This window comes from Lactobacillus sp. (genome assembly GCF_014803895.1).
Map to the genome: position 1 here is coordinate 55,574 of NZ_JAAVAU010000011.1, position 91,645 is coordinate 147,218.

The window sequence follows — 91,645 nt, forward strand, 5'->3', positions numbered from 1 at the left end:
GAAGTCACGAACACGAGGAAGAGAAACGTTGATTAACTTATCTAAGAAATCGTACATTCTATCGCCTCTAAGAGTTACCTTAGCACCGATAGCCATACCTTCACGCAAACGGAAGTTAGCAATAGATTTCTTTGCTTTAGTGATTAAAGGTTTTTGACCAGAAATTAAAGTTAATTCTTCAACAGCTTCATCAAGATTTTTTGCGTTGGAAACAGCATCACCAACACCCATGTTTAATACAATCTTGTCAATCTTAGGAATTTGCATTACAGATTTGTAATCAAACTTTTCGTTCAAAGCTGGAGCAATTTCTTTTGAATACTTTTCAACTAAACGATTTGCCATTTATGTCCTCCTCCCTACTTCTTTTCTTCTTTACTATTTGCTTTTGCAATTACTTTTACGTTTGAAGCATGAATTGAACCTTCTTCTTCAACTACGCCACCATTAGCGTTAGTTTGTGAAGGCTTAACGTGCTTCTTGATTTTGTTGATACCTTTGACAACGACACGGTTAGTTTTGGCGTTGACTGAAAGAACAGTGCCTTCCTTGCCCTTGTCTTTACCGGCAATAACCTTTACTTTGTCACCTGTTTTAACAAACATCAGTGCACCTCCCTAAAACTTCTACAATACTTCAGGAGCAAGAGATACGATCTTCATAAAATCGTGCTCACGCAGTTCACGGGCAACTGGCCCAAAAATACGAGTTCCACGAGGACTCTTATCAGCGTTAATTACAACAGCTGCATTTTCATCGAACTTAATGTATGAGCCATCTTCACGACGTGCACCTGATTTTGTTCTAACAATAACTGCCTTGACAACGTCACCTTTTTTGACAACGCCACCTGGTGTTGCTTGTTTAACAGCACAGACTACAATATCACCAATATTACCGGTCTTACGCTTAGAACCACCTAAAACTTTGATAACTAGGAGTTCTCTTGCACCGGAGTTGTCAGCAACCTTTAAACGGCTTTCGTGTTGGATCACTAGTATATCCTCCCCTCAATAAAATCCGCGTAATTAAATGGACTTCTTAACAATCTTAGTAAGACGGTAACGCTTCGCATGTGATAATGGACGAGTTTCCATGATACGAACAGTATCGCCAATCTTAGCTTCGTTGTTTTCATCGTGAGCGTAGTATTTCTTAGAATACTTGATACGCTTCTTATAAACAGGGTGGTTCTTGTAAGTATCAACAACAACTGTGATAGTCTTGTCCATCTTGTCAGAAACAACGCGACCTTGGTATACGTGACGACGGTTTCTTTCGTTAGTTTCGCTCAAGTTAATAACTCCCTTCCATCACTAATTCTTACTTAATTCGTTTTCGCTCAGAATAGTCTTAATTCTGGCAATATTTTTGCGGACTTGTCTCAAGCGAGCGGTGTTCTCTAATTGACCCGTTGCTTGTTGGAAACGCAAATTAAAGAGTTCTTCTTTATATTGCTTTTCCTTTTCTAACATTTGATCAGTGGTTAATGCTCTGATATCCTTAGCCTTCATTAGATTCGCCACCTACTTCCGAACTCTTCTTAACAAACTTAGTCTTGATTGGGAGCTTGTTAGATGCAAGTCTTAATGCTTCACGAGCGACATCTTCTGAAACGCCGCCAATTTCAAACATAATCTTACCTCTTTTAACAACAGCTACCCAACCTGCTGGAGCACCTTTACCGGAACCCATACGAACACCAACACCTTTAGCAGTGTAGGATTTTTGTGGGAAGATTTTAATCCAAACACGACCACCACGCTTCATGTAACGAGTCATGGCAATACGTGCAGCTTCGATTTGTCTGTTGGTAATCCAGTGAGATTCAACAGCTTGTAAACCATATTCACCAAATGCAATGGTCTTACCACCCTTGGCTTCACCACGCATCTTACCGCGGAATTCACGACGGTGCTTTACACGCTTAGGTACTAACACTATTGGTTTCCTCCCTTCGCTTTCTTAGAAGCAGGCTTGTTTTTACGTTGTGGTAAAATTTCGCCACGGTTAATCCAAACCTTAACACCAATTTGACCATAAGTGGTGTTAGCTTCTACCCATGCATAATCAATATCTGCTCTCAAAGTATGAAGTGGGACACTACCTTCAGTGTGCCATTCTCTTCTGGCCATATCTGCACCGTTTAAACGACCTGCAGTTTGTACCTTAATACCTTTAGCACCTGAACGCATAGATCTTTGAGTTGCTTGACGAGTAGCACGTCTGAAAGCAATTCTTGCTTCTAATTGACGAGCAATACTTTCACCAACTAATTTTGCATCTAAATCAGGCTTTTTAATTTCAACGATATTAATGTGAACGTTCTTCTTGGTTAAGGCGTTAAGTTGCTTTCTTAAAGCTTCAACTTCCTTACCACCTTTACCAATAACCATACCAGGCTTAGCAGTATGAATAGAAATATTAATTCTATTTGCAGCACGTTCAATTTCAACAGTGGAAACAGAAGCGTCAGCTAACTTTTCAGAGATGAACTTTCTAATACGTAAATCTTCATTTAAAGTGTCAGCGTAATCTTTGTCTGCATACCACTTTGCTTCCCAATCACGGTTAACACCGAGACGGAAACCATTTGGGTTAATCTTTTGACCCATTAAATTTACCTCCCTTAATCGTTCTTCTCAGAAACTACAACGACTACGTGGCTGGTTCTCTTATTAATTGGAGAAGCCATACCTTTAGCACGTGGACGAAATCTCTTTAAAGTTGCGCCTTCATTTACGTATGCTTCAGATACGTATAGGTTTGCACTTTCAAGATCGTAATTATGTTCTGCGTTAGCAATTGCTGATTTCAAAACTTTTTCAACGATTGGGGAAGCAGCTCTTGGCGTAAATTCTAAGATAGCTAATGCTTCAGCAACACTCTTACCGCGAATAAGGTCTACAACCAAGCGGGCTTTTCTAGGAGCGATGCGAACAGTTCTTGCTTCAGCTCTAGCTGAACTAATTTGTTCTGCCATTTATATGTTTCTCCTTTCTTATTTAGTAGTAGTTGCCTTATCAGCAGCCTTGTGGCCACGGAAAGTTCTAGTAGGTACAAATTCACCTAACTTGTGACCAACCATATCTTCAGTAACATAAACTGGCACATGCTTTCTGCCATCGTATACAGCTATTGTGTAACCAACAAAGGAAGGGAAAATAGTTGAACGACGGGACCAGGTTTTAATTACTTGCTTCTTTTCGGAGCCTTCTTGGGCTTCGATCTTCTTTAAAAGGCTTTCATCTGCGAAAGGACCTTTTTTAATACTACGGCTCATTAATTAACCTCCTTTTGTTTAACTATTTGTTACCCTTACGGTGACGAATAATAAGCTTTTCACTTCTAGCCTTAGAGTTTCTAGTCTTGATACCACGAGCCTTTTTACCCCATGGAGTCATAGGTTGTGGGCGACCAACTGGAGCTTTACCTTCACCACCACCATGTGGGTGATCGTTAGGGTTCATTACAGAACCACGAGATTGTGGACGCTTACCTAACCAACGTTTACGACCAGCTTTACCTAATTGGATTAATGAGTGTTGTTCATTACCAACAGAACCAATAGTAGCACGGCAAGCTGATAAAATCTTACGAACTTCACCACTTTGTAATCTTACTAAAGCGTACTTGCCATCAAAACCAAGAACTTGAGCAACAGTACCAGCACTTCTTACTAATTGTCCACCCTTACCTGGTTTAAGTTCAATATTGTGAATTTCAGTACCTGCAGGAATAGCTGACAATGGTAATGCATTACCAGGTTTAATATCTGCATCTGCACCAGATTCAACAATATCGCCAACTTTTAAGCCCTTTGGAGCTAAAATGTAAGCCTTAATACCATCAGTGTAGTGAAGAAGAGCGATGTTAGCAGTTCTATTTGGATCATATTCGATTGCTTTAACTACTGCATGTACATCATCTTTATTACGCTTGAAGTCAATAATACGGTACTTTTGCTTATGACCACCACCACGGTGTCTAACAGTAATACGACCGTAAGAGTTACGACCAGCAGTCTTACTTTGTGATTCAAGTAAAGTCTTTTCAGGCTTACTCTTAGTGATTTCAGCAAAGTCAGAAGAAGTCATATTACGTCTGCCGTTTGTGGTTGGCTTATATTTAATAATTGCCAATTGACTGACCTCCTAATTACTTATCTTCTTTAGTTTCGTTATTGTCATTGAAGATCTTAATTGCATTTGAATCTTCAGTTAAAGTAACGATTGCTTTTCTACGACGAGCAGTCTTACCAGTATAACGGCCGACTCTCTTTTCTTTTCCACGAACGTTCATAATGTTAACTTTTTTAACTTTTACGTCAAAAATTTCTTCAATAGCATTACGAACTTGAGTCTTGGTAGCTGACACAAGGACATCAAAAGTGTACTTGTTATCATCCATTAAATCCATTGACTTTTCGGTTATAACGGGACGTAAGATGATATCGTGTGCATCCATTATGCCAAAACCTCCTCAATTCTCTTAATAGCGTCTTGAGTTAATACAAGTTTATCGTAGTTAACTACATCAACAACATTTAAGCCGTTTACAGGAACTACTTTAACCTTTGGAAGGTTCTTACCTGATAATTGAACATTCTTATCATCAGAAACTACTAACACCTTACCAGTAATATTTGCACTATCTAAAATAGCTAACAAATCCTTAGTCTTAGGTGCAGCTAAAGTTAATTGATCAAGAATAACCAATTCATTGTCAGCAACTTTTTGGGAAAGAACTGACTTCATAGCTAAACGACGTGCCTTACGTGGCATACTCATCTTGTATGAACGTGGAGTAGGACCAAATACAGTACCACCACCACGCCATTGTGGTGCTCTAATGGAACCTTGACGAGCACGACCAGTACCCTTTTGTCTCCAAGGTTTCTTACCACCACCACGAACAGCTGATCTATTCTTTACAGCAGAAGTACCTTGGCGCATGCCGGCTCTTTGTCTAATAATAGCATCAAAAACAACACTTTCGTTAGGTTCAATGCCGAAGATTTCTTCATTTAAATCAACATTACCAGCTGATTTACCTTTTTGATCGATAACTTGCAAATTAGCCATTATAGTCCTCCTTCCTATTTAGCAGCCTTTACAGCAGACTTAACAAAAATTAATGAATTCTTTGCACCTGGAACGTTACCCTTAATAAGTAATACATTCTTTTCTGGTACAACTTTTTCGATTACTAAGTTTTGAACAGTGACTGTCTTGCCACCCATGTGACCAGGTAATCTCTTACCCTTAGGTACACGGTTAATGATTGAACCCATAGAACCTGCGACTCTGTGGTATCTTGAACCGTGAGTTTCAGGACCTCTTGATTGGCCCCAACGCTTGATATTACCTTGAGTACCATGACCCTTTGAAGTTCCAGTAACGTCAACAACGTCACCTTCACTAAATGAGTCCACCGTGATTTCTGAGCCGACTTCATAGTCCTTAAGCTCTACATCGCGGATTTCTCGAATGAAGCGCTTAGGTGAAGTCTTTGCCTTTGCAGCATGACCTTTGGCTGGCTTGTTACTCAATACTTCACGCATATCTTGGTAACCTACTTGAACTGCTTCGTAACCATCTGATTCGTTGGTCTTAACTTGTAAAACCACGTTAGGGGTTGCTTCAACAACAGTTACAGGAACCAAAACACCATTTTCAGTGAAGATTTGAGTCATACCGACCTTTTTTCCTAAGATTCCTTTGGTCATGATTACACCTCCATATTTATTTTACTATTATAATTTAATCTCGATATCTACGCCACTTGGAAGATCAAGCTTCATTAATGAATCAACAGTCTTAGGTGTTGGATTCAAAATATCAATTAAACGCTTGTGTGTACGAATTTCAAATTGTTCACGTGAATCCTTGTTCTTATGTGGGGAACGTAAAACAGTGAACAAAGTTCTTTCAGTAGGCAATGGAACTGGACCTGAAATTTCTGCACCAGTTCTTTGCGCAGTTGCTACAATTTTAGCAGCTGATTCATCGAGAATACCATGTTCGTAAGACTTTAATCTAATACGAATTTGTTGACTTGCCATCTAATAACCTCCTTCGTCTTCTTTTAAAGATGACTAGCTCAGCAAAAATTACCGACCACCTCTGTGGCAATGCAGCCTGGTGTGCCGCAACCTTTTGCGTCAAAGCATATAACTTGTGCAAGAGTATACTCTACCCTTTCAAATCGCACGTTTTATATTGTACTGGGTATTCCTTTAAATATCAAGGTTTTTAACAAAATTAATTAAATTCGTTTTTTGAATCAAATAAATAAATACATACAAAAAAGGCATCAGTTAACCTGATACCTTTTAACGCATATTATTCAGCGTTGTTATTGCCACCGCGTTCCTTAATAATTTCTTCTTGAATTGATTTAGGAGTTGGTGAGTAGTGGTCAAATACCATAGTAAATGTACCACGACCTTGTGTTGATGAACGTAAAGTGGTTGCGTAACCAAACATTTCTGAAAGTGGAACAAATGAGTTGATAATCTTAGCACCAGCTCTATCTTCCATACCTTCCATAGTACCACGACGAGCAGTAAGTGAGCCCATTACATCACCTAAGTATTCTTCTGGAGTGGTTACTTGAACCTTCATAATAGGTTCCAATACCACTGCGCCAGCCTTAGATGCAGCATTCTTTAATGCAAGAGATGCAGCTACCTTGAATGCAGCTTCAGATGAGTCAACTTCGTGGTAACTACCATCGTAAAGCTTAGCTTTAACATCAATCAATGGGTAACCTGCAAGAACACCATTCTTCATAGCTTCTTGTAAACCTTGATCAACTGAAGGAATAAATTCACGAGGAACTACACCACCAACGATAGCGTCTTCAAATTCGTAGCCTTTACCTTCTTCGTTTGGAGTAAATTCTACCCAAACATCACCATATTGACCTTTACCACCAGATTGACGAACAAACTTACCTTGTGCTTGTGCTGGCTTAGTGAAAGTTTCACGGTAAGCAACTTGTGGCTTACCAATCTTAGCTGCAACGTTGAATTCACGCTTCATACGTTCAACCATGATATCTAAGTGTAATTCACCCATACCAGAAATTAAAGTTTGACCAGTTTCTGGATTAGTTTCTGCACGGAAAGTCGGATCTTCTTCAGTAAGCTTTTGTAAAGCCACATCCATCTTATCACGATCAGCTTTAGATTCTGGTTCAACAGAAACTTGGATAACTGGATCTGGAACTTGTAAACTTTCCAAAATAAGTGGATGATCTGGATCAGTTAAAGAATCCCCAGTAGTAGTATTCTTCAAACCAATAGCACCAGCAATATCACCTGAGAATACTTCTGGAATTTCAGTTCTTGAGTTAGCGTGCATTTGAAGCAAACGACCTACACGTTCACGTGAGTTCTTAGATGCGTTCAAAACATATGAACCAGATTGAAGAGTACCAGTGTAAACACGAATGAAAGTTAAACGTCCAACAAATGGATCAGTTGCAATCTTAAATGCCAAAGCAGCAAATGGCTTGTTATCATTAGCCATAAGTTCAACTTCGTCACCAGTCTTAGGATCATGTGCAACATAAGGTTTAACATCAAGTGGTGATGGAAGGTAGTCCACAACACCATCAAGCATCATTTGAACACCCTTGTTCTTAAATGCTGAACCAGCATAAACTGGGAAGAATTCTAAGTTCAAAGTAGCCTTACGGATAGCAGCCTTTAATTCATCATTAGAAATTTCTTCACCACCAAGGTATTTTTCCATGATAGCATCATCAACATCTGCAACAGCTTCAATTAATTCAGCACGACGTGCTTCAGCTTCTTCTTTATATTCATCAGGAACTGGAATAGTTTCCCATTTAGAGCCGAGCTTATCTTCATCATAAACATCTGCAACCATGTCGATTAAGTCAATGACACCTTCAAAAGTATCAGCAGAACCAATAGGCATTTGGACAGCGTGAGCATTTGCATTCAAACGTTCATGCAAAGATTTAACAGACTTATCAAAGTCAGCACCAATTTTATCCATCTTGTTAACAAAAACAATACGAGGAACACCGTAAGTTTCAGCTTGACGCCAAACATTTTCAGTTTGTGGTTCTACACCTGCTTGAGCATCAAGAACAGTTACGGCACCATCAAGAACACGAAGTGAACGTTCTACTTCGATAGTAAAGTCCACGTGTCCTGGAGTATCGATAATGTTAACACGGTAATCCTTCCATTGAGCAGTAGTAGCTGCAGAAGTAATAGTGATACCACGTTCTTTTTCTTCATCCATCCAGTCCATTTGTGAATCACCTTCGTGAGTTTCACCAATTTTATGGATTTTACCAGTATAGTACAAAATACGTTCAGTAGTAGTAGTCTTACCGGCATCAATGTGGGCCATGATACCAATGTTACGTGTTTTTTCCAAAGGGAATTCACGTTTGTTAGCCATAAAATATATCTCCTTTAAAAACTAACGATTAGAAGCGGTAGTGAGCAAATGCACGGTTTGCTTCTGCCATTCTGTGGACGTCTTCACGTTTCTTAACTGCAGAACCAGTATTGTTTGCAGCATCCATAATTTCATTTGCAAGACGTTCATCCATAGTATGTTCATTACGTAAACGTGCGTATGAAACAATCCATCTTAAACCAAGAGTAGTTCTTCTTTCAGGACGAACTTCAACTGGGATTTGGTAGTTAGAACCACCGATACGGCGAGCCTTAACTTCCAATACAGGCATAACATTGTTCATAGCTTCTTCAAAAACTTCAACTGGTTCTTTACCAGTCTTATCTTGAATAATGTCAAAAGCATCGTAAAGAATTGAAGATGCCTTTGCCTTCTTACCATCAATCATTAAATGGTTTACTAACTTAGTAACCAACTTAGAGTTGTAAACTGGATCTGCTAAAACGTCTCTCTTAGCAACTTTACCTTTTCTAGGCATTCTGAATTCCTCCTATTAGTCCTTCTTTGCACCGTACTTAGAACGGCTTTGTTTTCTGCCATCAACACCTGCAGTATCCAAAGCACCACGAACAATGTGGTAACGAACACCAGGAAGGTCCTTTACACGACCACCACGAATTAATACTACTGAGTGTTCTTGTAAGTTATGACCAATACCAGGAATGTAAGCAGTAACTTCGATCATGTTTGAAAGACGAACACGAGCATACTTACGTAAAGCTGAGTTAGGCTTCTTAGGTGTCATAGTACCTACACGAGTTGCAACACCACGCATTTGTGGAGCTGGAGTGTAGTTCATCTTCTTCTTCATACTATTGTAAGAATAGTTTAAAGCTGGTGAGTTAGATTTAGTCGTCTTAGAGTGACGGCCTTTTCTAACCAATTGGTTAATTGTTGGCATTAAATGTTCCTCCTAATTTGTTCACACATCCGGGAGTTTCTTTTTGACCTCACGGACATCATGTTTATATGCACAAAAAATAGTTTAACGCGAATAAACTCGTGGGTCAACATTTTTAATAAATTTTCACAGCTTTTATTTTTTTGCGTACATATAATTGAGGTGAAAAAATGGAAATAATTACTCTGATACTTAACTTTATAATTGGTAGCTGCCTTGGGTCCCATGCTTTAGTACTTGTCCAGCGCTTAGACAATACTAATTTTATCTATGGAAGCTCTTATTGTGATACTTGCCATATTAAACTTTCTCTTCTTGATGAAATTCCAATTTATTCTTTTATACATAATAAGGGAAAGTGTAAATTTTGCCACGCAACTATTCCTATAATCACTATTATTTCAGAAATATTTGGTGGCTTTGCATTTTTAAAAATTACTTTTTATGAAAGGTTTGATATTTTAAATATATTATTTATCTTTTATCTATTAGTTATTAGTCTTCAAGATTATCAAGAAAAAGAATTTTCAACTGTATTTATTATTCCTTTAACATTAATCACATTCCTTTCGCCAATAAGCTCTTATCATAGATTTATCTTAACTGAATGGGTAACTTTGCTTTTCATAAGTTTCTTTTTTATTATTCAAATATTAAAAAAGAAAATGGGACTGGGCGATTTAATAATTTTCATTTTACTAGCATTGTATCTTGGAACTTTAATAGCCGTTCATATTTTACTTATAGGATGCATTTTACTTTTAATTTATTACGTTTTCAATCATACTTCCTCTTCATTACCTTTTATCCCTTTTATTTTCTGCGGTTTTATCATTAATAGCTTATTCTAGCAAACAAAAAAGGAACTATCGCAACGATAGTCCCTTTTTAAAACACAAATGTATTGAACTTTAACTAAGCTTAAAGTTTATTTTGATTTTTCTTTATCAGCAGCGTCCATTTTTTTCTTAACATCTGCAATAGATTGAAGTGGCTTCTTTTCATCTACAACCACTGGTCCGTCAACCTTTGGTTCCATTTCACGATATACAGGCATACCAGTACCGGCAGGAATAATCTTACCGATAATAACATTTTCCTTAAGACCAAGCAATGGATCATTTTTACCACGAATTGAAGCATCAGTAAGGACACGAGTAGTTTCTTGGAATGAAGCAGCAGATAAGAAACTGTTAGTTTCCAAAGCAGCCTTAGTAATACCAAGAATCACACTTTGTGCAGTAGCTGGAATACCACCTGAAGTAATAACTTCCTTGTTTCTCTCTCTAAATTCGCCGATATCCATTAATTCACCTGGTAAAATATCAGTTTCACCTGGATCCAAAATGCGAACTTTTTGTAACATCTGACGAGCCATTACTTCGACGTGCTTATCGGCAATTTCTACACCCTGCATTCTGTAGGCTTTTTGAATTTCACTCAAAATATACTTCTCAGTAGTCAAAGCATCACGAACTCTAATTAATTCCTTAGGATCAATTGAACCAAGCGTTAATTTTTCACCACGTTCAATATGGTCACCTTCACTCACTGCAACAGATGCGGTATAAGGAACATCATAAGTTCTAGTATCAGTTTGACCTTTAACAGTGATTTGACGAGTATGTTCAGCTGGGTCCTCTTCAATTGAAACAACTTCACCAGTTACTTCAGAAATTGCTGCACGTCCCTTAGGGTTACGAGCTTCAAATAATTCTTGAACACGAGGAAGACCTTGAGTAATATCAGCTGCACCAGCAACACCACCATTGTGGAAGTTACGCATAGTCAATTGAGTACCTGGTTCACCAATTGATTGAGCGGCAACAGTACCAACTGCTTCACCAACTTCGACATCTTCACCAGTAGCCAAGTTCATACCATAACACTTCTTACATACACCATGTTGAGTGTTGCAAGTAAATACGGAACGAATTGTTACTTCGCTTACACCAGCATCGACAATCTTGTGGGCCATATCTTCGTCCATCATTACATCAGCTGGACAAATTACTTCATGAGTTTCAGGATCATAAACACTCTTAGAAGTGTAACGACCAACTAAACGATCAAATAATGGTTCAATCATTTCATCGCCTTCAGTAATAGCGTGTACAGTCAAACCACGATCAGTACCACAATCTTCTTCGCGAATAATAACATCTTGAGCAACATCTACTAAACGACGAGTTAAGTAACCAGAGTTAGCAGTCTTCAAAGCAGTATCTGTCATACCCTTACGAGCACCGTGAGTAGACATGAACATTTCCAAAACAGTAAGACCTTCACGGAAGTTTGAAGTAACAGGAATTTCCATCATACCTCCGTTAGGAGCAGCCATCAAACCACGCATACCAGCTAACTGAGTAAAGTTAGAAATATTACCACGCGCACCAGAATCGGCCATGACAGTAATTGGATTTCTTGGAGCATGGATTTGAGCAATTTCGTTTTGTACAACGTCCTTACATTGGTTCCAAATACTGATTACTCGATCATGTCTTTCTTCATCAGTAATTAATCCACGACGGTATTGTTTAGAAACAGTATCAACTTTCTTACGAGCTTCAGCTACAATATCATCCTTATCAGTAATCTCAGGAATATCTTCAACACCAATGGTTAGACCAGAGGTAGTACATGCAGTATATCCTAATTCCTTCATGTCATCTAAAAGGTCTGAAGTTCTTTGAACTTTGTACTCTTTGTAAACTTGAGCAATCGCATCTGATAAGAAGCCTTTCTTGAAGGCATCACCTAGTCTCATGTTATCCAATTTTTCGTGGATATCTTCACCTGGTTGCAAGAAATACTTTTCATCAATTGGATGAGTTAAGTTTTCTTGAGTAGGATCATTAAGGTAGAAGAAATCTTTAGGGAAGATTTGATTAAACACTAACTTACCATAAGTAGTTACAAAAATTCCATGTTCATAACCCTTTGGCCATGGCTTTTCAGGCATAGAATCAGCAGCTAACCCGATTCTAGTATGGTAGTGAATATCACCATTTGCATACGCAATTGCAGCTTCTTCTGGTGAATCAAAAATCATACCTTCACCTTCACGACCACGTTCAGCTTGAGTTAACCAGTAATTACCCAAAACCACGTCCTGAGATGGGGTAACAATTGGCTTTCCATCTTTAGGTGCTAAAATATGGTGAGCTGCAAGCATCAAAAGACGTGATTCAGCAACAGCTTCATCAGATAAAGGCACGTGGATAGCCATTTGGTCACCATCAAAGTCAGCATTGTAAGCTTCACAAGCTAATGGGTGAAGTCTAATTGACTTACCTGGAACTAAAACTGGTTCGAAAGCTTGGATACCTAAACGGTGAAGAGTAGGGGCACGGTTCAAAAGAACTGGTCTTTCTTTGATAACATCCTCTAAAATGTCCCAAATGTCATCATCTTCTCGGTCAATCTTACGCTTAGCGTTCTTAATATTTGAAGCTAAACCACGTTTTACCAATTCATGCATTACAAATGGCTTAAATAATTCAAGAGCCATTGGACGTGGAACACCACATTGATAGAATTTCAATTTTGGTGAAACATCAATAACTGAACGACCTGAGTAATCAACACGTTTACCAAGCAAGTTTTGACGGAAACGACCTTGCTTACCCTTTAACATATGAGAAAGTGATTTAAGTGGACGGTTACCTGGTCCAACAACTGGTCGCCCACGACGACCATTATCAATCAAAGCATCAACCGCTTCTTGTAACATTCTCTTTTCATTTTGAACAATGATACGAGGAGCATTTAAATCAAGCAATCTCTTCAAACGATTATTTCTATTAATTACACGTCTATATAAATCGTTCAAATCAGAAACAGCGAAACGACCACCATCAAGTTGAACCATTGGACGTAAGTCTGGTGGAATAACTGGAATACAATCCATAACCATCCATTCAGGCTTATTACCAGAATGCTTAAACGCATCTAAAATATCAAGACGTCTGATAGCACGAGTTCTCTTTTGACCTTGTGCAGTCTTTAATTCTTCTTTTAGTTCTTTAACTTCTTTATCAACATCTACTTGTTGAAGAAGATCTTTAATGGCTTCGGCACCCATTTTTGCAGTAAAACGGTTGCCATATTTTGCCTTCTTTTCACGATATTCAGCATCAGTTAAAAGTTGTTTATATTCGAGATCAGTATCACCTGGATCAATCACAATATATGCAGCAAAATAAATTACTTCTTCTAGTGAACGAGGTGAAATATCAAGAACAAGACCCATACGGGATGGGATACCTTTGAAATACCAGATATGAGAAACTGGAGCAGCTAATTCGATGTGACCCATGCGTTCTCTTCTTACTTTAGAAGAAGTTACTTCAACACCACAACGATCACATACAATACCACGATAACGAACACCCTTGTACTTACCACAAGCACAAGACCAGTCTTTAGTTGGTCCGAAAATTCTTTCATCGAACAAACCATCTTTTTCTGGTTTCAAAGTACGGTAGTTAATGGTTTCAGGTTTTTTAACCTCACCATAAGACCAACTTCTGATCTTATTTGGTGAAGCCAAACCAATTTGCATACTTTCAAACTTATTTACGTCGATCAAAAGTTTAACCTCCTATATTACTTAGAAACCTTATCATCTGATGAATCTGATGAATCTTTAGATTTTGCATCATCACTATTTTTTGCGGCTTCTTCGGCTAACTTCTTCTTTTCTTGCTTTTGAGCCATTTCAGATAATTTATCGATATTTAAATGCTCACTTGCATCATTATCCATATCACGTAGCTCAATTTCTTTATGGTTCATATCTAAGACTTTGATATCCAAACCAAGAGATTGTAATTCTTTAACCAAAACTCTAAATGATTCAGGAACACCAGGCTTAGGAATTTTTTCACCCTTAACAATGGCTTCATATGCCTTTACACGACCCACAACATCATCAGACTTGTAAGTTAAGATTTCTTGAAGAGTGTAGGCAGCACCATATGCTTCAAGTGCCCAAACTTCCATTTCACCGAAACGCTGTCCACCAAATTGTGCTTTACCACCAAGAGGTTGTTGAGTAACCAATGAGTAAGGCCCAATTGAACGAGCGTGCATCTTGTCATCAACCATGTGAGTTAATTTCAAGTAGTACATAATACCAATTGAAACTCTGTTGTGGAAAGGTTCCCCTGTACGTCCATCGTAAAGAACAGTCTTACCATCTTTACCAAGACCAGCTTCACGAACCATCTTCCACATATCATCTTCAGATGCACCATCGAATACTGGGGTTGCTACGTGAACACCAAGTTGTTTAGCCGCAATACCTAAGTGTAATTCTAAAACCTGTCCGATATTCATACGTGAAGGCACACCCATTGGGTTCAAACAAATATCAACTGGACGACCATCTGGTAAGTATGGCATATCTTCTTCTGGAGCAACAATAGCAATCGTACCCTTGTTACCGTGACGACCAGCCATCTTATCACCAACTTGAATCTTACGCTTTTGAACAATGTAGACACGAACCATTTGGTTAACACCAGGTGGTAATTCGTCACCGGCTTCACGAGTGAAGATTTGAACATTTTGGACGATACCGCCACCACCATGTGGTACACGAAGGGATGTATCACGTACTTCACGTGCTTTTTCACCAAAAATTGCGTGAAGCAAGCGTTCTTCAGCTGATAATTCTGTTACACCCTTTGGAGTAACCTTACCAACTAAAATATCACCATCATGAACTTCAGCCCCAATACGGACAATACCACTTTCATCAAGGTCCTTAAGCGCATTTTCTCCAGCATTAGGAATTTCACGTGTGATTTCTTCAGGTCCTAACTTAGTATCACGAGCTTCTGATTCATAGTCTTCAATATGGATTGATGTATATACATCTTCCTTAACCATTCTTTCAGAAATCATAACGGCATCTTCAAAGTTATACATGTTCCAAGTGGTAAAGGCAATAATTGGGTTTTGACCTAAAGCCAATTCGCCTCTATCCATTGCAGGACCATCAGCAATAACTTCACCTGCTACAACCTTGTCCCCTTGATGAACATTTGGAGTTTGGTTGTAGTTCTTAGTTGCATTTGAGCGACGATACTTTTCAAGAACATACTTATCTAAAGTTTTGTCATCTCTTCTAACGCGGATTTCATTAGCGTCAACATATTCTACAACACCAGGTTCTTGAGCTAAGATTGCATCACCAGAGTCATGAGCAGCACGATATTCCATACCAGTACCAACAATTGGCGCATGTGGATTAATCAAAGGAACAGCTTGACGTTGGTGGTTAGCTCCCATCAAAGCACGGTTTGAGTCATCGTTTTCAAGGAATGGAATACATGCAGAAGTTACAGATACTACTTGTTTAGGAATAACGTCCATGTAGTCAACCTTATCAGGGCTAACTTCAAGGTTTTCTTCCCTATGACGAGCCAAAACAATCTTGTCTTTAAATGAACCATCTTCGTTTAAAGGAGAGTTAGCACTGGCAATAATGTAGTTATCTTCAACATCAGCAGTTAAGTAATCGATTTTATCGGTAACCTTGTGAGTATCCCAAGAAACACGACGATATGGAGTTTCAATAAAACCATACTTATTTACAACAGCATAAGTTGCTAAAGAGTTAATTAACCCAATGTTAGGACCTTCAGGAGTTTCAATAGGACATAAACGTCCATAGTGAGTATAGTGCACGTCACGAACTTCATAACCAGCACGATCACGTGACAAACCACCAGGTCCTAATGCTGACATACGACGCTTGTGAGTTAACTCACCTAGTGGGTTATTTTGATCCATAAATTGGGATAATTGAGATGAACCAAAGAATTCTTTAACTGAAGCAACAACAGGACGAATATTAATTAATTGTTGTGGTGTAACAGTAGAAATGTCTTGGATTGACATTCTTTCACGAACCACACGTTCCATTCTTGCTAAACCAATTCTAAATTGGTTTTGAAGCAATTCACCCACACGACGGATACGACGGTTACCCAAGTGGTCAATATCATCAACGTTGCCGATATTATCTTGAAGTGCAAAGAAGTAGTTAATTGAACTTAATACATCAGCAGGAGTTAAGTATTTAACATCATCAGCAATGTGACCGTTAGAAATAAGCTTCACTACACGTTCAGGATCAACCTTGGAGTAAACTTTAATTTCTTGAACAGTAACAGGATCAGGTAAAACACCCTCTTCTGATGGTTGGTAAGTTACCATCTTGAAGTCATCACGATCTAAATATGGAGAAAGTTTGTCCATAATTTCATGATTAATTACTGTGCCTTTCTTAGCAATAATTTCACCAGTATCTGGATCTGCTAAAGTTTCTGCTAGAGTTTGTCTCAAAAGACGGTTCTTTAGAGATAGCTTTTTATTGATCTTGTAACGACCAACAGGTGCTAAATCATATCTTCTTGGATCAAAAAATCTAGCATAAAGAAGTGATCTTGATGAATCAGTAGTCTTAGGTTCACCAGGACGTAATCTTTCGTAAATATCCTTTAAAGCTTCAGCAACACGAGAATCAGCTGGATTCTTGTGAATATCTTTTTCTAAAGTAAAACGTAAGGAATCACTGTCACCAAAGATGTTTTGAATTTCATCATCAGAACCAAAGCCCAATGCACGAATTAAAATACTCAATGGGAGCTTACGAGTACGGTCGATACGGACATAAGCCAAGTCTTTAGAATCAGTTTCGTATTCAAGCCAAGCTCCACGGTTAGGAATAACGGTAGCACCAAAAATTTGACGACCATTCTTGTCAAAATCAGAATGATAGTAAACACCAGGTGATCTAACTAATTGGGAAACGATAACTCTTTCAGCACCATTAATTACAAAAGTACCAGAGTCAGTCATCAAGGGAAACTCACCAAAGAATACATCTTGGGTTTTAATTTCACCAGTTTCATGATTGGTTAATTTTAAAGTTACATGAAGCGGTGCAGAGTAATTGGCATCGTGATCACGAGCTTCTTCAAGAGTATATTTAGGTTTCAAAAGTTTGTAGTCTACAAACTCAAGCGAAAGCTTTCCGGAAAAGTCTGAAATTGGCATAATGTCATCAAACATTTCACGGATACCTTCATTAAGAAACCACTTGTAAGATTGCGTTTGTACATCAGTCAAGTTAGGCAATTTCAATACTTCTTTAATACGTGAGAAACTGCGTCTTGTACGTTGATGACCGTAGTTTACAGCGTGTCCTAACAAAGAAAACATCCTTTCCATTTTTATCTAGAAGCTAATATTACATTTGTGTTACATTTTGCAAAAAGGACAAATTTGGGTATAAAAAAACAAAAACAACAAAACCTATGTCGTTTTTGTTTTATCATTCTACCGGACAATAGATCGGTAGAATCCTGAATTTCAGCCTTTTAAACAGCTTATAATTTTATACTGATTTTTCAAATTTGTCAATACTTTAGGCTAGCTATTTACTAGCTTTTTATCCGTAAGAATATTGAACTTTAATTTACCATGACTAGCCCCAACTTTTAAAGTTTGACCAGCAGATAGCTCATTACTAATTAAGTATTGGGCAATTGGATCTTCTAAATCCCGCTGAATTGAACGACGTAATGGACGAGCACCCATTTCTGGATCAAAACCATCTTTAGCTAAAACATCTAAAGCAGCTGGAGAAAGTTTTAAAGTAATATCTTTACTTGCTAACCGTCTAACTAAACGTTGTGTCATCAAAGTAACAATTTGGCGAAGTTCTGGTTTAGTTAAGCTATCAAAGACAACCATTTCATCAATTCGATTCAAAAATTCTGGTCTAAAGAATTGTTTAGTTGCTTGCTTAACCTTTTCAGCACGCAACTTATCTAAATCAGCTTTTTCAGCAGAAAAACCGACTACTTTATCTTCTTGCAAAGCTCTTGACCCTAAATTAGAGGTCATGATAATAATTGTATTTCTAAAATCAACGCGACGTCCCTTAGAGTCAGTTAAAAATCCTTCATCAAGAACTTGCAAAAGCAGATTAAATACTTCTGGATGAGCCTTTTCAACTTCATCAAGCAAGATAACTGAGTATGGATCACGACGGACCTTTTCAGAAAGTTGGCCCCCCTCTTCATAACCCACATATCCTGGAGCTGAACCAATTAACTTACTCGTAGCCACTTGGTCCATGTATTCCGACATATCTACTCTAATGATATTCTTTTCGGAGCCGAACACAGCAGCAGCTAAAGCTTTTGCTAATTCTGTTTTACCTACACCAGTTGGACCCAAGAATAGGAATGAACCGATTGGACGATCTTCATCCTTAATTCCACTCCGACTACGGCGAATAGCTTTACTTACTGCACTAATTGCTTGTTCTTGACCAATAACTCGTTCATGCAAAATACCTTCGAGATTGGCTAAACGTTTAGTTTCGCTGTGTTTCATTCTAGTCACTGGTACTCCAGTCCATTGAGAAACAACTTTTGCAATTTGGTCAGTGGTAACAACTGCCTGTTGCCCTTTTTGATGATCAATATCTTCTTCTAATTCTTTGCGCTTATTTTGTAATTTAGTTTCATCATCACGTAAGTTAGCTGCTTCTATAAAGTTTTGATTTTCAACAGCCTGTTCTTTACGTTTAATTGTTGATTTAATCTGCGTCTCTAACCTAGTTAAACGAGGATCAATTTCACCATTATTCTGAATTTTAACGGCAGCACTTGCCTCATCAATCAAATCAATAGCCTTATCCGGCAAGAAACGATTAGAAATATATCTTACAGAAAAATCAACAGCATCCTTTAATGCATCATCTGTAACTTTAACATTATGATAAGCTTCATATTTAGGTCTTAAGCCACGTAAAATTTCAATTGTTGCGTCCTTAGATGGTTCACCAATTTTTACCTGCTGGAACCGACGAGCCAAAGCAGAATCTTTTTCAATATACTTTTGATATTCATCAAAAGTCGTCGCACCAATCATTTGAATATCACCACGAGCAAGAGATGGCTTTAAAATATTAGAAGCATCAATAGCACCTTCAGCACCACCGGCACCAATTAAAGTATGCATTTCATCAACAAATAGGATTACCTCACCATCATCATGAACTTCTTTCAAAATCTTTTTCATTCGATCTTCAAATTCACCACGATATTTAGTACCAGCAATCAAGCTTCCCATATCTAAAGCCATAACTCGCTTATGGATTAAATCTGCAGGAACTTGTTGATTAACAATGGCCGCCGCAATTGCTTGAGCAACTGCTGTTTTACCTACACCCGGTTCGCCCACTAAAACAGGATTATTTTTAGTACGACGAGCAAGTATTTGAATCATTCGTTTAATTTCTTTATCACGACCAATAACGGGATCTATACCGCCTTCTAAAACTCGTTTATTCAAGTTAACACTTACTTTATCTAAAGTTGGCGTTAAAGACTTTCCATTACTATCGGTAGGACCATCTTCGCTACGATCAGATAAAATTTCTTTGACTTCATCTACAATCATCTTAGGATCGACATTCAAGTTTTTCAGAATCATACTAGCCAAAATTTGATCACTTGCTAGTAATCCTAACAAAATATGAGCAGTACCAATTTTACCTGAACCCAAACTGTCCGCCTTTTGCTTAGCGTATTTTAAAACCAAATCCAAGCGAGGAGACATCTCCATATAATTTGTTTGAGAACTCGAGCCATAACCAGTATAGCGTTCAATTTCCTCACGAACCAAAGTTGGTGTCACACCATTTTCGCGTAATAACTTACCAGCTTCTCCCTCAGATTCGATTACTAGTGCGAGCAAGACATGCTCAGTACCAATAATTCGGTGTTGAAAATTTTGCGCTTGTTCTCGTGCAATTCTCAGAGCTTCCTTTGCATTTTTACTGTAAGAATTTTCCATTTTGCACCGCCTTACTAATTTTTTATAAGTTGCAATCTTTAGCTAAACATTTTAAGCCTTAAGTGAAAAAAAGTAAAATATTTAACGTTTAACTAGTTCATTATAACAATTATCAGAAAAAGCCGCCTAGTGACTAGACGACTTTAAGAAAATATAATTATTATAATCGGGATGACAAGATTTGAACTTGCGACTTCTACGTCCCGAACGTAGCGCTCTACCAAGCTGAGCCACATCCCGAGAAAATAAAAAGACCCACCGGAAGGTGAGTCTTTATTCTTTGGAGCGGAAGACGGGATTCGAACCCGCGACCCCCACCATGGCAAGGTGATGTTCTACCACTGAACTACTTCCGCAGTACAAATAAGATTATAACAAATCTAATCTTATTTGCAAACACTTTTTTTATTTATTCTTTTTATTAGCTTTTTTCTTAAGATCAGCTTGAACTTCAGCATCTACATCTTCAACCTTTTCAGGACGCATTGTTGGGAACAAAAGAACGTCACGAATAGCTGGTGCATCAGTTAAGAGCATTACTAAACGGTCGATACCGATACCAAGACCACCTGTAGGAGGCATACCAAATTCCATTGCACGAATATAGTCTTCATCGATCATATCAGCTTCATCGTTTCCGGCTTCACGTTCAGCCATTTGAGCTTCGAAACGGTGACGTTGGTCAACTGGGTCATTTAATTCTGAAAAGGCATTACCGTATTCAGTACCCATAATAAAGATTTCGAAACGATCAGTAAATCTTGGATCGTCCGCATTCTTCTTAGCAAGGGGTGATACTTCTACTGGATGACCATAAACAAAGGTTGGGTCAACGATAGACTTTTCACCGAATTCCTCAAAGAAGGCATTGATGATGTGGCCAACTTTCCAGAATGGTTCAACGTGAATACCATGTTCTTCAGCAATCTTCTTAGCTTCTTCCAAAGTCATTGGTTTCCAGAAATCAACACCAGTTTGTTCCTTAATAATATCTACCATGTGAACACGGCGGAATGGCTTACCTAAATCAATTTCAGTACCTTGGTAATTAATCTTACCATCATCAGTAACTACCTTAGCAGCAGCTTTAATAATACCCTCTGCTTCATCCATTACATCGTGGAAGTCCCAGTATGCTGCATAAGTTTCAAGTTCAGTAAATTCTGGGTTGTGACGAGTATCAACACCTTCATTTCTGAATACACGACCGATTTCGTATACTCTTTCCATCCCACCAACAATCAAACGCTTCAATGGAAGTTCCAAAGCAATTCTCATGTAAAGACTAATGTCTAAAGCATTGTGATGAGTAATGAAAGGACGAGCTTCAGCACCACCTGGAATATTATGTAAGACAGGAGTTTCAACTTCTAAGAAATCACGGCTATCTAAGTAGTTACGGATTGCCTTAACAATCTTAGTACGGTTAACAAAGCGTTCGTAACTTTCATGGTTAGTAATAAGATCCAAGTAACGTTGACGATAAATTTGTTCAACATCTTTTAATCCATCCCATTTATTAGGCAATGGACGAAGAGCCTTTGATAAGAAAGTAATATGAGTAGCACGAATGGTTAATTCACCAGTATCCGTCTTCATTACTTCACCATCGATTCCTAAGAAATCACCAATATCAGATTTCTTAAAAATTTTATAGTTATCTTCCCCAACAATATCCTTACGAACATAAATTTGAATTTTACCAGTACGGTCGTAAAGATCGGCAAAACCAACTTTACCCTTACCACGTTTTGCAAGCATACGACCTGCAATCTTGGTTTTAGGCATATCTGAGTTTAATTCATCCTTGTCTTCATTTGCATACTTTTCATTTAAAGTACGCGCTAAATCTTGACGATCAAACTTTCTTACACCAAAAGGTTCAATGCCGTTTTCACGCATCTCATCCATCTTTTCACGACGGACAATAAGTTGGTCATTCATCTCATTCTTTGCCACTCTAAAAACTCCTTTGTTTATTTTATAATTTGTTTTTGTCTTTCTTCATATTTTGCAACAAAATCATCTAGCAAGTCAAAAACTTCTTGTTTAGTCCAAACATCATTTATTTTAGCACGGGTTCGAGCTGAGCGGGGAATTCCTTTCAAATAGTAGGCAGCTTGTCTTCTAAATTCAGGAACTGCAATTTTTTCTCCCTTTAATTCAATTAATCCGTTAAGTTGATCTTTAGCCGTTTGAACTTTTTCTTGGACAGTTTGTGGAGGAAGCTTTTCTCCTGTTTCTAAATAATGCTCGATATCTTTAATAATCCAAGGATTACCTAAAGCAGCACGTCCTACCATCACTGCAGTTGCACCTACTTCATCAAGCATTTGTTTAGCTCTTTCAGGACTAGTTATATCACCATTACCAATAAATGGAACAGTAAGGTGATCAGCAACTTCTTTTAAAATTTCCCAATCTGCTTCTCCAGCATACATTTGCTTACGTGTTCTACCATGCATTGCAATCGCACTAGCACCAGCTTCTTGCGCAGCTAAAGCATTTTCAACAGCAAAAATATGCTTACTATCCCAACCTGTACGCATTTTTACAGTCACAGGTTTTTCAACATTTTTAACTACAGCATGAACCATTTGATAAATCTTATTTGGATCACGCAACCAACGAGCGCCTGCATCAGTTTTAGTGACTTTAGGAACAGGACAGCCCATGTTGATATTAATAATATCAGCTGCAGTATGAGTATCAACATAATGCGCTGCTTCAATTAAAGTTTCCTCACTACCACCAAAAATTTGAATACTCATTGGGTGTTCACGTGGATCCACTTGTAGCATACTTAAAGTTTTCTTATTGCGATAAATGATTCCATGATCAGAAATCATCTCACACACAACTAGACCTGCACCAAATTCCTTGCAAACAACACGAAAGGCAGCATTGGAAATACCAGCCATTGGAGCAACAACGACGCGGTTAGGAATTACTACATCGCGTATCTTCCAGCTCTGACTCACGTGCTCACTTCCTTTCAAATCGAATATACTAGAATACACAATATCCTATCATATAAAGAGATTATGTACCACCTGTTATTAATTATTCTTTTGATCAGCCAAAATTTTCTTTAAGTCATCTTCGCTGTAATTATACTGATTACCACAAAAACGACAAGTTAACTCTGCTCCATGATCTTTTTCAATCATTTCTCTTAATTCAATCGGTTTTAAAGTTACCAAAATTTTAGCATATTTTTCTTTAGAACAATCACATTCAAAAGAAGCATCCTCTTGAGATAAAATTTTACAATCATCACCCAAAATTTTCTTGGCTAGTCCTTCTGGCGTCTCACCTTCTAAAAACATCGTTGACAAATTAGGTAACTCTTTAATTCTAGCTTCGACTTTTTGAAGCAACTCATCACTAGCCCCTGGTAAAGCTTGCAACATAAAGCCGCCAGCAGCTCCGATTGAATTATTAGGTTGAACAAATACTGATAAACCAACTGCAGATGGAATTTGTTCAGACTTTGCCAAATAATATGTAAAATCTTCCGCAATTTCACCCGAAACAATTGGGACTTGACCAGTATAAGGTTCTTTCAAGCCTAAATCTTTAGTTACTTCAAGCCAGCCTTGACCAACAGCTTTAGCTACATCAATATGTCCTTTTTCTTTAGGTGGTAAAGCAATATGTGGATTTTGTACATAGCCTTTAACTTTTAAATCTGCCGTTGCAGTCACAATTGTTGGTCCAACGGGGCCATTACCTAAAAGTCGAACCGTTAGTTCATCTTTATCCTTTAATAATCCCCCAGCTAAAAGCAAACCGCCAATCATTGTTCTACCTAAAACAGCAGAAGATGCACTCCAAGTATCATGACGTTTTTGGGCTTCTCCAACTAAATTTTTAGCGGTAACTGCCAATAAACGTAAATTCTTAGTTTTATCAATTGCTCTTATTAAATAATCATTCATCACTTATCCTCTTTTCTTCTAATAAAAAATAGAGCCTATTGCAGGCTCTATTTTACACTTATTCTTGCTTATCAGAATTATCTGCATCACCAGAATTGTTTTCTTTCTTGTTTTTTGATTGAGAAGTTGAATCTTGTTCAGATGTCGGATTAAGTGGAATATCATCAATATTCTTATGATCATCTGGAAGTGGATGAATATCTTCTTTATCATCCTTTTCTTCAATTTCTTCTCTTTGGTGATCTTTCTTTTCCATAGCAGCCTTTGCTTCTTCAAAAGTAGAAGCTGTATTTTCACTTGGAAATTCGCTTTCGTCACCCTCTGGCATTTTACCAGTTTTGAATAATGAAAGAATTTGTTTTTCGTTTAAAGTTTCGTACTTGAGCAAAGCTTCTGCAATTGCTTTATGAGTTGCACGATTATTTTTAATAATTTCAACTGCTTTTTCATATCCTTCATTCAAGATATTTTCAACAGCCTCGTCAATCTTAGCAGCAGTAGCTTCACTGTATGGTTTAGTACCATATGGAGATTGCATACTTGGTGACTCTAATTCTGCCATACCTACATCAGTCATACCATACTGCGTAACCATTCCACGAGCAATGTTAGTAGCTTGTTCAAAGTCATTTGAAGCACCTGTAGACTTATCACCTACAACAACTTCTTCACCAGCACGACCACCCATAAGTCCTGCCACTTGTTCCATTAACTGCTTCTTAGTCAATAAGTTTTGATCTTCTTTTGGAAGCATGATGTTGTAACCACCTGCGCGACCGCGAGGAACGATAGTAACCTTACGAACAGTACGTGAATCACTTAAGACTAAACCAACAATAGCGTGACCAGCTTCATGGAAAGCAACTCTCTTTCTCTCAGCGGCAGAAATAACAGTATCTTTCTTAGCAGGACCAGCAATAACTCTATCTTCAGCTTCATCAATATCTGAAGCAGTAATTTTACTTCTATTTCTACGAGCAGCAACTAAGGCAGCTTCATTAAGTACGTTTTCAAGATCAGCACCCACAAAACCAGGTGTTTGACGTGCAACTTCTTTCAAGTCAACATCATCAGCCATTGGTTTATTTCTAGCGTGTACCTTTAAGATTGCTTCACGTCCCTTAACATCAGGACGTCCGACTAAAACTTTACGGTCAAAACGACCTGGACGAAGTAAAGCTGGATCCAAAACATCTGAACGGTTAGTGGCAGCCATAACGATAACTCCTTCGTCACCGTCAAATCCATCCATTTCAACTAATAACTGGTTTAAAGTTTGTTCACGCTCATCATGTCCACCACCCATGCCATTGCCACGTTTACGACCAACGGCATCGATTTCATCGATGAAGATAATACTTGGAGCATTCTTTTTAGCAGTTTCAAATAAATCACGTACACGAGATGCACCAACACCAACAAACATTTCTACGAAGTCAGAACCAGAAATTGAATAAAAAGGTACGCCTGCTTCACCAGCAACTGCACGTGCAAGTAAAGTTTTACCAGTACCAGGAGGACCTTCAAGAAGTACACCAGCTGGTATTCTGGCACCTAGCTTAGTAAATTTAGCCGGTTTTTTAAGAAATTCAACAATTTCGACTAATTCTTGCTTTTCTTCTTCTTCACCAGCTACATCTGAGAAGCGAACCTTATTTTTAGAAGGATCTTGTGGCTTGACGCGTGACTTACCAAAGTTCATCATGCCGCCACCGCGACCACCTTGACCACTTTGATTCATCATCATCCATAACATAACAATAAAAATCAAAGTTGGAACTAACATGACAATCGTAGAAATCCAAGTACCAGATTGGGATTCACCTTGTCCAGAAATCGCAGTTCCGTTGGCTTGTGCAGCTTTATTTACTTCACTTACCATAGAATCATCTTGAAGCATAGTAGTACTAAATTGAGTTACTTTAGAACTACCACTGGATCCACCTAAAAGATTAAATCCACTGTTACTATTTTGATTTTTCGAATCTTGTGCTTTCTTATACGTACCAGTAACGGTATAGACACCATTTGCTGGTTGCATATTGAAACTCTTGATTTTACCTGCTTTTAAATCCTTAACGAATTCAGAATAGCGGATATTTTCGCTAGAACCATTACTACCTGAGCCACCCATTGCCCAGTTAATTCCAGCCAAGAGGATTACGAATACTAAGATGTAGAAAAGACCGTTAGAAAGCAGTCTATTTCTATTATTTTTCATAAAAAACCTCCGTAGAAAATTCTAGAATTACTTTCAAAATTTTACCACAAACTACAAGTTTTCCATAATAATTTACTTAAACTTTTAATCTGTAAGTCCAATATTTGAAAAAGTTTTCATTATACTGTTGCTTTTGATAGGTATTTTCTATAAAAACTACTTCATTATTAGTATATACAGTTAAACATGCTGATCGCAAAAAAAGTGGAATAGCATTTTCTGCAAATTTCTTTTTAGCCTTTGTAAATTGTCCGTTGGCTAACTGTAATTTAATTCCTGGAAGTAAACTACCAACATCTAATTCATGAAGTTTAGTTGTATAAAAGCTACCAATCTCTTGATAATGATTACCTACTAATTTTTTGTTAGAAATCACATATTTATTATTTTGCCATTTAAATTCCTCATTTAACACTACTTTTTTTAATTTAGTGTTATTTTTTAAAGAATCTTTAACTCGACGAAGATAATAATAGCCTTGATAATAACTAATTTCAAATCCATCTCGGTTAATAATTTTAATATCAGGAGTAATTAAGTCATTAAAATTAACCTGTTGCTGCCACTTATTGAGAATTAAATAGGAAAAAAAATCTCCCCTAATGTCTAAGGGCATCTTTTCCAAATTATTATCCTGGATACGGAGACATCCCATAAAATATTCGACTTTAATTTGTCTAAAATATTCTTTGCGATCTTTTTGTAAAATTGCCACACTGTCCAGGAAACGCAGACCATTTGCTAAAATATTAGAATTTTCTTGTTTTAAAATTGGTATCACATGATGACGCAGTCGATTGCGTTGAATATCATCTTCTTGATTAGTACTATCCTCAACATAAGGAATTTTTCTATCTTTATCAAAATCTAACAACTGCTGCTTTGAAAAATCTAGTAAAGGTCTTATCAATTTTCGACCTCCCCATGATCGAACTTGACGTAGACTACTCATTTCGTTAGCATCTCCAGATCGAATTAATTTCAGCAAAATATTTTCTAATAAATCATCCCCATGGTGTGCCGTCAATAAATAGTGTGCATCCACTTGATTAGCAATTTTAGCTAAAAATTGATATCTATACTGTCTGGCAGCTGCTTCTATCCCAGTTTTGGGATGCAATTCTAATGGCCACTTTTCATCAAAAAATAAAATCTTATTTTTCTGACAAAATTTTTCTAAAAGTTCAGTCTCTAAATAGCTATCTGCGCGCAATTGATGGTTTAAATGCGCAACAATTATTTGCTCACTTGATAACTCATCAATTAGCATCTGTAATAAGGCCATTGAGTCTGGTCCTCCACTAGCCGCTAATAAAAATCTCTTATTTTCAAATTCCAAATTATTTTTCACAAAAAAATCTTTAATCACACTTTTTCTCCAAAGAAAAAGGTAGCCACTCGGCTACCTTTAATTAACTTGCGTTCTTAATTGCTTAATTTCTTTATCAGCCTGATCAGAAAGCTGGGCCAAAGTTTCAGCAAATTTTTTATTCTCATTAAATTGGTTAGTGGGGTCAACCAAATCTGGATCATTAACCCTGGTAAGCGACAAAGCCAGTTTACCATTTTGATTATTAACTACCACTACTCGTAGGTCTTGTCCCTTTACAAAATTATCTTTTACATTAGGCCAACGCTCACCAAAATCCTTATGGTGAATCAGACCATGACGACGATGGGGTAAGCTAACAAACACACCTAATTTAGTTATATTATTAACTTGAGCATCGAGTCTTAATCCAATTGGAAATTTCATTAATCATCATCCTGTGATTCGGGAACATTATAAATAGTTTCACCCTTTTTAGAGTAATAAAGTTTATAACGTATCCACTTAGCTACATAATCTGGATCTTTCAAATCCTTAGCTTGTCCCTTTAACTTTTTATTAGTTTTATTAACTTGGGTTAATTTAGCTTTACTAGCTGAAACTTGTTGACGAAGTTGCTGAGTTTTAGACTCAGTTTTCATAAATTGCATCCCAAGAACTAATAATAATGCCAAAAATCCTAAAAAAAGCCATGTTCTCCGACGACGATGGATTTCTTTTACTCTTTTAGTTTCTCGACGATGCATTTGCGTCATTATTTCTCGGTCACTAGGACCATTATAAATTCGTGGTCCTTTTTTCATTTGACCCGCCTACCTTTTTTAATAAAAAATAATGCAATGTGTTTTTACTATAACATTTTAGGCAAAGTTTGTCATTAATCTATCAATTCATATAAATCACTAGCTTCAGCTTTTTTTGTAGTTTCCCGTAAGTCTAAAACTCTTGCTTTAAGTTGCTTGGTTCCAAAGCCAATCTCAATTACATCCCCAATTTTAACATCATAGCTAGATTTTACTACACGACCGTTAACCTCAACACGACCTTGATCTGCCATTTCTTTTGCAATAGTTCTTCTCTTAACTAACCGTGATACCTTTAAATATTTGTCTAATCTCATAATTACTCCTATCTTTGAACAATATCTCCTGCTGATTGTAAAAAATGATGTAACTCATTAAACAATTGCCTTGTAGACATGTTCTTTTCTATTTCCAACATTACATTCAAACGTTGCTCAGGATCAATATTTATACGTGCACGTAAGGTTACATGCTCTAAAGCTTTAAAAATATTAGGTCCTTCAAGTTCCTTAGTCGCATTTTTATTAAAAATAACCTGAATCCGATCATCCTTTTGCACTACCGTCAATACTTGAGCAATGTCAGCATCAGCTTTTAGAGCCGATACATTAAGCAAGTTTTCGACTGGTAGAGGATAATCACCAAATCTATCTACTAGCTCATCAGCAATATTATCTGCTTCGTCTTTAGAATTAATACCTTTTATTTTTTTATAAAATTCAATTTTTTGCTCTTGATCAGAGATATACTCATCCGGAATATATGTCTCAATATCAAATTGAACTTCGGCATTTGATTTGGCCACTATCTTTTTACCTTGACGCTTTTTAACTGCATCATCAAGCATTTGTGAATATAAATCATACCCTACGCTGTCAATAAAACCATGTTGCTGCTTACCAAGCATATTACCTGCGCCTCGGATAGAAAGATCACGCATCGCAATTTTAAAACCTGAGCCTAATTCAGTAAAATCTCGAATTGCTCCCAGTCGTTTCTCGCCAACCTCAGTCAAAACCTTAGCTGGTTGATAAAGAAAATAAGCATATGCTAAACGTGCACTTCTCCCAATTCTACCACGAAGTTGATAGAGTTGACTTAACCCATAATGATCAGCATCTTCAACAATTAAGGTGTTAGCATTAGGCATATCAACACCAGTTTCAATAATTGTTGTCGTTACTAGAATATCAAATTCATTTTTTACAAACCGATACATAATGTCCTCAAGCTGATTCTCACTCATTCTACCATGAATAAATTCAATTCTTGATTCTGGAATCAACTCCTGAAGACGACTGACAGTCTTATCAATATCACCAATTCGATTATGTAAAAAGAAAATTTGTCCATTACGTTTCATTTCACGTAAACATGCCTCACGTACAACACTCGGCATCTCTTCCATAACATAAGTCTGGATAGGATAGCGATTGGTAGGGGGAGTTTCCATTACTGATAAATCGCGTACACCTACCATCGACATGTGAAGAGTACGCGGAATTGGAGTTGCAGTTAAAGTTAATACATCAATGTTAGCCTTTAATTCTTTTAGACGCTCTTTATGTTTGACACCAAACCGCTGTTCTTCATCAATAATTAAAAGGCCTAAGTCCTTAAATTCAACATCTTTAGATAAAATTCTATGAGTTCCAACAACTATATCTACTTTTCCAGCTTTTAAGTCAGCAATAATTTCTTTGACTTCACTATTAGACTGAAAGCGAGATAAAAGTGCTACATTAACTGGAAAATCTTTAAACCTATCTTGCATCGTTTCAAAATGCTGTTGAGCCAAAATTGTTGTAGGGGCTAAAAAAGCTACTTGTTTCCCATCTCTAACAGCTTTAAAAGCTGCGCGCAACGCTACTTCAGTTTTTCCAAACCCAACATCCCCCACCAACAATCTATCCATTGGCCTAGCTTTTTCCATATCAGTCTTAATTTCTTTAATTGAACGTAACTGATCGGGAGTTTCAGGGTAAGGAAAAGAATCTTCAAATTGTCTTTGTAAATCATCATCTGGCCCAAAAGCATAGCCTTTTTCTGACTCTCTTTTTGCATAAAGTTCAATTAAATCATCAGCAATATCTTCTACTTTAGATTGAACTTTACTTTTAGTTTTAGCCCATTCGCTACCACCCAATTTGTTAATGTGAGGAATTTTACCCTCAGAAGCAACATATTTTTGAACTAAACCTAACTGATCAGCTGGTACAAATAACTGATCACCCTTTTGATAAGTAATCGTGATATAGTCACGTTTTACTCCATTATTCTCTAAGGTTTTAATACCCTCAAAACGTCCTATCCCATGGTTAACATGTACAACATAGTCGCCTGGTTTTAATTCATTATAGTTACGCAGGCGTTGTGCATTTTCCATTGTCTTAATACGTTTTTTAACTCGCTTTTTTTGGTTAAACAGTTCTCGTTCAGTTAAATAAACTAAATTTACACTTGGCAGAGTAAAGCCATTAGTATAGTTACCAACTATAATTTGCGTCCGTCCCTCAACAATATTTTCTGGACTAACAATCGGTATATCTAGACCATAATCAGTTAGGTTTTGATCAATTTGGCGAGCTCTTTCTTTATTATCGGCCTGTAAGACAACCGTTTGGTTTTCTTTATGAAAACTTATCAGTTCCGACTTAATTAAAGGCATTTGACTAAAAAATTGCTCAGATTGGCGGGTAGTAAAATTATTAATTTGATCTAACTTTAACCTTCCCATTCCTTTTTGAAAAAGTGAAAGCAGAATCATTGACTGTTTAGCCTTTTTAGTAACTTTACTAAAATCCATCCGCAAATTTTGGCTATCAAGCATTGCGCCTGCTTTTATTTCTTCAGAAATAAAAGATTCATTCCTGGCATTGATATCTGCTATATTCTTTTTAATAGCTGTCCAATCATCATATAAAATCAAACCGTCACTAGCCAGATAATCTAGTAAACTAACTGGCTTATCTATTAAATAGTCAACTAAAAAAGCATAATTTTCTGGCAAACCGCCATTTTCTAATTTATCTAAAATTTGTTCAAAATGTTCTCCAACTGCTTTTTTATCAGCAATTGAATCCTTCATATCTATCTTAATTCTCTCAGCGGCTTGATAAAGGTCCTCTTTTTTAAAAATACGGTCAATTGCACTCCCAATCGCAATTAACTCTCTCTCCTGTAAGCTGCGCTGCGTTGCTGGATCAAATTCTTTGATAGTATCAATTTCATCACCAAAAAATTCGATTCTAAAAGGATTTTCCGAATTAAGAGGATAGATATCTAAAATATCTCCCCTAAGTGCAAACTCACCAGGACGAGCTACTAAGCTTTCTCTTTGATACCCTAGCTTAAGTAACCAATCAGTTAGTTTGGGGAGATCATATTCTTTTTCTGGGGCAAATATCTTTTCTGCTTTTGAAAATACTTCTGGATCAGAAAGTTGATATTGTAAACCTTGAGGAACTGTAACTACTATTCCCGGACGGCCACTTCGCAAAAAATTTAAAGTATCTAATCGCTGACTTAATTCATCAGGAGAGGCAACTGCACTTTGAGTAGCGATGGTCGCGTCAACAGGAAACATATGTACAATTTCATCATTTAGTAGACTACTTAATTCATTTTGTAATCTCTGTGCCTTATCCTCATTTTCTTCTACAATAAGAAGTGGCTTATTTAATTTTTTTAAAATTTGTAAAATAACAGTACTAAAAGCTCCATCATTAGTCCCCGTAAGCAATGAACGGGTATAATTTGGAGCTTTTTGAATAAAATTATCTAGTTCTTTATCATGTGCAATAATTTCTGAAATTTGCATAAAGTTTGATTAACCTCGATATTAGTTATATTGGTTCATCAAATATTGGGCGTTCTTTCCTGCAATAAAATCATCAATAATAGATTCACTAGTTTCAAAAGCTTGATCCATTAATTTTTGCTGGTCATTATCAAATGGAGTTAAAACCCATGAAACCACGCTCTGCTTTTGTGGATGATGAATACCAATCTTTAACCTGTTAAACTCATTTGTCCCTAAACACGCCATAATGCTCTTAATTCCATTATGGCCTCCAGATTTACCATTTGCTCGAATCCTGATTTTTCCAATTGGCATATCCATATCATCGTGAATTACCAAGATATCTTTTGGATCAATTTTAAAAAAATTAGCGAGTGGAGCAATAGATTTACCAGAATCATTCATATAAGTTTGTGGCTCCAAAAAAATTACATCTTCACCATTGATTTTAACTTTAGTCCAAAAACCATTGAACTTTTCTTTATCTAAGGTAAGATTATTTTTCTTTAAGTAGTTATCTATCGCCATAAAACCCGTATTATGCTTAGTTTTATCATATTTTATACCTGGATTTCCTAGGCCCGTAATTAATTTCATTTTCTCTTCCTCCATCTTATCAGTATTCAGTGTGAAAATTATAACACAATACTTTTTCTAAGAGATTTTACTTTACTCTTAGTAGAAATATTTTTTTGTGGTATAATTCAATTGTTAAATCTATCACTAATACTGGAAGGAAGTATTAAACATGACTGAAGAAAAGATTCAGAAGGTTATTCTTGTTGGTGACGGTGCTGTAGGTTCAAGCTACGCATTTGCATTAGTACACCAAGGTATTGCACAAGAATTAGGTATCGTTGATGTTATTAAGGACAGAACTAAGGGTGACGCAATCGACTTAGCAGATGCTACTCCTTGGACTGAAACTAAGAACATTTACTCAGCAGAATACTCAGATGCTAAGGATGCTGACTTAGTTGTTATTACTGCTGGTGCTCCACAAAAGCCAGGTGAAACTCGTCTTGACTTGGTTAACAAGAACTTGAAGATTTTAAGCTCAATCGTTGAACCAATCGTTGAATCAGGTTTCAAGGGTATCTTCTTAGTTGCTGCTAACCCAGTTGACATTTTAACTCACGCAACTTGGAGAATGTCAGGTTTCCCTAAGGATCGTGTTATCGGTTCAGGTACTTCACTTGATACTGGTCGTCTTCAAAAAGTTATTGGTGAAATGGAACACGTTGATCCAGCATCAGTTAACGCATACATGCTTGGTGAACACGGTGATACTGAATTCCCAGCTTGGAGCTACAACAATGTTGGTGGCGTAAAGGTTACTGACTGGGTAAAGGCTCACCCAGAAGTTGGTGAAAACAAGCTTGAAGAAATCCACAAGGAAGTTGCTGATATGGCTTACACTATCATCAACTTGAAGGGTGCTACTTTCTACGGCATTGGTACTGCTTTAGCTATGATTACTAAGGCTATCTTGAACGATGAACACAGAGTTCTTCCACTTTCAGTACCAATGGATGGCCAATATGGTTTACACGACTTACACATCGGTACTCCAGCAGTTGTTGGTCGTCATGGTTTGGAACAAATTATCGAAATGCCTTTAAACGAAGACGAAATGCAAAAGATGCAAGCTTCTGCTGACCAATTGAAGAAGGTTATGGACAAGGCATTCGAAGAAACTGGCGTTAAGGTTCGTCAATAATTCTAACTTAATTAATAATTTTAAAAGACATTTGCCTTTGGCAATGTCTTTTTTCTTGACTTTAAAATTGTTACAATAGAGGCGTCAGAAGAATATTAGATTTTTAGTAAAATATTTAATATTCATCTAATTTAGTAGTTGATTATGCTATAATTTTTATTATTAATCTATGCACGGAGGCAAAATTATGCTGATTAAATCTCTTGTAAGAAAGAAAGAATACTTAACAACAGTTAATGAAAAAGCAACACTTGAAGAAGCTTTGAAAATTTTAGAAGATTCAGGTTTCCGTTGTGTACCTATTTTGGATGATACTGGGAAGATGTTTAGGGGAAACATCTATAAGATGCACATCTACCGCCATAAGTCTCAAGGTGGTGACATGAGCTTACCTGTAACTTACTTATTAAAAAATGCTACTAAGACAATCAAGGTTAACTCACCATTCTACCGGGTATTCTTTAACATCCGTGACCTTCCGTACATCGCAGTATTAGATGAAGAAAATCACTTCTATGGTATTTTAACTCACTCCCGTTTGTTAGATATGTTGTCTAACGCGTGGAACATGGATAGTGGTTCTTATGTTTTAACTGTGTTATCCGATAATGAACGTGGTAATTTAGTTAAAATTGCTAAAATCATTTCAAAATATGCTAACATCGCAGGTTGTTTAACTTTAGATGTACGTTCCGGTGAATTGGTACGTCGTACTCTCTTTACCCTTCCATCTGGCATATCCCGTGATACAATGGAAACAATTGTTGACCGTCTTGAAAAACGTGGCTATGTAGTTGCTGAAATTGAAGATTTACAATCAGGACTAGCAATTAGAAGTGACGAAGATCCACATGGTTTTTTAGATAAAAAATAAACTTTAATAAAAAAGCATCCTCAAACGGATGCTTTTTTATTATTTATTATAAATTCGTGGTAATCGATCACTTAACAAACACGCAATTTCATAGTGAATCGTATCGGCTTGATCAGCAACAGCCTTAATATTATTTGGAGCTTTAGAATCAGCTGAGATAAGTTCAACCTTAGTACCAACTGGCATTTCATGCGGTAAAAGAACCATGAATTGATCCATACATACTCGACCAACGATTGGACAATATTCATCGCCAACTTTAATCTTAAAACCTTGCATGCTTCTTTGCCAGCCATCAGCATAACCTACTGGAACCGTACCAATCCATTCATCTTGATCAGCCACAAACGTAGCACCATAACCCACGCCGTTTCCTTTATGAATTTGCTTTACAAAGCTAAGCTCAGAAGTAAAGGAAAGTGCTGGCTTTAATGGAATATCAGATTTTAAATCTTCAGCATTTGGAACTGAAGAAGGATTCAAACCATACATTCCAATCCCAAATCGTACAAGATCACTTTTTACACCTCTGCTAAAGATACTAGCAGCAGTATTATCAACATGGATATACTTCGGCTTGATAGTTAACAAACTTTTCATATGATTAAATCGATTAACTTGATATTCAAAATATGAAGTGTCTGCAGAATCAGCTTTAGAAAAGTGAGTAAACATTCCCTCAACTTCAAAATGCTTATTATCTTCCAAGAATTTATTAGCTTCTTTAAATTCTTCATCTTCGGAAAAGCCGATACGCCCCATTCCAGAATCAACTGCTAAATGAATTTTTAATTTCTTCTTATCAGCGATTAAAAGATCTTGAGCTTCTTTTAACCATTCTAAACTACCAACAGTTAAAGAAATATCTTCTTGAGCAGCAAGAGATGCCCACTTAGTATCAACAATTCCTAAAACTAAAATTGGAACAGTAATCCCATTTTGACGTAATTGAATTCCCTCATCAAGCGTAGCCACACATAAGCCTGTAGCCCCAGCACTAAGTGCTGTATTTGCAACTGGAATACTTCCGTGACCATAAGCATTTGCCTTCACAACAGCCCACAATTGTTGACCATCATCTAAATGCTTCATTTCATTTTCAACATTTTGTTTAATTGCACCCAGGTCAACGTTAATCTGCGCTGGCCGATGAAGTGTAGGAACCATATTTTAATCCTCCAACAATACTTGCGTAATCACGTATCTTTTTTCATGTGAGATACTGACCCATATATTACCACTAAATTTTGTGGACGTCATTATTGGTTGGCCCAATTCATTTTGCAAAATTTCAATATCTTGAAAATTAACACCTTTCCCAATTCCAGTACCCAGAGCCTTAGAAAATGATTCTTTACAAGAAAATCTCCCCCCTAAATATTCCACTTTGCGGCGACCAGAGTATTCCTTATATTGATTATATTCATCTGGAGTTAAAACTTTCTTGGCAAAATTATCACCCTTTTTAATGATATTTTTTATTCTATCTAAATCTAAAATATCAATGCCTATTCCTCTAATCATTATGCTTTTCCTCTATGAAAAAATCCTCTTCACAATGCAAAGAGGATTTTTTTACTTAGTCATTATTTTTCTTTTTGATGACAAAATCATGGTGACCACCATTATGATGGTTATTACCTTGACGAGCATTTGGCTTACGACGATAGCGTTCATTACGATCTCCACCGCGTTTAAAGTTGCTACTACGTCTACGGCGATGATTACCATTACGCTTACCCTTAAATGGAAGTGGTTTTTCTGGTGTAATTTTAACCTTGATACTTTCTGCATCCTTGGAAAGGTCTTTTAAAAGGGCTGCAACTAAATCTACTTCAGAATATTCATCAAGTAACTTAGCAGCTCCATCAGTATACTTACTCAAGTCACTATTAATTAAATCTTCAACTTTCTTTTCAGCAGCACTTAATTGACCCTTAAATGCTTCAGCATCAGAAGGTGGACGAAGAGGCATCATCTTCTTACGTGTCAACTGCTCAATAGTTCTCATATAACCAATTTCATTTGGAGTAACAAATGTTACAGAGATACCATTTTTACCAGCACGCCCAGTTCTACCGATACGGTGAACATAAGAATCAGGATCTTGTGGAATATCATAATTATAAACATGACTTACGCCAGAAATATCTAATCCACGTGCAGCAACATCGGTTGCTACCAAAATATCAAGTTTACCACTCTTAAAGCGTTTTAAAACATTCATTCTACGTGCTTGTGACAAATCACCATGAATACCTGCAGCATTATAGCCACGAGCTTGAAGACCACGAGTTAATTCATCAACACGACGTTTAGTTCTACCAAAAACAACTGCTAATTCAGGATTTTGAACATCAATTAGACGACAAAGAATATCAAATTTTTCATTTTCTTTTGCTCGTACAAAGTATTGATCAATTAAGTTAGCAGTTAACTCTTTTCCTTTGATTTGAACAACTTGAGGATCATGCATAAATTTTTCACTAATACGCATAATCGGTTTAGGCATAGTAGCACTAAATAAGAGAGTTTGATGAGCATTAGAAGCATATTTCAAAATACTTTCGATATCTTGAATAAAACCCATATCAAGCATTTCATCTGCCTCATCAAGGACAATTGTCTTCACATGAGAAAGATCAATTGTACCACGTTTTAAGTGGTCTAAAAGGCGTCCCGGTGTACCTACTAAAATAGCAGGTGTTTGCTTTAAAGAATGAATTTGGCGACGAATATCAGCTCCACCATAGACTACTTGGACACGTGCTTTTTCATCACGGCCTAAACGGAATAATTCTTCTTGAGTTTGAATAGCTAATTCACGCGTTGGTTCAATTACAAGTGCTTGAATAAAGTGCTCTTTTTTATCAACATTTTGCAAAATTGGCAAACCAAAAGCTGCAGTCTTACCAGTACCAGTTTGAGCTTGACCAATTACATCCTTTCCTTCTAAGACTAATGGAATAGTCTTTTCTTGGATAGGAGTTGCTTCTTCAAAGCCCGCACGTTTAATGGCTTTAAGAATTTCTGGTTTTAAATCTAATTCTGTAAATTTCAAATTATAATCCTTTCCTAAAGGAGGCGCTCTAAAACTTTATCTAGATGCATTCCATGAGAACCCTTCAGCATTACAATATCTTCAGGTTTAATATCATTCTTTAAATCATCAATCATACGATCCATATTTTCTTCTGGATAATAATGCAAATTATCTGCATTATACTTATCAGTTAGCGCCTCATATAAATTCTTCATATCAGGACCGTATAAATAAAGTTCATTAATAATGGCTGGGTCAAATGCATCTGCTAAATCAGCGTGTAATTCAGGTGACTTTTCACCTAATTCTAACATATCACCTAAAACTGCAATTCTACGACCTTCATTCTCAAGCACAATTTGACCAAAGGAGGTAGTAACTGCTCGAACCGCAGTAGGGTTAGAATTATAAACATCATCCATAATGGCTTCACCCACATCACCTTGTCTCCATTGCATACGGTTAGCCGTTGGAGTGAAAGTTGCAAGAGCACTGGCAATTTCTTCATCACTTTCACCAAAATGACGACCCACACTAATTGCAGCTAATGCATTGGAAACATTATGCTTTCCTATCATTGGGATAGAAAACTTCTGCTCTGAGTCATTAACCTTAAACGAAGCATGACGCATATGAGAACTGAAAGTGATGGCATAGATAGTATCATCTTCTTTAAAGCCAAAAGTACTCTTGTCCTGTTCTAACTTGGCAGCACGTTCTCTAAGTAGTGGTTCATCTCCATTATAGATAAATTTACCATCTTCTTTTAAGAAATCAGTAATCTCCATTTTTGCATCGGCAATTTTATCACGGCTACCAAAGAATTCAATGTGAGCTTCCCCTATCATAGTAATTACACATACATCGGGACGCACTAAATTACTTAAATGATGTAACTGTCCAGAACGATCCATCCCCATTTCTAATACCAAAATTTCAGTAGATGGCTTCATTTCTAAAATAGTAATAGGAACACCAATTTCATTATTAAAATTAGCCTGTGTCTTATGCACATTAAAACGTTTAGATAAAACAGCCGCAACCATATCCTTGGTAGTAGTCTTACCGTTAGAACCAGTAATTCCTACGACGGTTGGATTAACCTTAACCAAATAATATTGAGCTAATTGTTGAAGAGCAGTCAAAGGATCTTCAACTTCAATTACTGGAAAATCTTCTGGCTTACCAGGATGGCCTTTCTTCCATAATGTAGCACTAGCACCCTTAGAAATTGCACTAGAAACAAAATCATGACCATCACGACTACCTTCAAGAGGAATAAAGAGTGAATCTGGAGTTGACTTTCTAGAGTCAAATTCCACAGAAGTAATAACTGTATCTTCACCCATATTTAAATCGCTATTTAAAGCCTTTGCGATTTCCGCAAGTTGCATTTTCATAAATTATTAACTCCTACTAAAAATTGCATATAGCCTATTATACTTAGTTTTAATTTATTGACAAAATGACTATGTGCGCCACAAAAAATTATACCACGCTCAGACACAAAAAATATGAACTACATTAGGAATAAATTCCTAAGTTTTTACCAGCTCATAATATTATAAAAAGAGCAGTTCCAATAGGAACTGCTCTTTCGGTATAAATACCAAGAAATATTAGTTCTTTGAAGAAATACCGTACTTCTTGTTGAATTTTTCGATACGACCATCTGCTTGAGCAAACTTTTGCTTACCAGTGTAGAATGGGTGTGAAGCTGAAGAAATTTCAACACGAACTAATGGGTAAGTCTTACCTTCGTAATCAATAGTTTCAGTTGGCTTTACAGTAGAACCTGCTACAAACTTAGTACCAGTTGCTGTATCCATAAAAACTACTTCTTGGTAATCTGGATGAATGCCTTGTTTCATAATTTTAATACTCCTTCTGCCATGATCAGTCTTTCAGATCATAGATTATATTACGACCAGTACAGAATAACATCTTTAAGCCTTTATTTCAAGACCTTTTATAATCATCTCAAATCAATGAACTAAAAAATTATTCTTCATCAAATTCTTTTTTTACACGCTCATTTACTTTTATTGCATCAGGATCCACTTTAACTAAGTGAGAATTAATACCCCAATAGTAAAAAAGAAGTGAGGCAACAATAATAATCACAAAATCCCAAGGATACTTAAGCCAATTTTGTCCACCAAAGCCAACACTACCACAGTATGATATCGCTGAAATGAAAACTAAATAACCTAACATCCACCAGCAACTTTTTAATTGCTTTTTCAAATTAGAGTGACGGTAACGAACTTCATAGTAGATGTATACTGGCAATCCTAATCCAATTACTAAAATAACTTCAATAGTTGTTGGCCACATTGTCCAATAAATTGCTAAACTAGCTAATACAAATGCAAGTGGGGCTACCCAACTCATCCATTTTGGATTAAATGGACGTTCTAATTGTGGAGCCATCTTTCTTAAAGAAATGACTGTAACCGGACCAGTTAGATATGCGATTAAGGTAGCGCCTGTAATCACAGTTGCAAGTAAGTTCCAATTTCTAAAAACCGAAACTAAGATCATTGCTAAAAGAAAATCTACAACCATGGCAAAACGTGGCACCATGTAGCGACGATTTAAACGTCCTAACCAACTTGGTAAGTGCTTAGTATGCGTCATAGCTGCTAGCGCACGAGAAGCAGTTGCTACAAAGGCAACCCCTGTACCAAATGGAGATACAAAAGCATCTAAATAAAGTAAAATAACTAACCAGTTAATTCCCAGTAAAATTGCTAAATCTGCAAATGGAGATGTAAAATTAATCCCATGCCATCCAACTTTGGCTAACATCGAAGGTTCAACTGCACCAATAAAAGTGACTTGCAACATAATATAAATAGCTGCAGTAATAAACATTGAGATTAACACACCACGAACGATATTTTTACGCGGATTTTTTAATTCTCCACCCATATTGATAACAGTTTGAAAGGCATCATACGACATAATTATCCCAGAAATGGAAGTTGCCTCAAAGATGGAACGCGTACCATAAGGCATGAAACTGTGGACACTATTTCCAAAATTTTGTGTATGAAATCCACTGCAAATTAAAATAATAATTGTTAAAGTCGGTAACAAAACTTTAAAAATAGAAATTAAATTAGTAAAATGAGTCATAATTTTTACTGACCAAAAATTAATCAAGGTAAAGATAAACATAAATAAGAATACTACCCATAAACCACGTGTCGTAATATTACCATTATGCATAAAATTCTTAGTCCAATTTGCCCAACTCCATGGCCATGAACTCATATATTGGACTGCTGCAACAGCTTCCATAGGGACTAAAGTTACCAATGATATCCAATTTGCCCAAGCAGCAATAAATCCTAAAAATGGACCATGACTATATTGCGCATAGCGGCTCATTCCCCCACTTTCAGGAAACATAGCACCCAATTCTACATAAGTTAGGGCAATTATAATAATAATCACGGCACCTAAAATCCATGAAATAATAGCTGCAGGTCCAGCAATTTTAGCAGCAGAACCTGCCCCAAATAGCCAACCAGACCCAATTAATGAATTTAAAGCCAACATTACAGCAGAGAAAAGACTCATTTTATGTAATTTGCTTTTGTCCACGCAATCCCTCCTTCTTTTAAATTAGTATAAGATGTTTATAATTGTACCAAAAAATTGCTACTGAAATTATTTCAGTAGCAATTTTTCTTAATTACTTAATTGGGTGTTTTTTGGTAAGTTCACTTACCGCAGCCTGAACTTGTACTTTTACCTGCTCATCAGTAGGATTATTCAATAATTTTCCAATAATATCTGCTACTTCCCGACTATCTTCCTCTAAAAAACCGCGACTAGTAATAGCAGGTGTACCTAAACGTAATCCACTAGTTACAAAGGGACTACGTTTATCTCCAGGAATCGATTCTTTGTTAGTTGTAATATGAACACTATCTAATAATTCTTGTGCTTCAAGACCTGTTAAACCAGTATCAGTGATATCAATATTGAGTAAATGGTTTTCTGTTCCACCAGAAACTACTCGGATATTATCAATCTTATTAAATTCATCCGCCATCGCATTAGCATTCTCGATTACTTGCTTAATGTAAACTTTAAATTCTGGTTGTAAATCTTCATAAAAAGCTTGTGCCTTACCTGCAATCACATGTTCTAAAGGACCACCTTGCGTTCCCGGAAAAACAGCAGAGTTAATTTTCTTACCTAATTCAAGATTATTAGATAAAATCATTCCACCACGAGGTCCACGGAGAGTTTTATGAGTAGTAGTAGTTACCACATCCGCAATACCCACAGGATTTGGATGGTAGCCCGCTGCAACTAAGCCAGCTATATGGGCCATATCAACCATTAAGTAAGCACCTACACTATCCGCAATTTCACGACACTTTTGCCAATCAATAATTCGACTATAAGCAGACGCTCCTGCCACAATTAATTGTGGTTTTACTTCTTGCGCAACTGCCATAATTTCATCAAAATCTAGCATTTCAGTTTCAGGATTCAAATCATAACTATAAGATTCATAAACTTTACCAGAAAAGTTTACTTTAGAACCATGAGTCAAGTGACCACCGGCATCCATTCCCATTCCTAAAATCTTATCACCCGGTTTAAGAAGTGCTTGATAAACAGCCATATTAGCTTGAGAACCAGAGTGAGGTTGAACATTAGCATACTTGGCATTAAATAATTCTTTAGCATAGTCAATAGCTAATTGCTCTACTTGGTCAATGTATTCACATCCACCATAGTAACGCTTGCCTGGATAACCTTCAGCATATTTATTAGTTAAAACTGAGCCTTGGGCTGCACGTACATCATCAGAAACTATATTTTCTGAAGCAATTAATTCAATTGTATCTTCTTGACGTTTTTCTTCATTCTTAATTGCTTCCCATAGTTGTGGTGATTTTCCCGAATATTCCATATATTCTCCAACTCCATTCACAAATAGTATATTTTTATTTTAATTTTACTATAGATAGAAAATCAACTAAAAAGAGTATGATTCTATTCAAAGTGTTGCCTCTAAAATTGGATATGAGGACCTATTTACTTTTTCAAACGTTACACAATACGAATTTTCTAAGCATATCAGTAATCTCAGTTAAGCGGTCAAATATTTTGTTATCAATCTTAACTTTTTCTATAATTAATTATAGTTAAAAATTATTTTAGAAAAGGACCTAGTGATTAAATGAAGCAAACTGAATGTACTACTATTTTAGTTGGTAAAAATGCAACTATCGATGGATCCACAATGATTGCCCGTAGTGAAGATGGTGGGCGTACTATTATCCCTGAAAGATTTGATGTAGTAATGCCTGCCGATCAACCTAAACATTATGAAACCGTTATTAGCCATCAAAAAATTGATGACAGTGACTTACCAGCCAATCCTATGCGCTATACTTCTGCACCTGATGCATCTGGTAAAAACGGTATTTGGGCTGCAGCTGGTATTAACAGTGATAATGTTGCAATGACTGCAACTGAAACTATTACTACTAATTCTCGTATCCAAGGGATTGACCCACTTGTAACTGAAGGAGGACTTGGTGAGGAAGATTTTGTAACTTTAACCCTTCCTTACATTCATTCACCTAAAGAAGGTGTGGAACGTGTCGGTTACTTACTAGAAAAATACGGTACCTATGAAATGAATGGGATGGCATTCTCTAATAATGAAGAAATTTGGTACCTAGAAACTATTGGTGGTCACCACTGGATAGCTCGTCGTATTCCAGATGACGCTTATGTTGTTGCACCAAATCGTTTGAACATTGATGAATTCGACTTTGAATCAGATGACTTTATGTTCAGCGATGATTTAAAGGAATTAATTGAAGAATATCACTTAAACCCTGATAAAAGTGGCTACAACATGCGCCATATCTTTGGTTCATCAACTATTAAAGATGCCCACTATAATAATCCACGCGCTTGGTACGTTCACAAATACTTTGATCCAGAATTTGATGGACAACCAGGAGATCAAGATCAACCATTTATTACTTACGCTAAGAAAAAAATTAGTATCGAAGATATCAAGTTTCTTGAAAGTTCTCACTACCAAGACACCCCATTTGATGCTTATGGCGATATGGGTACAGCTGAACAAAAGAAAACTTTCCGTCCAATTGGTATCAATAGAAACTTTGAAACTCATATCTTACAATTGAGAAATGATGTTCCAGCTAAAATTTCTGGTGTGCAATGGTTAGCCTTTGGTCCTAATACTTTTAATAGTATGGTACCTTTCTATACCAATATCACCACTACCCCAGCAAGTTTTCAAACTGGTCCTAAGTTTGATTTAACTAAGATTTTCTGGTTAAACAAACTTGCTGCTCAATTAGGTGATACTAACTTCCGAGTATATGGTGCCTTAGAGGAAGATTTTGAACAAAAATCCCTAGCTCAATGTCATAAGATTCAACATGAAACTGATCAAGCTGTTAAAGACCTTTCAGGCAAAGAATTAGAAGAAAAATTAAATGACGCTAACCAAAAAATGGCTGATGTAGTTTACAACAATACCGTAGAACTTTTAGGCAACATGGTTAATGAAGGTCATGGCTTGATGACTTTGAAGTACGACTTGTTAGACTAAAATAGTTTAGTTACTAAAAAACACGTAACTCCTAAAATTGGAGTTACGTGTTTTTCTTTATTTATTTTTTAATTAATCTTTTCTTTTTTTGTTACCTCTTAATCCTAAAATTGCTGCAATACTTGCAATTGCTAAACCTAAAATTCCTAAAGTATTTGTATCTTTAGCACCAGTTTGTGGCAAAGTAGTTTGATTCTTATTGCTATTTACTGATGTAGCAGAATTCTCATTTCCGGAACCTACATTACTGTGACTTGGTTTAGTACTAATAACTGTTTGTGCTGGTTTATTTGGCGAAACAGTATTAACAGTATTATTAGTAGGTTTATTTGGAGTATTAGGCTTGTCTGCAGTATCTGGCTTACTTGGAGTAGATGGTTTATTTGGTGTACTTGGCACTGATGGTTTACCAGGCGTAGATGGTTCTGATGGCTCACTAGGAGTACTTGGTGTATCTGGAAGTGATGGTTCATCAGGGGTAGTTGGTGAATCCGGAGTAGTTGGTGTAGATGGTTCATCAGGTACAACTGGTGTAGTTGGTTCTGTATCTTTAGTATAAGTTACCGTTACCGTTGTATTTGCACTATCTTTAGTTATTCCATCTTTTACAGCTACCACAGGATAATCTGGAGTATAACCTTCAATAGTTGGTGAATCCACACTTTCAAAACTACCTGCAGCTGGAGTCCAAGTAATATTTCCAATCAACTTACCAGTTACCTTATCAATAATCCCTGTTCCCTTAAAAGTAATGGTTTGTACCTTATCTGGGGCAGCTGATGTATTAGTATCTTTGTAAACATACTTGATTGTTCTAGTTACGGTCTTACTTAAGCTCTTAGCATCAAGTGGATACTTAGGACTATCTGGATCATCTGGGTTAATTGGAGTATCTGGTGTAAAGTCATCATCTGGTCCAACTGGGATAGTTGCGTGCGTGAAGTAAACTTTGAATAAGTTCTTATTGTTGTCTGCTTGGAAACTTGCACCTTCATTATAAGTACTATTTTCTAACTTGTAGCCACGAGCCTCATAGTAAGCAATCATTTGTGCAGGAGATGTTGGGAAACTAATCACATCACCAAACTTACCTGCAGCGTTTTCACTACTTAAAACTGAGTTGTCTGTCTTATCGATGTACTCGATTTGAGCAGTTTGTTCATTAGCTACATATTTTACAGTTTCAACAATATTTTCTGAATCTTGATTAATACCGTTTACTGCTTCTACCTCAATTGGTTCTGGACCATAATTTGGTACTTCTGGTGAAGTTACTGCCGCAAAACTTGTACCGTCTGTTGCAGTCCAATCAATTGTACCAGCTACTGGCTTACCTTGAGCGTCTACTTCAATTTGTCCGTTTGAATCAAGATTTACTAATTGACCAGTTACCTTATCAATAATTCCTTTACCAGTGAAGTTCAATGATTGAACTTTATCACTAAGTCCTTCTACAGGTTGATTATTAGATGCATATACATACTTGATCGTTCTAGTTACAGTCTTGCTCAAGCTCTTAGCATCAAGTGGATACTTAGGACTATCTGGATCATCTGGGTTAATTGGAGTATCTGGTGTAAAGTCGTCATCTGGTCCAACTGGGATAGTTGCATGAGCCAAGTAAACAGTGAAATTATTAACATTTGGATTGGTTTGGGAATCACCATATCTTGTCTCACCATTTACAAACTTAAATTGATCCTTGTTTACCTGTTCATAACCACGTTTTTCATAGCTTGCAATAACTTGAGCCGGGTCATCTTCAAAGAAAATAGACTCATCATACTTACCATCAACACTTTGCTTATCTAAAACTGTATTAGTTGTAGCATCAACATAAGTAATTGTAGCTTGTTCTGGGTTAGCATCATATACAACTGTTTCATAGATATTAGGTGTGTAGCCATTAATCTCATTAACTGTTGGAATTTCCAAACGATCAGCTACATAACCATTGATCTTAGGTGATGTTACGGCAGCAAAACTTGTACCATCACTACTCCAGCTAATGGTACCAGCGACTGGATTACCTTGATTATCTACTTCAATTTGTCCATTTGAATCAAGGTTTACTAATTGACCAGTTACCTTATCAACAGTCCCAACACCTGTAAAAGTAAGAGTTTGAACCTTAGTTGGAGCTGCAGTTTCACCACTCAGATTATAAATATAATCAATCGTTCTAGTTACAGTATTCTTCAAACTAGCTGAATCAAGTGGGTACTTAGGACTATCTGGATCATCTGGATTAATTGGAGTATCAGGTGTAAAGTCATCATCTGGTCCGACTGGAATAGTTGCATGAGTTAAGTAAACCGTAAAGTTATTAACGTTTGGATCTGCCTGTGAATCACCATATTTTGTTACGCCATTAATAAACTTGAATTGATCCTTATCTACTTGTTCATAACCACGTTTTTCATAGTCCTCAATTACACTTTGAGGATCATTTTCAAAAGTAATACCCTCTTGGTACTTTCCATAAACAGAATCTGTAAGTAAAGTCTTGCCAGTTACCTTATCAATGTAAGTAATATTAGCTCTCTCATTATTCTCATAATAAGTTACCAAAAATTCTGTATCTGCATTATTTTGTGTTACTCCACTAATTTGGTTGATAACTGTTTGATCTGCAGTGTAACCAGGTATCTGAGGTGAAACTACTTCATCAAAGCTATCACCAGATCCAGTCCACATTAATTGACCGGTTACAAGGGAACCATCTTCATTCACCATGATATTACCATCATTATCTAAGACTACATAGTCGCCTGTAACTTTATCAATCACCCCTGTAGCTTGGAAATGAATCGTATCACTTACTGGAACTGCTGCTTGTGTACCATTAATATATTGATATTTTACAGTTCTAGTAACATCTTTTTCCAATTTATCGGAATCAAGTGGATATTTAGGACCATTTGGTTCTTCAGGATTAATTGGTTCACCTGGTTTGCCTGGATTTTCAGGATCAACAGGTACCGTACCATGTTTTAACAAAACATAGAATGTATTGTCTTTTTCATTATTTGCAAACTTGCTTCCTACTTTAAAGCCATCATCTACTAATTCATAACCCTGGTTCTCAAGAGCTGTAATCATATCAGCAGTTGAATAATCAATAACTTCATTGTACTTACCAGTGACTGTTGCTGTCTTTAAATCCTTATTAGTAGTAACGTCACGATAAATAATTTGGGCAGTTTGTTCATTTGCACCATAAAGAACCGTCTCATTAATATCTGATTGGTCTGGAGTAACAGTTACTTGACTTACTTTTTCTTGGTCAGGTACATAGTTAGCAATTACTGGTGAAGTTACTTCCTCAAAATCACTTGTTTCAGGAGTCCAACTGTAACTTCCTTCTTTAATAACTCCATCTTCAGTAACAATGTTGTTATTACTATCAAGTTCTACCAAATTACCAGTTACCTTATCCTTGATACCATTTCCAGTAAAGGTCACTGTTTGAGTTACACTAGGAGCAGCTTGGCTACCATCTTCCGCATATTTATAGTCGATGGTTCTAGTCACTTGTTTTGTAGTAGTTACATCTTCAGTACCATGAGTAAAGTAAACATCATAAATATTTTTGTCATTATCTTGCTGATAAGTATAAGTTTCTTTAGGATCAAAATTGCCCTTACCTGGAATTAAAACATATCCTTGGCTTTCAAAAAGTGCAATAGTCTTTTCTGGATCGAATGGGAAAGAAATTGTATCTCCATATTTACCTAAAGCATAATCTGTACCAATTGCTGCGCCAGTTACATCATCCCAGTAGTTAAGTTGAGCAGCTTGTAAGTTCTTCTTATAAACAACAATTTCATCAATGTCATTACTGGTAGGTACAACATACTTGGCTGTTACTTCAAGTTGATCTGGACTATAACCAGTGATAGCTGGGGAAACTACAGTATCAAACTTTCCATATTCTGGGTCCCAATCAAGGTTAGAAACTGTTTCTACAATATTACCGTTATCATCAACCTTTACATAATTTCCAGTTACCTTATCTTTATAGCCAGTACCAGTAAAGTTAACGGTCTCTACCTTAGTTGGTACAGCTACACTACCGTCTTCGTAGACATATCTAATACTTCTAGTAACACTTCTCTCTTCATTAACAGGTTCTACTCCATGTTTAAGAGTAATCACATAAGTATTAGCATCCGGTTCATCAATTGAATCCTTATATTTAGTACCAGCTTTAAATGGATTATTAACTAAAACATATCCTCCAGCAATATAGCGGTTAATTGCATTTGTAGGACTGTAGGAAATAGCTGTATTGTAAATACCTTCAGTAATTCTAGTTTCTAAGTCTTTATTATCAGTAATATCTCGGTAAATAAACTTGGCAGTTTCAGCATGAGAATATTTAACAGTTTCAACCAAATCACCACTAGTTGGAGTCACTACCACTGGTGAAACTTCAGTTGGATCTGCATAGTAATCTTCAACCTCAGGTGATTCTACACTATCTAGGACAACAGAAGATTGCGTCCAAGTTGGACCTTCGGCTGTACCAGTAATGTTATTATTCTCATCAACAGTTACCCATTGACCAGTTACTTTATCAAGATAACCTGTAGCAGTAAATGTAGCAGTTTGAACTTTGCTCTCCAAACCATCAACTGGCTTATTATTACGAGCATAAACATAATTAATAGTACGAGTTGCGGTTGCAGTAAGATGACTTGCACTACTATTCTGTGGGAAAGTAGGACCATCTGGATCATCTGGGTTAATTGGATCACCAGGCTGACCTGGATTATCAGGATTTACGGGTAATACGCCATGCTTTAAGTGAACAACATAATTAATTTGTTCTGTCCCTAATTTTTCATCTGGTACATAATTGCTACTTACTAGGACATAACCTTGCTTTTCATAATGATCAATTACAGTTGCTGGAGCAACATCAAACTCTATATCATCTTCATATTCCCCATTATAACTATCTGTATATAAGACTTCATTATCAGTATCATCAATATAAGTTATTGTAGCTAATGATTTAACTCTAGTATATGCAATCGGATGATTTTGACCCGGATTTGTGGGAGTATAATTTTTATCATGAGGATTTACTAAAGTCCAGCCAGGAATATCAGGTGCACTAGTTACAGCAGCTTTAGAAGCATCTGCAGGGTTGTTATTATATTGTGTATTATATAGTCCATCATCTATTAGCTTACCATTTTCATCAACTGGGATAATCTTTCCAAGTGGGCTGTAATATAAGTTAGCGACATTAACATCATTAGGAATATATGGACTTCTGGCATGAATAGGATTATTAGCAGCATCATACTCAAATGTTTTATCTTCTCCCGGCTCAACTGTTAATGTTTCTACTGAATCTCCTTCCTTTCCAATATACAAAGATGCTTGCATCGTACCAGTATATAAACCCTGGGCGTTTGGAATTTCATGATATACAATCGTATTAGAAATTGAACCATCTGCATTGTACAAGACTTTTTTATAGTATCTATTTGGTTGGAACAGAGAAATAGTACCAGTATAGCTTATACCACTATTAGCCAAACTATCACTATTAGTTAAATATTCCCCTGTAATCACCTTTTTATACTGATCAATATTAGGGATAGTGAATGTCTGTCCACTTAATCCTTCTACATTAATACCTTCAATATCATGATCAGGATCGTCATATTCATGATACTTGTTGTCGTCTCCAAGAACATAATATACTACTGCAGCCTGGCTGGATCTAACTGGGTCAATATCTACCTTTTGATACAAACCTCCGGTAATTTGAGCACCTAATCCATAAGCATTTGATGACCATGCTCCGTTTAACCCTTGAATGTTAGTTACAGCTTGAGTAGGTCTTGAAACACCCTCAACATTTAAATTATAAACACCGGTATTATGGACACGATAGGTAGAACCCCCTACTACAATATCAACATAATTTGATGCTTTATCAGGATTATTATCTACTGTAACAATTTTATCATTGTTGTTAGGATCTATCTTCTTAAAGTCTGAATTTGTGATAAAGACATGAACTTGTTGACCAGGATTAGCACGATCAGTAGCAATAATCATTCTGGCACTTTGGTTATCATATTTTATATTCCCCAGTTGTACAACTTCATATATGTATAAATTATCATTCTTGATTAAAGCTTTAGCACTGTTCAAAACAGTATTATTAGGATCTTTACCAATAATGGTTGTTTCCTTAGTCTGTTTATCACCAGTACTAGTAGTAGCTACTTTCGAATCTTTAAGATTTTGAGTAGTAGTGTTTGTATTAGTTTTTTCATTATTAGTAGTTAAATTTTTTACATCAACTGATGTTGAAGTATTAGAGGAGGGGTTATCTTCTTTAGAAGGGTTTACAGTGGCCTGCTTTACCCCCCCATTTTTACTTGAGTGCTTGAATCGTTAGTAACGTCGGCATTCTTGCTTGAATCATTAGTTTGAGTAGTTACCTTTTTTTCGGTAGCATTATCACTAGTTTTTACATCTTCGGTAGCATCATCACTAGTTTTTACATCTGTAGTTTGTTCTTTATTATCTTTTGAACTTTCTGAATTAGTAGTTACTGAAGCTGCATCATTCTTTTGAGTTTGAGTATCTGCTGTTTGCTTGGTAGCATTATCCTCTGCTTTAGTCTCATTATCTTCAGTTGCATCTTCTGACGAACTATCTTGTGAAGACTGAGCAACAGTAACTGTAGTAGGTTGAGCTGGAGTAACTTCAGCTGCCTTTACAACTTTACCAGATGTCATAAAAGCTAATCCAATTAAGACTGAGCTAACTCCTACCTTTAAAGTACGGATGGAAAAAATTTGTTTTTGTGGTTCCATCTTTCTTAATTTTTCTTTGAAATTATTTTTCGATAACATTTTATTCCCTCGATAAATTAATTACTAATAAACTGTTATTATTTAACAGGTGTATTATACTACTTATACTAAGTGAATTGCTTATAAATATTAAGAAAATCATAAATATTTTCGTCAATCACTAAGAAGATCACGAAACAAAAAACTCTCAAGCTTTAAAACTTGAGAGTTTTTTATGAAAAAATTATTGCCTAATTTGTCCGTCACCAGTAATTTCGTACTTAATAGTTGTTAATTGTTCTAGTCCCATTGGACCCCGAGCATGTAATTTTTGAGTACTAATACCAATCTCAGCTCCAAAACCAAACTCACCACCATCCGTAAAGCGAGTTGAAGCATTAACGTATACACAAGCTGAATCAACTCTACGTTGAAATTGGCGACTCCGAATAATATTATCACTGATAATGGCTTCAGAATGATGAGTACTATGGCGGTTAATATGCCGAATAGCATCATTAAGAGAATCAATAATTTTAACCGACATAATTAGGTCATTATATTCTGTATCCCAGTCATTATCACTAGCTGGCTTAATTGATGGAACAATTGCTCGAGCTCTTTCATCTCCACGTAGTTCTACGCCTTGATCAAATAATGCTTGCGCGATTACTGGCAAATATTCTGTAGCTACATCTTGATGGATTAAAAGTTTTTCTGCTGAATTACATACAGATGGACGTTGAACCTTAGCATTCACAACGATCTTAGTTGCCATTTCAAGATTAGCATCCCGATCAATATAAATATGACAATTCCCTGCGCCTGTTTCAATTACTGGCACAGTTGCATTATTAACTACTCGCTGAATTAAAGTGCGCCCACCTCGAGGAATTAAAACATCAATATAGTCGGTAAGATTCATCATTTCATCAACTAACGCATGATCAGGATTGGTGATTAATTGCACGGCATCAACTGGAAGATTCAATTTCTTTAATCCTTCGCGAAGAATTTTAACGAGAGCTTGATTTGTTTGTAAAGCCTCTTTTCCACCACGTAAAATCACGGCATTACCGCTTTTAAGCGTCAAGCCAAGAGCATCAACAGTTACATTAGGACGCGCCTCAAAAATGATCCCAATTACTCCAAGTGGTACCCGACGCTGTAAAATTTGAAGACCATCTTGAGTAATCCACCCTTGATCAATTTTAGCAGTTGGGTCAGGAAGATCAGCAATATTTTGTAAACCAGTTGCCATATCTTTAATTCGTTGAGAATCAACAGTTAATCGATCAATAAATTTTTTGGGCATTGTAGTAGCTGCCGCAAGATCAGCTTGATTAGCAGTAATGACTTCATCTTGATGAGTTAACAATTCATTCGCTAATTGTTGCAGAGCGTAATTTTTAGTAGCTGTATCAAGTAGTGCTAATTCTCCAGCAGCTTGTTGAGCCTGTTGTCCAAATATAGTTAATTGCTTATTCATGATTAAAAACCTTCTTTTTACCAAAATGAGTACCTACGGATTGACCATCAAAAATATCAAAAATAATCTGGGGATGTTGACCACTACAAAGAATCATTTCTTTCTCATTCTCAATCATTCTTTCAGCGGCTCGTAACTTTGTTACCATGCCTCCAGTTCCAAATTTTGTGCTTGAGGTGCCAGCTGCCGCCTTAATTTCAGGAGTTAACGTTGAAACTGTACGAATAATCTGGGCATCAGCGTAACGGTGTGGATCTCGATCATATAAGGCATCAATATCCGATAAAATAATTAAAAGGTCGGCATCAGTTGTTGTAGCTACTTGAGCAGATAATTCATCATTATCACTAAAAGTAGTGTGATGATCTAATTCATCTACTGAGACTGGATCATTTTCATTAATAATTGGAATAATATGCTGCTTAAGTAAAGCATTAATAGTATTAAGTGTGTGCTGCCGACTAACTGGGAAATCTAAAACATCCTTAGTTAATAATAATTGGGCAACATGAGTCTGATAATCAAGAAAACGTTGTGAGTAAATTCTCATTAACTCTGCCTGACCAATTGCCGCTAAGGCTTGTTGTTGGTCAATTGCCTCTGGCCGGTCTTTTAAATTAAGACTAGCTAGTCCAACTCCAATTGCTCCCGAAGAAACTAAGATTAACTCATATCCTTGATTATTGAGCGTTGCTAACGTAAATGCTAAACGATCAATAGTTCGTAAATTAAGCTGACCGTTAGCGAGTACTAGACTACTAGTACCAATTTTAATTACAATCCGTTTTGTCATATATTTTTCTTTCTAAAATAAAAAAGCACGTCTTTAAGTGAGACACCAGTTACGGCGGTACCATTCTCATTCAAAGACGTGCTTTACCCTTTTTAAGTATTATATTCAAATTAATTAAGTTGTAGCAGGATTTCGGTACTTGGTATAGCTTGCAGTCGATGACTATACTTCCTTAGCTGACCTACTTATATCTACAATTAAATTTTATCGAGCTTTAGGGGATTTGACAAGGAAATTACTTTTTACTGTTACAAATTTTTCTACAAATAAGCATCTTTTTGTAAATTATATAGAGAGTTAATCTATCCTATTCCCTTAGAATAAGAGACATTCCTTTTATATCAGTGTTTACACAGCTTTTTTCTTATTTTGGCAGACTTTTGGCAGACCGCTTAATTTAGCTGTAGTTAAATGTTGATTACCATTGAATGAAACTTTTGACTTCTTAGCCGGAGAAATATTCATACTTCCTTCCATCTTTGAAGCCAATTCAATATCATTATTACTAAACATATGAGCATAGTATTTAAGAGTTGTCATTGGCGTTTTATGCCCTAGTCGATGACTTACAGCTAAAACATCAGCGCCAAGTTCAGCAATCAAATAAGACGCATTTGAATGTCTTAATCCTCTACCATCAATTCTAGGAACACCTGCAAGCTTGGAATAGCGTTTCAGCCATCTACTTAGAGTTGACTTATTTAAAGGACAGTTGTCATACGATAAAACAAAATCTTTAACACCGTACTTAAGCTGTTCTTTTTTCCATGCCTTTAGGACTTCTACCAATTCATCGTCAAGTGTTAAGGTTCGTCTACTAGAATCAGTTTTTAAGTATGGCTTAAGCTCATAGTCCAACTTATTCTTATAATGTAGATTATTCAAGAACCTTACCTTGCCATTGTCTAAATCGATATCAGACCATTTTAAAGCACCTGCTTCTGATACTCTACAACCTATGCGGTAAAAGAATAAGAAAGTAACATAGATAAATTGTTCGTAGAAGCTAGAAATTGAAATTGAAGCAATTACTTTTTCAAATTCTTCCTTTGTCCAATACTTAGCAGTAGCCTTTCCTTTAGGGATTGATTTAGTTTTTAAAGATGGATTAGCAGGAATTAAACTAATCTCTACTGCATAATCTAGACTTTGTCTAAAAGAAGTATACACAAGACTGGCATAACTTTGTGAATAATCAGTTTCAGTTAAGAGCCATGTACGATACTTCTCGCAATCTTCTACCGTAATTTTCTTTAATAGTTTGTTTCCCATGTAATCCACACCATGAGAAAACATTCTCTGATGTGTATCATAGGTACTATTTTCAACATCCGCTTTGTATTTAGGTAAGAATTTTTCCTTAATAAAAGAAGAATAAGTCATATCACCTAAATTGACATTTAGATAAACTTGCTTAACTCTTTGGGCTTCAATATGAGCTGCTCTTGCACTAGTAAAACTGCGGTTTAGCTCGTCTTTTCTCCCTTTTTTAAAATGCTTCTTTCCCTTGGCATCCCTACCTAAAAAGATCTGATAAAAGAATCTTCCTTTATCATCTTTGTAGACGTCAACATATTTGGTTTTAGTTACTGGCATTTACTAATCGTCCCCTTTTTCCAAAAGAGACAATCCCGTAATTTCTTCAACAACTTTAACTGGTACAACACCCAGACGCTTATTATTGTACAACTCATAACCAGCGTCTACCATCTTTTTTTTGGCAGTTCTAATAATTTCTCTAGCTTGACTAGGCTTGTAACCTAATTTAACTACATCATTAAAACCCATTAATTTTTTCATTTAGTATCCTTCTCTTTTAAATCAATCATAAAAAGAAGATAATGAAAAGCGAACAGCCGTCGCATTTGGTTTGTTCGCTTAAAAGGTCTAATCATTACTTTGGTCGGTATGATTAGCCTTTTTTTCATCTTCTATTTCTTTTACAGCTTTTTCGAGATAATAGTTAATCGTCTCAATGTTTGGATGTTGGCTTTGTATCAATGCCAAATCTTGAGCCATATTACTTGGAATAGAATAATGATCATCTCTGTTCGGCTTAGCTACGTATTCAAACATGAAAAGTAGAAAATCAGCTTTTCCTACTTCACCAAATAGTTGAGCTACTCGATAGAATACCCCAGCAGCTCCACCAGTTAAGAACCATTTTAGTTCTTGTACTAACCGATCAGTTAATTTAGAAGCTAGTGGAGGAATTGTTCCTGAACCGTTAGCCAATTCGGTAAGCTTTTTCCATAATGGGATAGCTTTATGTTTAGCATCAGCAAGAATCCATCTCTTTACTACATACCCTATTAGTTTCTGGTTTACTTCTATTTCTTCTTTTCCAGATAAATCCTGAAGAATTGCATGAGCCGCGTCATGCTTAAATTCCCCTTCAATTCGCACCCAACTCTTGCATTGCTGTGCTAAGTCATAATAAGGAGCATTTACTCTATCTTGTTCGATTTTTTTATCGTAAATACGTAAAAAGTTGTCGCTAGATCTTGCACCACAGGTTATCCCAGTAATTATTTTATTTGCACCAAAGAATTTTTGATGTTGAGAAGATAGTTCACGCTCCAATGAATCCAAAATTAAAACTTTTTTATTTTGTAATTGTTGATGCAATTTATTAACAGTTAGATCACCATCTAAAACATCTATAGCAACATCAAGTCTTGTAAACCTAGCTTTCTTATCATCCATATATTTAAGCAGGTTAACAAAACTCATATCATAGTCCCTTAGTCTACCTAAGCTTTGCAATGCCTTGTATCCAGTAGCACTAAAATAAAGCAACAAGCCCTGTGATGGTTTCTTAACATTCCACATAATCTTAATTTTGCCATCATAGTAAGCGATAGCTTCTGAATAATGATTTAATGCTTTAGCTTTATCAGAGCCACCTAGTATTTCTGCTAAATGAAGCTCTTTCTCAATCTCCAAAGCAGTATTTAATCCTCCCATCTTGCCAATAGGAAAATTAATACTTACTTGGTCAACAGTCACATAGTACTGAGCCATATGATATACCTTCCTTTTAATTTATTAGATATACCCGCCTAATAGTTATGGCGGGTTGATGCCGAGCGCTCCGCTCGGATCGTTCCACTTGCCAGCTTCCAGCTGGCATCCGTCGGCAGACACCACAGTTAAGGTTCTTCCCAATAGTCCTCATGGATAAACCAATTAGGATTTACTTCCTGCTGAATCCTAGTTACAGTTCTAGGAATATCAATTTCCGACATATTTGGGAAGTAAACTGGTCTTGGCATAATTAACCCATTCTTGTAGAACAACCCTGCTCCTTTAACATTTTCAGTTAATGGCAAGCCTTTAACCTCAGTCATTGGAAACAGCATTCGTTTAGTATCAGAATCTGCACCATTAGATGCCATAAGTAAGCGATTGTTAAATTGCAATGTCGTATCCCGTGGAAGAATTTCAGCTGATGGACGCTGAATACCTACAACTACATAGCCCCGAGGGGCGAGACATATATTGAAGCTTGTCGAGCTGCAATTAACAGCTCAAATAAGTAACGTTGGATCTCGCTACGGAGTTTCGGATCATTTAATAAAACGGCAAGTTCATCAATGATCACAACAACATCTCTAACTTTCTTACCATTGATATGATAGTCACCAGCAGTTTTACCAAATTCCCCTGAAAAATGGTCATAGCGTTTATGCATGTTTTGCACAAGAATACGTAAGGTGCGTGCAGCTTGATTTGGTGTAACAGCTGGATTCAGCATTTTTAAGCTAGCCAAATCAGCTCCCTTACCATCAATTAGGTAAACTTTAGCAGCCATCCCTTCTTGCTGATTCTCTAAACGGCTCTTGGTGCTCATCGTTGACAACAATACATCTTCAAGTGTATTAGTCTTGGTTGAACCAGTTACCCCAGATACCAACATATGTGGGCTAGACTTCCAATCGATTACGCAGTCAGGAGCTAACAACACCTTAGAAATCATGTTCGTTTACCTTTACCTTCGGAATTGATAAGTTAATACGATAGACTGCAACACCGTTGCTCACCCGTTCTAAGCTAGCTGGACGATGAAATGCTGCCCCCACTTCATTAGCTAGCTGATTCAAACTCTTTGTACCAGTTATCCCATTGGAATCAATTGACAACAGATAGTAGCCTGAATAGGACATATCCAATATGTACTTAACGTTAGCACGATATCGACCAATTGTGTAATTGTCACGTCTATCAGCTAGTGCAGCCGAATTGGTTAAACGATCTAAAGCTCGAATTTGATCAGGAAAAACAATACGATTGAAGCGGTCAATTAGCCATCGGTATTGGCTTAAAACAGGGCTAAGCAACAATAAGGTTGCAGAACCAAAGCTAAAACCTAAAATGATACCAACAATGACACCAACTACTAACAACGCAGCATTAAGATGGTAGCGGTCATTAGGATTGTAATTAATCTTGCGCATGGTGACCTCCTACGATCCTCTGAATCTGGTCGTTACTCAGTTCTAGTGGTCTGATACCTGAGGCTGTCAAGCCCTCATGGCCATTAAAAGACCATAATGCCAAATCATCAAAGGCAACAGTTACCATCTTAGAGTTAAACATGATGTCCACATTATCTTGTTCACTTAATAAGCATTCCTGTCCCTTAATTTTGACTTCCAATTCAGTAGCTAATGGAAGTAAGCTGCTGTTTAAGACCTGGATCTTGTAAACCGCTCTAACAACCTCATTACCATCTTTGTCTTGTACCTGCTCGTTAGAGCCTGAAACAACCTTAAAGACTGTACCTGTAGCAAGCTTCAAAGGTTTAGTAAGTGAGTTACTAATTGGTGTAGCCTTAGGCATCAATGGTTGCGCAAAAGTAGAACCTTTAACAGATTCGGCGTTAGTTTGATTTTGTGCCATATTTATTACCTCCTATTGAGAAAAACGGGAAATGGCATCCCTTCAGTAAAATTCGACAACAAAAAAGCGGATTATCAGTTAATACGTTCTCTAACGCTGATAATCCGCTAATAACTAAAAGAAGCATATGTTTTTAAACATATGCTTCCCTTGCTATCTTATTCAGTTTTTTCCAAAAAAGGGCAGACTGGTAGCGCATAGAGAAGTTACAGTAAAAAATTCCTTTAATACTTTAACAGTTAAAACCACGCTACTACCAATCTCCGCTAGCGTGGCCGCCCACGGTGGTACCACTACGTTTATTTACTATATCCACCATAGATCTGCAGTAGCGGGCGCATTGTTCTATGACTTATCCAACGCAACCTCTTATTGACACTACCCAACACGTTGGCGCAATGGAATAGCATTTTTTCAATAAGAGTAAATCAAAATATACCTTTAATTAATAATTTATAATAAAAAATCCTTTAAATACTTATAACTTGTTTATATCATTTCAAATATAATTTATCAATATGGTATTTTTCTCTTTAAAATTTCTTAATATTTATCACTTCTTTTGTCTTATTTATTACTTCATCTTTATATTTAACTACATTTTTTATTGTAAGCTTCTGAACAGCTTTAATATAGTTTTCCATGTATTTAAAATCAACTACTTTATTAGTTGTTACCGGCAAGGAAATAATAGACTTCTTCATCCTGCTTACATTCCACTTGTAAGTGTATCCATATTTTTTGCCAGCTTTTTTAAGTACAGCACATAGATATTCAGCAATTTCAGCATTTAATTTAAAATCTTTCAAGGTTAATACATTTATATCATCAGATGCCCAATATGGTTCATCTTGATAAAATGTTTCACCCACTGACCCGTTGTAGCAAACAGTAATTGTATTTGCCTTAAAAATTGGGTTTTGTCCAATCCTTGCAGTTTCACCATGGTTTAATGCGGTAGATCCAACAAATAATGTATTACCTTCTATCTGATTAGCTTTAGTTAATCTTTTACCTTTATGTATTTTAAAAATATCTTCTATTTTAAATTCAGAAAATTTAGGTTTATAAGATAATACTTTTCTATCACTATCCGTTAATTCATAGTTATCTAGTCCAGTAACAGTTAAATAGTTATCGAGTGCCTTCACTCGATCTTGTTCGAGTGCCTTCACTCGATCTTGTTCGAGTGCCTTCACTNGATCTTNCATATATTGAAAATCAATTTTCCCTGTAGTAGAAGTTATTGGAAGTTTTACAACCCATTCTGGTACATTATTAATATTTGTAGTGTAATTTTTACTCGAGAATAATTTTCTTAAACAAGCTAACAAATACAACATATGTCGATAGTTATAATTATCAAACTTAGGAATTAATGCTTGAAAAGCACCATTATTACCACTTCTATAGAAGCTTTCACTAATCATTCCAACACTGCCTGTACTAGAAGCATATCCTATAATTGGTTTATTAGGATTAACTTCAAATAAAAATTTTGAATCTAAAAGAACTTTTTGAGGAAATTGATATTTTATATTTTGTCCAAAAACATGATATCCATCTTTAGTATATACAACTTTTTCTTTTACTTTTGAAAATCCCTTTACGGTTTTCTTTGTAAAGAGATCTGCAATTTTAAATTCCTTAAACTCTATCATTTTTAATTAATTGATCTACTTTCCAGCTTAAATATTCTGCTACAACGTCCTTAAAATCTTCTTCTGTAGGGGTAGTATCAATGACTTGATGTTGTCCAAAAGTCCAATCGTTACCTTCTAGTGAAATAGAATCTCTAATTACCTTTCCATTCTTTTCAGTATAGTAATCAGTTTGTGGCTTCTTGCCTAATATAATTGCTTCAACTTCCGCGTATCTTTCTTTTGCATGGTCAGTATTACGCAAGTTAACTTCTTGACTAGACTTTTTACGATTTTGGCGAGTATAACCATCTTCTGACATATCAATAAAAGTTACTAAATTGTCTTTATCATGTGGTTCAGCTACTTTAAATACATAGATAGCAGTTTGAACACTTGCTTTTCCGCTAAAAAGATCATTCGGCATACGAATAGAAGCGACCAATGTATTATTCTTCAAAATATTTTTAGTATATGGTAATCCATTACCACTACCAGCATTTTCTTGAATTAAAATTGCAGCATACCCTTCTGTCATTTGAGACAAAGCTTCTTGAACAAAGACAAAGCCTTTACCTTCTGCAGAATATGGCGGATTCAACAAAAATACATTTGCAGGAAAATTTTTACCTAGCTGTTCATAATATTTATGTGAATCTTCCCTATACATGTGAGTTGAACCATCACCCATCAGAATCATGTTCAAAACAGCAAGAATATAAATATTTCCAAGAATTTCAACACCTAGTAACTGATTTTCTTTGATATTGGTTACCTTAGCTTCTAATTCAACTTTATCTTGAATCTTGTTTTCAGCATCTTTAATCATAATATCCATAGCAGAAACTAAGAATCCACCTGAACCCATTGCCAAATCCCAAACAAAAGAATCCTTATTCGTTCTAGCCAGTCTAGCCATAAAATGCGTAACATAACTTGGGGTTAAAACCACATCATTTGCTTTGTCATTATCAATTGAAACCCAGTCACTCAATGAATTTAAAATTTTACCAGTAAAGTCTAAATGCAAATTACTTTCAAGTAAGGGAATAATATCTTGACTGATTTGAGCAAACAAACTCTTAATTAAACTTTCCCCATTTGAAGGTTGCCACATTGTTTTATTTTTGAAAACATTCCCCAACAAAGAAGTGATTAAATCTATTTTATCTGTTGTTGCATGACGCGCAGTTAAAAACACTTTGATATGTTCTAGAACTATTGAACCATCATTCCAAGTTTCACTATTATTAGAGCTTAAATCTGATACCTCCAAACGCTTAACTCCATCAGTTGCAAGTCCAGCCATAATTAAGCCTGTAAATACATATAACTTATCATTGGTACTTAAAGTGTTCTTTAATGATTTATCATCATATAAACGTTGGTGAATGGATTTAATTTTAGATTCCAATTCATTCTCTGTAGTAGCCTTTATGGATTCAATTTCTTCTTCTGTTAAATTTAAATTATCAAGTATTTGGTAAAGACTACTTACATTACTCTTTTTTAAAAGAATTAAAGATGAATCAAGTTCTTCAACGTGCTTAGGCACAAAGTTGTTTTTCTTAGATACATAATATGATTTACATTCTGGATCTATGACTTGTCCATTATCATCTAAAGTAGTCCCATTAACTCCAATCACTAATACTTCATCATAATTAGAGTATTTCAAAATAGCTTTACCATAATGTAAAGCCCCATTAGTAGCATAAGTTGTAATAGCCGAATAATTCTTATCACCCTTTTTGTGAGGATTTTTAGCATTAGGCTTGGAATCAGAAGCAAATACTGTTTCTTGAACTATTTGTCCATTTTTATCTAGCTTTTCTAACTTATTCTTTCCACCTTTAGCTTCAATCATAACAGGAATTCTACGTGAATGATTATCTTCTAAAAGTAATTGAATATCTGGATAATTATTACCTTTACCACCTGATTTAGATTCAGCTTCACTTAAAGCATTAGAAATATCATTATTAATGCTCTCTGTCTTACCAAAGTGTCTAATTCCATATTCATCAAATTTTGCTTTGTAATATTCTTCTACTTTTTCTTCAATACTTCTTACCATAATCTGCACCTAATTTATCTTTATTTTCAACTATTCTATTATCTGTTAATTCTTTCTTTACCTCAATATCCATTCTTAAACTTAAATAAAAAGCCCTCAATTGTTACATTGAGAACTTTTCAAATTTGGCAGACTTTTGGCAGACAACCAAATCATTTTTTATTATTTTTGCTGGGAATTGGTTCAGTTAAATGCTATTAAATCGGGATTCCCTCATCAAATAACATTGTCCCTTTATTCCCATTCAATTGTGGAAGGTGGCTTACTGGTTACATCGTAAACTACGCGATTAATGTGACCACATTCGTCGACAATTCTAGTAGAAATCTTACCCAAGACATCCCAAGGAATTTGAGCAAAATCAGCAGTCATCCCATCAATTGAAGTAACTGCACGAATACCAATCGTGTAGTCATAAGTCCGACCATCGCCCATCACACCAACTGAACGAATACCCGGTAAAACTGTGAAGTATTGCCAAATATCTTGATCTAAACCGGCCTTTTTAATTTCATCACGTAAAATTGCGTCACTTTCACGCACAATCTCAAGCTTATCTTCAGTAACTTCGCCAATTACGCGAATTCCAAGACCTGGACCTGGGAAGGGTTGGCGCCATACCAAGTCATGAGGAATACCAAGTTTTTCACCTAATTCACGCACCTCATCCTTGAATAACTTGCGCAATGGTTCAATCAATTCAAAGTGCATGTCTTCTGGCAAGCCCCCAACATTATGGTGAGACTTGATAGTTTGAGCAGTATTAGTACCGGATTCAATCACATCAGTATAAAGTGTACCTTGTGCCAAAAAGTCAATATCACCGAGCTTTTGTGCTTCTTCATTGAAAACTTCAATAAATTCATTACCGATAATCTTACGTTTCTTTTCTGGATCAGTTACGCCCTTTAATTTATTTAAGAAACGTTCTTGCGCGTTAACCCGAATAATATTAACACCAAGATCCTTATTCAAAGCTTGCATCACTTGGTCACCTTCATCTTTACGAAGCATCCCATGATCAACAAAAATCGCAGTTAACTGATCACCAATTGCCTTATGAAGCAAAGTTGCCGTTACACTAGAATCCACACCACCAGAAAGACCTAAGATAACCTTCTTATCGCCAACTTGTTTACGGATATTCTCAACTTCCATTTCGATGAAATCATCCATTGTCCAGTTAGCCTCAGCCTTGCAGACATTGAAGGCAAAGTTTTTCAAAATATCTAAGCCATATTCTGAATTTCTAACTTCAGCATGGAATTGAATACCATAAAAATTCTTATCTTCATTTTGAATAGCAGCTATCGGACAATTTTCAGACTTCGCAACTACCTTGAATCCATCTGGAGCTTGCGTCACTAAATCACCGTGACTCATCCAAACATATTGTTTGGTCGGTAAATCTTTAAATAATGGTGATTTCGAATCAACAATATCAATTTCAGCGCGACCATACTCTGAATTAGCAGCTTTTTCAACTTTACCACCAAGGTCCTTAGACATTAACTGCATCCCGTAACAAATTCCCAAAATTGGAATACCTAACTTAAAGATTTCCGGATTTACTTCCAAGGCATTTTTATCATAAACACTATTTGGACCACCAGAAAAAATAATTCCTTTGGGAGCAATTTCTTTAATTTTTTCCATGCTAATATCATGAGCCAGAAGTTCGGAATAAATTCCAAAATCACGCAAACGACGTGTAATTAATTGATTATATTGACTCCCAAAATCAAGCACGATTATCTTGTCAAAATCACTGAGATTAGTCTTAGCCACGCTATCCTCCTAAAGCAAAAATTAAAAATCCGTTTCTTTTACTAAAAGACTTTACTAACAAAATTAAAAATGGTCAAGCCAAAAAAAGAATAATATTTTTGACAGAATAATTTTTAGCAACTTAAATTGCAACTGGTAGTTGCTCTAAATGACTAGACATATTGGTTGTATGCAACGGTTTTTTTAGAGATAATTTATATACAAAATAAATTTCAAATACTATTTAAGGAGATGAAGAAAATGACACTTAGTGAAAAAATTATTTGCCTACGCAAAAAAGAAGGTTGGTCACAAGAACAACTTGCAGAAAAATTAAATGTTAGTCGGCAAGCTGTTTCCAAATGGGAAAGCAGCCAATCTACTCCAGATGTCGATAAAATTGTCGCAATCGCTACTCTTTTTCATGTTACTACTGACTTTTTACTAAAAGATGAGCCACAGATTTTTGCTGATAATACTGATATTCCTACTGTTACACCTGACGACGTCAATAAATTTCTTAAATTAAGAAAAAAAGTTTCTAGCTCTACAGCCTGGGGTGTAAGTTTATGTATCTTAGCAGGAAGCTTTATTTTAGTTGGAACCGGTGTGGGAGAAATAGGCATCATTGATTACAATTTAAGTCTTGGAATAGGAATGATTTTACTTTTAATCACCATAGCATGTGCCGTTGGTCTATTCATTCATGACCGTAATTTACTTGAACCATATCAATACTTAGAAAAAAGTAATTTCACTTTAATCAAAGAAAGTGAAAAGCAAGTAAAACAAGATCAACTGAATTACCGTAGTAAATATTCTAAATATCTTACGGCAGGGATTATGCTTTGTATTTTATCAGCCATCCCAATTTTCTTTGGTGCATTCTTAACCAATATTCCTGCAGCTCTCCTAGATAAAATAATGCTCTTCTTTGTAGCCTTAACTTTGATTATTATCAGTATTGGGGTGCATCTGATTGTAAAAGCTAATATCATCAAATCAAGTTATGACATTTTGCTTCAAGAAAACGACTATAGTCCAAAACAAAAATCAGACCGCGAAAGTCTTGGTGCTTTTGCTCCAATCTATTGGTCAATCGTTACCATGATTTATTTCGGAGTGAGCTTTTTCACCCATCACTGGGAAAATAGTTGGTTAATTTGGGTATTTGCAGGGATCCTTTTCGGAATTGCAAATCAAATTGTGAGTCACTGGAAGCGTCCAGTATAAAAAAGTTTGATGACCTATTTCTATGGGTACATCGAACTTTTTTTATTTTCACCTTGTTTATCTTAATTTCCTCTGCTACAATAGCAACCATAATATGAAACTTATATATTGTCGAAATAAGGTCGACAGTTTCTACCCAAAACCATAAATTTTGGACTATAGGTTATCAGTGCTGAGATAAGTTCAGGACTTCTTTTACCTAAGGCAAGTGGGTGAAAGAAGTTCTTTTTGTTTTTTCAGGAGGAAATAGTGCAGTTATTAGAAAATCGTATTCGTCAAGACGGGGAAGTATTACCCGGAAATATTTTAAAAATTAATTCCTTTCTCAACCACCAAATTGACCCTCAGTTAATGATGGCCATTGGTAAAGAATTCGCCCATCTTTTTAAAGAAGCTGGTGTAACTAAAATTTTAACCTGTGAAGCATCAGGAATTGCGCCAGCTGTAATGGCTGGGTATGCAATGAATGTTCCAGTTGTTTTTGCACGAAAGAAAAAGCCCTCAACTTTAAACGACAGCGTTTATTGGGCAGACGTCTTTTCTTATACTACAAAAGTGAATAATAAAATCTGTGTTGAAGAAAAATTTTTAAGTAAAAATGATACTTTGTTGATTATTGACGATTTTTTAGCTCATGGTGAAGCAGTTAAAGGAATGATTAACATCGCTAACCAAGCTAATTGCAAAATAGCAGGTATTGGTGTAGTTGTTGCTAAAGCTTTTCAAGGCGGTAGTGACTGGGTCAAAGACCACGGCTATCATTTAGAAAGTTTAGCTAATATTGACAATTTTGATGATGGAATAGTTCACTTTGTAGGAGAATAAAATGCAAAAAGAAGTCAACCACAAAAAAGCTGCTCTTTTAGGACTGCAACACCTACTTGCCATGTACTCCGGTGCCATTGCAGTACCACTTTTAATCGGGACAGCTTTGAAATTCAACAGCACTCAGATGACTTACCTTGTTTCCATTGATATTTTTATGTGTGGTGTGGCAACGATCTTACAACTATTTAGAAACCGTTACTTTGGTATCGGGCTTCCAGTAGTATTGGGATGTGCCATTCAAGCTGTTGCTCCCTTGCAAATGATTGGTAAAAAATTCACCATCGGAACAATGTATGGGGCCATCATTGTCGCAGGAATATTTGTCTTTTTGATTTCAGGTTATTTCTCTAAAATCAAAAAATTATTTCCACCTGTTGTAACAGGAACTTTAATCACCGTAATTGGCTTAAGTTTAATTCCAGTTGCTATTCAAAATATGGGTGGTGGTGATAGTAGTGCTAAGAGCTTCGGGAATCCAAAGAACTTAATCGTTGCTTTTATAACTGTTGCCATTATTTTAGCCTTTCAAGCTTGGGGCAAAGGCTTTTGGAAATCAATTTCTGTTTTGATCGGTTTGATTTTTGGGACAATTATTGCTTCATTCATGGGGATGGTATCTCTTAGTCCAGTAAGTGAAGCTGCTTGGTTCCATTTACCTCAACCATTTTACTTTGGTGCTCCTCACTTCGAATGGTCATCAAGTTTAACCATGATTATTATTGGTTTAGTTTCGATGGTTGAATCAACCGGTGTATTTTTTGCCCTTGGCGATTTATTAAAGAAAGATATCAACGAAGAAGATCTCAAAAAAGGATATCGAGCTGAAGCCTTAGCACAAATTTTAGGTGGTGTATTCAATACCTTTCCGTATACTACTTTTTCTCAAAATGTTGGTTTACTCCAACTATCTGGTATTAAAACTAAACGCCCTATTTACTGGGCAGCTGGAATATTAATGTTTATGGGACTTCTTCCAAAAATTGGTGCCTTGGTAACTATTATTCCTGATGCAGTTTTAGGCGGTGCAATGCTTGTAATGTTCACGATGATCGCCGTTCAAGGAATGAAAATGCTTAAAGTAGTAGACTTTGACGATAATCGTAATCTCCTTATTGTAGCTATCTCAATCGGCTTAGGGTTGGGTGTCACAGTTTACCCACAACTTTTTGCTGCCTTACCAGCAACTATACAATTATTTTTAAGCAACGGAATCGTTGTTGCCACTATCTCTGCAACACTTTTGAACCTGCTTTTCAAAGGCAAAAGTGCGCTGCATGATAAAGGAAAGATTAAACGCGAAGAAAAACACGATAAAAAAGTGTTCAACACTAGCATTTAGTTATTTCCATTCCCCATTTTCTTATAATTATTCAACATCTTAAAAAGTTCGGTTTAACAACCGGACTTTTTTCTTACACTAACACTAAAAAAGTATCTTTAAAGACATAACAAAAAAAGAGGCCTAAGCCTCTTTTTATTCATCTACATCTCTGATTTCAACATCAGCACCAAGTTGACGAAGTTTTTGTTCAACGCGATCATATCCACGTAAAATATTACCCGCATTAGAAATTATAGTTTCACCGTCAGCCATTAAACCTGCAATCATCAAGCACGCACCTGCACGAATCTCTCCAGCAGACACATGTGCTCCATGTAAAGTCTTGGTTGGGTGAACTAAGATAATATTATCTTCTACTCTAATTGCACCGCCCATCTTTTCCAATTGAGGAATATGACCAGTACGCTTAGGATATATATTATCAATAATTACACCTTCACCCTTCTTTGCAGTTAAAAGTAATGGTGTAAGTGGTTGTTGTAAATCAGTCGCAAATCCAGGATATGGATCAGTTCTTACTTGGATCATCTTTAAATCACCAGCTGGGTAAACGTAGAGAGAATCTTCATCCACTTCTGTTACTACGCCCATTTCTTCTACCTTAGCCAAGAAGCTATCCAAGTGTTCTTCAATAATATTATGAATTCTAATTCCATCACCAATACAAGCAGCTAAAGAAATGTAAGTACCTGCTTCAATTCGATCTGGAATAATTGTATGTGGAACTTGTGCTCTTAATTGGTCAACGCCTTCAATACGGATAGTTTCAGTTCCCGCACCGCGAATTACAGCACCCATATTATTCAAGAAAGTTGCCAAATCAATAATTTCAGGTTCTTTTGCAGTATTTTCGATAATTGTCTGGCCCTTAGCCGTTACCGAAGCCATGATAATATTCATTGTTGCACCTACAGAAGGCATGGCTAAATGAATATTTGCACCATGTAAGCCCTCTTCAGGTGCAGTAATAATGATTTGATCATTTTTATTTTCTACACGTGCACCTAAAGCTTCAAAACCTTTAATATGTTGATCAATAGGCCGTGGACCGATGTCATCGCCTCCTGGAAAGCCTACAACAGCTTTTCCAAAGCGACCTAATAAAGCACCCATAAAATAATAAGATGCTCTCAAAGACTTGATTTTATCTCCTGGTAATGGATTTCTCTTGATCTCTGTTGGATCAATTTTCAAGGTAGTTTCTTCAAAACTACACTTTACATCCATTTCACGAAGCAAATCCATCAAGTTATCGACGTCCGCAATCCGTGGCACTCCCTCTAATGTCACTGGGGTCCGTGATAATATTGACGCAGGAATCAATGCTACAGTAGAGTTTTTGGCTCCACCAATCCATACGTCGCCCTTTAAGGGCTTTCCACCATGAATAATCATTTGTTTCATTGGGGAAACAATCCTCTTCATCTAAAGTCATACCTAATGTATCAAGCTATATCATATAGAAAATTTACAAAAAAAACAAGAGGAATAGCCGATAGCCAACCTCTTGTTAACTAAATTTAACTATTTTGTATTCTTTCTAGTCAAACTTTTTAGCAGGTAAACCACTAGCTGCACCAATGAAGGATTTGAATAAACCTTCAGGTCTTTGTGGACGACTTAAGAATTCTGGGTGATATTGCGCAGCAATAAAGAATTTTTTATCTGGAATTTCAATAATTTCTACTAAATGATTATCTGGTGATACACCTGAGAATACCATACCAGCCTTTTCAAATGCTTCACGGTAGTCATTATTAAATTCAAAGCGGTGACGGTGACGTTCTTGGATAACATCTTGATTATCGTAGGCTTCACGAGTCTTAGTACCTTCTTTAAGAGCAGCTGGGTAAAGACCTAAACGTAAAGTACCACCAATATCTTCAACATCACGCTTATCAGCCATAATATCAATAATGTTATCTGGAGTATTAGGATCAGCTTCAGCAGAGTTAGCTTCTTTTAAGCCTAATACATTACGTGCAAATTCCACGCTAGCCATTTGCATACCCAAGCAAATACCTAAGAATGGAATATCATTTTCACGTGCATATTTAATTGAAGTGATCATACCTTCAAGACCACGTGTACCAAAGCCACCAGGTACGATTAAGCCATCAGAATCTTTCATGATTTCAGCAATATTATCTTCAGTAATATCTTCAGCTTGAACCTTATCAACTTCAATCTTAGTATCGTACAAGTAACCAGCATGTTGAAGGGCATCAGTAACAGAAATATATGCATCTTCTAATTCAACATACTTACCAACTAAAGTTATCTTTGTCTTGTGCTTCAAAGTCTTAGCACGTTCATCAAGTTTCTTCCAAGCTTCCATATCAGCTTCTGGCTTAGGACTATCAAGATTTAAGAAATCAACCACCTTTTGATCCATCTTTTGATCTTGGAAAGCAAGTGGCAAATCAAATAATGAAGGAGCATCAATTGATTCAATAATTCTTTCTACTGGCACATCAGTAAAAGTAGAAATCTTATTCTTCAATTCTTGTGGGACTGCCTTTTCCGCACGAAGAACCAACATATTTGGTTGAATACCAATTGAACGAAGTTCAGCAACTGAGTGTTGTGTTGGTTTGGTCTTCATTTCTTGAGCTGCATGTAAGTAAGGAACTAAAGTACAGTGAATATACATTACATTTTCTTCACCGACTTCACGACGCATTTGACGAATTGCTTCCATAAATGGAGTAGATTCGATATCACCAACAGTACCACCAATTTCAGAAATAATTACGTCTGAATCAGTAGTTAAAGCAGCACGCATAATTTTTTTCTTAATCATGTCAGTGATGTGAGGAATCACTTGGACAGTGGCACCATGGTAATCACCACGACGTTCTTTTTCTAAGACTTCTTTATAAATTTTACCAGTAGTAACGTTAGAATACTTGCTCGTTCTAACATCAACAATTCTTTCGTAGTGACCTAAATCAAGATCAGCTTCTGTACCATCATCAGTAACGTATACTTCACCGTGTTGGTATGGATTCATCGTACCTGGATCGATATTGATGTATGGATCAAATTTTTGCATGGTTACCTTTAAACCGCGATTTTTCAATAAACGGCCTAAACTTGATGCAGAAATACCTTTACCTAAAGATGAAACAACCCCACCGGTTACAAAAATATACTTAGTCATGCAGTGCTCCCTTTCTTTTACATAAGTTAAAATCAAATCTTTAATAAAAACAAAAAAAGCTCCCTCACTGGGAGCTAAAACGCACGTAAAGTGCCCATACAAAATACTAAAGGGAAAAATCAAATCCGTCAAGTATTTTATTCATCATCTTCATCATCATTTACTTCTGGATGAAGCTCAGATAATTGACCTTCGATGCCATCATCTAATTCATCATCATCTGCATCATCTAAATCATCATCATCTGAGTAATCGTCTTCACTAGAGTCTTCATCATCGACATCTAAATCTTCATCTTCTGGATCATCTGAATCGTAGTCGATAATATCATCGTCATCATTATCACCCAAGAATGCATTAACCTTCTTATGACGTTTCTTACGTGGTACGTCTTCTTCATCTTCTGGGTGGTTAACTTCTTCATCAACAGATTCATATGGGTACCAAGAACGAAGAGCCCAGACATTGTCACCCATAGAAATAAATTCGCCGTCAGTGTTCATATCAGTGTAAAATTGTGGTAAACGTTCACGAATTTCTTCATCACTCTTACCCAAGAATTGTTGGATGGCATTAACAATATCTGCAAAAGCCATTCTCTTGCCGTGATCTTGTAAAATTGCGCGGGCAACTTCAATCATTGATAATTCGTCTTTATTTTGACCTTTAAAATCATCTAAACCCACTAATGGCACGTCCTTTCACTTAGAGTTCTTATCTACAACTTAATCTTGCGGATAAAAATCAATCTTAATTGCATAGTTACCTATTAAGTATAGACCAGAAAAGAGTTCATATTCAACTTTAAGTTGCATATTTTCATCATTTTCACCAGAAAAATCTAATTTCTGCGTAATACTAGTTAGATCCATAACTCTAGAAGATGCAATAATTCGACAGTTCTTCTTTTCTCCAGGTTCAAATTTCATCATATTATAATCATTATCCTCGATACGACCACGTTGCATTACTAATTCATGTGGTTTAATCAAGAGCATTACTGGCACATTACCTTCTTTATTTTCTTCCTCATATTTTACACGCCAAGAATCTTTACTGATTTTTTCAATAGTACCAATTCCAACTTTAGAAAAAGTCTCACTACGATCTTCTTGTGTAATTGTACTAGTTAATTTAACTTTTATATTTGTCATATTTTCCTCACTAATTATGTCTAATAGCGCTAAATACCTAATATTGTTATAATCGAATTTAGAAAAGAAATAAAGTAATCAATATATTATAAACAAGAAAATGTTATCAAAAAATGGAAAAATTTTATAGTCAAAAATTAGATCATGAAAAAGTTATTCGTGATCCTGTACATACTTATATTCATATAAAAGATAAAGTTATTTTTGATATTATTAATTCAAAAGAATTTCAACGTTTACGTCGGATCAAACAACTAGGTCCAGCTTCATATGTTTTTCCTGGAGCCACTCATACGCGTTTTGAACATAATCTAGGCGTATATGAATTGACACGCCGCATCTGCAACATCTTTAACGAACGCTATGCATCTAAAAATGAAGACGACGGGTTATGGAATCCAGAAGAAACTCTTTTAGCCGAATGTGCAGCCCTACTCCATGACATTGGTCATGGTCCGTACTCTCATACTTTTGAGCACTTATTTGGTACTAATCATGAAAAAATGGGCCAACAAATTATTATCGATAAAAGTACCGAAGTTAATAAAGCATTACGCCAAGTTAGTCCAGAATTTCCAGAATTAGTTGCTAGCGTTATCGCTAAAACTTATCCTAATCCTCAAGTAGTAAAATTAATTTCTAGTCAAGCAGATGCCGATAGAATGGATTATCTCTTACGAGATGCTTATTTCACAGGAGTTACATATGGTTCATTTGATATCACCCGTATTTTAGAGGTGATTCGTCCATATAAAGATGGTATTTGTTTCACTGATAAAGGGATTCATGCAGTTGAAGATTATATTATTAGTCGCTACCAAATGTATCAACAAGTTTACTTCCACCGTGTTAACCGATCAATGGAAGTTATTTTGCATCATTTACTAGAGAGAGCACAAGATTTATATAAGCAAAATAAACTACAAGTTACCCCTCAACTTGCTGATTTTTTAGATGGCAATAATACATTAGAGGATTACTTGCAACTTGATGATGGCGTGATGGAAACTAATTTTCTATTATGGGTAAATTCGGGAGATCAAATTATATCTGACTTAGCTAGTCGTTATCTTTATCGTCATCCTCTAGAAAGCATTAAAATTGATGATGATACTAAAAGTTTGATTCCGAAACTTAACAAATTAATTGAACAAGCTGGTTTTAATCCTAAGTATTACACTGATACTAATTCTGCTTTTGATGAACCTTACGATGCTTATAAGCCTACTGGGAAAAATGCCCATAGCCCAATTGAAATTATGCAGCCTGATGGAACATTAGTTGAGTTATCTAAATTAAGTCCTTTAGTTCAATCACTAAATGGAACCATTCAGGGGGACAAAAGATTTTTCTTCCCTAAGACAATGACTGAAGAACATCAAGAGCCCCAATTATTTGATCCAATTTATCAAGAGTTTCAAAAATATATCAAAAATAATACTTTACATTATTTACGTAAACCAAAGAAGAAAAAGAATATTGAAAATTAAAAAAGGAATCTGCAAAGATTCCTTTTTATTTAGGCTTATACAACTATTTAAAGTTACTTGCAACAAAGCGAGTATCAAATAAAGGACTCACTGGCTTATGTTCTTGAATAAACTTAATAGCTTGTCCCATTAATGGTCCAACAGAAACAATTTCTGTCTTATCCAACCGCTTTTCAGCTGGTTGATTAATTGAATCTGTTAAAATTAACTTCTTGATTGGAGAATCATTCAAACGTTTAATAGCCGGACCAGATAAAACTGCATGAGTAGCTGATGCATAAACTTCAGTAGCGCCAGCATCAATTAATGCCTGAGAAGCTAAAGTAATCGTACCAGCCGTATCAATCATGTCATCAATAATAATTGCTCGCTTACCTTTAACATCCCCAATAATATTCATAACTTCAGCTACATTAGCCTTAGGACGACGCTTATCAACGATAGCAATTGGAGTCTTTAAAAATTCAGCTAACTTACGAGCACGTGTAACACCACCGTGGTCTGGAGAAACAACAACAGCATCTTTTTCTAAACCGTTGCGTAAAAAGTAATCAGCAAGTAATGGTGCACCCATCAAGTTATCTACAGGAATATCAAAGAAGCCTTGAATTTGTGGTGCATGCAAGTCAAGTGATAATACGCGATTTGCACCAGCCTTTTGAATCATATCTGCAACTAACTTAGAAGTAATTGGTTCACGTGCACGTGTCTTACGATCTTGACGAGCATAACCATAGTAAGGCAAAACAATATTAACAGTGCGCGCTGATGCCCGTTTAACAGCATCAATCATAATCAATAATTCCATCAAGTTATCATTAACTGGATCACTAGTGGATTGAATTAAATATACGTCTTTACCACGAACAGATTCATCAATATTAATTTCAATTTCACCGTCGCTAAAACGTTTTACGTCAGACTTACCAAGTTCAACACCAACACTCTTAGCAATCTTTTCAGCTAATGGTTTGTTAGAGTTGAGTGCAAAAATTTTAATTTCTTTGTCCAATTGAGACATAGTTTCCTCCACGAAAAAAGCTTACATTCATTATTAATCATAGCAAAAAAAGATGAATTACGCTCGTTTTTAAGCAAAAAAAGAAGCTGTATCTTTAATTACAGCTTCTCAAAAACATATTATTTTACATCAGATGCCTTTACATAGTACTTATTTGGCTCTAAAGCGTAATACTTAGTACCCTTAATAGTCTTTGTACCGTAGCCATTAACAGTAATACCTTTACCAATGTAAGAAGTACCGTAGTAATCTTTTACACGCTTACCGTTTTTATCATAAACGTAAGCTTTACGTTTCATAGTAATTTTTACAGTTTTAGTTGTTGAGGACTTTTTAGTGGTAGTAGTTTTAGATGATGAACTTGTAGAACTATCTTTTGAAGTAGTTGTACCAGTCTTGCTAGTCATCGTAATGGTGCTAGTCCCATTAGTCGTATAAGTAATAGTACTTGAACCATCTTTATAACTAACAGTACCCTTAGTTGCAGTAGCAGGAAGCCAGTACTTTAAATTAGTTTGGATACTAAAGTAAAGTTTGCCGTTAATAGTTTTTACATTCCAAATAGTGTACTTTCCACCTTTGGCAGCAGTACGGGATAACTTCTTACCATTTTTATCATAAAAATTAGTCTTCTTAGTAACAGTTATGCTGCCTTTACCATTGGTGTTATAGACCTTTGAACTTGATGCTGCTTGTACATTAGCACTACTATTAACACCAGTTGCAATAACTGGAGCTACACCTAATAATGCGGCAGTAGATAACACTGCAATTTTTTTACTTAATTTCATAAAATTTGCCCCTTTTCCAGATAATCTGCTTTATATTATACTTCAAATTAAAAAAATGCTTCAATTTTGAAGCATTTTTTAGATTATTTTATGTAATTAATCCCATTCTTTATCTTTAGAAAGAGGAAGCTTATGCCAGTAGTCTTCTTTATTAACTTGGCGACCACGAGCAATTGCCATTTCATAACGACCAACATCTTTGGTAATTGTTGAATCAGCTGCAATAAATGCATGGTCAGCTACATTAATTGGTGCAATCAAGGTAGAACCTGCACCGATAAATGAATGATCACCAATAGTGGTGTGGAATTTTTTAACTCCATCATAATTAGAGAAGATTGTTCCACATCCAATATTAATATCCTTGCCTAACGTAGCATCCCCAACATAAGTTAAGTGACCTACTTTAGTATTTTCACCAATTTCAGCCTTCTTAATCTCCACAAAGTTACCAATATGAGCACCTTTACGAATAATAGCTTTAGGACGAAGGTGAGAATTTGGACCAATATCAGTATTATCATCCATTTCAGATTCTTCAATCGTTGAAGAAGTAATAGTTACGTTATTACCAATTTTAGAATCTTCAATCCGTGATCCATTAGTAATATAGCAGTCACTGCCAATTACGGTGTTACCCTTAATGACAACATTACCTTCAATTACAGTGTCATTACCAATTTTAACATCGCAATCAATATAAGCTGTATCCGGATCAATAAAACTTACGCCATTACGCATATGTTCCTCATTGATTCGCTTTTGCATAATCTTAGTCGCTTGAGCTAGAGCAATACGATCGTTTACGCCTAAACTTTGAGAAAAATCAGCCATTTCATAAGCGCCAACTTTTTTACCAGCTTTACGCATAATTTCTAAAACATCAGTCAAGTAGTATTCACCTTGAGAATTATGATTACCTACTTGCTTTAATGCTTCAAATAATTCTTTATTATTAAAACAAAATACACCAGTATTAATTTCATCAACAGCTAATTCTTCTGGGGTACCATCTTTTTGCTCAACAATGCGTAAAACATTACCATCTTCATCACGAATAATACGTCCGTAACCAAATGGATTAGGAGCCTTAGCAGTTAAAACAGTGGCACTATTACCGCTAGCTTGGTGCTTATCAAACAAGTTATTAAAAGTTTCACTAGTAAATAATGGTGTATCACCAGTAGCAACCAAAGTCATGCCTTCTAGATTTTCTAAAATATCATTAGCTGCCATGACAGCATCACCAGTACCTAATTGCTCTTTTTGAAAAGCAAATTCAGATTCACCAGCTAAAATTCCTTTAACACTTGCTGCTCCATTACCTACAACAGTAACAATTTTATCAGGATGTGTACCTTTAGCAGCATCAACTACGTGTTCTACCATAGTTTTACCACAAACAGAATGTAAAACTTTGTAGAGCTTAGACTTCATGCGGGTACCTTTACCTGCAGCGAGAATAATAACGTACTTATTCATCTTTTATGATCCCTTCATATTTCTAAACTAGCTATCAGTATACCATTTTTTAGTTTAAAAACGATTAAAGTCAGTTTGTTCTAAAATATTACCTGGTTCAGCCTGAATAATATCCTGACTACGATCAACTTCAGTGATTTTAATTAATGATTGATAATCATCTACAACCTTCTGTGAAGCATTCTTACTTTCACATAAAACGCACATTCCACTAACAGTACAGTTGAATTCTTTAGTTAATTCTTCCATACCAGTTAAAGTGCCGCCGCCCTTCATAAAATCATCGACAATTAAAACATTAGAGTTTTCAGGAAGACTCCTTTTAGCTAATTCCATCTTCTCTACTCGCTCACTTGATGAAGCAACATAATTAACCGAAATAGTTGCCCCTTCAGTAATCTTAGGTCTTCTTCTAACAATTACAAAGGGTACATTTAAGTAGCGACTAACAGCTTGAGCTAAGGCAATACCTTTAGTTTCTACAGTCATAACATAGTCAACATTACTATAAGCATACTTTGTTGCAATTAACTGGCCAATTTTTGCTAAATCTTGAGGTGATCCTAAAATATCTGATAAATAAACAAAATTACCAGGCAAAATGCGTTTAGGATCTTGAACTTGAACGGCTAAACTTTCTATATATTCGCTGGCTTCTTGCTCACCCATAAAAGGAATATATCTAACCCCTCCTGCCGCACCAGCAACTGTTTCCAAAATACCATTCTTATTAGCAGCTAAAGTATCTTTTAAAATAGCCAAATCTTCTGAAATTGAAGACTTAGCAGCACCATAACGATTCGCAAAAAATGGTAAAGGAATCAATGTATGTGGACGTTCTAAGAGATATTTCACCATGTCTACTAATCTTTCTGAACGTTTCATCGCTTCTTACCTTTCTATTATGTAATTGTTTTCATGCACTAAATTAAATATACCCTATGTAAAGAAAAATCACTAGCATTTTTCAAAAAATACTAGTGATTGTTCGTAATACATTAATTCTATAATTACATTATATTGAATTCAAGTTCAATATTCTTAGTTAAAAGATCTGTGTAACTATATGAAACTCTTTCAAAATTATTCTGATCTTGATCAAGATCAACTACAAATACTGCACGGTAGGTTTTAGTCAACACACCTTTTCTGCGCGTCACTTTCTTTCTGCCAGCTTGTGCAACAACTATAAGACTTTCTCCAATATGAGAGTCTAACTTCTCTTTGATGTCTGTTAATGACATTGGCACTAGACGTCACTCCTTTGCATTGGAGTAAATTATAGCACAAAAAATAACAAAATTCAAGTTTATCTCCTTGACATTTAATTGTCAGTATGCTTTTTAAGCAAATGTGCCAATTCAATAAACTGATTAATTGTTAATTCTTCTGGCCGAACACGTAAATCTAAACCTAAATCAGTTATTAGCTTTTCACGCTCATCTTTATCTTTAATAAGCGGTTTTAGATTATTAGATAATGTTTTACGCCTTTGAGAAAAACTTAATTTAACCAAATGATCAAAATATTTATAATCAGCAATATCAGGCTTTTGAGCAAGTGGAGTTAAAACTACAACAGCAGAATCTACTTTTGGTCTTGGCATAAAAGAACCACTTTTTACTTCTTCAGCTAATTCTACATGCATCCTAGTTTGTACAGCAATTGTCAATGGGCCATATGCTTTTGACTGAGGCTGAGCCACAAGACGTTCAGCCACTTCTTTTTGCATCATTAAAGTTAAACTTACAAAATCTAAATCACTTTGAATTAAGTCAAAAATAATTGGGGTTGTGATATAGTAAGGCAAATTAGCAACAATCTTGATTGGTTCTGAAAAATTAAAGAAATCACCAATATCTTCTTTAAAATTCGCCTTTAAAACATCCTTCATGATTAACTTAAATCTATTATCTAAAGTTTCACCATTAATCTTTTGTGGCAATTCATTTTGCAAAATTTCTGGTAAATCATGATCAACTTCATAAGCTGCTACTTTTCCACCTGCCAACAAGAGTTGCTCTGTTAATGAGCCAATTCCTGGTCCTATCTCAATCACCTGATCACCAGGTTGAATTTTAGCAGCTTCAACAATACCTTGAATTGCAGCTAAATCAATCAAAAAGTTTTGACCTAAATTCTTTTTAGCATGCATGAAATAACGATTTACGATTGCCTGTGTTCTAACCGGAGAAGCAATCGGCATACTATTGGACACTTTCAACGGCCTCCTTCACTTCTTTATAACTAATCCCAAACATTTCCAGACGACGGTAGAATTGCTTAGCATTTCCGTAACCAATTCCAAGTTTAATACCAACCTTTTCACGCAATTTTCTAGCGTTTGGTCCCATCCCTAAACCTAAAGAATTATATTTTTGGCGAGTTAAATCACTTTCTTGTTTTTTAACTTCATGTAAATCACTTAAGGCACGCTCTAAGGCTTCTTTAGAAGCATGTTCAACTCCCAAACTATTACCACGCTTAGTTGGTTCGCCCTCTTTTCTAGTAATGAAAGCCTGCTTAGCATTTGGTACAGCTTGCGTCACTAGTTTTCTAATTCGTTCACCATTGAAATCAGGATCAGTAAAAATAATAATCTCTCTTGTTTGAGAAAGTTTTTTTATTTCGGCTAAAGTTTCATCAGAAACTTCTGAACCATTTGTTTCAATAGTTTCAATTCCTGGAAAAAATTGGCGCAGTCTCTTAGTATCATCGCGCCCTTCTACGATAATAACAGCATTAAACTGCTTTTGATTATTTGATTCCATAAATTCTCATCGCATTCTTATAAGTATGTTCAGCTACTTTTTGAATATCAACACCACGTAAATCTGCGATTGCTTGAGCTACATAGTGCACATATCCAGTTTCATTTTGTTTACCACGATATGGCTTAGGAGTTAAATATGGGGCATCAGTCTCAATTAACATGCTCTCCCATGGTACTATCTTTGCAGACTCATGAACATCAGTCGCCTTAGTAAAAGAAACAACACCAGAAAAGGACAGCATCAAGCCTAAATCAAGAAACTTTTTCATCCATTCAGGATTACCATTAAAGTTATGTAAAATCCCACCATATTCGCTAACCTTACTATTTTTTAAAATTTCATAGGTATCTTCAAAAGCATCTCGAGTATGAATATTTACTGGCAGCTTAAGATCATGAGCAATCTCTAATTGTTCCGCAAAGACTTTTCTTTGGACATCGCGTGGAGATTCATCCCAGTAATAATCCAAACCAATTTCACCTAAAGCAACAGTCTTATCCAATCGCAGCTGTTCAATCAACTTATCACGAGCAGGTTGGTTCCAATTCTTAGCCACATCTGGACAATAGCCAACAATGGCATAAAGATTATCAAAACGATTACTTAACTCAACCGCACGTTCATTGAACTCAGGATCTTGCCCCGCTACAGCTGCCTTAGTCACACTTAACTTAGCTGCCCGATCAAGATAATACTGCTCCTTGCCTCGAAAAGGCTCATCATTTAAGTGAGTATGTGAATCAAAAATTTCCATTAGCCTAAAATTGCTCCAACTTCATGTGTATCATCCACGATTGCTAACTTAACTTCACCTTGTTTTTCACTAGATAAAAGCATTCCTTGACTTAAATGACCAAGCATTTTACGTGGCTTCAAGTTAGTAACAGCTAGAACTTTTTTGCCAACTAAATCAGCATGTTGTGGATAGAATTGAGCAATACCACTTAAAATTTGACGAGGTTCACTTTCACCAAAGTCCAGCTTAAATGCAAGTAACTTCTTAGATCCCTTGACAGGTTCAACTTCTAAAATCTTTCCTACTTTCATTTCAACCTTATCAAAGTCATCAATTGTGATATGTTTATCTTCTTTTTTCTTTTGTTCGCTTCTAGTAGCCTTCTTTGGCTTAGCCTTGGCCATTTGTTCTTTAATGTACTTGATTTCTACATCATTCTTCAAACGTGGGAAGATTGGCTTAGGATCAGCAGTTACCTTGCTATTCCAGCCATATGCACCCCATTCAAGAGTAGTAGCCTTTTCATCATCAAGTGATAAGCCAAGTTGTTGGAACATCTTAACTGGACTTTCAGTCATAATTGGACGAATCAACAATGCTACTAAGCGAAGACTTTCTGCTAAATTAGTCATAACTCGAGAAAGTTCTTCTTTCTTACCCTCCTTATTGAGAACCCAAGGAGTAGTTTCATCAATATACTTATTAGCACGCGAAATTAACTTCCAGACAGTATCTAAAGCCTGCGAGAAGTGAAGTTCATTCATTTGTTTATGATACGTCTTGATAGTTTCTTGAGCAGTTTCACGTAATGATTTAGCAAATTCATCTTCTTTATCACTTACTGGTGCTACAAGACCATCTTGATATTGGTTAATCATCGAAACAGTTCTGTTCAAAAGGTTACCTAAGTCGTTAGCCAAGTCGAAGTTAACTCTTTCAACAAAGTCTTCTGGAGTAAAGATACCATCACTACCAAATGGAATTGCACGCATCAAGTAGTAACGAAGAGCATCTAAACCGTAACGTTCAACAATCATTTCTGGATAAACAGCGTTACCTTTAGACTTAGACATCTTACCGTCTTTCATCAATACCCAGCCGTGACCGAAAATTTGTTTAGGCAATGGTAGATCAAGAGCCATTAACATAATTGGCCAATAAATAGTGTGGAAACGGACAATTTCTTTACCAACTAAGTGAACATCTGCAGGCCAGAATTTTTTAAAGAGTGAATCATCATCTGAACCATAGCCAAGAGCAGTAATATAGTTAGAAAGAGCATCAATCCATACATAAACAACATGTTTAGGATCACTAGGTACAGGAATTCCCCACTTAACAGTTGTACGAGTTACAGAAAGATCTTCCAAGCCTGGCTTGATGAAGTTATTGATCATTTCCTTTTCACGTGAATGAGGCAAGATAAATTCTGGATGATCTTCATAATACTTAAGCAAACGATCAGCATACTTGCTCATTCTAAAGAAGTAAGAAGGTTCCTTAATAAGTTTTACTTCGTGACCAGATGGTGCCTTACCACCGATAACTTTGCCATTATCATCTTTGTAAACTTCAGCAAGTTGACTTTCAGTGAAGTATTCTTCATCTTCAACTGAGTACCAACCTTGGTATTCACCTAAGTAAATGTCACCTTGTTTTAATAATTTTTCAAAAATCTTTTGAACTGCCTTTACGTGTTGTTCATCACTAGTACGGATGAATTTATCGTAAGAAATATCAAGCATCTTCCAAAGCTTCTTGTAGCTAGCTGCCATTTCACCTACAAATTCTTGTGGTTTGATACCTTTAGCTTCGGCTTTTTGTTCAATCTTCAAGCCGTGTTCATCTGTACCAGTTAAGAAGAAAGTATCATAGCCTTGAGCACGTTTATAACGAGCCATACTATCAGCAGCCACAGTGGTATAAGCATTACCAATAGTTAATTTACCTGATGGATAATAAATTGGCGTAGTAATATAAAATGTTTTCTTTTCTTCTGCCATAAATTTTTGCTCCCTATTTATGTTAGTTTTATTGCTTAATTGCTAGTATATCATAGCATTACTACTTAACTGAAATAGACAAAAAAAGCAGGCATTTTTGAAAAATATGCCTACTTTTAGTTAATTTATCTTGCAGTACTACTTAATAGTACCCGTTATAAATTAGTTAAAGAACCCGTTATTCCTGCACTGTTCCATTTATTAGGTCTATCTAAAATTATTTGTAAGGAAACTAATTCCTTGGGTAATTTAAAACCATGAGATACGGAATAGATATTAAGTGCTTGTTTTAAATTGGAAATTACTTGAGTATTATCTTTTTTATTTATTTTTTCTATGGCTTCCTCAATAGCTTTAAATAATATTTCATCTTGTTTAACTACAGTGCTTGTAGTTAAATCCTGCAAAACAATTTTTAATTCAGTATAAATCATGGTACTTCTTTGTTGAGTAATACTAAAATTTTACTCTCTATTTTAATTGCCTCTCTACAATTTTTAATTATAATTCTTAACTAATTTATACTAAAAATTATAATTAAAAATGTCTCTTTACAACTTAACTCGTCATAAAAAGACATTTTTCAATCATATTCTGTTTATAATAAATATTTTTCTGACTTCAAGTACCATTTCTTAGCTAGCGTTGCAAGTGCAATATAAAGCAATAACATCACTGCAACCACTAATAAATAATAACTTGGCATGGGACCGAATTTCAAATAATGAGCCAATGGAGTAAATGGAATTATCGTCCCAATCACTCCAGCTCCCATTGTTGCCCATAACACTGGTGCAGTTGCGTGTTGTTTAATAAATGGTAACCTCGGATCACGTAAGACTTGAATAACCATCTCTTGAGTCCAAAGAGATTCGATAAACCAACCTGTACAAAATATTGTTGTAAATAAAACTTTTTGAGCCGAGTCAGCTGCTGTATAACTTGTTCCAACTATGTTGGGACAAATGTATCTAAATAATATAAAGAAAGTTAAAATATCAAAAATTGAAGACACAGGACCAAAATAAAGCATAAATTTTGGTAATTTTTTTGTATGCCATTTTCTTGGTACTTCTAAATAACCATGATTCATTTTATCAAAAGGCAAAGATAGGCAGCTAACTCCATAAAGCAAATCTAGAATCACAAGTTGTAAAGGTAACATCGGCAAAAATGGTAAAAAAGAAGACGCAACTAAAATCGAAAGAATATTTCCAAAATTAGATGACAGGGTAATCTTTATATATTTCATTGTATTTCCAAAAATTTGGCGACCAATGCGGACACCTTTTTCCAAAATACGTAAATCTTTATGAAGCAAAATAATATCCGCTGATTCCTTGGCAATATCAACCGCGTTATCAACTGAAATCGAAACATCTGCAGCTTTCATCGCTGGTGCATCATTAATACCATCCCCAATGTAAGCAACAGTATGGTTATTACTCTTCAAAATATTGATAATTCGTGCCTTAAGTTCGGGTGTAAGTTTGACAAAAATGTTGCATTCTTCTACCATCTGTTTCATTTCGTCAGCGTTTTTACCTTCAAAATCACTACCAGAGTAGACAGTATCAACATTAAATCCAACTTGCAGTCCCACATTTCTAGTAACTGCTTGATTATCACCAGTCAAAATCTTAACAGTAATACCATCTTTTTTTAACTGCTTTAAAGCATCTTTAGCACTTTCCTTGGGTGGATCTAAAAAAGCTAAAAAGCCAATCAAAATTAGGTCTTTTTCATCTTCGCTACTAAACTCGCCAACTGGAGCGGGATTTAATTTATAGCCTAAAAGCATGACTCTTAGACCATCATTATTCATTTCAGTAATTTCTTGACGTACCTTTTCTCGCCATTGATCAGTCAGTGGCATTACTTGCCCATTGAGCTCCATCTTATCACAACAAGCAAGCATTTCTTCAGCAGCCCCTTTAGTGACTAACATGTGCTCATTTTCTGAATTAGCCACAACTACACTCATTCGTCGACGCTTAAAATCAAAGGGAATCTCATCAACTTTATTGTAACGATACTGCAAATCATTTACATCCAGCTCATCTCCAGCCGCATCAATCACCGCTTTATCGATTAAATCTTTCATCCCAGTTTGATAATAACTATTTAAATATGAAAGCTCCAAAACTTTCTTTTTTTCTTGCAAATTTAAGTTATAGTGACGTTCCAGCACCACTTTATTTTGGGTTAAAGTACCTGTCTTATCAGTACACAAAATATCAGCTGACCCAAAATTTTGAATGGAATTCATCTTTTTGACAATTGTGCCGTTTTTCGACATTTCAATTGAACCCTTCACCAGGTTGCTAGTTACAATTACCGGCAACATTTCCGGTGTAAGACCAACAGCTGTTGCAATTGCAAAAATTAAAGCACTAGACCAGTTTCCTTTAGTTAATCCATTAATAATTAAAACCAATGGTGCAATAATTGCCGTCATTGCGAGCAAAAGTTTAGAAATATTTCTAATTCCAACATCAAAAGTAGTTTCTTTTATCTCAGTCTTAGAAATGTTCCTAGCTATTTTTCCAAACAGTGTTTTATCACCTGTCGCAAATACGACACCAACACCTGAGCCAGAAACAATCGTTGTTCCTTCATATAAAATATTAGGATAATCCAGATAGTCATTAAGCTTATCAGGATTCGGCTTTATATTAGCCATTTTTTCTACCGGACGTGATTCACCATTTAGTGAAGCAGATGAACAAAATAAGTCTTTACTTCTAAGTAAGCGCATATCAGCGGGAATCATATCACCTGCGGCAACATTAATAATATCTCCGATTACTACATCTTCTGTCGGTAATTCCTGATTTTTGCGGTCACGTCTTACATTTGTAGTGACAGACACCATCTTTAATAGGTCATCAACAGCATCATTACTCTTTAAATTTTGGATAAAGCTAATAATTCCCGAAATTACTACCATGGTTAACATGATAAAGACAGTACTATAATCTCTTTGACCCACTGGTACTAAAAAATAATTACTTACTAAAGAAACCAAAGCCAAAATCAATAAAACTATTGTAAATGGCGTAAAAAATGCTTGGATAAAAAAGTGTAACTTAGTATCATCTTTTTTATTAGCTACTTCATTAGGCCCATACTTTTCTAAACGCTGCTTAGCATCAGTTTGCGTCAAACCACTAATCGAGGTTTGCAATCTTTGCAAGGTTGCAAATTTATCTTCTTGAGCGATTCTCTTCACCAACTTGGTGTCTGTAAGTAGTCTTCTACTAGAATTGTTGATTTTTAACAATTTCAACATCCTTTCTAGAGTCGCAAACAAACAAAAAAGACCGATATAAATACTGTATCGGTCTTTTTTAAGCGATATATACTCGTCGTTCAGTTTTAACACTACGTGACGTAAGGCTATAACCATAGCTAGCTGGCTGGGGAGGGCCTTAAATCGACGATCCCTGTTTGACCCGTTGGCATCTCTGGATGTTGCTGGGCGACAGCATATGTTCACGTAGGAGTCTCACCTAACAGTTTATTTGCTACTTATTATTAACACTATAAACACTTTATAGATAAAAGACGAGTTCGTCAACCGCATGAAAACTTTAATGCTTTATTTTGAAATTTTGATACCAAGTAAATGCAGCAGTTGCAACAATTGCAATTCCTATCCCCCACACCATGTTTACACTTTGAGGATGATCAATCTTTTGCAGTTGCTGTTGCGTCAGATCATTTTTATTTCCTGCTAATTCATATTGTTGAGCAATTAAGGTACCAATTGCATTAATGCAAGTATTGATTCCCTTATTAAATTTTTTATTATTTGAACTACGTAAATCATCGCCGGCGTAACGAACAATATTGCCACACTTTGAACTAGTTAGAATCTTGCTAAAGTTTTTTCCAGCAAAAATTTGAACATTATTTCTCTTACCATGACCTACCGCAATAATTACTTCATTAGCTTTAGGTTTTAGTTGTACTATATTTTGCCCCTTACTACTTCGAAGTAAGATTCGTGGCTTTTGCTTAGTCTTTTGATATTGTGTATTTCTTTGTTCTACATTCTTAATTACACTTTCATTAAAAATATGAACTGGATCATGGACAGAACTCGTAGTTGCTGCCAATGAAAATATTCCTATCAAAAGAAAAAAGATTGCTGAAATTTTATGCTTCATTTTTACCTTCTGCCTGCTTTAAATGGTTTTCTAAGCTTTCAAAATACCTACTTTCAAGTTTAACTTGTTCAATCGCAACGCCCTTTTCGCGTAATAATTTTAAAGTCAAAGGATCATCATGATAGTCATAATAATAATTTATTTTTTTAACTCCTGCTTGTACTAGTGACTTCGCACAATTAAAGCAAGGAAAATAGGTTACATATATTTCTGTATTTTCAGTAGAAATGCCATTTTTAGCACATTGAATTAAAGCATTCATTTCCGAATGAATTGTCCTGCCACAGTGTCCATCTACCATTAAATGTCCTACATCATCACAATGTGGCTGGCCTGACACACTACCGTTATAACCAGTCGCAATCATTCGATCATCTTTAACAATAACACTTCCCACTAAAGCACGATCACAAGTCGAGCGCTGGGCAATAACAAGTGCTTGCATCATAAAATACTGCTTCCAAGGAATACGATCACGTAACATAAAAATCCTTCTATCCCTGTTTATTACTTACGGTCAAAATAATTTAAACCAATTGCAGCACGAACTTGCTCCAAAGTTTCATTTGCTACTTCATTAGCCTTTTTAGAACCTTCAATTAACATTTCATAAACACTATCGGTATCCTGAGCAAATTTCTCACGACGTTCACGAATTGGAGCCAATTCTGCTTCTAAAACTTGATTTAAATACTTCTTAATCTTAACATCACCCAAGCCACCTTTTTGATATTGTTCTTTAAGTTCGGCAACTTTTTCCTTATCAGGATCAAAAACATCAAGATAAGTAAAGACAGTATTTCCTTCAACTTGACCTGGATCTTCAACATGAATATGGTTAGGATCAGTATACATTGACATAACTTTTTTCTTAACAGTTGCAGCATCATCTGAAAGATAGATAGCGTTACCTAATGACTTAGACATCTTAGCATTTCCATCTAATCCAGGAAGACGACCTTGACCTTTAGGTGGGAAATAACCCTTAGGTTCAGCTAAAATATCAGTATTGTATACACGGTTAAAAGTACGTACAATTTCACGAGTTTGTTCAAGCATTGGCTCTTGGTCATCACCGACAGGAATCAAAGTTGCCTTAAAAGCCGTAATATCAGCAGCTTGAGAAACAGGATAATTCAAAAAACCGACTGGAATTGAATCTTTAAAACCTTTTTGTTTAATCTCAGTTTTTACAGTTGGGTTTCTTTCCAAACGTGCAACTGTCACTAAATCCATAAAGTAAGCAGTTAATTCAAATAAAGCTGGAATTTGTGATTGAACATAAATAGTTGATTTTTTAGGATCAAGTCCAACAGCTAAATAATCAAGTGCAACTTCAATTAAACTATTTCTAATTTTTTCTGGATTACGTGCATTATCAGTCAAAGCTTGGGTATCTGCAATCATAATATATGGCTCATATTTACCTTCATTTTGAAGTTTTACACGATTTTTTAATGAGCCAATATAGTGACCAATATGTAATTTACCTGTAGGACGATCGCCAGTTAATAAGATCTCTTTTGCCATAATTTTCTCCTAAATAAATATAAACTTGTTATCTTTATGATTTACATTCTAGCAAAAAATACGGTTTACTGTTAATTAATGGCGAAATTGCTAAAATAGTTTTTGAAAGGATTATTAACGACTTCAACATATGTGTAATCATTATCAACAACCTAACGTAAAATTAATGCAAAACTATCTAACAGAAAATTTAAAGTTGCCCTTGGCAAATCAACAACTGGAGCATACAATCTATGCCTCTAAAAAAGATATCTTCCCTAAAAAAGAAGCTTTATTTCTATTAAAAAGCCCAACGGGAAAAGTTGGTTTCATGCCTAAAAGCTGGGGTTACCCTAATCCATTTAATAATAAAAATGTATTAGTTAATGCCCGACTTGAAAAATATATCCAACCTCGTTCTATGTGGCATAATTCAATTCCAGGGATTATTATTGCTAATCAATTTTTTGAAGCTGGTCCGGCTACTTACACTGCTAATAACGGTAAAACCTATAAAGAACAGTTTTCTTTTACTCAAAAAAATTCCCCACTTACTTTTATTGCTGGAATTTACGAAAAAGATCACTTTGCAATGATTACAACCCAGCCTACTCCATTATATGCCCAAGTCCACGATAGAATGCCTTTAGTACTTGCTGAGAATAATCTTAATGCGTGGCTCAGCGGCGAGATTTCTGTTATAAAAAACCATAATTTAGTTAATTTAGAAAAAGTTAAGTTGCCATATCGCTCATAAAAATGCTATAATTTACTCGTTATGCGGGTATAGTTTAATGGTAGAATGTCAGCTTCCCAAGCTGAAGATGCGGGTTCGATTCACGCTATCCGCTTAAAATAAAAGGATTACGACTTCAATCGTAATCCTTTTTTATTATTCTTATATTAAAACAACCATAAATAAACCATTAAGCATTGCCAAGTAAATCGGCATAGTGATTGTTTGAGTATACATATATGACCAAGCAAAGAGCATTCCATACAAACTATTAACAACCACTAAAGCCATTGGAAATTGAAAATTTAAAATCCCAAAAAAGAGACCTGAAAATACAATCCCAGCAACTGCACTGACTAAATCTTGGTTACGAAAATAGTAATTAAAGAAAAAACCAGTACTTAAAAAAATCTGCAAAGTTGGTAAAAATACACCCAGACAAAAAATTAAAAACCAAAATAATAGACTGGACTCACTTTTAGAATACACTACCTGAAAATAAGCCGTTGGTAGTTTATTTTGTGCTTGTAAATAAGATACTACAAATCTTGAAACAATCACAAATATACTCATTCCAATCGTAAAACCATAATCTCCGAGTAAGGGCATTGAAAACCGTTTTTCAAAATAACGTTGCTCACGATTATAGCGTCGAATATAGAAATATAATACAAATATACTAATTAAAATAAAGAAAATAGCCCCTGCTATATGAAGTTTTTTATTCCATAATCCCCACATTTTACAAGCGATAATTATAAAATATAAAAATAAATAAACTCCGTATCTTACCAAATTGCCACGTTTTGACTGTGGTGTATTAAGGCCCATGTTTTCACTTCCTCAAGTCGTCCCCTATATCTTAATAATTATAACAAAAAATAATAATAACTTGGGATGAAATTCAGGTTACACAAAAATATATACTTTTAACCGCCAATAGTTAGATAATGATAGGTAATTATACCTTTAATGAAAACGCTTAAAATATTTCTGAGGAAGTAATGTATTTTCAATAAATTTATTGTATAATGAAACTGCTTTCAAGGGAGAATGAAAGTGCATGTATTGAGATTTAATATAAAAATAAAGTAAAAAAGGGAGATATTTATTATGGCAGAAAAAACTATTATGTTAGCCTGCGCAGCAGGTATGTCAACATCATTACTTGTTTCAAAAATGCAAGAAGCAGCTAAGGCACAAGGTAAAGACTACAAGATTTTTGCTACCGCAGCCTCTGGTATTCAAGATGAATTAGATACTGAACATCCCGATGTATTGCTTTTAGGACCTCAAGTCCAATACATGAAAGACAGTGTTAAACAAATAACTGATGCTGCCGGTATTCCAATGGATGTTATCAATATGCAGGATTATGGGATGATGAATGGTGAAAAAGTTCTTGCTACTGCTCAAGCATTAATTAGTGACTAATAACATCTACTAAAGGAGAGGATTAAAATGGCACAAGAAGATAATATGCAAGTTGTGATGGGAATTATTATGCAAGCCGGGAATGCTAAAGCAGCTGCTATGCAAGCAATTACTGCGGCTAAAGAAGGAAATTTTGACAAAGCTGATGAATTTATAAAACAAGCAAATAAAGACTTAGTTAATGCTCATAACGTTCAAACCGACATGCTAACTAAAGAAGCCCAAGGTGATCATGTTAAAGTTGACTTATATATGGTGCATGCACAGGATCATTTAATGACTGCAATTACCTTCATAGACTTAGCCAAAGAAATGGTTGAACTTTATAAAAAGATCGACCATCAAGCCTAGCGATGGCTGAAATAAAATATCTAAAGATAGCTCGAACTATTAGAACTCGAATAGAGGATGGGACTTATCCAGCTCAAGAGCCCCTCCCTGATCAAGAAGCCCTTGCAAAAGAATTAGGCGTGAGTCGTTTGACTGTAAAAAAAGCGCTTGATGGTCTTGAACGTAAGGGCCTTCTTTATAAACAATCCGGCTTGGGTACTTTTGTCTTAGGAAAAATTCCAATTCAAACTGAGTACGATGTTTCTGCAAGCAAATTAAGTAGTTTACAAGAAAACTGCGGAAAAGAAAAGATTACTAGTAAAGTAATCAACTTTTTAATTAAGTTTCCAGATAAACAAATTCAAAATAATTTGCGTCTTAAAAGTAGCGCCCCAGTTTATGATATCTTATGTTTGTATCTTTTAAATGGTAAACCATTTATACTGAAACACACTTATATGCCTGTTAAGTTAGTTCCTACACTTGATGAAAATATTATAAAGTCTTCAATTTATAACTATATTCATCAAAAACTTGAGCTGAAATTTGGTACAGCCTATCGTAAAATCCGAGCAAGTAAAGCCACTAAGTGGGACCAAGAATATCTTGAGGCTAAGCAAGATGATCCAATCTTAGAACTAGAACAAATAATTTGGCTTACTAATGGACAACCAATCGAATACTCTACTTCTCGAAATCGTTTTAATACGAGAAACTATGTTGTTTTCCAAAATAAAGATTTTTAACTAATACAGAAGGTATTCCTAAAGACTCATTTAAGAAAGTTATTACTTCCAACAGTAAAGATCGAGATTAACACAACAATATACAAAAACAGCATCCTTGCAAGAGGGATGCTGTTTTATTATGCAATTCTTTCTACTAATAATTAATATGTTGGTATTTTCCAAATGGTATAAGGATAGTGAAAGCAATTAGAATTCCTCTTTCACAAGCCAATGTAATTCTTAAAATTCCTCCCCAAAATCCTTGCTAAATCAATAATTAACAATTGTCATAGACCAAAAATACGATTAAAATATATATGTAGTATAAAATTTAATACTCACATCACATCAAAAATGTCTGGGAAAAAACTAGATATTTAAAATAGAAAATCCGTTAGAACTCGTTTGTTCTAACGGATTTTTTCTATACATTATCTTCCAGCCTTGATATTATTAAATCACCACAAAATAAAAACAAGAAGGTGGAATTTCATGCATCAAAATTATATCACAGGTCAAACTACTTTGACACTCAACTTAGATTTCTCTATTCCTAATAATCATTTAGCCAGAGTAATCAGCGATTTCGTTGATACCATACCTGATGGAGTCATA

General features: G+C 35.7%; 82 protein-coding genes, 3 tRNA genes and 2 riboswitches (1 of these 87 only partly in view). Of the genes, 13 read left to right on the top strand and 72 right to left on the bottom strand.

The window, feature by feature from the left end:
- The 17 genes from rplE to rpsL form a co-directional block, all read right to left on the bottom strand.
- Positions 1-345, bottom strand: the 5' portion of a protein-coding gene (rplE, locus tag HDR40_RS04420; protein WP_290626944.1) for a 50S ribosomal protein L5. The gene continues 198 nt to the left of window position 1, outside the view; only the first 345 of its 543 coding nucleotides appear in the window; it begins with the start codon at positions 343-345; its stop codon lies off the left edge, out of view.
- A gap of 14 nt (positions 346-359) precedes the next feature.
- Positions 360-605, bottom strand: a complete 246-nt coding sequence (gene rplX / locus HDR40_RS04425) for a 50S ribosomal protein L24 (RefSeq protein WP_290626946.1) — start codon at positions 603-605, stop codon at positions 360-362.
- 21 nt (positions 606-626) lie between these two features.
- Positions 627-995, bottom strand: a complete 369-nt coding sequence (gene rplN / locus HDR40_RS04430) for a 50S ribosomal protein L14 (protein ID WP_209685902.1) — start codon at positions 993-995, stop codon at positions 627-629.
- Positions 996-1,028: 33 nt separating this feature from the next.
- Positions 1,029-1,295 (bottom strand): 30S ribosomal protein S17, encoded by a 267-nt coding sequence (gene rpsQ, locus HDR40_RS04435; protein WP_209685905.1) that lies wholly within the window; start codon positions 1,293-1,295, stop codon positions 1,029-1,031.
- Positions 1,296-1,316: 21 nt separating this feature from the next.
- Positions 1,317-1,514 (bottom strand): 50S ribosomal protein L29, encoded by a 198-nt coding sequence (gene rpmC / locus HDR40_RS04440; RefSeq protein WP_209685907.1) that lies wholly within the window; start codon positions 1,512-1,514, stop codon positions 1,317-1,319.
- Positions 1,504-1,941 carry a 50S ribosomal protein L16 gene (gene rplP, locus HDR40_RS04445; RefSeq protein ID WP_290626950.1) on the bottom strand — a complete coding sequence of 146 codons (438 nt, stop codon included), beginning with the start codon at positions 1,939-1,941 and terminating at the stop codon, positions 1,504-1,506. Before rplP ends, rpmC begins: the two co-directional genes overlap by 11 nt.
- Positions 1,941-2,615: a 30S ribosomal protein S3 gene (gene rpsC, locus HDR40_RS04450; protein WP_290626952.1), complete on the bottom strand. Its 675-nt coding sequence runs from the start codon at positions 2,613-2,615 to the stop codon at positions 1,941-1,943. The genes rplP and rpsC overlap by 1 nt, the downstream gene beginning before the upstream one ends.
- A 14-nt stretch (positions 2,616-2,629) precedes the next feature.
- Positions 2,630-2,983, bottom strand: a complete 354-nt coding sequence (gene rplV, locus HDR40_RS04455) for a 50S ribosomal protein L22 (RefSeq protein ID WP_290626954.1) — start codon at positions 2,981-2,983, stop codon at positions 2,630-2,632.
- An 18-nt stretch (positions 2,984-3,001) separates the two neighbouring features.
- Entirely contained in the window at positions 3,002-3,283 is a 282-nt protein-coding gene (gene rpsS, locus HDR40_RS04460; protein ID WP_290626956.1) for a 30S ribosomal protein S19, read from the bottom strand.
- Between the two features lie 22 nt (positions 3,284-3,305).
- Positions 3,306-4,142 carry a 50S ribosomal protein L2 gene (gene rplB, locus HDR40_RS04465; protein WP_290626958.1) on the bottom strand — a complete coding sequence of 279 codons (837 nt, stop codon included), beginning with the start codon at positions 4,140-4,142 and terminating at the stop codon, positions 3,306-3,308.
- 16 nt (positions 4,143-4,158) lie between these two features.
- A complete protein-coding gene (rplW, locus tag HDR40_RS04470; protein WP_290626960.1) occupies positions 4,159-4,467 on the bottom strand; it encodes a 50S ribosomal protein L23 in 309 nt (102 codons plus the stop codon).
- Complete coding sequence (rplD, locus tag HDR40_RS04475; RefSeq protein ID WP_290626962.1) at positions 4,467-5,084, bottom strand: 50S ribosomal protein L4; 618 nt, start codon at positions 5,082-5,084, stop codon at positions 4,467-4,469. The genes rplW and rplD overlap by 1 nt, the downstream gene beginning before the upstream one ends.
- A 14-nt stretch (positions 5,085-5,098) precedes the next feature.
- Complete coding sequence (rplC, locus tag HDR40_RS04480; RefSeq protein ID WP_290626964.1) at positions 5,099-5,728, bottom strand: 50S ribosomal protein L3; 630 nt, start codon at positions 5,726-5,728, stop codon at positions 5,099-5,101.
- 27 nt (positions 5,729-5,755) lie between these two features.
- On the bottom strand, positions 5,756-6,064 hold the full coding sequence (gene rpsJ / locus HDR40_RS04485) for a 30S ribosomal protein S10 (RefSeq protein WP_008469934.1): 309 nt from the start codon (positions 6,062-6,064) through the stop codon (positions 5,756-5,758).
- A 280-nt stretch (positions 6,065-6,344) separates the two neighbouring features.
- Positions 6,345-8,444 carry an elongation factor G gene (fusA, locus tag HDR40_RS04490; RefSeq protein WP_290626966.1) on the bottom strand — a complete coding sequence of 700 codons (2,100 nt, stop codon included), beginning with the start codon at positions 8,442-8,444 and terminating at the stop codon, positions 6,345-6,347.
- A gap of 28 nt (positions 8,445-8,472) precedes the next feature.
- A complete protein-coding gene (rpsG, locus tag HDR40_RS04495; protein ID WP_265483515.1) occupies positions 8,473-8,943 on the bottom strand; it encodes a 30S ribosomal protein S7 in 471 nt (156 codons plus the stop codon).
- Between the two features lie 15 nt (positions 8,944-8,958).
- Positions 8,959-9,366 (bottom strand): 30S ribosomal protein S12, encoded by a 408-nt coding sequence (gene rpsL / locus HDR40_RS04500; RefSeq protein ID WP_290626968.1) that lies wholly within the window; start codon positions 9,364-9,366, stop codon positions 8,959-8,961.
- Positions 9,367-9,536: 170 nt separating this feature from the next.
- On the opposite strand from rpsL, the gene HDR40_RS04505 reads away from it, so the two are divergent.
- Positions 9,537-10,217 (top strand): prepilin peptidase, encoded by a 681-nt coding sequence (locus HDR40_RS04505; protein ID WP_290626970.1) that lies wholly within the window; start codon positions 9,537-9,539, stop codon positions 10,215-10,217.
- A gap of 77 nt (positions 10,218-10,294) precedes the next feature.
- Here the strand turns inward: HDR40_RS04505 and rpoC are convergent, their stop codons facing one another.
- From rpoC to pth, 15 genes are all read right to left on the bottom strand, one after another.
- The gene (gene rpoC / locus HDR40_RS04510) at positions 10,295-13,957 is read right to left on the bottom strand and encodes a DNA-directed RNA polymerase subunit beta' (RefSeq protein WP_290626971.1); all 3,663 of its coding nucleotides are present in this window, start codon (positions 13,955-13,957) and stop codon (positions 10,295-10,297) included.
- Between the two features lie 17 nt (positions 13,958-13,974).
- Positions 13,975-17,601, bottom strand: a complete 3,627-nt coding sequence (locus HDR40_RS04515; RefSeq protein WP_290626973.1) for a DNA-directed RNA polymerase subunit beta — start codon at positions 17,599-17,601, stop codon at positions 13,975-13,977.
- A 210-nt stretch (positions 17,602-17,811) separates the two neighbouring features.
- Positions 17,812-20,250, bottom strand: coding sequence for an ATP-dependent Clp protease ATP-binding subunit (locus HDR40_RS04520; RefSeq protein ID WP_290626975.1), 2,439 nt, complete (start codon positions 20,248-20,250; stop codon positions 17,812-17,814).
- A 166-nt stretch (positions 20,251-20,416) separates the two neighbouring features.
- Positions 20,417-20,490, bottom strand: a tRNA-Pro gene (locus HDR40_RS04525).
- A 41-nt stretch (positions 20,491-20,531) separates the two neighbouring features.
- Positions 20,532-20,606 (bottom strand) — tRNA-Gly (locus HDR40_RS04530).
- 49 nt (positions 20,607-20,655) lie between these two features.
- The gene (gene lysS, locus HDR40_RS04535) at positions 20,656-22,209 is read right to left on the bottom strand and encodes a lysine--tRNA ligase (RefSeq protein ID WP_290626977.1); all 1,554 of its coding nucleotides are present in this window, start codon (positions 22,207-22,209) and stop codon (positions 20,656-20,658) included.
- Positions 22,210-22,226: 17 nt separating this feature from the next.
- The gene (dusB, locus tag HDR40_RS04540) at positions 22,227-23,231 is read right to left on the bottom strand and encodes a tRNA dihydrouridine synthase DusB (protein ID WP_290626979.1); all 1,005 of its coding nucleotides are present in this window, start codon (positions 23,229-23,231) and stop codon (positions 22,227-22,229) included.
- 78 nt (positions 23,232-23,309) lie between these two features.
- The gene (hslO, locus tag HDR40_RS04545) at positions 23,310-24,191 is read right to left on the bottom strand and encodes an Hsp33 family molecular chaperone HslO (RefSeq protein WP_290626981.1); all 882 of its coding nucleotides are present in this window, start codon (positions 24,189-24,191) and stop codon (positions 23,310-23,312) included.
- Between the two features lie 58 nt (positions 24,192-24,249).
- The gene (gene ftsH, locus HDR40_RS04550; RefSeq protein ID WP_290626984.1) at positions 24,250-26,412 is read right to left on the bottom strand and encodes an ATP-dependent zinc metalloprotease FtsH; all 2,163 of its coding nucleotides are present in this window, start codon (positions 26,410-26,412) and stop codon (positions 24,250-24,252) included.
- Positions 26,413-26,488: 76 nt separating this feature from the next.
- Positions 26,489-27,781 (bottom strand): tRNA lysidine(34) synthetase TilS, encoded by a 1,293-nt coding sequence (tilS, locus tag HDR40_RS04555; RefSeq protein ID WP_290626985.1) that lies wholly within the window; start codon positions 27,779-27,781, stop codon positions 26,489-26,491.
- A 39-nt stretch (positions 27,782-27,820) separates the two neighbouring features.
- Complete coding sequence (locus HDR40_RS04560) at positions 27,821-28,168, bottom strand: S1 RNA-binding domain-containing protein (RefSeq protein ID WP_290626986.1); 348 nt, start codon at positions 28,166-28,168, stop codon at positions 27,821-27,823.
- Positions 28,168-28,545, bottom strand: coding sequence for a septum formation initiator family protein (locus HDR40_RS04565; RefSeq protein ID WP_290626987.1), 378 nt, complete (start codon positions 28,543-28,545; stop codon positions 28,168-28,170). Before HDR40_RS04565 ends, HDR40_RS04560 begins: the two co-directional genes overlap by 1 nt.
- Positions 28,546-28,619: 74 nt before the next feature.
- The gene (locus tag HDR40_RS04570) at positions 28,620-28,862 is read right to left on the bottom strand and encodes an RNA-binding S4 domain-containing protein (RefSeq protein WP_290626988.1); all 243 of its coding nucleotides are present in this window, start codon (positions 28,860-28,862) and stop codon (positions 28,620-28,622) included.
- A gap of 8 nt (positions 28,863-28,870) precedes the next feature.
- Entirely contained in the window at positions 28,871-32,365 is a 3,495-nt protein-coding gene (mfd, locus tag HDR40_RS04575; protein ID WP_290626989.1) for a transcription-repair coupling factor, read from the bottom strand.
- A 21-nt stretch (positions 32,366-32,386) separates the two neighbouring features.
- Positions 32,387-32,944, bottom strand: coding sequence for an aminoacyl-tRNA hydrolase (pth, locus tag HDR40_RS04580; RefSeq protein WP_290626990.1), 558 nt, complete (start codon positions 32,942-32,944; stop codon positions 32,387-32,389).
- Between the two features lie 151 nt (positions 32,945-33,095).
- Between pth and HDR40_RS04585 the strand changes: the two genes are divergently transcribed.
- Positions 33,096-34,067 (top strand): L-lactate dehydrogenase, encoded by a 972-nt coding sequence (locus tag HDR40_RS04585; RefSeq protein ID WP_290626991.1) that lies wholly within the window; start codon positions 33,096-33,098, stop codon positions 34,065-34,067.
- Positions 34,068-34,254: 187 nt separating this feature from the next.
- Positions 34,255-34,941: a cyclic di-AMP binding protein CbpA gene (gene cbpA / locus HDR40_RS04590; protein ID WP_290626992.1), complete on the top strand. Its 687-nt coding sequence runs from the start codon at positions 34,255-34,257 to the stop codon at positions 34,939-34,941.
- 39 nt (positions 34,942-34,980) lie between these two features.
- On the opposite strand, the gene alr is transcribed toward cbpA, so the two are convergent.
- From alr to glyA, 7 genes are all read right to left on the bottom strand, one after another.
- Positions 34,981-36,108 carry an alanine racemase gene (gene alr, locus HDR40_RS04595; RefSeq protein ID WP_290626993.1) on the bottom strand — a complete coding sequence of 376 codons (1,128 nt, stop codon included), beginning with the start codon at positions 36,106-36,108 and terminating at the stop codon, positions 34,981-34,983.
- 3 nt (positions 36,109-36,111) lie between these two features.
- Complete coding sequence (gene acpS / locus HDR40_RS04600; RefSeq protein WP_290626994.1) at positions 36,112-36,465, bottom strand: holo-ACP synthase; 354 nt, start codon at positions 36,463-36,465, stop codon at positions 36,112-36,114.
- Between the two features lie 55 nt (positions 36,466-36,520).
- The gene (locus HDR40_RS04605; protein WP_290626995.1) at positions 36,521-38,002 is read right to left on the bottom strand and encodes a DEAD/DEAH box helicase; all 1,482 of its coding nucleotides are present in this window, start codon (positions 38,000-38,002) and stop codon (positions 36,521-36,523) included.
- 14 nt (positions 38,003-38,016) lie between these two features.
- On the bottom strand, positions 38,017-39,384 hold the full coding sequence (murF, locus tag HDR40_RS04610; protein ID WP_290626996.1) for a UDP-N-acetylmuramoyl-tripeptide--D-alanyl-D-alanine ligase: 1,368 nt from the start codon (positions 39,382-39,384) through the stop codon (positions 38,017-38,019).
- Between the two features lie 219 nt (positions 39,385-39,603).
- Entirely contained in the window at positions 39,604-39,855 is a 252-nt protein-coding gene (locus HDR40_RS04615; RefSeq protein ID WP_290626997.1) for a type B 50S ribosomal protein L31, read from the bottom strand.
- A gap of 130 nt (positions 39,856-39,985) precedes the next feature.
- A complete protein-coding gene (locus HDR40_RS04620) occupies positions 39,986-41,596 on the bottom strand; it encodes an APC family permease (protein WP_290626998.1) in 1,611 nt (536 codons plus the stop codon).
- Between the two features lie 91 nt (positions 41,597-41,687).
- Positions 41,688-42,923, bottom strand: a complete 1,236-nt coding sequence (gene glyA, locus HDR40_RS04625) for a serine hydroxymethyltransferase (protein ID WP_290626999.1) — start codon at positions 42,921-42,923, stop codon at positions 41,688-41,690.
- Between the two features lie 270 nt (positions 42,924-43,193).
- On the opposite strand from glyA, the gene HDR40_RS04630 reads away from it, so the two are divergent.
- Entirely contained in the window at positions 43,194-44,609 is a 1,416-nt protein-coding gene (locus HDR40_RS04630; protein ID WP_290627000.1) for a C69 family dipeptidase, read from the top strand.
- 72 nt (positions 44,610-44,681) lie between these two features.
- Here the strand turns inward: HDR40_RS04630 and HDR40_RS04635 are convergent, their stop codons facing one another.
- From HDR40_RS04635 to guaA, 14 genes are all read right to left on the bottom strand, one after another.
- Positions 44,682-50,786 carry an LPXTG cell wall anchor domain-containing protein gene (locus HDR40_RS04635; protein WP_290627001.1) on the bottom strand — a complete coding sequence of 2,035 codons (6,105 nt, stop codon included), beginning with the start codon at positions 50,784-50,786 and terminating at the stop codon, positions 44,682-44,684.
- A 212-nt stretch (positions 50,787-50,998) separates the two neighbouring features.
- Positions 50,999-51,496 (bottom strand): YSIRK-type signal peptide-containing protein, encoded by a 498-nt coding sequence (locus HDR40_RS04640; protein WP_290627002.1) that lies wholly within the window; start codon positions 51,494-51,496, stop codon positions 50,999-51,001.
- 184 nt (positions 51,497-51,680) lie between these two features.
- Positions 51,681-52,925, bottom strand: a complete 1,245-nt coding sequence (locus HDR40_RS04645) for a glutamate-5-semialdehyde dehydrogenase (RefSeq protein WP_290627004.1) — start codon at positions 52,923-52,925, stop codon at positions 51,681-51,683.
- Positions 52,918-53,718, bottom strand: a complete 801-nt coding sequence (proB, locus tag HDR40_RS04650) for a glutamate 5-kinase (protein WP_290627006.1) — start codon at positions 53,716-53,718, stop codon at positions 52,918-52,920. Before proB ends, HDR40_RS04645 begins: the two co-directional genes overlap by 8 nt.
- A 348-nt stretch (positions 53,719-54,066) precedes the next feature.
- Positions 54,067-55,314, bottom strand: coding sequence for a site-specific integrase (locus HDR40_RS04655; RefSeq protein WP_290627008.1), 1,248 nt, complete (start codon positions 55,312-55,314; stop codon positions 54,067-54,069).
- A 3-nt stretch (positions 55,315-55,317) separates the two neighbouring features.
- The gene (locus HDR40_RS04660; RefSeq protein WP_290627010.1) at positions 55,318-55,518 is read right to left on the bottom strand and encodes a DUF3173 family protein; all 201 of its coding nucleotides are present in this window, start codon (positions 55,516-55,518) and stop codon (positions 55,318-55,320) included.
- 87 nt (positions 55,519-55,605) lie between these two features.
- Positions 55,606-56,742 carry a replication initiation factor domain-containing protein gene (locus tag HDR40_RS04665; RefSeq protein WP_290627012.1) on the bottom strand — a complete coding sequence of 379 codons (1,137 nt, stop codon included), beginning with the start codon at positions 56,740-56,742 and terminating at the stop codon, positions 55,606-55,608.
- Between the two features lie 128 nt (positions 56,743-56,870).
- The gene (locus HDR40_RS04670; RefSeq protein WP_290627013.1) at positions 56,871-57,140 is read right to left on the bottom strand and encodes a hypothetical protein; all 270 of its coding nucleotides are present in this window, start codon (positions 57,138-57,140) and stop codon (positions 56,871-56,873) included.
- Between the two features lie 50 nt (positions 57,141-57,190).
- Entirely contained in the window at positions 57,191-57,697 is a 507-nt protein-coding gene (locus HDR40_RS04675; protein WP_290627015.1) for an FtsK/SpoIIIE domain-containing protein, read from the bottom strand.
- Positions 57,687-58,175 carry a hypothetical protein gene (locus tag HDR40_RS04680; protein WP_290627016.1) on the bottom strand — a complete coding sequence of 163 codons (489 nt, stop codon included), beginning with the start codon at positions 58,173-58,175 and terminating at the stop codon, positions 57,687-57,689. Before HDR40_RS04680 ends, HDR40_RS04675 begins: the two co-directional genes overlap by 11 nt.
- Complete coding sequence (locus tag HDR40_RS04685; RefSeq protein ID WP_290627018.1) at positions 58,162-58,620, bottom strand: hypothetical protein; 459 nt, start codon at positions 58,618-58,620, stop codon at positions 58,162-58,164. Before HDR40_RS04685 ends, HDR40_RS04680 begins: the two co-directional genes overlap by 14 nt.
- Before the next feature lie 533 nt (positions 58,621-59,153).
- The gene (locus tag HDR40_RS04690; protein ID WP_290627020.1) at positions 59,154-60,281 is read right to left on the bottom strand and encodes a restriction endonuclease subunit S; all 1,128 of its coding nucleotides are present in this window, start codon (positions 60,279-60,281) and stop codon (positions 59,154-59,156) included.
- Positions 60,268-62,337 carry an N-6 DNA methylase gene (locus HDR40_RS04695; protein WP_290627022.1) on the bottom strand — a complete coding sequence of 690 codons (2,070 nt, stop codon included), beginning with the start codon at positions 62,335-62,337 and terminating at the stop codon, positions 60,268-60,270. The genes HDR40_RS04690 and HDR40_RS04695 overlap by 14 nt, the downstream gene beginning before the upstream one ends.
- Before the next feature lie 234 nt (positions 62,338-62,571).
- Positions 62,572-64,125, bottom strand: coding sequence for a glutamine-hydrolyzing GMP synthase (gene guaA, locus HDR40_RS04700; RefSeq protein WP_290627024.1), 1,554 nt, complete (start codon positions 64,123-64,125; stop codon positions 62,572-62,574).
- Between the two features lie 240 nt (positions 64,126-64,365).
- Here guaA and HDR40_RS04705 point away from each other — a divergent pair, with 240 nt between their 5' ends.
- The 3 genes from HDR40_RS04705 to HDR40_RS04715 all read left to right on the top strand — a co-directional run bounded on the left by HDR40_RS04705 (position 64,366) and on the right by HDR40_RS04715 (position 67,504).
- Positions 64,366-65,337: a helix-turn-helix transcriptional regulator gene (locus tag HDR40_RS04705; RefSeq protein WP_290627026.1), complete on the top strand. Its 972-nt coding sequence runs from the start codon at positions 64,366-64,368 to the stop codon at positions 65,335-65,337.
- A gap of 81 nt (positions 65,338-65,418) precedes the next feature.
- A riboswitch (purine riboswitch) is annotated at positions 65,419-65,516 on the top strand.
- Positions 65,517-65,586: 70 nt separating this feature from the next.
- Positions 65,587-66,162: a xanthine phosphoribosyltransferase gene (locus HDR40_RS04710; protein WP_290627028.1), complete on the top strand. Its 576-nt coding sequence runs from the start codon at positions 65,587-65,589 to the stop codon at positions 66,160-66,162.
- A gap of 1 nt (position 66,163) precedes the next feature.
- A complete protein-coding gene (locus tag HDR40_RS04715) occupies positions 66,164-67,504 on the top strand; it encodes a nucleobase:cation symporter-2 family protein (RefSeq protein ID WP_290627030.1) in 1,341 nt (446 codons plus the stop codon).
- Positions 67,505-67,639: 135 nt separating this feature from the next.
- On the opposite strand, the gene HDR40_RS04720 is transcribed toward HDR40_RS04715, so the two are convergent.
- The 4 genes from HDR40_RS04720 to HDR40_RS04735 all read right to left on the bottom strand — a co-directional run bounded on the left by HDR40_RS04720 (position 67,640) and on the right by HDR40_RS04735 (position 71,824).
- Positions 67,640-68,911, bottom strand: a complete 1,272-nt coding sequence (locus tag HDR40_RS04720; protein ID WP_290627032.1) for a UDP-N-acetylglucosamine 1-carboxyvinyltransferase — start codon at positions 68,909-68,911, stop codon at positions 67,640-67,642.
- Between the two features lie 136 nt (positions 68,912-69,047).
- A complete protein-coding gene (locus HDR40_RS04725; protein WP_290627034.1) occupies positions 69,048-70,670 on the bottom strand; it encodes a CTP synthase in 1,623 nt (540 codons plus the stop codon).
- Between the two features lie 137 nt (positions 70,671-70,807).
- Entirely contained in the window at positions 70,808-71,356 is a 549-nt protein-coding gene (rpoE, locus tag HDR40_RS04730) for a DNA-directed RNA polymerase subunit delta (protein WP_290627036.1), read from the bottom strand.
- Positions 71,357-71,395: 39 nt separating this feature from the next.
- Complete coding sequence (locus HDR40_RS04735) at positions 71,396-71,824, bottom strand: DUF1934 family protein (protein WP_290627038.1); 429 nt, start codon at positions 71,822-71,824, stop codon at positions 71,396-71,398.
- Between the two features lie 113 nt (positions 71,825-71,937).
- Here HDR40_RS04735 and HDR40_RS04740 point away from each other — a divergent pair, with 113 nt between their 5' ends.
- Positions 71,938-73,314 carry an HD domain-containing protein gene (locus tag HDR40_RS04740; RefSeq protein ID WP_290627040.1) on the top strand — a complete coding sequence of 459 codons (1,377 nt, stop codon included), beginning with the start codon at positions 71,938-71,940 and terminating at the stop codon, positions 73,312-73,314.
- A gap of 43 nt (positions 73,315-73,357) precedes the next feature.
- On the opposite strand, the gene HDR40_RS04745 is transcribed toward HDR40_RS04740, so the two are convergent.
- The 14 genes from HDR40_RS04745 to trpS all read right to left on the bottom strand — a co-directional run bounded on the left by HDR40_RS04745 (position 73,358) and on the right by trpS (position 87,823).
- On the bottom strand, positions 73,358-74,335 hold the full coding sequence (locus tag HDR40_RS04745) for a ribose-phosphate diphosphokinase (protein ID WP_290627042.1): 978 nt from the start codon (positions 74,333-74,335) through the stop codon (positions 73,358-73,360).
- Positions 74,336-74,454: 119 nt separating this feature from the next.
- On the bottom strand, positions 74,455-75,126 hold the full coding sequence (locus HDR40_RS04750; RefSeq protein ID WP_290627044.1) for an SLAP domain-containing protein: 672 nt from the start codon (positions 75,124-75,126) through the stop codon (positions 74,455-74,457).
- Between the two features lie 96 nt (positions 75,127-75,222).
- Positions 75,223-76,608, bottom strand: a complete 1,386-nt coding sequence (glmU, locus tag HDR40_RS04755) for a bifunctional UDP-N-acetylglucosamine diphosphorylase/glucosamine-1-phosphate N-acetyltransferase GlmU (RefSeq protein ID WP_290627046.1) — start codon at positions 76,606-76,608, stop codon at positions 75,223-75,225.
- A gap of 54 nt (positions 76,609-76,662) precedes the next feature.
- Positions 76,663-77,493, bottom strand: coding sequence for a pur operon repressor (purR, locus tag HDR40_RS04760; protein ID WP_290627048.1), 831 nt, complete (start codon positions 77,491-77,493; stop codon positions 76,663-76,665).
- 125 nt (positions 77,494-77,618) lie between these two features.
- A complete protein-coding gene (locus tag HDR40_RS04765) occupies positions 77,619-77,858 on the bottom strand; it encodes a Veg family protein (RefSeq protein WP_290627050.1) in 240 nt (79 codons plus the stop codon).
- 74 nt (positions 77,859-77,932) lie between these two features.
- Positions 77,933-78,826 carry a 16S rRNA (adenine(1518)-N(6)/adenine(1519)-N(6))-dimethyltransferase RsmA gene (gene rsmA, locus HDR40_RS04770; RefSeq protein ID WP_290627052.1) on the bottom strand — a complete coding sequence of 298 codons (894 nt, stop codon included), beginning with the start codon at positions 78,824-78,826 and terminating at the stop codon, positions 77,933-77,935.
- Positions 78,816-79,379 (bottom strand): ribonuclease M5, encoded by a 564-nt coding sequence (gene rnmV / locus HDR40_RS04775; protein WP_290627054.1) that lies wholly within the window; start codon positions 79,377-79,379, stop codon positions 78,816-78,818. The genes rsmA and rnmV overlap by 11 nt, the downstream gene beginning before the upstream one ends.
- A complete protein-coding gene (locus tag HDR40_RS04780; RefSeq protein WP_290627056.1) occupies positions 79,366-80,136 on the bottom strand; it encodes a TatD family hydrolase in 771 nt (256 codons plus the stop codon). The genes rnmV and HDR40_RS04780 overlap by 14 nt, the downstream gene beginning before the upstream one ends.
- Positions 80,136-82,142, bottom strand: a complete 2,007-nt coding sequence (gene metG / locus HDR40_RS04785; RefSeq protein WP_290627077.1) for a methionine--tRNA ligase — start codon at positions 82,140-82,142, stop codon at positions 80,136-80,138. Before metG ends, HDR40_RS04780 begins: the two co-directional genes overlap by 1 nt.
- Before the next feature lie 134 nt (positions 82,143-82,276).
- On the bottom strand, positions 82,277-82,555 hold the full coding sequence (locus HDR40_RS04790) for a bacteriocin immunity protein (RefSeq protein ID WP_290627057.1): 279 nt from the start codon (positions 82,553-82,555) through the stop codon (positions 82,277-82,279).
- A 164-nt stretch (positions 82,556-82,719) separates the two neighbouring features.
- The gene (gene mgtA, locus HDR40_RS04795; protein WP_290627058.1) at positions 82,720-85,404 is read right to left on the bottom strand and encodes a magnesium-translocating P-type ATPase; all 2,685 of its coding nucleotides are present in this window, start codon (positions 85,402-85,404) and stop codon (positions 82,720-82,722) included.
- A 73-nt stretch (positions 85,405-85,477) separates the two neighbouring features.
- Positions 85,478-85,648, bottom strand: a riboswitch (M-box (ykoK) riboswitch).
- 66 nt (positions 85,649-85,714) lie between these two features.
- Positions 85,715-86,293 (bottom strand): TPM domain-containing protein, encoded by a 579-nt coding sequence (locus HDR40_RS04800; RefSeq protein WP_290627060.1) that lies wholly within the window; start codon positions 86,291-86,293, stop codon positions 85,715-85,717.
- Positions 86,283-86,777 carry a deaminase gene (locus tag HDR40_RS04805; RefSeq protein WP_290627062.1) on the bottom strand — a complete coding sequence of 165 codons (495 nt, stop codon included), beginning with the start codon at positions 86,775-86,777 and terminating at the stop codon, positions 86,283-86,285. The genes HDR40_RS04800 and HDR40_RS04805 overlap by 11 nt, the downstream gene beginning before the upstream one ends.
- A 23-nt stretch (positions 86,778-86,800) precedes the next feature.
- Positions 86,801-87,823, bottom strand: a complete 1,023-nt coding sequence (gene trpS, locus HDR40_RS04810) for a tryptophan--tRNA ligase (RefSeq protein ID WP_290627064.1) — start codon at positions 87,821-87,823, stop codon at positions 86,801-86,803.
- 130 nt (positions 87,824-87,953) lie between these two features.
- On the opposite strand from trpS, the gene HDR40_RS04815 reads away from it, so the two are divergent.
- Positions 87,954-88,559, top strand: coding sequence for an SOS response-associated peptidase family protein (locus HDR40_RS04815; RefSeq protein ID WP_290627065.1), 606 nt, complete (start codon positions 87,954-87,956; stop codon positions 88,557-88,559).
- A gap of 23 nt (positions 88,560-88,582) precedes the next feature.
- Positions 88,583-88,653 (top strand) — tRNA-Gly (locus HDR40_RS04820).
- 47 nt (positions 88,654-88,700) lie between these two features.
- Here HDR40_RS04820 and HDR40_RS04825 read toward each other — a convergent pair.
- Positions 88,701-89,369 (bottom strand): CPBP family intramembrane glutamic endopeptidase, encoded by a 669-nt coding sequence (locus HDR40_RS04825; protein WP_290627067.1) that lies wholly within the window; start codon positions 89,367-89,369, stop codon positions 88,701-88,703.
- 282 nt (positions 89,370-89,651) lie between these two features.
- On the opposite strand from HDR40_RS04825, the gene HDR40_RS04830 reads away from it, so the two are divergent.
- The 3 genes from HDR40_RS04830 to HDR40_RS04840 are packed head-to-tail and all read left to right on the top strand — an operon-like array spanning position 89,652 to position 91,048.
- Positions 89,652-89,972, top strand: coding sequence for a PTS sugar transporter subunit IIB (locus HDR40_RS04830; protein WP_290627069.1), 321 nt, complete (start codon positions 89,652-89,654; stop codon positions 89,970-89,972).
- Between the two features lie 27 nt (positions 89,973-89,999).
- Positions 90,000-90,323, top strand: coding sequence for a PTS lactose/cellobiose transporter subunit IIA (locus HDR40_RS04835; RefSeq protein ID WP_290627071.1), 324 nt, complete (start codon positions 90,000-90,002; stop codon positions 90,321-90,323).
- Positions 90,324-90,325: 2 nt separating this feature from the next.
- Positions 90,326-91,048: a GntR family transcriptional regulator gene (locus tag HDR40_RS04840; RefSeq protein ID WP_290627073.1), complete on the top strand. Its 723-nt coding sequence runs from the start codon at positions 90,326-90,328 to the stop codon at positions 91,046-91,048.
- Positions 91,049-91,645 lie beyond the last annotated feature (597 nt).

Excerpts from the sequence above, each read along its gene's own strand:
- rplX (WP_290626946.1), bottom strand. The coding sequence starts at position 605 with ATGTTTGTTAAAACAGGTGACAAAGTAAAGGTTATTGCCGGTAAAGAC.
- rpmC (WP_209685907.1), bottom strand. The coding sequence starts at position 1,514 with ATGAAGGCTAAGGATATCAGAGCATTAACCACTGATCAAATGTTAGAA.
- rpsC (WP_290626952.1), bottom strand. The coding sequence starts at position 2,615 with ATGGGTCAAAAGATTAACCCAAATGGTTTCCGTCTCGGTGTTAACCGT.
- rplV (WP_290626954.1), bottom strand. The coding sequence starts at position 2,983 with ATGGCAGAACAAATTAGTTCAGCTAGAGCTGAAGCAAGAACTGTTCGC.
- rpsS (WP_290626956.1), bottom strand. The coding sequence starts at position 3,283 with ATGAGCCGTAGTATTAAAAAAGGTCCTTTCGCAGATGAAAGCCTTTTA.
- rplW (WP_290626960.1), bottom strand. The coding sequence starts at position 4,467 with ATGGATGCACACGATATCATCTTACGTCCCGTTATAACCGAAAAGTCA.
- rplD (WP_290626962.1), bottom strand. The coding sequence starts at position 5,084 with ATGGCTAATTTGCAAGTTATCGATCAAAAAGGTAAATCAGCTGGTAAT.
- rplC (WP_290626964.1), bottom strand. The coding sequence starts at position 5,728 with ATGACCAAAGGAATCTTAGGAAAAAAGGTCGGTATGACTCAAATCTTC.
- rpsJ (WP_008469934.1), bottom strand. The coding sequence starts at position 6,064 with ATGGCAAGTCAACAAATTCGTATTAGATTAAAGTCTTACGAACATGGT.
- fusA (WP_290626966.1), bottom strand. The coding sequence starts at position 8,444 with ATGGCTAACAAACGTGAATTCCCTTTGGAAAAAACACGTAACATTGGT.
- rpsG (WP_265483515.1), bottom strand. The coding sequence starts at position 8,943 with ATGCCTAGAAAAGGTAAAGTTGCTAAGAGAGACGTTTTAGCAGATCCA.
- rpsL (WP_290626968.1), bottom strand. The coding sequence starts at position 9,366 with ATGCCAACAATTAACCAATTGGTTAGAAAAGGCCGTCACTCTAAGACG.
- HDR40_RS04505 (WP_290626970.1), top strand. The coding sequence starts at position 9,537 with ATGGAAATAATTACTCTGATACTTAACTTTATAATTGGTAGCTGCCTT.
- HDR40_RS04515 (WP_290626973.1), bottom strand. The coding sequence starts at position 17,601 with ATGTTTTCTTTGTTAGGACACGCTGTAAACTACGGTCATCAACGTACA.
- HDR40_RS04520 (WP_290626975.1), bottom strand. The coding sequence starts at position 20,250 with ATGGAAAATTCTTACAGTAAAAATGCAAAGGAAGCTCTGAGAATTGCA.
- hslO (WP_290626981.1), bottom strand. The coding sequence starts at position 24,191 with ATGAATGATTATTTAATAAGAGCAATTGATAAAACTAAGAATTTACGT.
- ftsH (WP_290626984.1), bottom strand. The coding sequence starts at position 26,412 with ATGAAAAATAATAGAAATAGACTGCTTTCTAACGGTCTTTTCTACATC.
- HDR40_RS04560 (WP_290626986.1), bottom strand. The coding sequence starts at position 28,168 with ATGAAATTTCCAATTGGATTAAGACTCGATGCTCAAGTTAATAATATA.
- HDR40_RS04565 (WP_290626987.1), bottom strand. The coding sequence starts at position 28,545 with ATGAAAAAAGGACCACGAATTTATAATGGTCCTAGTGACCGAGAAATA.
- HDR40_RS04570 (WP_290626988.1), bottom strand. The coding sequence starts at position 28,862 with ATGAGATTAGACAAATATTTAAAGGTATCACGGTTAGTTAAGAGAAGA.
- mfd (WP_290626989.1), bottom strand. The coding sequence starts at position 32,365 with ATGCAAATTTCAGAAATTATTGCACATGATAAAGAACTAGATAATTTT.
- pth (WP_290626990.1), bottom strand. The coding sequence starts at position 32,944 with ATGAAATTAATTACGGGCCTAGGAAATCCAGGTATAAAATATGATAAA.
- HDR40_RS04585 (WP_290626991.1), top strand. The coding sequence starts at position 33,096 with ATGACTGAAGAAAAGATTCAGAAGGTTATTCTTGTTGGTGACGGTGCT.
- cbpA (WP_290626992.1), top strand. The coding sequence starts at position 34,255 with ATGCTGATTAAATCTCTTGTAAGAAAGAAAGAATACTTAACAACAGTT.
- alr (WP_290626993.1), bottom strand. The coding sequence starts at position 36,108 with ATGGTTCCTACACTTCATCGGCCAGCGCAGATTAACGTTGACCTGGGT.
- acpS (WP_290626994.1), bottom strand. The coding sequence starts at position 36,465 with ATGATTAGAGGAATAGGCATTGATATTTTAGATTTAGATAGAATAAAA.
- murF (WP_290626996.1), bottom strand. The coding sequence starts at position 39,384 with ATGAAAATGCAACTTGCGGAAATCGCAAAGGCTTTAAATAGCGATTTA.
- HDR40_RS04615 (WP_290626997.1), bottom strand. The coding sequence starts at position 39,855 with ATGAAACAAGGCATTCATCCAGATTACCAAGAAGTAGTTTTTATGGAT.
- glyA (WP_290626999.1), bottom strand. The coding sequence starts at position 42,923 with ATGGAATATTCGGGAAAATCACCACAACTATGGGAAGCAATTAAGAAT.
- HDR40_RS04630 (WP_290627000.1), top strand. The coding sequence starts at position 43,194 with ATGAAGCAAACTGAATGTACTACTATTTTAGTTGGTAAAAATGCAACT.
- HDR40_RS04640 (WP_290627002.1), bottom strand. The coding sequence starts at position 51,496 with ATGTTATCGAAAAATAATTTCAAAGAAAAATTAAGAAAGATGGAACCA.
- HDR40_RS04645 (WP_290627004.1), bottom strand. The coding sequence starts at position 52,925 with ATGAATAAGCAATTAACTATATTTGGACAACAGGCTCAACAAGCTGCT.
- proB (WP_290627006.1), bottom strand. The coding sequence starts at position 53,718 with ATGACAAAACGGATTGTAATTAAAATTGGTACTAGTAGTCTAGTACTC.
- HDR40_RS04655 (WP_290627008.1), bottom strand. The coding sequence starts at position 55,314 with ATGCCAGTAACTAAAACCAAATATGTTGACGTCTACAAAGATGATAAA.
- HDR40_RS04660 (WP_290627010.1), bottom strand. The coding sequence starts at position 55,518 with ATGAAAAAATTAATGGGTTTTAATGATGTAGTTAAATTAGGTTACAAG.
- HDR40_RS04665 (WP_290627012.1), bottom strand. The coding sequence starts at position 56,742 with ATGGCTCAGTACTATGTGACTGTTGACCAAGTAAGTATTAATTTTCCT.
- HDR40_RS04675 (WP_290627015.1), bottom strand. The coding sequence starts at position 57,697 with ATGATTTCTAAGGTGTTGTTAGCTCCTGACTGCGTAATCGATTGGAAG.
- HDR40_RS04680 (WP_290627016.1), bottom strand. The coding sequence starts at position 58,175 with ATGCGCAAGATTAATTACAATCCTAATGACCGCTACCATCTTAATGCT.
- HDR40_RS04685 (WP_290627018.1), bottom strand. The coding sequence starts at position 58,620 with ATGGCACAAAATCAAACTAACGCCGAATCTGTTAAAGGTTCTACTTTT.
- HDR40_RS04695 (WP_290627022.1), bottom strand. The coding sequence starts at position 62,337 with ATGGTAAGAAGTATTGAAGAAAAAGTAGAAGAATATTACAAAGCAAAA.
- HDR40_RS04705 (WP_290627026.1), top strand. The coding sequence starts at position 64,366 with ATGACACTTAGTGAAAAAATTATTTGCCTACGCAAAAAAGAAGGTTGG.
- HDR40_RS04715 (WP_290627030.1), top strand. The coding sequence starts at position 66,164 with ATGCAAAAAGAAGTCAACCACAAAAAAGCTGCTCTTTTAGGACTGCAA.
- HDR40_RS04720 (WP_290627032.1), bottom strand. The coding sequence starts at position 68,911 with ATGAAACAAATGATTATTCATGGTGGAAAGCCCTTAAAGGGCGACGTA.
- HDR40_RS04725 (WP_290627034.1), bottom strand. The coding sequence starts at position 70,670 with ATGACTAAGTATATTTTTGTAACCGGTGGGGTTGTTTCATCTTTAGGT.
- HDR40_RS04735 (WP_290627038.1), bottom strand. The coding sequence starts at position 71,824 with ATGACAAATATAAAAGTTAAATTAACTAGTACAATTACACAAGAAGAT.
- HDR40_RS04740 (WP_290627040.1), top strand. The coding sequence starts at position 71,938 with ATGGAAAAATTTTATAGTCAAAAATTAGATCATGAAAAAGTTATTCGT.
- HDR40_RS04745 (WP_290627042.1), bottom strand. The coding sequence starts at position 74,335 with ATGTCTCAATTGGACAAAGAAATTAAAATTTTTGCACTCAACTCTAAC.
- HDR40_RS04750 (WP_290627044.1), bottom strand. The coding sequence starts at position 75,126 with ATGAAATTAAGTAAAAAAATTGCAGTGTTATCTACTGCCGCATTATTA.
- glmU (WP_290627046.1), bottom strand. The coding sequence starts at position 76,608 with ATGAATAAGTACGTTATTATTCTCGCTGCAGGTAAAGGTACCCGCATG.
- purR (WP_290627048.1), bottom strand. The coding sequence starts at position 77,493 with ATGAAACGTTCAGAAAGATTAGTAGACATGGTGAAATATCTCTTAGAA.
- rnmV (WP_290627054.1), bottom strand. The coding sequence starts at position 79,379 with ATGGAATCAAATAATCAAAAGCAGTTTAATGCTGTTATTATCGTAGAA.
- HDR40_RS04780 (WP_290627056.1), bottom strand. The coding sequence starts at position 80,136 with ATGGAAATTTTTGATTCACATACTCACTTAAATGATGAGCCTTTTCGA.
- HDR40_RS04790 (WP_290627057.1), bottom strand. The coding sequence starts at position 82,555 with ATGATTTATACTGAATTAAAAATTGTTTTGCAGGATTTAACTACAAGC.
- HDR40_RS04800 (WP_290627060.1), bottom strand. The coding sequence starts at position 86,293 with ATGAAGCATAAAATTTCAGCAATCTTTTTTCTTTTGATAGGAATATTT.
- HDR40_RS04805 (WP_290627062.1), bottom strand. The coding sequence starts at position 86,777 with ATGTTACGTGATCGTATTCCTTGGAAGCAGTATTTTATGATGCAAGCA.
- trpS (WP_290627064.1), bottom strand. The coding sequence starts at position 87,823 with ATGGCAAAAGAGATCTTATTAACTGGCGATCGTCCTACAGGTAAATTA.
- HDR40_RS04815 (WP_290627065.1), top strand. The coding sequence starts at position 87,954 with ATGTGTAATCATTATCAACAACCTAACGTAAAATTAATGCAAAACTAT.
- HDR40_RS04825 (WP_290627067.1), bottom strand. The coding sequence starts at position 89,369 with ATGGGCCTTAATACACCACAGTCAAAACGTGGCAATTTGGTAAGATAC.
- HDR40_RS04830 (WP_290627069.1), top strand. The coding sequence starts at position 89,652 with ATGGCAGAAAAAACTATTATGTTAGCCTGCGCAGCAGGTATGTCAACA.
- HDR40_RS04835 (WP_290627071.1), top strand. The coding sequence starts at position 90,000 with ATGGCACAAGAAGATAATATGCAAGTTGTGATGGGAATTATTATGCAA.
- HDR40_RS04840 (WP_290627073.1), top strand. The coding sequence starts at position 90,326 with ATGGCTGAAATAAAATATCTAAAGATAGCTCGAACTATTAGAACTCGA.